Below are 115343 nucleotides of genomic sequence, written 5' to 3'. Positions count from 1 at the left end.
GGCAAAGTCGAACGGATGAAGCTTATCAACGGTAAAGACGGTGCTTGGGGTTGTACCTTCGTTGGATATTGTTCAAAGGTATGTCCAAAGCATGTCGATCCTGCGGCGGCCGTAAACCAGAGCAAGGTCGAGTCAGCTAAAGACTTTCTCATTAATATGATAACGACAAAGGAGGCATAAGATGCAAAACCGCAAACCCTATGTTCGTCCTATGCAGAGAACCTGGTGGTCCGAGAATAACTTCTTCAGTTGGTATATGGTGCGAGAATTAACCATAGTACCGCTGATCCTATTCACACTTAATCTTTGCGCGGGTTTATTTGCGCTGGTCTCAAGCTGTGATGCTTGGAATAACTGGCTCTATTTTTCATCTCACCCTGTCATGTTACTTATCAATGTATTGGCATTGATCGGAGCACTTTATCATGCAAAGACATTTTTTGGCATGATGCCGCAGGTGATGCCAATTAAGCTGGGTGAAAAAGTCGTGCCAACGGGTGTCATCGTTACGGTTCAATGGCTACTGTTAGTGCTAGTGTCACTCGTGGCGATTGCTTGTATTTAGTAGGAGTACATTATGATCAATTATTCACCAAAACGCTCTGATGAACCCATTTGGTGGGGCCTGTTTGGCGCGGGGGCGTTTGGTTTGCCATGATTACACCGGTAACCGTACTTCTGATGGGGATCCTGTTGCCCTTACATGGATTTGGAGTAGTGGATATCGGCTACGACAAAGTTTATGCATTTGTCAGTCACCCAATTGGTGGTGCGTTTACCGTGCTCTCTTTATCACTCCCTATGTGGCATGCCATGCACCGAGTTCATCACGGTTTACATGACTTACAAATCCATTTAGGTACCGTTGGCAAATACGCTTGCTACTTAGCCGCGGCATTGGTAACAGTACTGGCTACCGTTTGGGTGATACAACTAAGTTAACGATATCGTTAAGTTGATAATTTAAGAGGTATGATAGGCAGAATTTTTCTGCCTATTTCTGTTAACTAAACAGCCCCAAAATGAGATTTTCCGCATTTCGGGGTTGTTTCGTTGTTTAAAAATCCTAATCACAGGCAATAGCTAAGATATTATTGATGTAAACACTCACCCACAGGATGGTCTATGCTTTCCACCAATAAGCGATTTGACTTAGTCAAACCGATGAAATTCAAGAAACATTTGATTACCAGTATTTTTATGGCAATGGTGTTGATCTTGACTATTATGGTGGCAGCCACTTTTCATCTCCTCAAATCCACCCATGATGAGAGCCTTAAGCAGCGAGGATTAGAGTTAGCCAGTATTCTTGCATTGGATCCCGTGGTCATTGACGCTGTTGAACGCGCCAATGTTACACCTGAAGTATCTATCCGATCGTATATTGAAAACCTGCGCGCTCAGACTAGTGTCTCTTTTATTGTCGTGGTCAATAAAGAGGGAATACGCTTAAGCCATCCAGAAGAATCAAAACTACACCATCCCTTTGTGGGAGATGATCTCAAACCCGTATTAAGTGAAGGCATTAAAGTCAGTACCTTTGCCGAAGGTTCGCTTGGCCCTGCCATTCGCAGTTTTTCCCCCGTCATGAGTAACGGTAAAGTCATTGGTGCAGTCGCTGTGGGCATTCTGACCAAAGAAGTCAGCCTGCTTTTTCTTCAAAGCCACGCCAATCTGCTTTTTGTCGTTATCTTAGTTTTAACGATTGCTGTATTGCTAATTATCGTAGTGTTATCAAAATTAAAACGTACCATGCAATACCTTGAACCAGAATTAGTGATGAAGCGATTGATGGAACATGATCGTATTTTCAATGCTATCCATGATCCCATTATTTCAGTCAGCAATGATTTTACGATCTCGGCCATCAATGATATCGCGACTCAAGTTTTACCTATGGGTAGCATGAGTAAGCAAGACTATATCGGACAGCCATTGGCACATTTTTCGGCGGCGCTAAGTCAAATAACCAAAGCGAGCCATAGAGAAGCCTCCTCCGAAAGGCTTCGCTTAGGAAAGCTTGATTACCGAGTATGTATATATCCATGGCAAATAAACCAAGAACAACATGGTTATGTGATTATTTTCCTCGCGGATATGGAACTTAACGACCTAAGAAAAGAATTACTTCATTATAAAAACTATTCTGAACAGTTACGGAGTAAAACCCACGAGTATTCAAACAAACTCAATGTATTATCTGGCATGCTACAGTTAAAGCATTATGATGAAGTCATAGAGTTTATTGACCGTGAGAGTAAGGGCCATCAACGTATTATCGGTAATATTGTACGCTCCATTCATAACAGTTTAGTGGCCTCTATCTTGCTGGCAAAATATAACAAAGCAACAGAAACCAACGTAAAATATGTATTAGATGAGGACAATAACCTTCTTAATTACAGTAAGTCAGTCTCTGAAAAGTTAGCCACCATACTGGGGAATCTTATCGACAATGCGATTGTTGCAGCTTGGAATAATCGCAGTAATGTGCCACCAGAAGTGCAGGTTTATGTCAGTGATCGTAGTCAGCATATTATTTTAGAAGTGCAAGATAGTGGTTCGGGCGTAATACCAGAGATAGCCGATACCATTTTTGACTTTGGGGTTACCAGTAAAACCGATCAGGAACAATCTGGAATAGGCTTATATCTGGTTAACGAACTTGTAAAACAGTTTAGTGGTAGCCTCGATTGGGAACGCACCGAGGATAACACCACTTTATTCTCCATTTACATTGAGAAGAGCGAAGTAAAACGCTATGAGGCAGAAAGTCACCACCATGATTATTGAGGATGATCCCAAGGCCAGTTATGCCTTGGAATCCATCATTCACCAACATCCAGATTTTGAAGTCGTTGTCGTCAGTGAAACCTATCAAGATGCTCTGATGCACTATGACCTCTATAAACCCCAGCTGGTTTTTGTGGACATCACCCTACCCGATGGCAGTGGCATAAATGTCATCAAACAACTGCGCAGTCAAGGCGCTAATTGTTATTTTATTATGACTACCGCTGAGCGCGAGGCCACAACCGTTGAGCAAGTCGTTCAACTCGGTGTGAGTGATTACCTTGTAAAACCACTGCGCATGTCGAGGGTTCGCCAAGCTCTTGATGATTACAAGCTGTATCGACAAAAATTGGCATGCCATGAAACCATGGACCAATGTGTGATTGACCATATCCTAGGCAAGCGCACAAATCTCCCTATGCGGCGAACACCAAAAGGAATCGATGCCAATACTCTCGATACGCTAAAAGATATCTTAAGAAAAGAACAACTCACTGAATTTTCTGGGGATGATATTAGTGATCGTATGAATGTTAGTCGCATCACTATCCGCCGCTATCTGGAATATCTTGAATCAGAGGGGGTGATAAAAATGGTATTGAACTATAAAACGGGTGGACGCCCCAGTAGAGTCTATCAATTGATTGATGTGGATTTGCTTGGCTAATAAAAAACGGTAACCAACAGATGTTTGTCTGTTGGTTACCGTTAGTATTGCTTCTAACCGCCTAATTTGCAGGGGTAAATATATTAGGCAGTCATTTCGGCAATTTTGAGTTTCCAGGTTTGTGGCCCGGTTTCGTGCACATTTCCGCCGAGGCTGTCCACGGCGACAGTCACTGGCATATCTTCAACATCAAACTCGTAAATGGCTTCCATTCCAAGATCTTCAAAGGCGAGGATCTTGGCTGACTTAATCGCTTTTGCCACTAAGTATGCGGCGCCACCGACAGCCATCAAATACACGGCTTGATTTTTCTTAATCGACTCAACCGTAGCAGCACCACGCTCCGATTTACCAATCATACCCATTAAGCCCGCTTGCTCTAGCATCATATCGGTGAACTTATCCATGCGGGTCGAGGTCGTTGGGCCTGCAGGGCCTACCACTTCATCACCTACAGCATCCACTGGACCGACGTAGTAGATAAAACGATTCTGGAAATCAACAGGGAAGGATTCTCCCCGTGCAAGCATGTCTTGAATACGTTTATGGGCAGCATCACGACCGGTAAGAATTTTACCTGAGAGTAAGACGGTTTCACCAGAGCGCCACTCAGCGATATCGGCTTTTGTAAGTTTATTTACATCGACTCGACGCACATTTTTACCGACTTCCCAGGTTACCTCTGGCCAATCGGCAAGCTTAGGTGGCGTTAACTTAGCTGGCCCATTGCCATCTAACGTAAAATGCACGTGCCGCGTTGCCGCACAATTCGGAATAATACAGACAGGTTTGGATGCCGCATGTGTCGGCGCGGTTTTGATTTTGATATCCACAACAGTGGTCATCCCACCTAAACCTTGCGCGCCAATACCGAGTTTATTAACACGTTCAAAAATATCTAAGCGCAGCTCTTCTTCGGTAGTCTGTGCTCCCCGCTCCTGTAATTCGTGGATATCAACAGAGCCCATCAACGCTTCTTTTGCCATCAATGCCGCTTTTTCGGCCGTACCACCGATGCCAATACCCAACATGCCAGGAGGACACCAACCCGCGCCCATTAGCGGTACGGTTTTTTCCACCCATGCCGCAATATCATCCGATGGGTTTAGCATTGCCATTTTGGTCTTATTTTCTGAACCGCCGCCCTTGGCCGCGATCATAATATCAACCTTATCACCGGGAACCATTTCGATATGGACGACCGCAGGGCCATTGGTATTCGTATTTTTACGCGCGCCAGCAGGATCTGAGACAACCGACATCCGCAATGGATTAGTTACGCAGTTGTAGGCTCTTTTTGTGCCTTCATCAACCATTTCCTGTACCGTCATATCGGTATCCCACTGCACTTGCATACCAATTTTGACAAAACAAGTCACAATGCCCGTATCTTGGCAAATAGGACGCTTACCTTCTGCAGCCATTCTCGAATTAATCAATATTTGAGCAATAGCATCTTTAGCCGCGACACTTTTCTCGGCGTGGTACGCCTTTTCCATCGCACGAATAAAATCCAGTGGATGATAGTAAGAGATGTATTGAAGCGCATCTTCGATACTGTCAATAAAATCGACTTTCTTTATAGTTGTCATAACGTTCCCTTGTATTTATTTACAGCAAGCTAGAGCGGGGGGAAGAGTTACCCCGCCCGACACATGATTAATATAGCCCGATCACTTTCCACCAAATTCCGCCCACAAGGGTCCAAATGGCAATTTGTAAGAGTCCCATGGCAAAACCCACACTCCACCATTTAGGCAGCGACACATGACCCGCGCCAAAAAGGATAGGTGCAGGGCCTGTTCCGTAGTGAGTACCACACGCATATAAATTAGAAGTAAAACCAAAGATAAGTGCAGCTAAAAGACCAGGGGCCCCCAGCTGTATCGCCACAGCAAGAAACACAGAGTAAAGTGCAGCAACATGAGCGGTTGCAGATGCAAAAGCGTAATGGATATAAAAGTAGATTAATACCAACGAAAACAGTGCAACTGGCCAATCTAACCCGCTCAGGTTAGTCGCGATATTGGTGCCGAACCATGTGATTAAACCTAGTTTGTTTAGGAAGGTTGCCATCATCACCAACGCAGAAAACCAAACCAGCGTATTCCAAGCCCCTTTTTCCTTCAGCACATCATCCCAACTCAACACATTAGCAGTGACAAGTATAATTAAACCAACCATAGCAGCCGTTGTACCACTGACACCAAGTGCAGGACCACCAATCCACAGAGCAATCAAGGCAATAAAGGTCCCCAGTGTAACCCACTCAGTTAGCTTCATTTTGCCCATATCAGCAAGCGCTTTTGCAGCAATCTGAGGGGCTTGTGGAGTAGATGTAATGCTCGGTTTATTTAGCATGTAAGCAAATAATGGCATTAATATCAGTGCGATAATTCCTGGCACTAATGCAGCTAAAGCCCATTGACCCCAAGTGATCTCCACTCCCATATCCGCAGCTAATTTAGCCGCGAGTGGATTCGCAGCCATACCAGTTAAAAACATAGCGCCAGTGATAGTGGTGCCATGAAAAACTGTTGTCATCAAGAAGCTGCCTAGCTTACCTGACGTCCCCTCTTCCGCTTTTGAACCATAAGCATCTGCGACTGAGTTTGCCAGAGGGAACACAATCCCACCTGTCCGAGCGGTATTAGATGGAATCGCTGGCGCTAAGATCAAATCTGTTAACAGCAAGCCATAGGATAGACTCAGTGTTTTTTTGCCAAGTAATCTCATAAATACAAAACCAATGCGCGCTCCCAGCCCGCTCTTGATAAACGCTCTTGAGATAAAAAAAGCTGTCACAATTAACCAAATAACATCATTAGAGAACCCGGTCAGCGAGTCTTTAATTGTTAATGTTCCAGTCAATGCCGTTATTGTTATTCCCCCGATAGCAACGGCACCCATTGGAATAGGCTCTAGGATAAGACCTAACACAGTTGCAGCGAAAATGGCTAACAAGTGCCAGGCAGTTGGATCAACGCCCGCTGGTACGGGAGTCAACCAAATTCCACCACCTACTGCCAATATAATCAGCCATGAGATGATTTTTTTATTCATGGTAAGCACCAATTTAAATTTATTTGAAGTTATTGCTGCACAATGGTGAAACATCATCGTTTTCCACTGCTACAACATAGGTTTGAGTTACGCTGTAACCTTAACCAAAATCGAAAATTAAATAGGCGAGGGGGAGTTTTATGTAACTTTGTTTGTTTTTTGTTTCTTAAAAGTAGTTATGTAACTTTTTATGAGGATTAAGAAGCCACAATGGCAGCCTTAACATAAAGATAATGCTTACACTTTACTGAATGGATTTTGGATCCTGATCGGGATCATTGGTATTGCAAGGGCCGGTGGGGTTATTCATTGAGATGTAAATAAGGTTGTTATCCTTGATGGTAATAGTGTGATCTATTCTTCGCGTCACAATCAAGATAACTTCAGTAGATTGCTAAAAATAGGCCCACACTCAACCACAGTCTGGGCCCTGAACATTATGACAAAATAATCGCTATGGCTACATTAGTCAATTTCGATATCCACACCGAAACGATTAGATAGTTGACGTTGCTCATGCAGAATTTCAATTCGCCGACGAGTATCTTGAGTCAACTTATCCTTAATCCGCAACCCACTGGCAATAGCGACTTTTTTAGCTTTTTTGCTCTTCATTGGCAAATCAGTTACCGTTACTCCAGTAGGACTCTCAATGACATGTGATTCGATAGACATGGCTAACTCCTTTAATTAAAGCCTCAATCGGCTCTTCCAGTAAATTTCTGCTCTAACGAACAAACAGGTCATTTTCAATGAGTCAACTCATCATTAAACCTTTAATGATTTAATTCGCTAAGAATATGACGACTCATAAACTTACGCCAAACATAACTCACCCAAGCAAACAAGATTGAAGCGCATGCTAACGGTGTACAAATGAACAAAACGTAAGGCATATGAAAAACAGCGCGTTAACTCATTGAGACAAAAGAGCCTTAGACTAGGCTCCAATTCATCGATGAAAAGCGGCATGCTACAGATAAAGAAAAAACAGGTGGTAATGCAGAAAGGTTGACAAACTCGAGCGGCAAAGCCGCTGTTGCACAACAATTAAGCCATGCAACAGTACTACATCTAGCCTAGATTTACGACTTATATGGCATAGCACCAAGGTAATCTTTCTTTCCAATTTCAACACCATTATGGCGCAAAATTGCGTAGGCTGTTGTTATATGAAAGTAAATGTTCGGGATAGCATGCTCAATGGCAAACTCATAACCTGTCAGATATTTTCCTTCCCAACGTGGTTGTGAAACATGAATTACCGCCGCATTAGCAAAATCCTCCGCTTTAAACGTCGCTAAGTAATCTAAAACTGAGCTAATACGTGCTTGTAACTCAGCCAGCGTCGTTTCGCTATCATCATGCTTTGGCACTGTATCCAAGTTATCTGTCAAACGTGCTACGCCAATTTTGGCTGTATCACAGGCAATTTGAACTTGGCGAATAAGGTTAAATTGATCTGGAGCTAAACGGGAGTTTAACAGCACCGCCATATCGACTTTCTTGAGGTTTGCGAAGCATTCGCCCTTTTCAAGAATAACGCTTAAGTTTTTTAGCATCTTGCTAAATTGTACAACCGTTAAATCATAAAGCATGGCATGGACCTCGGTGGTGGACGCTACAAAACTGCAGCACTTCATACTATCTTGGGGCAAATTACTCAATTTCAATTGTCTTTAGAATTTAAGTGTTCACTTAATTATAAAAGCATCAAGATAAACACAACAAAGAAAGCGAAACAATGAAAAGAGTTCGAAACTCACCCAAACCGATATAATCACTAGCTCGAGAAGGTAGAAAAATACAATATCAGCATAACCGATAATACTATCAAGGATAAAAGAGGGAACCTTGGGCACCTTATCGGTGCTCATTTTCATTTATTTTACAACGAAAAAAGCCTCATCTTTCGATGAGGCTTATCTCTTAATGTTGGCGGAGCGGACGGGACTCGAACCCGCGACCCCCGGCGTGACAGGCCGGTATTCTAACCAACTGAACTACCGCTCCTTTAGTCTAACGTTTGCACGTTAAGCTAAATTAGGCGCTTGGCGATGACCTACTCTCACATGGGGAGACCCCACACTACCATCGGCGCGATTGCGTTTCACTTCTGAGTTCGGGATGGGATCAGGTGGTTCCACAATGCTATTGTCACCAAGCATATTTGGTTTTAAACAAGACTCGAGAGCGCACTGCGTGCTGCTAGATTCTAGGAACTAAAACCTGCTCTTATCTTATTTAATAATTCGGAAAACTGATTGTTTTTTGAGTCCACACTTCATTAAGTGTTTATATTCTGTCTAAGCTCACTTTGCAGTAAAACCCATCTGGGTTGTATGGTTAAGCCTCTCGAGTCATTAGTACATGTTAGCTCAACGCCTCACAACGCTTACACACCATGCCTATCAACGTCCTAGTCTCGAACGGCTCTTTAGTGGACTTATAGTCCAAGGGATGACTCATCTTGGGGCTCGCTTCCCGCTTAGATGCTTTCAGCGGTTATCGATTCCGAACGTAGCTACCGGGCAATGCCATTGGCATGACAACCCGAACACCAGCGGTTCGTTCACTCCGGTCCTCTCGTACTAGGAGCAACTCCCCTCAATCATCCAACGCCCACGGCAGATAGGGACCGAACTGTCTCACGACGTTCTGAACCCAGCTCGCGTACCACTTTAAATGGCGAACAGCCATACCCTTGGGACCGACTTCAGCCCCAGGATGTGATGAGCCGACATCGAGGTGCCAAACACCGCCGTCGATATGAACTCTTGGGCGGTATCAGCCTGTTATCCCCGGAGTACCTTTTATCCGTTGAGCGATGGCCCTTCCATTCAGAACCACCGGATCACTATGACCTACTTTCGTACCTGCTCGACGTGTATGTCTCGCAGTTAAGCTGGCTTATGCCATTGCACTAACCGTACGATGTCCGACCGTACTTAGCCAACCTTCGTGCTCCTCCGTTACTCTTTGGGAGGAGACCGCCCCAGTCAAACTACCCACCAGGCACTGTCCCTAACCCCGATTAGGGGTCTAGGTTAGAACATCAAAACTACAAGGGTGGTATTTCAAGGACGACTCCATCAGGACTAGCGTCCCAACTTCATAGTCTCCCACCTATCCTACACATGTAGGTTCAATGTTCAGTGCCAAGCTATAGTAAAGGTTCACGGGGTCTTTCCGTCTAGCCGCGGGTATACGGCATCTTCACCGCAATTTCAACTTCACTGAGTCTCGGCTGGAGACAGCGTGGCCATCATTACGCCATTCGTGCAGGTCGGAACTTACCCGACAAGGAATTTCGCTACCTTAGGACCGTTATAGTTACGGCCGCCGTTTACCGGGGCTTCGATCATGAGCTTCTCTTGCGATAACCCAATCAATTAACCTTCCGGCACCGGGCAGGCGTCACACCGTATACTTCCTCTTGCGAGTTTGCACAGTGCTGTGTTTTTGATAAACAGTTGCAGCCACCTGGTATCTGCGACTCCCGTCAGCTTAGAGAGCAAGTCTCATCACCAACAGGAGCGTACCTTCTCCCGAAGTTACGGTACCATTTTGCCTAGTTCCTTCAGCCGAGTTCTCTCAAGCGCCTTGGTATTCTCTACCCGACCACCTGTGTCGGTTTGGGGTACGATTCCCGCTAACCTGAAGCTTAGAAGATTTTCCTGGAAGCATGGCATCAACTACTTCAGTCCCTTAGGACCTCGTCATCAGCTCTCAGTGTATAGCAACCCGGATTTGCCTAAGTCACCCACCTACCACCTTAAACGCGGACTACCAACGCCGCGCTAGCCTAGCCTTCTCCGTCTCTCCATCGCAGTTAGCGGAAGTACAGAAATATTAATCTGTTTCCCATCGATTACGCCTTTCGGCCTCACCTTAGGGGTCGACTCACCCTGCCCCGATTAACGTTGGACAGGAACCCTTGGTCTTTCGGCGAGGGGGTTTTTCACCCCCTTTATCGTTACTCATGTCAGCATTCGCACTTCTGATACCTCCAGCGTGGGTTACCCCTTCACCTTCAACGGCTTACAGAACGCTCCTCTACCGCGCAACCCTAATGGGCTGCACCCGTAGCTTCGGTGGTATGTTTAGCCCCGTTACATCTTCCGCGCAGGCCGACTCGACTAGTGAGCTATTACGCTTTCTTTAAATGATGGCTGCTTCTAAGCCAACATCCTAGCTGTCTAAGCCTTCCCACATCGTTTCCCACTTAACATACACTTTGGGACCTTAGCTGACGGTCTGGGTTGTTTCCCTTTTGACGACGGACGTTAGCACCCGCCGTCTGTCTCCCGAGTAGTACTCATTGGTATTCGGAGTTTGCAAAGGGTTGGTAAGTCGGGATGACCCCCTAGCCTTAACAGTGCTCTACCCCCAATGGTATTCGCTCGAGGCGCTACCTAAATAGCTTTCGAGGAGAACCAGATATCTCCCGGTTTGATTGGCCTTTCACCCCCAGCCACAAGTCATCCGCTAATTTTTCAACATTAGTCGGTTCGGTCCTCCAGTTGATGTTACTCAACCTTCAACCTGCCCATGGCTAGATCACCGGGTTTCGGGTCTACACCTTGCAACTAAACGCGCAGTTAACACTCGGTTTCCCTACGGCTCCGCTATTCGCTTAACCTCGCTACAAAATGTAAGTCGCTGACCCATTATACAAAAGGTACGCAGTCACGGTCTCAAGAACCGCTCCCACTGCTTGTACGTATACGGTTTCAGGTTCTATTTCACTCCCCTCACAGGGGTTCTTTTCGCCTTTCCCTCACGGTACTGGTTCACTATCGGTCAGTCAGGAGTATTTAGCCTTGGAGGATGGTCCCCCCATATTCAAACAGGATGTCACGTGTCCCGCCTTACTCGTTTTCATCTACGGTTAGTTTTCGTGTACGGGGCTATCACCCTGTGCCGCTGGACTTTCCAGACCATTCCACTAACACCCCATAGACTTAAGGGCTAATCCCCGTTCGCTCGCCGCTACTAGGGGAATCTCGGTTGATTTCTTTTCCTAAGGGTACTTAGATGTTTCAGTTCCCCTCGTTCGCCTCATGTAGCTATGTATTCACTACATGATGACCGCTTATGCGGCCGGGTTCCCCCATTCGGACATCGTTAGCTCAAATGCTTGTTACTAGCTCGCCAACGCTTTTCGCAAGTTACTACGTCCTTCATCGCCTCTGACTGCCAAGGCATCCACCGTATACGCTTAGTCGCTTAACCATACAACCCAAATGAGTTTCACTTGAATTGTTGCGACCAGCTGGTTTTACTTGTCTCACTTCTGACCAAAGAAGTGGACGCGCCTTAGACTTGAATATTCAAGACACTTAATAAAGTGTTTGAGAACTCAATGTTCAATGCTTTCGCATTAAACTTTTTGTAATTAATCACATGACAGACTCATGCCATTAATTACTATCAGCTTTCCAAATTGTTAAAGAACTACATCGACCTGCTAGAGGGATGTTTCGCTCTACCCGTCCTAAGACAGGATAAACAAGCAATCTGTGTGAACACTCAAAAGGTACACGGATGTACCGAATGTCGAAAATGCAGGAGCATTTTTCGACCAAGCATCGAGCTAGTCGTATAGGTAAGGAGGTGATCCAGCCCCAGGTTCCCCTAGGGCTACCTTGTTACGACTTCACCCCAGTCATGAACCACAAAGTGGTGAGCGCCCCCCCGAAGGTTAAGCTACCCACTTCTTTTGCAGCCCACTCCCATGGTGTGACGGGCGGTGTGTACAAGGCCCGGGAACGTATTCACCGTGGCATTCTGATCCACGATTACTAGCGATTCCGACTTCATGGAGTCGAGTTGCAGACTCCAATCCGGACTACGACGAGCTTTGTGAGATTAGCTCCACCTCGCGGCTTTGCAACCCTCTGTACTCGCCATTGTAGCACGTGTGTAGCCCTACTCGTAAGGGCCATGATGACTTGACGTCGTCCCCACCTTCCTCCGGTTTATCACCGGCAGTCTCCCTAGAGTTCCCACCATTACGTGCTGGCAAATAAGGATAGGGGTTGCGCTCGTTGCGGGACTTAACCCAACATTTCACAACACGAGCTGACGACAGCCATGCAGCACCTGTCTCACAGTTCCCGAAGGCACCAATCCATCTCTGGAAAGTTCTGTGGATGTCAAGAGTAGGTAAGGTTCTTCGCGTTGCATCGAATTAAACCACATGCTCCACCGCTTGTGCGGGCCCCCGTCAATTCATTTGAGTTTTAACCTTGCGGCCGTACTCCCCAGGCGGTCTACTTAATGCGTTAGCTTGAGAGCCCAGTGTTCAAGACACCAAACTCCGAGTAGACATCGTTTACGGCGTGGACTACCAGGGTATCTAATCCTGTTTGCTCCCCACGCTTTCGTGCATGAGCGTCAGTCTTTGTCCAGGGGGCCGCCTTCGCCACCGGTATTCCTCCAGATCTCTACGCATTTCACCGCTACACCTGGAATTCTACCCCCCTCTACAAGACTCTAGTTCGCCAGTTCGAAATGCTATTCCTAGGTTGAGCCCAGGGCTTTCACATCTCGCTTAACAAACCGCCTGCGCACGCTTTACGCCCAGTAATTCCGATTAACGCTCGGACCCTCCGTATTACCGCGGCTGCTGGCACGGAGTTAGCCGGTCCTTCTTCTGTAGGTAACGTCACAGATATAGCGTATTAAACTACACCCTTTCCTCCCTACTGAAAGTGCTTTACAACCCGAAGGCCTTCTTCACACACGCGGCATGGCTGCATCAGGGTTTCCCCCATTGTGCAATATTCCCCACTGCTGCCTCCCGTAGGAGTCTGGGCCGTGTCTCAGTCCCAGTGTGGCTGATCATCCTCTCAGAACAGCTAGGGATCGTCGCCTTGGTGAGCCATTACCTCACCAACTAGCTAATCCCACCTAGGTTCATCCAATCGCGGAAGGCCCGAAGGTCCCCTCCTTTCCCCCGTAGGGCGTATGCGGTATTAGCAGTCGTTTCCAACTGTTATCCCCCTCGACTGGGCAGATCCCTAGGCATTACTCACCCGTCCGCCGCTCGCCACCTCAGAAGTAAACTCCCTTGTGCTGCCGCTCGACTTGCATGTGTTAGGCCTGCCGCCAGCGTTCAATCTGAGCCATGATCAAACTCTTCAATTAAAGTTTTGTTGCTTCCGTCTTACGACTTCAGCTGCTCAATGAATTCTGATTTTTTGTTTCTCGCACTCCTTATAAAAGAAGCACTGAAACAAACTGTACATATTGCTATGAACACTCATTGTTACATTGATTTAATTCTTTGACTGCCAACCCTAAAGCTAAGCAGTTTCGATTAACTCAACACCTGTGAGTGTCCACACAGATTTCTTGTTTAGATTGTTAAAGAGCATCTCAGCCTCAACAGAGGACCTGAGCACCACACCGGTCGATTAACGCTTCCAGTTGGCTAGGGCTGCGTATTCTACGCATTTCCCTCATCGCGTCAAGGCGTTTTTGCAAACTTCTTGAGGCTTTCGAATCAACTGCACAATTTGCATTCGATTCGCACTGAAACCGCGCTCGCTTTCGCTGTCTGCCGTGTCAGTGGATGCGCATTATAGGCAGCGAAACTTTTTGTGCAAGCGCTTTTTAAAAGAAAAAAGATCGCATGGCGATCTTTTCTACAGCGGTGCTCTATTTACGCTCTATATGCTGTTTAATTCAGCTTTTTAGCGCCTTTATCGATAAAACTTTGGATTAGCGATACGGCTTTTGCGTCATCCCAATCGACAAAGGAGCGCACAAACGCGATCAATTGGCCATTTTGATCGAGAATAAAGGTTGCAGGAATGGTATCCAGTGGGAACACCTGCCCTAAGTTTTGCGTAGGATCGTAATAGGAATTAAAGTTTGCCATTCCTAATGATGTGAGAAAAGGCTGCACTTGTTGCTTACCACCAGCATCGATAGAGATAGGCAATAACGCAAACTGATCCGCTTTAAACTTTGTCGCCAAACGCTCAATTGCGGGCAACTCCCTTACGCAGGGTGGGCACCAGGTCGCCCACATGTTGACCATCACAACTTTGCCTTTGTATTGGCTGAAGTCGATGGATTTACCATCGACATCATTAAAAGGCGCAGGCTCAATCGGAAAAGCTTTAGGTAAAACACTGATCAGATCAATTGTGGATGTTACTGGATTTGTTCCCTGTTGCATCCCAGGATAGGCATGCACAACTCCAACTGTAAATCCTAATAAAATAGATGACAGCATAAAAGCTGTCGCTAATTTATGCTTCATTTGCTATTACGCTTTAGTAAGGCATCTAATGCTTGTTGATCTTCAGCGCTGATCTCCTGAGGTGTGTTGCCACTGATGCGCTGTTTGCGGATAAAAATATAACCAATCGCTAAGCCGATGATTAACAAACCTATGGGCCCTAACCAAAGTATATAGGTTTTGGCTTCCATTTTAGGTTTATACAGCACAAACTCACCATAGCGACTTGTCATAAACTCAATGATTTCGTCATCGCCTTTACCTTCATCGACCATTTTAAAAACTTCAAGCCGCAAATCACTGGCAACTGGAGAATTCGAATCAATTAAGTTTTGGTTTTGACACTGCGGACAACGCAAAGAGTGAGCGAGTGATAAAGCGCGCTTTTGATTATCCGGCGATTTAAATTCATAAGTATCGACAGGTGTAGCAATAGCACTGGTGACCATACTCAATACCAGCACTAACCCGCTTACTAATTTGAGTAATATTTTCACGATACATTATCCTTTGCTGCTTCTGCCTGTAATTGCTGGATCATTGGGAATAGTGTTTCACTCCAGACATTTTGATCAATAGGGCCTGCATAGCGGAAGCGAATAATACCGTTATGATCAACAATAAAACTTTCTGGAGCACCATAAACGCCAAGGTCTAGACCCAAGCGTCCATCTTTATCAAAGATATTCAATGTATATGGGTCACCTTGGCGTCTCAGCTCAGCGATTGCAGGCGCACGCTCATCCCGATAGTTGATACCGTATATGGGTAGAATATTTTTCCGCGATAACATATTTAAAAAAGGGTGTTCATATTTACAAGATGGGCACCAAGTCGCCCATACGTTGAGTAATGCTACTTTCCCTTTTAACTGTTCATTGGTAATCAGCTCATCAGGTGTTTCTAGACGTTCTAGCTGGAAAGCCGGAATAGGCTTTCCTTCTAGTGCTGAATCCAATTTTTGAGGATTCAAAAACAACCCTTTATATAAAAATACTCCCATGGCAAGAAATAGCACCAGAGGGATAAATAGAACCAACTTCTTCATATATTCCTCAACTATTGAGCGGTTGCCAGTTTAGCTTTATCTACTTGTGGCTTAACAATCGCCGCCACTTTTGAGCGATAACGCTTATCTGATGCAGCGAAGAAACCACCAATCATCATAAAAATCGATCCAAACCACAACCAACGGACAAAGGGTTTATAGTTCAAACGTACCGCAAACTCTGTTGCACTGATAGGGTCACCCATAGTCACATACAAATCACGGAACAGACCCCAATCAATACCAGCTTCGGTCATATCCATGGTTCGTACATTGTATTGACGGCGATCAGGCTTTAGCAGTGTTAACAATTTGTCATCTTTATAGATTTCAATTTGCCCCTGCTGAGCTGTGTAATTTGGGCCAACGACATTTTTTGTCTCTAAATACTTAAAGGTATAACCAGCTAACTCCTGGCTAACCCCTGGTCCCATTCGGACACTTTTCTCAACTGAATAGTTAGATACCATAGTGGCACCAATAACAGAGACGGCAATGCCGAAATGGGCCAAGATCATCCCAAATTGACTGCGCCCCATACGAGCAACACTAATATCACCTTCTTTAGGTTTAACAATATTATAAGCGGCTCTTGCCGTGGCAAGTATGATCCATACCGCCGCTGCAATACCAAATGCAACCCACGCGTTAAATGCACCATCAACTATAAATGGTGTCACTATCCCTATCGCGACAGAAATTAGAGCAGGGATCAGCAGTTGGCGTCTAAGCTCGCCGGCCTTCGATTTTTTCCAGCGAATAATTGGACCTACACCCATAAAAGCAAACAACACTAAAACAATAGGCACAAATACAGCATTAAAATATGGAGGCCCTACAGAAATTTTACCCATACCAAGTGCATCAATCAGCAGTGGGTATAAAGTGCCTAATAACACAGTACCTGTAGCAACAGTCAACAAAACGTTACAAATCAGCAGCATAGTTTCTTTAGACTTCAACTCGAAACGTGCTGGGCTACTCATTTCGCTGGCACGGAAAGCAAAGAGTGTTAAAGAACCACCAATGGCTAAACCAAGTAACAACAGAATGAACATACCACGGCTGGGATCCGCCGCAAATGAATGCACTGAGGTTAATACGCCAGAGCGAACAATAAAGGTACCAAGCAAGCTTAAAGAGAAAGCAAAGATGGAAAGCAATACCGTCCAGTTACGGAAGGCGCCGCGTTTCTCGGTCACAATCAAAGAGTGCACAAGCGCAGTACCCACTAACCAAGGCATGAAAGAGGCGTTCTCAACAGGATCCCAGAACCACCAACCACCCCAGCCTAATTCGTAATATGCCCACCAAGAGCCTAAAGAAATACCGCCCGTGAGGAATACCCATGCAGCCAAGGTCCAAGGACGAGACCAACGAGCCCATGCAGAATCAAGACGTCCACTCATCAATGCAGCAATAGCAAAAGCAAAGCTTACAGAAAAACCAACATAGCCCAAATACAGCATAGGTGGATGGAATATTAAGCCCACATCCTGCAGCATTGGGTTTAAGTCACGACCTTCTGCAGGCATGGGAAATAAACGCTCAAATGGGCTTGATGTAAGCAGCATAAACAAACTAAAACCAATCACGATTACTGCCAGAACTGCAAGTACACGTGCGGTGAACACTTCTTCTAAACCTTTACTGAATAAAGCAACAGAAGCGGCCCAAGTTGCTAATGAAAACACCCAAAATAGCAGCGACCCTTCGTGACCGCCCCATACGGCCGCAATCTTAAAGAAGATAGGTAACTGGGAGTTGGAATGATGAGCCACATAAGCGACGGAGAAATCATCAACAGCAAAGCTATAACCAAGTGAAACAACGGATAAACTGATAAAAAAGAACATTCCGTAAGCTAACGGCCAAGCATACCTCACAAGATATTGATCTTTACGGGCAACACCAATAAGGGGAACGCTGACGAGCAGAAAGGCAAAAGCCACTCCGATTATCAACGAAAAGTGTCCAAGTTCTGGGATCATGGGTTTTCCTCAGTCTCTAATAATATGTTGATCTAGAACGACTCTACATCAACGCACAACATGTTATTCACACAAACGTACAAGATTTGGTTCATTTTAGTATTTGCTATTGTTCCTGTCTGCCTATTTCATACAAAACTGGGTGACTTGTCTCATTACTCAAATATTGAGAAAACCGCCGCATAGAACGATAGTTCTGCATGTGACAGATAAAAGGCACTTAAGTTTCATACAAAATTTACAATAAGAATCAATTTGTGAACCAGTGCCCAACTATAAGCTTTCAGTGCAATGAATGCCTTATATTACTGTTCAATGAATAATCTTTACGTATAATCTTGCTTCCAAGCCGGCGGTAACACCGCTTTTATGCAAACTAAAGTGAATATAGAAACAATGACAACATTTTGGATTTTTATTGCGCTTGTTGTGTTAGTCAGCCTAACGTTGATTTGGATCCCGCATTTCAGACAACAAAAGTTGTTACGTACTGAAGAAGCTGGCGTTCGTAAACAAACGAACCTCGAGTTATTCAATGAACGTCTTGCAACACTAGAAAAAGAACTGAGCGAAGAACTGCTCGATCAAACAGAATTTGATGCTCTTAAAAAAGAATTAGAAATCAGCTTACTGCAAGATATCAAACAGGCAGGAGATGATTCACTGGTTAATCAAATTAAACCCAAAACCATACTCTGGCCATCAATAATGTCAGTGGGTTTACTTGCTATTTCAGGTTACCTGTATCAGCACCTAGGTGCTTTCGAAAATATTGGAACAGCCCAACCCGCTAATCCACATGCTGGAATGGATACAGCCCAAATCATGGGACAACGTATTCAGGCAATTGAAGCACAAGTACAAGCAGAACCTGAAAATAGCCAAGCTTGGTTTAGCCTAGGCCATGCATATATTTCTGCAAATCAATTCGATAAGGCAATTGCCGCTTTCGATAAAGTCATGGAATTAGTCGGTAAACATGCGGAGTTATTAGGTCCAAAAGCGACAGCTATGTACTACAAAGCTGGACAGCAGATGACGCCACAAATCCAAGCGATCATTGATGAATCCTTAGCGATGGATCCACAAGATCCTTCAACACTGCTACTCGTTGGAATGAATTCTTTCTTTCTCGCTGACTACAAAAAAGCAATTACCTCATGGCAAACCATTCTTGATAGCGACCGTACTGATGTGGATCGCGCTGCGTTAATGAATGCAATTGAAACAGCAAACCTACGCATGCAAGCAGAAACCACAGGTATGCCTGATGATGACGTGCATAAACAAGCTGCAGTGGGAAAAAAATCAGTCAGCATAGCAATTTCAATCTCTCCAGAACTTGCAGCTAAGGCGAGTCCAGAAGACACTATTTTTGTGTTTGCACGTGCAACTGAAGGTCCTAAAGTCCCCTTAGCAGCAACAAAAGTGAGCGCAAGCGCCTTACCCGTTACTGTAACGTTAGATGACAGCACTGGCATGGGAGGAGATGCAAAATTAAGTCAGGCGACTAGCGTTGAAGTGATCGCCGTACTTTCCAAGCATGGCAATATCAAACCTCAAGCTGGTGATATTCAAGGTAAGATCAACAAAGTTATTGTAGGTGAAACAGCAAACCTCGTACTTGATACCCAAGTACAATAACCTATCGTTTATTTTTGGTATAAAAAAACCGGCTTGCACCGGTTTTTTTATACCTGAGTAATTACTTAGCTGTAGACATAAATTGGATAGCAGCTTTGTAATCATCATCAGTACAATCAGTACACATGCCACCTGGCGGCATAGCATTCAGACCGGTTTTAACACTGTGTAACAGCGTATCAATACCTTTAGCTAAGCGTGGTTCCCATTCAGCAGTATTGTGAGTTTTAGGAGCACCGGCAACACCCATGCTATGGCATACGGTACATGCCTTATTATAAATAGCCTCAGCTTCTTGAGCTGAAACGTTGACTGACATAGTCAAAGCAGCGACTGCAGTCATTGCTAACAGTTTTTTCATGTTCAATGTTCCTAATGCAAATACGTACAAAGCTCGACGCTGCCCTTGGTGGAGGCAGACTCATTATAGCGGGCTAAGATTACTACAAACTTCAATAAATCTCATCTTTTTGTGATTAGAATCTCAGCGTAACCGTTGTAAAGCGACAAGCGTGACAAATTCGTTAATATATTAGCAAGTCGTAAAAAAGTTCGATAAATATTGCGGTTATTGGAACCACATCAAATTGCTGACATCTAGAGTAAAGCAAGTGTAAACCCCGCAATAATGTTTGTGTTAGAATCACTTGTGTTTCCTTCCGGCTTGAGATAGAGGGTTCAGTGACAAATATAACTTCAGTAAACACACTGGTATCAGCGAGCAAGCTGACATGTATCCGCGAAGAACGTATCCTGTTTGATGAGTTAAGTTTTAATATTAATGCTGGTGATATCGTCCAAATTGAAGGCCCTAACGGCGCAGGTAAAACGAGCTTATTGCGTATTTTAGCGGGGCTTTCGCGTCCCTATGCAGGACAAACCTTTTATCTTAGTGAAGATATCAATCGTTGCCGTGACGAGTACAACGAAGACCTACTGTATTTAGGTCACCTTGCAGGCGTTAAATGTGAATTAACAGCCGAAGAGAACCTTAATTTCAATTTAAGAATCAGTGGTTATGATGAATTCGACACAGCCTCTATCTTAGCCAAAGTTAATTTAACTGGATTTGAAGAAGCTCTGGCTGGCCATTTATCTGCAGGTCAGCATCGTAGAACTGCACTGGCAAGACTTTGGCATAGCAACTGTAAAATTTGGATCCTTGACGAACCTTTTACCGCTATTGATAAAAAAGGTGTCGAAGAACTTGAGCAACTGTTTATTGAGCATGCAGATAATGGTGGATGCGTTATTCTTACCACTCACCAAGATATGAGCATTATCACAGATGATAGGCTTCGTAAAATTCGTCTAGATTATCGCTTCATATAAGGTCAAGCATAATGAAAAGAGGCATCAGCTTTACTCAGGCATTTTTTACCTTGTTACAGCGAGATCTAAAAATTGCCGTACGTCACCGCGGTGATATTTTTAACCCATTGTTATTTTTTATTATGGTTGTCACTCTATTCCCCCTTGGTATTGGTCCAGAGCCGCAAATGCTAGCACGCGTTGCTCCCGGTATTATTTGGGTTGCAGCATTATTAGCCTCCATGCTATCGCTTGAACGACTTTTTAAAGCAGATTTTAGCGATGGTAGCTTAGAGCAAATGCTCCTGAGTCCACAGCCATTATCAATTCTTGTATTAGCAAAAGTATTGGCGCATTGGATATTGACTGGCGTTCCATTAATTATCATTGCACCGCTACTCGCGGTATTGCTAAATTTAGATACCAATAGCTATGGTGCACTGATTGCAACCTTAACGCTGGGCACACCTGTTTTATCACTATTAGGTGCGATTGGCGTAGCTCTAACCGTCGGATTACGCAAAGGCGGCGTTTTGCTCAGCCTACTGATTTTACCCCTGTATATCCCAGTTCTCATCTTCGCAACGAGTGCAATCGATGCGGCGGGAATGAATTTACCCTATGATGGTCAGCTCGCTATAATAGGCGCTATGTTGATCGGTTCGTTAACCTTAGCACCCTTTGCAATCGGTGCATCTCTGCGAGTGAGTACTAACTAAAATGTGGAAATGGTTACACCCTTATGCGGATCCTGAACGCGCATATAAATTATCAGGAACATTATTCCCATGGTTTGCAATCTTGGCTTGTCTGTTTATTGCAGTAGGGACTATTTGGGGATTAATCTTCGCCCCGACAGATTATCAACAGGGTGATAGTTATCGCATCATCTTTATCCATGTACCTGCAGCATCAATGTCAATGGCAGCCTACATGGGCATGGCAACTGCAGCATTTATTGGTCTGGTATGGCAAGTCAAGCTCGCTGATTGGGCCGCAGCATCTATTGCACCTATTGGTGCGGTGATTACTTTTATTGCACTGTTCACAGGAGCTGCATGGGGTAAGCCTATGTGGGGAACTTGGTGGGTATGGGATGCTCGTCTAACCTCAGAGCTTGTACTGCTCTTCTTATATTTAGGCGTAATCTCATTATATGCCTCATTCGAAGATAAAGTGCTTGCGGCTCGTGCTGCAGGGATCTTAGCGATCGTGGGTGTCATTAATATCCCTATTATCAAATACTCAGTTGAATGGTGGAGCTCATTACATCAGCCATCAACTATTCGCATTACTGAAAAATCAACGATGCCAGCAGAGATGTTGTATCCACTTTTAATCAATATTTTAGGTTTCGGCCTTATGATAGGCGCGATTACTATCGTCAGATTCAAAGCTGAAATTTTAGCAAGAAACGGAATGCGCCCTTGGGTGCGTGAACTTGCTAAGGCTGAGGAGGTCAAATAATGCAATTCGATTCTATCAGTGATTTTTTTAATATGGGCGGCTATGCATTCTATGTATGGCTTTCCTACGGGGTGACGTTCTTCTGCCTATCGGTACTCATCATAACAAGCGCACGCCAAAAGCGTAAGGTTCTGATTGAAATCGCTAAAAAGATGAATCGTGAAGAGCGCCTCAAAGAAACTAGGAGTACCAAATCGTGAACCCAAGACGCAAAAAAAGACTGACATTAGCGGTAGCATTAATTGGTGGTGTTGCTGCCATTGCATCGCTTCTACTGTATGCGCTCAACTCAAATTTAAATTTATTTTATACACCGTCAGAAATCGTGAATGGAAAGACCGATACAGGGGTCAAACCTGATGTTGGACAACGTATCCGTGTAGGTGGGATGGTAACCGTTGGCTCTATGGTGCGCGATCCAGATAGTCTACATGTACAGTTCGCTGTACATGATTCTTTAGGCGGTGAAATTTTAGTCACCTATGATGACCTATTACCAGATTTATTTCGTGAAGGACAAGGTATTGTTGCTCAAGGAGTATTAACGGCAGAAGGTAAACTTGAAGCAACTGAAGTATTAGCGAAGCATGATGAAAATTATATGCCACCAGAAGTAGCAGAAGCTATGGGGCAAAAACATGAAAAGCTCGACTACAGTCAACAAAAAGCACCTGATACTAAGTAGTAGAATATAAACCACCAATAAAGCCTCTTCGCGAGGCTTTTTTATTACCCTTACTCAGATGCTCACTCCTACTTATCCAAGGTTTGTTGCCTAAGACCGTGCAAAGATGAATATTAGTCATTTTTGACCAAGGTGAAACATCTAGCATTAGCGCAGACTACATCAGTAACCAGCTATCACGTATACTGGGAGATGTTGAAGTCACTGTCTTCAACTTGCACGTCTAAAAGATTGGCAACAACATGTACTATCAGGTATAACGCCATAGTCGTCGCACTTGATCAGGCAGTGAAAGATGATGAAAATCAGTCAGTGAAGCGAATCAACTCATAAAATGGATAGCCAATAATACACCTGTACCTAATTTCGGCTTTTGGGACTTCAGTATCTCGGCTGAAGGGGGGACATTTGAGGCTACGTGCTTGAGGTTATAACCACTGCAAAATCGCAGCAGCTATGGCGGCAAGGATCCTTACAAGCGAAAAACCCGCATATATCTTCCCTGTTATAGATGGCCTTGGTAAGTTTGTGTTCAGTCGGCAAGGGCTCGCAAAATGGGAAATTACACTACCTCAATAAATTGAGAAACAACCCACTTGGGCAGAGGAGTTGTAAATAATTGACATAAAAAAACCGGGCAATTGCCCGGTTTTTTAATTATGTAACCTTAATTACTCAGCAGCTTCAACATCAACAGCTTGAGCAGCTTCTGGGCGACCAACTAGCTCGATGTAAGCCATAGGGGCTTTATCACCAGCACGTAAACCGCACTTAAGGATACGGGTATAGCCACCAGGACGTTCCTGGTAACGTGGACCCAACTCAGTAAATAACTTACCTACGACTTCAGCGTCGCGAGTACGTGCAAACGCTAAACGACGATTTGCAACGCTGTCACTCTTAGCAAGTGTTATCAGAGGCTCAACTACGCGACGCAGTTCTTTCGCTTTAGCTACGGTTGTCTTGATGATCTCATGACGAACCAGTGAGCTTGCCATGTTACGGAACATAGCTTGGCGGTGGCTGCTGTTGCGGTTAAGTTGACGACCACTCTTACGATGGCGCATGACCTAATCCTTATAACCTAAATCTGTACAAACCTGAGACTTATAGGTCGTCTGCTAAACTAGCTGGAGGCCAGTTTTCCAAACGCATACCTAACGACAGTCCGCGAGAAGCCAAAACGTCCTTAATTTCTGTAAGAGATTTCTTACCTAAGTTAGGGGTCTTCAGCAGCTCAACTTCAGTACGCTGTACCAGATCTCCGATGTAATGAATCGCTTCGGCTTTCAAGCAGTTAGCCGAACGTACAGTTAGCTCTAAATCGTCGACAGGACGCAACAGAATCGGATCGAACTCCGGCTTCTCTTCTTTCAATTCTGGCTCAGTCACGTCACGCAGCTCAACAAACGCATCTAGCTGTTCAGCTAAAATAGTTGCGGAACGACGGATAGCTTCCTCAGGATCGATAGTACCATTAGTGGTCATATCGATAACAAGTTTATCCAAGTCAGTACGCTGTTCAACACGAGCTGCTTCTACATTGTAGGCAATACGTGCAACTGGCGAGAAAGAAGCATCAACCAGCAAACGGCCGATTGGGCGATCATCGTCTTCGGTCTGTGCACGAGCAGATGCTGGCACATAACCACGACCACGCTCAACGCGAATACGCATGCTGATATCATTGTTACCCGTCAAATGACAGATAACATGATCAGGATTCACGATAGTGACATCACCATCATGCGTGATATCTGCTGCGATGACAGGGCCTGCGCCGGACTTGCTCAACGTAAGCATAGCCTCGTCTTTACCCTCGATAGTCACTGCTAACCCTTTCAGGTTTAACAAGATCTCAAGGATATCTTCTTGTACGCCTTCCTTACTGCTGTATTCGTGCAGTACACCGTCAATCTCGACTTCGGTAACCGCGCAGCCGGGCATAGACGACAATAGGATGCGACGCAACGCGTTACCTAAAGTGTGGCCGAAACCACGCTCAAGTGGTTCCAATGTAACCTTGGCACGTGTTGAGTTAACCTGCTCGATATCAACGAGACGCGGTTTAAGAAATTCTGTAACAGAACCCTGCATTGTGTCCTCTCTTGTTTGTTAGCTTTACTTAGAGTAAAGCTCGACGATCAGCTGTTCGTTAATTTCCGCAGACAAATCGCTACGTTCTGGAACGCGCTTGAAAGCACCTTCCATTTTCGCGCTGTCGACTTCAACCCATGTAGGCTTCTCGCGTTGAGCTGCCACTTCTAAAGCCGCTTTAATACGAGCTTGAGTGCGTGACTTCTCGCGGATGCTCACAACATCATTCGCAGACACTTTGAATGACGGAATGTTAACAACACGACCGTTAACCATAACTGATTTATGGCTTACTAGCTGACGTGATTCTGCACGAGTAGCACCGAAGCCCATACGATAAACAACGTTATCTAAACGGGTTTCTAAAAGTTGCAACAGGTTTTCACCAGTGTTGCCTTTCAGACGTGCAGCATCTTTGTAATAGTTACGGAATTGTTTTTCTAACACACCGTAAATACGACGAACTTTTTGTTTTTCGCGTAACTGAGTACCATACTCAGACAGACGTGGCTTACGAGCGCCATGTTGTCCAGGTGCAGTTTCCAGTTTACACTTTGAATCGATTGCTCTCACACCGCTTTTTAAGAAAAGGTCTGTACCTTCTCGGCGGCTGAGCTTGAGCTTGGGACCCAAGTATCTTGCCATGATCTTTCTCCAACAATCCTAATGAAACGGCGTTATACACGACGCTTTTTAGGAGGACGACAACCATTATGAGGGATCGGCGTCACATCGGTAATGTTGGTAATTTTATAACCAACAGCGTTCAGCGCACGAATGGCTGACTCACGACCTGGACCTGGACCCTTCACAAACACTTCAAGGTTTTTTAAACCGTAGTCTTGAGCAGCAGCACCTGCACGCTCAGCAGCTACCTGTGCAGCAAATGGAGTAGATTTACGTGAACCACGGAAACCTGAACCACCTGAAGTAGCCCATGACAACGCATTACCTTGACGATCTGTAATGGTGACAATAGTGTTGTTGAAAGAAGCATGGATATGAGCCATGCCATCTGCAACCTGTTTACGTACGCGCTTACGCGGAGAACGTGACGGAACTTTAGCCATTGCTTTACCTTCCCGTTACTTTCTAATTGGTTTACGTGGACCTTTACGCGTACGCGCATTGGTCTTAGTACGTTGCCCACGGAGAGGCAGGCTACGACGATGGCGGAGACCACGATAACAACCAAGATCCATAAGACGCTTGATGTTCATTGAAATCTCACGACGTAAGTCACCTTCTACTAAGTATTTGGCAACTTCTTCGCGTAGTGTATCTATTTGAGCTTCGCTCAATTCCTTGATCTTAGCTGTTTCAGCGATTGCTGTAGCCGCGCAGATTGCTCTTGCACGAGTACGACCGATGCCGAAAATTGCAGTCAATGCAATGACTGTATGCTTTTGATCAGGAATGTTAATGCCAGCGATACGGGCCACTATGCACTCCTTAAGTTAAAGGCCAACTGCGAAAAGCCCGAAAGGATACTCGACAGTTGACAGATTTGCAAACAATATTTTGTTCAGCCCAAGATTGGGCTGAACAAATTTCTTTATTAGCCTTGACGCTGTTTGTGTTTTGGTTCAACACAGATAACGCGTACAACGCCACTACGCTTGACGATCTTGCAATTACGGCAGATCTTCTTCACGGAAGCTCGAACTTTCATTTCATCACTCCGTAAAGCTAATTAGCGACCAAAACGATCTAAATTCGCTTTGTTTACTAGGTTAGCTTTCTTCATCACAGACTCATACTGATGAGACATCATATGGGTCTGAACCTGAGCCATGAAGTCCATGATCACGACTACCATAATTAGTAGTGAAGTACCGCCAAAATAGAACTGTACTTTCCACGCAATTAACATGAACTCCGGAATTAAGCAGATAAAGGTTATGTATAACGCGCCTGCCAATGTCAAACGGGTCATTACTTTATCAATGTAACGCGAAGTCTGTTCTCCAGGACGGATCCCAGGGATGAATGCACCACTCTTCTTCAAGTTATCTGCAGTTTCACGTGGGTTAAACACCAACGCAGTATAGAAGAAACAGAAGAAAATAATTGCTGCTGCATACAATAATGAGTAAAGCGGTTGTCCAGGTGACACAGCCAGTGAAAAATCACTTAACCATGACATAGACTCATTTTGACCGAACCACTGAGCCAGTGTTCCAGGAAACAAAATGATGCTTGACGCAAAAATTGGGGGGATCACACCCGCCATGTTTATCTTTAGTGGTAAATGTGTACTTTGCGCAGCGAACACCTTACGGCCCTGCTGACGCTTAGCGTAGTTAACAACGATACGACGCTGACCACGCTCCACAAATACGACAAAATAAGTCACGGCAAATACAATGACCGCGAGCAACAACAATACTAACACATTCAAGTCACCTTGACGCACCTGCTCAGCCGTTTGGCCGATAGCGGAAGGTAATCCAGCAACAATACCTGCGAAAATAAGAATCGAGATACCGTTACCTATACCACGTTCGGTAATTTGCTCACCTAGCCACATTAGGAACATCGTTCCCGTCACTAAGCTCACAACCGCAACAAAGTAGAATCCAAAACCAATGTTGACCACAAGGCCAGGCACTAAATTCGGTAACCCAGTTGCAATACCGACCGACTGGAATGTACCCAGCACTAAGGTACCCCATCTTGTATATTGACTGATTTTCTTACGTCCTGATTCGCCTTCTTTTTTCAATTCAGCGAGTGCAGGATGTACGACTGTCAATAACTGCATAATGATAGATGCCGAAATGTACGGCATAATACCTAATGCAAAGATAGAAGCACGCTCAAGGGCACCACCCGAAAACATGTTAAACATGCTTAGGATGGTCCCGCTTTGCTGAGCAAACAGCTCTGCTAATACAGCTGCGTCAATACCAGGAATTGGCACAAACGAACCGGCCCTAAAGACGATAATCGCACCAATCACGAACAGGAGGCGAGCTTTCAGTTCTGAAAATCCGCCTTTCGCGCTTTTTAAATCAAGTCCTGGTTTTGCCATCGACGTATTATTCCTCGATCTTACCGCCAGCAGCTTCAATTGCTGCACGTGCACCTTTGGTTACCTTTAGACCTTTGACAGTCACTGGGCGCTCAATGGTACCTGAAAGAACAATTTTCGCAAACTGGATGTTGCGAGTAATAACGTTCGCATCTTTCAGAGCGTTTAAGTCGATAACATCACCGTTAACTTTTGCCAGTTCGAGTACACGAACTTCAGCTGTTACCATAGCGCGACGCGAGGTAAAACCAAATTTAGGTAAACGAATCTTCAGTGGCATTTGACCACCCTCGAATCCAGGACGTACACCGCCACCAGAACGAGATTTTTGGCCTTTATGACCACGACCCGCAGTTTTACCTAAGCCTGAACCCATACCACGGCCTACGCGCTTTGGTGCATGCTTAGAGCCTGCAGCTGGAGATAGAGTATTTAAACGCATCTATTAATCCTCCACCTTAACCATGTAGTAGACCTTGTTGATCATACCGCGAACAGAAGGAGTATCCTCTAATTCAACAGTGTGACCAATGCGACGCAGACCTAAACCTGTTAAGGTTGCACGGTGCTTCGGTAAACGACCGATACCGCTCTTAGTCTGAGTAACTTTTACAGTTTTAGTTGCCATGGTGCATTACCCCCGAATTTCGTCAACATTCAGGCCACGCTTAGCTGCGATTTGCGATGGTGACTTCATGTGCACCAATGCATCGACAGTCGCGCGAACGATGTTGATCGGGTTAGTAGAACCGTATGCTTTTGACAGAACGTTATGAACGCCTGCTACTTCCAATACGGCACGCATTGCGCCACCGGCAATAATACCGGTACCCTGTGATGCTGGTTGCATGTATACACGTGAACCAGTATGACGACCTTTAACTGGGTGATGCAGAGTACCTGCGTTCAACTCCACGGTCACCATGTTACGACGGGCTTTTTCCATAGCTTTTTGAATTGCTGCTGGAACTTCGCGCGCTTTACCATAGCCATAGCCGATCTTACCGTTACCATCACCCACTACTGTTAGTGCTGTGAAGCTAAAGATACGACCGCCCTTAACTACTTTAGAAACACGATTAACTGCAATCAATTTTTCTTGCAGATCGTCTTTTTGCTGAGCTTCTAATTTAGCCATTTTTATAACCCCTTAGAACTGGAGGCCAGCTTCACGAGCAGCATCTGCTAGAGCAGCTACACGACCGTGATACTTGAAACCAGAACGATCGAACGCAACAGAAGTTACGCCTTTTTCGATCGCGCGCTCAGCAACAAATTTACCTACTGCTTTCGCCGCGTCTACGTTACCGGTACTCTTCAGTTGCTCTTTAACCGCTTTTTCCACGGTTGAAGCAGCTGCCACCACCTGAGCTTCAGGATTGATCACCTGAGCATAAATGTGACGCGGTGTACGATGTACAACCAGACGGTTCACGCCCAGCTCTTGGATCTTCTTACGAGCGCGAATAGCGCGACGTAAGCGAGATGTTTTCTTATCCATATCGCGTTACCTACTTCTTCTTAGCCTCTTTACGGCGTACTTCTTCGTCGTCATAGCGAACACCTTTGCCTTTATACGGCTCTGGTGGACGGTATCCGCGAATCTCAGCAGCGACTTGACCAATTAACTGTTTATCAACGCCACGAAGGACGATATCAGTTTGGCTAGGGCACTCTGCAGTAACGCCTGCGGGCAGTTTGTGTACTAACGGATGAGAGAAACCTAGAGTCAGGTCAATATCAGCTCCGACGAGTTTCGCACGGTAACCAACACCAACTAACTTCAGTTTACGCTCAAAACCTTGAGATACACCAACAACCATGTTGTTTACTAATGCACGAGTAGTACCAGCCTGTGCCCAAGCGTTAACAACGCCTTCAACAGGAAGAAACTTAACTACGCCATCTTCAATAACAACATTGACCGCATTGTTGATCACTCGAGTCAGACTACCTTTCGCGCCTTTGACGGTCAGGGTCTGTTCGTTTAAGGTCACCTCTACGCCAGCTGGAATAGATACTGGTGCTTTTGCTACACGAGACATTCCTAGCTCCTTATGCTACGTAGCAGATAACCTCGCCACCCATGCCAGCAAGGCGGGCGGCACGATCAGTCATCAAGCCTTTAGAAGTGGACACAATTGCGACACCCAGTCCGCCCATCACCTTTGGAAGTTCGTTTTTACCTTTGTAAATACGAAGACCAGGACGACTTACGCGCTGGATAGTCTCAACGACTGGTTGGCCTTGGAAATACTTTAACGTAATTTCCAGTTCAGGCTTGGCTTCATCTGCTACGGCGTAATCAGCGATGTAACCTTCTTCTTTAAGCAGTTTCGCAATAGCGACTTTCAACTTAGCAGAAGGCATCTTCACAGATACTTTGTTAGCAGCTTGGCCGTTACGAATACGGGTTAACATATCCGCAATAGGATCTTGCATGCTCATATTAGCTTACTCCGTGACAAGTGCTTACCAGCTAGCCTTACGTAGGCCAGGAACTTCACCACGCATGGTTGCTTCACGTAACTTAATACGGCTTAAGCCGAATTTACGTAGGAAACCATGTGGGCGACCAGTTTGATTACAGCGATTGCGTTTACGCGAGGCGCTGGAATCACGTGGTAAAGCTTGCAGCTTTAATACTGCATCCCAACGATCTTCATCAGAAGAAGCTGGGCTGACAATAATAGCTTTCAGAGCGGCACGCTTTTCAGCATACTTAGCTACGAGCTGTGCACGTTTAACTTCACGTGCTTTCATTGATGTTTTTGCCATTACGCTACCCTTATTTCTTGAATGGGAAGTTAAAAGCGTCTAACAAAGCACGACCTTCTTCATCAGTCTTCGCAGAGGTAGTGATAACAATATCCATACCGCGAATTTTATCGATTTTATCGTAATCGATCTCTGGGAAAATGATCTGCTCACGCACGCCCATTGCGTAGTTACCACGGCCGTCAAACGCTTTAGCGCTTAAGCCACGGAAGTCACGAATACGTGGGATTGCGATATCGACTAAACGCTCTAAGAATTCCCACATACGCTCACCGCGTAGGGTCACTTTACAGCCAATAGGGTAGCCTTCACGGATTTTAAAACCAGCAACTGATTTACGAGCAACAGTTACAACTGGCTTTTGACCAGCGATCGCAGTCATATCACGGAGCGCGTGCTCCATAACTTTTTTATCTGCAACAGCTTCGCCAACACCCATATTCAGGGTGATTTTCTCAATCCGAGGGACTTGCATGACACTGGTATAACCGAACTTTTTAGCAAGTTCAGCGACAACAGTCTCTTGGTATTTATCATGCAGTTTCGCCATCGTTTACTCCAATTACTTAACGAGTTCACTGTTCGATTTGAAGAAACGCACTTTTTTGCCGTCTTCAAAGCGGAAACCAACGCGATCAGCTTTGCCAGTGGCAGAGTTGAAAATCGCTACATTTGATGCTTGTATTGGCGCTTCTTTCTCAACAATACCGCCAGCTACACCCAATTGTGGGTTTGGCTTTTGGTGTTTTTTGACAAGATTGATGCCTTCAAGAATCAATTTACCAGTAGGAAGGACTTGAGAAACTTTTGCACGTTTACCCTTGTCTTTACCTGCTAATACAATCACTTCGTCTTCACGACGTATTTTAGCTGCCATTATGAAGCTCCTTACAGTACTTCTGGTGCCAGCGAGACAATTTTCATGAATTGTTCATTACGCAATTCACGTGTCACTGGTCCAAAGATACGAGTACCAATCGGCTGCAGGTTGTTGTTCAAAAGAACCGCTGCATTCCGATCGAAGCGAATGACAGAACCGTCTGGACGACGTACGCCTTTCTTAGTACGGACTACCACCGCGTTATACACATCACCTTTCTTCGCTTTAGCGCGAGGAATCGCTTCTTTTACAGAAACTTTGATAATGTCGCCGATACCGGCATAACGACGATGAGAGCCACCCAAGACCTTAATACACTGAACTCTGCGTGCGCCGCTGTTACATGCGACGTCAAGAGTCGATTGCATTTGGATCATTTTAAGTGCTCCGCTATCGTTACTACACAATTCCCACTATGGGACTATAAACGCCAATTTTTGCTATGAATTTAGTCAAAAATGGCGCGCAAATATACCACCATAAAAGTGGAATGTATAGTATTAAAAAACAAACGGCCCCACATTCTGGAGCCGTTTACCTAAATACCTAATTAACTTAGGCCTTTGATACTACTTCAACCAGGGTCCAAGATTTAGTCTTAGACAAAGGACGACATTCGCGAATCGCTACTAAATCGCCTTCATTGCACTGATTAGTTTCGTCATGTGCATGGATCTTAGTCGTACGCTTAATGTATTTCCCATAAATTGGGTGTTTCACTTGGCGTTCGATAGCAACAGTAATGGACTTGTCCATTTTGTTGCTAGTTACACGACCCTGCAAAGTACGGATTTTATCAGACATTATGCACCCGCCTTAGAAGTAATAATGGTCTTAACGCGCGCAATATTACGGCGCACTAATTTCAGTTGATGAGTCTGAGTCAACTGACCAGTGGCGTGTTGCATACGCAGGTTGAACTGCTCACGCAGCAGACCAAGTAGTTCAGCGTTCAGTTCTTCAACGCTCTTTTCTCTCAGTTCGCTCGCTTTCATTACATCACCGTCTTAGTTACGAAGGTAGTCTTAATTGGAAGCTTGGCAGCAGCTAAAGCAAACGCTTCACGAGCGATCACTTCAGAAACACCATTCATCTCATAAAGAACCTTACCAGGTTGAATCTGACATACCCAGTATTCAACGTTACCTTTACCTTTACCCATACGCACTTCAAGAGGCTTAGAGGTAATCGGCTTGTCCGGGAAAACTCGAATCCAAATTTGTCCCTGACGCTTAATGTGACGTGTCATGGCACGACGTGCAGATTCGATCTGACGTGCAGTTAAACGGCCACGGCCGACTGCTTTCAGACCAAATGTACCAAAGCTAACTTCGGTACCGTTCGCTAGACCGCGGTTGCGGCCTTTGAACATCTTGCGAAACTTCATACGTTTAGGTTGCAGCATTGCCGGCTCTCCTATTTACCACGAGGCTTGCGCTTAGGTTGCTGCTGCTTCGGCTCTTCAATCTGTGGCAGCATTCCATCTAGAACTTCACCTTTGAAGATCCAAACTTTAACGCCAATCACACCGTATTGAGTGTGACTTTCAGATGTTGAATAGTCGATATCAGCACGCAAAGTATGTAAAGGTACGCGACCTTCACGATACCACTCATCACGCGCAATCTCAGCTCCGCCTAAACGGCCACTAACTTGAACTTTGATACCTTGAGCACCAATACGCATTGCGTTTTGTACTGCGCGCTTCATAGCACGACGGAACATTACGCGACGCTCTAATTGCTGTGCAATTGAATCAGCAACTAACTTGGCATCTAGCTCAGGTTTACGGATCTCAGCGATGTTAATTTGAGCAGGAGTACCAGCCAGCTTTGACACTGCGGCACGCAATACTTCAACGTCTTCACCTTTCTTACCAATCACAACGCCTGGACGGGCAGTGTGAATCGTAACGCGGATGCTTTTCGCTGGACGTTCGATAACAATCTTAGATACTGACGCAGCTTGTAACTTCTCTACAAGAAACTTACGCACTTCCCAGTCGCTGTTCAGATTATTTGCATAATCTGACTTATCTGCGTACCAGGTAGAGATCCAAGGCTTGGTGATACCCAGACGGATACCATTAGGATGTACTTTCTGTCCCATTGCTCTCTCCTAGCGATCTGATACAACCACAGTAATGTGGCTGGTACGCTTCATGATACGATCAGCGCGGCCTTTAGCACGTGGCATGATACGCTTCATAGTTGGACCCTCGTCTACAAAGACGGCTCCTACTTTTAGCTCATCAATATCCGCACCTTCGTTGTGTTCGGCGTTTGCGATAGCTGAGTCAAGTACTTTTTTAACCAGTACGGCGGCTTTTTTCGGGCTGAAAGTCAATATTTCGAGGGCCTTAGCAACAGGCAAACCACGAATTTGATCGGCAACCAGACGGGCCTTCTGCGCAGACGTACGGGCAAAACGATGTTTAGCTAAAACTTCCATCTTATTCCTCCCGTATTAGCGCTTCTTCGCTTTCTTATCTGCAGCATGGCCGCGATAAGTGCGAGTTGGTGAAAATTCACCAAGTTTGTGGCCGATCATTTCGTCAGTTACGAACACAGGAACGTGCTGACGACCATTATGGACAGCGATGGTCAAACCAATCATATTTGGAATGATCATAGAGCGACGTGACCAAGTCTTAATAGGCTTTTTGTCACCGGCTTCCATCGCTTTCTCTACCTTCTTCAGCAAGTGCAGGTCAATGAAGGGACCTTTCTTGAGAGAACGTGGCATGGCGAATCCTCTTACTATTTATTACGACGACGTACGATGTACTTGTCAGTGCGCTTGTTACTACGAGTTTTATAACCCTTAGTTGGCACACCCCATGGAGTCACTGGGTGACGACCACCAGAAGTACGGCCTTCACCACCACCGTGTGGATGGTCTACTGGGTTCATTGCAACACCACGCACTGTAGGACGTATGCCTCTCCAGCGCTTAGCACCTGCTTTACCTAACTGGCGTAGCATGTGTTCAGCATTACCAACTTCACCAAATGTCGCGCGGCAATCAACTGGCACTTTACGCATTTCGCCAGAGCGAAGACGTAGAGTGGCATATGCACCATCACGAGCAACAACTTGTACATAAGCACCTGCAGAACGAGCGATCTGAGCACCTTTACCAGGCTTCATTTCTACTGCGTGTACTACAGAACCTACTGGGATGTTGCGCAGTGGCATTGCGTTACCGGTTTTAATTTCGGCTTCAACACCAGACTGGATCTTATCGCCAGCTTGCATACCTTTAGCAGCAAGGATGTAACGACGCTCACCATCCGCATACAATACTAACGCGATGTTAGCTGTGCGGTTTGGATCGTATTCCAGACGCTCAATCTTTGCAGGGATACCGTCTTTATCGCGTTTGAAGTCGATTAGACGATAATGCTGCTTATGACCACCACCTACGTGACGGACAGTGATACGGCCAGTATTGTTACGACCACCACTTTTAGATTTTTTCGCCAACAGGCCAGCAAAGGGTTTACCCTTATGCAGGTCAGTGTTCACCACTTTAACTACGTGGCGACGACCTGGAGAGGTTGGCTTACACTTAATAACTGCCATGATAATTCTCCTTTGCTTACTCAGCGCCGCCGACGAAATCGATGTCAGCACCAGCAGCAAGAGTTACATAGGCTTTTTTCCAATCGCTACGACGACCAGTACGGCCACCAGTGCGTTTAGTTTTGCCTTTGCTCACTAAAGTGCGAACAGAATCAACTTCAACTTCAAATAGCTTGGCAACAGCAGCTTTAATTTCAGCTTTAGTTGCGTCGATAGCTACGCGGAAAACAACAGTGTTGTGCTTCTCAGCGTTCACAGTGCTCTTTTCAGAGATATGTGGAGCGAGAATAACTTTTAGCAAACGTTCTTCGCGGATCATCATGCTAGCATCTCCTCGATTTGCTTCACTGCGTCAGCAGTCACAAGCACAGTGTTGAACGCGATCAGACTTACAGGGTCTAGACCCGCTACGTCACGAACGTCAACCTTGTACAGGTTACGAGCTGCTAAGAATAAATTCTCATCAACTTCTGCAGTCACAATTAGAACGTCTTCTAAGTTCATTGCTTTTAATTTCGCTTTCAGCTCTTTAGTTTTAGGAGCTTCAACACCGAAAGATTCAACAACAACTAAACGCTCTTGACGTACCAATTCAGACAGAATGCTTTTCAGCGCACCGCGGTACATCTTTTTGTTAACTTTTTGGCTATGATCTTGGGTTTTAGCAGCGAATGTTACGCCACCGCCACGCCAGATTGGGCCTTTAACAGAACCAGCACGAGCACGGCCAGTTCCTTTTTGGCGCCAAGGCTTTTTGCCTGAGCCAGTTACTTCCGCACGAGTCTTCTGAGCACGAGTGCCCTGACGCGCGTTTGCAGCGTATGCTACAACTACCTGATGAACCAGTGCCTCGTTAAAGTCACGGCCGAAGGTAGTTTCGGAAACTTCAAGAGCGCTTTGCGCGTCTTTCAATACCAATTCCATTACTATCTCCTCAGACCTTAAGCTTTAACGGCAGGCTTGATAATCAAGTCGCCATTGGTAGCGCCAGGAACAGCGCCACGGACTAGTAGCAGGTTACGCTCAACATCTACACGAACTACAACTAGATTTTGAGTAGTAACACGCTCGGCACCCATATGGCCTGACATTTTCTTGCCTTTGAATACGCGACCAGGCGTTTGGTTCTGACCAATAGAACCATTCGAGCGGTGCGACAAAGAGTTACCGTGAGTCATATCTTGAGTACGGAAGTTCCAACGCTTAACGCCGCCTTGGAAACCTTTACCTTTTGATTGACCAGTAACATCAACTTTCGCTACATCAGCGAAAATATCAACATTTAGCTCAGCACCAACTTCAATGCCCTCGCCTTCACCGTCTTCCAGACGCACTTCCCACAATCCACGACCGGCTTCAACACCGCTCTTGGCAAAGTGACCTGCTTCTGGTTTAGTAATGCGATTGGCTTTTTTGGTACCAGTAGTAACTTGAAGCGCGCGGTAGCCGTCAGTTTCTAAAGTTTTCACTTGAGTAACACGGTTGCCAGCAACTTCAATTACTGTAACAGGTATTGAAACACCATCTTCAGTAAAGATGCGAGTCATACCAACTTTACGACCAATAAGACCGATAGCCATCTCTCAAACCTCTTCTAAGGATCTCAATTAACCCAAGCTAATCTGTACGTCGACACCAGCCGCAAGATCTAAACGCATTAGAGCGTCTACAGTCTTTTCAGTTGGCTCTACGATGTCAACCAGGCGCTTGTGTGTACGTAATTCATACTGGTCACGAGCATCTTTATTAACGTGCGGAGAGATCAAAATGGTATAACGCTCTTTACGCGTAGGTAGTGGAATTGGACCACGTACTTGAGCGCCTGTACGCTTAGCAGTTTCAACGATTTCCGCTGTAGATTGATCAATTAAGCGATGATCAAATCCCTTTAAGCGGATACGGATTCTTTGGTTCTGCATTGACCAGAGCTCCTAAAATGGACATATAAAAAATCACCCTCTAGCTTCTTCTAAATAGAAAAGCAGAGCGAGATGATTTAACCGTTCGACTCCCAATCGGAGCCGCTATGATAATGATTAACTTAATTGACTAATCATTTAATTCGTAGACCTAGGTCAACGAGGGGGCAATTATACTCATCTAAATCGAGATATCAAGCCCACTGTGTAAATAGTCATCAAAAAACTATTTAACGTCAGAGTGGCGAGCATTTTACACAAATTTATGGAGAAAACTAGCCCTTAAACAAAAAAGGAAGCCGAAGCTTCCTTTTCACACTAATCTCTATCGCTATTAAGCAATGATTTTAGCTACTACACCTGCACCCACTGTACGACCGCCTTCACGGATTGCGAAGCGTAAACCTTCGTCCATCGCGATTGGGCAAATCAGTGTCACTACCATCTTGATGTTATCGCCTGGCATTACCATCTCTACGCCTTCTGGCAGTTCGATAGTACCGGTTACGTCAGTTGTACGGAAGTAGAACTGTGGACGGTAGCCTTTGAAGAATGGCGTGTGACGACCACCTTCTTCTTTTGACAGTACGTAAACTTCTGATTCAAAAGTAGTGTGTGGGTTGATTGAACCTGGCTTCGCTAATACTTGACCACGTTCTACGTCATCACGCTTAGTACCACGTAACAAAATACCACAGTTCTCACCTGCACGACCTTCGTCAAGCAGTTTACGGAACATTTCTACACCAGTACACGTTGTCTTAGTTGTCGCACGTACACCAACGATTTCAACTTCGTCGCCTACGCGTACAATACCACGCTCAACACGACCTGTTACTACTGTACCACGGCCTGAAATTGAGAATACGTCTTCGATTGGCAGTAGGAACGGCTTATCGATGTCACGTTGTGGTTCTGGAATGTAAGAATCCAGCGCCGCTGCTAATTCAAGGATTTTTGCTTCCCACTCTGGCTCGCCTTCTAGCGCTTTCAGAGCTGAACCTTGGATTACCGGTAAGTCATCACCTGGGAAATCGTATTCTGATAACAGTTCACGCACTTCCATCTCAACTAGCTCTAACAGCTCTTCGTCATCTACCATGTCACATTTGTTCATGAATACGATGATGAATGGTACGCCAACCTGACGAGAAAGCAGGATGTGCTCACGAGTCTGTGGCATTGGACCGTCTGTTGAAGCGACTACCAGAATCGCGCCGTCCATCTGTGCAGCACCAGTGATCATGTTTTTAACATAGTCAGCGTGGCCTGGGCAGTCTACGTGGGCGTAGTGGCGTGATGGCGTGTCATATTCGATGTGAGAGGTATTGATGGTAATACCGCGCTCACGCTCTTCTGGAGCGTTATCGATTTGAGAGAAGTCTTTAGCTTCGCCACCGTAGGTCTTAGCCAGTACGTGAGAGATAGCTGCAGTCAGAGTGGTTTTACCATGGTCAACGTGACCAATGGTGCCCACGTTTACGTGAGGCTTAATACGTTCAAATTTAGCTTTTGCCACGATATATTCCTTTCTTTTCAGAATAGTCCAGTCAAAGCTGGACCATAATAACATTTATGTCGTAACTGGAAATTAGCTACGAGATTCAATAATCGCTTTCGCAATGTTTTGCGGTGCATCAGAGTACTTCAAGAACTCCATGGAGTACGAAGCACGCCCCTGAGTTGCAGAGCGCAAATCAGTTGCATAACCAAACATTTCAGAAAGAGGCACCACAGCATGGACTATTTTGATGCCACCAAAGCCATCATCCATACCTTCAATCAAACCACGACGACGATTTAAATCACCAACTACGTCGCCCATGTAGTTCTCAGGAGTAGTTACTTCTACTTTCATGCAAGGTTCGAGCAGCACAGGATTCGCTTCAAGCGCACCCTTTTTGAAGCCCATAGAACCCGCAATTTTGAACGCCATTTCATTCGAGTCCACATCATGATATGAACCGTCGAACAGAGTGACCTTCACGTCCAACACAGGGAAGCCAGCGAGAACGCCATTCTTCATCTGTTCTTGGATACCTTTATCAACCGCAGGTATAAATTCACGAGGAACTACACCTCCCACAATAGCATTGATAAATTCGTAACCAGCACCTTCTTCATTAGGCTCTAGTTTTAACCAAACGTGACCGAATTGTCCACGACCACCTGATTGGCGTACAAATTTACCTTCAGCTTCAACTGATCCTCGGATAGTTTCACGGTAGGCCACTTGTGGCTTACCGACGTTACATTCGACACCAAACTCGCGACGCATACGGTCTACAATGATGTCTAAGTGTAACTCACCCATACCGGAAATAAGTGTTTGTGATGATTCTTCGTCTGTTTCAACCCTGAATGATGGATCTTCAGCTGCAAGTTTTTGCAGCGCAATCCCCATTTTATCTTGGTCTGCTTTAGACTTGGGCTCAACGGCAATGGTAATTACTGGCTCAGGGAACTCCATACGTTCCAAGATCACTCTATGATCGTTATCACAAAGCGTATCACCCGTAGTGACTTCTTTTAACCCTATCGCCGCGGCAATATCACCGGCACGAACCTCTTTCAGCTCTGTTCGATCATTGGCATGCATTTGCACGATACGACCTATACGTTCTCGCTTCTGTTTAACAGAATTGTAAACGCCTGAGCCTGACTCAAGTACGCCGGAGTACACACGGATAAAAGTTAACGTCCCTACGAATGGATCTGTAGCAATTTTAAATGCCAATGCAGCAAAAGGCGCATTGTCATCTGATGGGCGCTCAACTTCTTGCTCATTCTCATCAATGCCCTTAATTGGAGGCACATCAATAGGCGCTGGCAAAAATTCCACGACCGCATCAAGTACCGCTTGAACGCCTTTGTTCTTAAATGCAGAACCACAAGTCGCTAAAACGATTTCATTATTTATAGTACGCTGACGCAGTGCTTTCTTAATCTCTTCTTCTGATAGCGTGCCTTCTTCAAGGTACTTATCCATCAGTTCATCAGAGGATTCTGCCGCTACTTCAACCAGATACTCATGCATTTCAGCCGCTTTAGCCGCCAATTCTGCAGGGATCTCCTCATGAGTAAAAGTCATACCCTGGTCTTCTTCATTCCAGTTAATGGCTTTCATCTTGATTAAGTCGATCACGCCTCTAAAGTTTTCTTCTGAGCCAATATTCAATTGAATAGGCACACAAGTCGCTCCAAGGCGAGTTCTGATTTGCTTCACTACACGTTCAAAGTCCGCACCAGCGCGATCCATTTTATTGACGAATACTAAGCGTGGAACACGGTATTTGTCAGCTTGACGCCACACGGTTTCAGATTGGGGTTCAACACCTGAAGAACCACAAAAAACCACAACAGCGCCGTCAAGAACGCGCAAAGAACGCTCAACTTCAATAGTGAAGTCAACGTGACCTGGGGTATCGATGATATTGATGCGGTGTTCAGTGAATTGAGCATCCATACCACGCCAGAATGTGGTTACCGCAGCAGAGGTGATAGTGATACCACGCTCTTGCTCTTGAACCATCCAGTCTGTGGTCGCGGCGCCGTCATGCACCTCACCGATTTTATGAGACAAACCGGTATAGAACAGAACACGTTCTGTTGTGGTGGTTTTACCTGCGTCCACATGAGCACAAATACCGATATTACGATAACGCTCAATTGGGGTTATACGAGCCACGATTATACCCTCTCCACCAAGACAATTGCCTTGGCAATATCAACAACAATGGTGTGGGCCTAAGCCCACACCATCAAATTACCAGCGGTAATGAGCAAAGGCTTTGTTAGCTTCAGCCATGCGATGCACGTCTTCACGCTTCTTAACAGCAGTACCTTTGTTTTCAGACGCATCTAGCATTTCACCTGCTAGACGTAAAGCCATAGATTTTTCACCACGCTTACGAGCAGCTTCAACTAACCAGCGCATCGCCAGTGCGTTACGACGCACTGGACGAACTTCACATGGTACCTGGTACGTAGAACCACCAACGCGACGAGATTTAACTTCGACTGATGGGCGAACATTGTCCAGGGCTGCTTCAAGGATCACTAAATGGTTTTCGCTTTTCTTTTCAGCGACAACATCTAATGCCTTGTAGATAATTTTTTCTGCAGTCGACTTTTTGCCGTCCTGCATAATGACGTTGATGAACTTAGCCAACAACTCACTGTGAAACTTTGGATCTGGTAGGATTTTACGTTGTCCTACAACGCGACGTCTTGGCATAACAATTCTCCGTATGCTTCAGGGATTTCCAAAACTGGAATTCTCAAAATAAACTAGCTTGGCCTTACTTAACGGATACGTTAAGACTTAGGACGTTTTGCACCGTACTTAGAACGACCTTGGCGACGTGAGCTCACGCCAGCACAGTCTAGTGCGCCACGAACAGTGTGATAGCGAACACCTGGTAAGTCTTTAACACGACCACCACGGATTAAGATCACGCTGTGTTCCTGCAGGTTGTGGCCTTCACCGCCGATGTACGAAGTTACTTCGAAACCGTTAGTTAGACGCACACGAGCTACTTTACGTAGTGCAGAGTTAGGTTTTTTAGGGGTAGTAGTGTACACACGTGTACAAACACCACGCTTTTGTGGGCACGCATTCAACGCAGGCACGTTAGTCTTGTCGACTTTTGGCGCGCGTGGCTTACGTACCAACTGGTTTACAGTTGCCATGTATAGCTCCGAGTCAGTTGAATCAAACTCAACGATAAGGTGTGAAAAATCTATATCCCACAATAGTGGGACGCGGAATTTTAGAAAGGTAATGCCTGACTGTCAAGAAATAGCCAACTTTTGCGGCATTTTACAATAAAAAAGGCGCCATTGGCGCCTTTTTGTTACAAACTGATTACTTAATCTTGGCTACCGGCCATGTTTAAGAGATCAGCGAGGTTCTGTTCAGCTTCACTAGCAGTGACTTTATTCACAACAACTGGCTCGTCTTTCTTAGCGCGAGCATCATTGCGGGTCTTGTGATAAGCATAACCTGTACCGGCTGGGATCAAACGACCAACGATAACGTTTTCTTTCAGACCACGTAGTTGATCACTCTTACCACCTACGGCGGCTTCAGTCAGTACGCGCGTAGTTTCTTGGAACGACGCTGCAGAGATAAACGATTCTGTTGCCAGAGACGCTTTAGTAATACCTAGCAGTTCACGTTCGAAGGTCGCAGGTACTTTACCCTGTGCGATAAGTTCGCGGTTTGCGATCTTAACGCGAGACACTTCAACTTGCTCACCTTCTAAGAACTCTGTGTCACCCGCAGAAGTGATCAAGCACTTACGTAGCATTTGACGGATGATGACTTCGATATGCTTATCGTTGATCTTCACGCCTTGCAGACGGTAAACGTCTTGAACTTCGTTCACAATGTAGTTTGCTACGTTATGGATACCGCGCAGACGCAGAATGTCATGTGCCGCTTCTGGACCATCAGCGATAACTTCACCACGTTCGACTTTTTCACCTTCGAACACGTTTAAGTTACGCCATTTAGGGATCATCTCTTCATATTGATCGCCGCCATCAGCAGGTGTAATGACCAAACGACGCTTACCTTTGGTCTCTTTACCAAACGAGATGGTACCAGAGATTTCCGCCAGAATAGCAGGCTCTTTTGGCTTACGCGCTTCGAACAGGTCAGCAACGCGTGGCAGACCACCGGTGATGTCGCGTGTTTTAGACGATTCCTGTGGAATACGTGCTAAAGCGTCACCTACGGCAATTTGCGCGTTGTCGTCAAGGTTAACAATCGCACTACCAGGTAAGAAGTACTGTGCTGGCACTTCTGTACCAGGGATCATCAGATCGCTACCATTAGCGCCAAGCAGACGGATCATTGGGCGCATTTCTTTACCCGCTGTACCACGCTGACCGACGTCAAGGATCACGATTGATGATAGACCCGTTAGTTCGTCTGTTTGACGTGTCATAGTGACACCGTCAATCATATCGACGAACTTGATACTACCCGCCACTTCAGAAATGATTGGGTGAGTATGTGGATCCCAGTTAGCGATAATATCGCCCGCTTCAACCGCAGCTTCTTCCAATTTCTCAAGCACAGTACCGTATGGCACTTTGTAACGCTCTTTCTCACGACCTAACTCATCGATGATGGCCAGCTCAGAAGAACGAGAAACGATAACCAGTTTGCCGTCGCTGTTAGTAACATGCTTAGCATTATGCAGTTTCAATGAACCCGAGTTTTTCACTTGGACATTGTTTTCTGCAGACGCACGAGATGCCGCACCACCGATGTGGAACGTACGCATCGTTAACTGTGTACCTGGTTCACCGATAGATTGTGCTGCCACAACACCGATGGCCTCACCATGGTTGATGATATGACCACGGGCCAAGTCACGACCATAACAGGCTGCACAGACACCGAAATCGGTATCACAGGTAATCACAGAACGCACAATCACTTCATCGATTGAATGCTCTTCTAACTTGTCACACCATGCTTCGTCGAGTAGCGTGTTACGTGGTGCTAGTACATCTTCGGTGCCTGGATAGAACACATCAACGGCAACCACACGACCCAGTACGCGTTCACGTAACGGCTCAACCACATCACCACCTTCAATCAGCGGTTTCATGGTTAGACCTTCGTGAGTACCACAATCGTCTTCGATAACCACTAAATCTTGTGCAACGTCTACAAGACGACGAGTCAGGTAACCCGAGTTCGCTGTCTTCAATGCGGTATCGGCTAGACCTTTACGCGCACCGTGAGTAGAAATAAAGTACTGGAGTACGTTTAGACCTTCACGGAAGTTAGCGGTAATTGGCGTTTCGATGATTGAGCCGTCAGGTTTTGCCATCAGACCACGCATACCCGCCAACTGACGGATCTGTGCAGCACTACCACGAGCGCCTGAGTCAGCCATCATATAGATGCTGTTAAACGAGGCTTGTTTCTCTTCAACGCCATCACGGTTAATCACTGTCTCAGTTGACAGGTTTTCCATCATCGCCTTAGAAACTTTTTCGTTGGCACTTGCCCAGATATCGATAACTTTGTTGTAACGCTCACCAGCTGTGACTAGACCAGATTGGAACTGCTCTTGAATTTCAAGAACTTCCGCTTCTGCATCAGCAACTAAGGTGTATTTCTCGTCTGGAATAACCATGTCATCGATACCGACAGAGGCACCAGAGATGGTTGCAAAACGGAAACCGGTATACATCAATTGGTCAGCGAAGATAACAGTATCTTTCAGACCCAGTTGACGATAACAGGTGTTCAACAGTTTAGAGATCTGCTTTTTGCCCATGTTCTGGTTAACCAGATCAAATGACAAACCTGCTGGCAGAATAAGTGACAGCAGAGCACGACCCACAGTCGTATCAACGATACGGCGTTGTTCAGTGCGCTCACCATCATCACCAATAATGGTTTCAGTGATACGAACTTTAACGCGGGCATGCAGTTCAGCAGCGCCAGTTGCGTAAGCTTTTTCAACTTCAGCAACAGACATAAATGCCATACCTTCACCACGGCCGTTAATACGCTCACGGCTGGTGTAGTACAGACCCAATACCACGTCTTGAGACGGGGTGATAACAGGCTCGCCGTTCGCGGGTGACAGGATGTTGTTGGTAGACATCATCAGGGCACGGGCTTCAAGCTGCGCTTCCAGTGTTAACGGTACGTGTACCGCCATTTGGTCACCGTCGAAGTCGGCGTTGTATGCCGCACAAACGAGTGGGTGTAACTGGATAGCTTTACCTTCAATCAGTACAGGTTCGAACGCTTGAATACCTAATCTGTGCAGTGTTGGTGCACGGTTAAGCATTACTGGATGTTCGCGGATCACTTCATCCAGAACGTCCCAAACTTCCGCCACTTCACGCTCAACCATCTTCTTAGCCGCTTTGATGGTAGTCGCTAAACCACGACCTTCCAGCTTGCCATAGATAAATGGTTTGAACAGTTCCAGTGCCATCTTCTTAGGAAGACCACATTGGTGCAGACGTAAAGTAGGACCTACGGTAATGACCGAACGACCAGAATAGTCAACGCGTTTACCCAACAAGTTCTGACGGAAACGACCTTGTTTACCTTTGATCATATCGGCCAAAGATTTCAGAGGACGCTTGTTAGAACCAGTAATTGCACGACCACGACGACCGTTATCTAATAGCGCATCAACAGACTCTTGTAACATACGCTTTTCGTTGCGTACGATAATGTCTGGCGCAGCTAAATCTAACAGACGCTTCAAACGGTTGTTACGGTTGATCACGCGGCGATACAGGTCGTTAAGATCTGAAGTCGCGAAGCGGCCGCCATCGAGCGGTACCAGCGGACGTAAGTCAGGCGGTAACACCGGCAGTACTTTTAAGATCATCCATTCAGGCTTGTTGCCTGAAGTGAAGAAGGCTTCCATCAACTTAAGACGTTTAGTCACTTTCTTGCGACGAGTCTCAGAGTTGATTGAAGGTAACTCTTCACGCATTTGTTCGATTTCTTTCGCTAAATCGATAGCGCGCAGCAGTTCTAGAACAGCTTCGGCACCCATTTTCGCTTCGAACTCATCACCGTATTCTTCTAACGCATCCAGATACGTTTCTTCTGTCAGCATTTGGCCACGTTCAAGGCTGGTCATGCCAGGCTCGATCACGACGAATGATTCAAAATACAGTACGCGTTCGATATCACGCAGCGTCATATCCAGCATTAAACCGATACGGGACGGCAGTGATTTTAAGAACCAAATGTGCGCGACTGGGCTAGCCAGTTCGATGTGACCCATACGCTCACGACGTACTTTAGTCTGGGTGACTTCAACGCCACACTTTTCACAAATAACACCACGGTGCTTCAGACGTTTGTACTTACCGCACAAACATTCGTAATCTTTGACTGGGCCAAAGATACGCGCACAGAACAGACCTTCACGCTCAGGCTTGAAGGTACGGTAGTTGATGGTTTCTGGCTTCTTAACTTCACCAAAAGACCAAGAACGGATCAGATCAGGCGATGCCAGACCAATTTTGATGCCGTTAAATTCTTCAGTCTTGCTTTGCTGTTTCAGAAACTTTAATAAGTCTTTCACGTTTCTCTCCTGAAGGAGTTAAACCGGGTACTCCGCGACTGCGGAGTACCATTCTGTTGCCAAACGTTGCCTTTGGGCGACGCTTATTCCTGATCCAACTCGATATTAATACCGAGTGAACGGATCTCCTTCAGTAACACGTTGAAGGACTCTGGCATGCCAGGTTGCATCTGATGGTTACCGTCGACGATGTTCTTATACATCTGAGTACGACCGTTAACGTCATCCGATTTCACGGTGAGCATTTCTTGAAGCGTATAAGCGGCACCGTATGCTTCTAGTGCCCACACTTCCATCTCACCGAAACGCTGACCACCGAACTGAGCTTTACCGCCCAGTGGTTGTTGAGTCACTAAGCTGTACGAACCGGTAGAACGGGCGTGCATCTTGTCATCAACTAAGTGGTTCAGTTTGAGCATGTACATGTAACCGACGGTTACTTGACGCTCAAATTCGTTACCGGTACGACCATCATACAACTTCAGCTGACCAGAGGTTGGCAAGCCTGCAAGCTCAAGCATCTGCTTGATCTCTTTCTCTTTAGCACCGTCGAATGCAGGAGTCGCAATCGGGATACCACCCTTCAAGTTTTGGGCAAGACGCATCACTTCATCATCGGTGAATGAATCGATATCGACGCGCTGCTGCACTTCGTCACCTAACTCATACACTTGCTTGATGTAACCGCGTACTTCAGCCAGCTCGCGCTGTTCTTCAAGCATTGCAGTGATCTTGTTACCAATACCTTTAGCGGCGGCGCCCATATGGACTTCAAGTACCTGACCAATGTTCATCCGTGACGGAACACCTAGTGGGTTCAATACGATGTCTACTGGGTTACCTTGTTCGTCATATGGCATGTCTTCGATTGGGCAAATCTTAGAGATAACACCCTTGTTACCATGACGACCCGCCATCTTGTCACCAGGTTGGATAGTACGCTTAACCGCTAAGTAAACCTTAACGATCTTCAGTACGCCTGGCGCCAAGTCATCACCTTGGGTGATCTTGCGACGTTTAATTTCAAACTTCTTATCGAAGTCTGCTTTCAGCTCTTCATGCTGCTCAGCTAATTGCTCAAGTTCAGTTTGTTTTGCTTCATCGTCAATAACTTGAACCAATACATCCTTACGTGGCATCGCTGCGATTTGTGTTTCTGTGAAACCCGCACCTAACAATAGGTTACGAGCACGGCTCAATACACCTTCTTCAAGGATCTTGAACTCTTCGCTTAAGTCTTTACGTGCTTGAGCGATGTGCATCTCTTCGATTTCAACTGCACGTTTATCTTTTTCAACGCCGTCACGGGTAAATACCTGAACGTCGATGATAGTGCCCTTAACAGAGTTAGGTACACGCAGTGAGCTGTCTTTCACATCAGACGCTTTCTCACCGAAGATAGCACGGAGTAACTTCTCTTCTGGTGTTAGCTGAGTTTCGCCTTTTGGCGTTACTTTACCGACCAGAATATCGCCACCCTTCACTTCTGCACCAATATAAACGATACCTGATTCGTCGAGTTTCGACAGAGCAGATTCACCTACGTTTGGAATATCAGCGGTGATTTCTTCGCTACCCAGTTTGGTATCACGAGCAATACAAGACAGCTCTTGGATGTGGATAGTGGTGAAGCGGTCTTCCTGTGCTACGCGCTCAGAAATTAAGATCGAGTCTTCGAAGTTGTAACCGTTCCAAGGCATGAACGCGATGCGCATGTTCTGGCCAAGAGCTAAGTCACCTAAGTCAGTAGACGGACCGTCTGCTAACACGTCACCACGAACTACTGGCTCACCAACGGCACAACAAGGGCGCTGGTTGATACAAGTATTTTGGTTAGAACGGGTGTATTTAGTCAGGTTATAAATGTCGATACCCGCTTCGCCTGGACGTAGCTCATCTTCATTGACTTTAACAACGATACGGCTCGCATCAACGTAGTCGATATAACCACCACGCTTAGCAACAACTACTACACCAGAATCAACAGCTAGCGTACGTTCAATACCTGTACCGACTAACGGCTTTTCAGAGCGCAGTGTGGGTACGGCTTGACGTTGCATGTTCGCACCCATCAATGCACGGTTAGCGTCGTCGTGTTCTAAGAACGGGATCAGTGATGCAGCAACAGAAATAATCTGTTGTGGCGATACGTCCATGTATTGAATATCAGATGCGCGCATAAAGGTCGATTCACCTTTATGACGACAGGCGATCTGCTCTTCAACCATGCGGCCATTTGCATCAACTTCGATGTTTGCCTGTGCAATGACATAACGACCTTCTTCAATCGCTGACAAGTATTCCACTTCGTCAGTAATCACGCCGTCAATCACCTTGCGGTATGGCGTTTCTAAGAAGCCGTATGAGTTAGTACGAGCAAAACTTGCTAATGAGTTGATTAGACCAATGTTTGGACCTTCAGGGGTCTCAATTGGACATAAACGACCATAATGCGTTGGATGTACGTCACGGACTTCAAAGCCTGCACGTTCACGGGTCAAACCACCAGGGCCAAGAGCAGAAATACGACGCTTATGCGTGACTTCTGACAGCGGGTTGTTTTGGTCCATGAATTGTGACAGCTGTGAAGAACCGAAGAACTCTTTCACTGCAGCAGAAATTGGCTTAGCGTTGATTAAGTCTTGTGGCATCAGCTCATTCAGATCGCCTAAAGACAGACGTTCACGCACGGCGCGCTCAACACGGACTAAACCAACACGGAATTGGTTTTCAGCCATTTCACCGACGCTACGAATACGACGGTTACCTAAGTGATCGATGTCATCGACTTCGTCGAAACCGTTACGGATATGAATGATGTTCTTCATTACCGCGACGATGTCTTCTTTAGACAATACACCGCTACCTTCGTCATCGGGGATGCTCAGACGACGGTTGAACTTCATACGACCGACTTTAGACAGGTCATAGCGTTCTTCACTGAAGAACAAGTTCTGGAATAGTGCTTCAGCCGCATCTTTGGTTGGTGGCTCACCAGGACGCATCATGCGATAGATCTCAACCAGTGCTTCTAAGCGGTTAGTGGTTGAATCGATACGCAGCGTATCTGAAATATAAGCACCATGATCTAGCTCGTTGATATACAACGTGCTGATATCTTTAATGCCAGCAAGTGATAATTTCGCTAAGTCTTCTAAGCTGATTTCACTGTTTGCAGACACTAAAACTTCACCCGTGTCCGGATCGATATAATCTTGAGCAGCATATTTGCCCACGATATATTCAACTGGCACTTCGAGTTCAGTGGTATTAGTCTTTTCTAACTGGCGAATATGGCGCGCAGTAATACGACGGCCCGCTTCAACCAGCACAGAACCTTCAGCATCCTTGATGTCATAGCTGGCAGTTTCGCCACGCAGACGCTCAGGAACTAACGCCATGACTAACGTATCTTTCTTGATCTTGAACTCAACACGTTCGAAGAACAGGTCGAGGATCTCTTGAGTAGAGTATTCTAATGCACGCAGAATGATGGTCGCTGGTAATTTACGGCGACGGTCAATACGTACGAAAAGTGCATCTTTAGGATCGAATTCAAAGTCAAGCCATGAACCACGGTAAGGAATAATACGTGCGTTATACAGCACCTTACCCGATGAGTGGGTTTTACCACGGTCATGATCGAAGAACACGCCAGGGCTACGGTGTAATTGAGATACGATTACACGCTCAGTACCGTTGATAACAAAGGTACCGTTATCCGTCATCAATGGGATATCGCCCATGTAGACTTCTTGCTCTTTAATATCTTTTACAGTGCCTGCCGCTGCTTCACGGTCATACAACACCATGCGTAATTTAACGCGTAGTGGTGCTGAATACGTAACACCGCGGATCTGACACTCTTTCACATCAAAAACAGGCTCGCCAAGCTTATAGCTGACGTATTGCAGTTCTGAATTACCAGAAAAGCTCTTGATGGGAAAAACGCTACGGAAGGCGGCTTCAAGACCGCGCTCACCGGTAGGATCTTGATCGGTGAACTTCTTAAAAGAGTCTAACTGAATAGACAAAAGGTAAGGAATATCCAACACCTGTGGACGCTTACCAAAGTCTTTGCGAATACGCTTCTTTTCAGAATAGGAGTAAACCATGGGTTTCCTCTGCTTACGAGATGTGACCAAGACTGAATCAATAACTTAAGTTATTACATTCAGCACGTTTGCCCATCACCGTTGATGGCAAGAACCTAACCAGTAATCTCTGCTAGGGACTGCAAAATCTGGCGATAAACGGTGAAAAAAAATCGCCGGCGCATATAGCGCAAAAAAGGCCGACGGTTAAAAAACCGCCAGCCTCCACCCAATTGGCTTGGGTGAGTAAGCTAAAATAGCTTACTTGATTTCTACTGAAGCACCAGCTTCAACTAGTTCTTTCTTCAGAGCTTCAGCTTCTTCTTTAGAAACGCCTTCTTTAACTGCTACTGGAGCAGCTTCAGACATTGCTTTAGCTTCTTTCAGGCCTAAACCAGTTGCGCCACGGATGGCTTTAATTACTGCAACTTTGTTGTCGCCGTGTGCAGTCAGAATTACGTTGAATTCTGTTTGCTCTTCAACAGCAGCAGCAGCTTCGCCACCACCAGAAACAACAGCAGCAGCGGCAGAAACGCCGAACTTCTCTTCCATTGCTTCGATCAGTTCAACAACTTCCATTACAGACATAGCTGCAAAGGCTTCTAAGATTTGGTCTTTAGTGATAGACATAACAAATGTTTCCTATTGTTCTGAATTCAATTCTATTAAGCAGCCAGCTTGAAATTAAGCGGCTTCTTGTTTTTGATCGCGCAGGGCGGCCAGTGTACGAACGAACTTGCCAGCAGATGCTTCTTTCATAGTCATCATTAACTGTGCTAGTGCTTCTTCGTATGTTGGCAGTTTCGCCAAACGATCAATTTCCGCTGCGGGGATGAAATTCCCTTCAAAGGCTGCGCCTTTAACTTCGAAGTTAGCTTGCTCTTTAGCAAAGTCTTTTAACAGACGAGCTGCAGCACCTGGGTGCTCTAAAGAAAAAGCAATCAAAGTTGGGCCAGTGAACGTTTCTGCTAGGCACTCAAAAGCTGTACCTTCAACAGCACGACGAGCTAGCGTGTTACGTACTACACGTACATAAACACCAGCTTCACGCGCTTTTTTACGCAGACCGGTCATAGCACCTACAGTTACACCGCGAGAATCAGCGGCAACTGCAGATAGCGCACCTTTGGCAGCTTCGTTGACTTCAGCAACAATCGCTTTTTTGTCTTCGAGTCTTAATGCCATTGGCTTTACTCCTGGATTCTACCTAGGATATTTCCTAGTATTTACCATACTAAATACTTATGTATTTAGTGACTTACGGTGCAGATTATCCAGTAAAAAATTTAGCTGGGGCCTGACACCGTCTACGCAGGAAATTAAGTAAACGGTTTAAAGTAAACACCTGCGGTCTTGGACGGAAGCCTTATCTTCAACACAAAAAAGTGCTAAAAATAGGCTTCAACCCACAAAGTGCGCGCATTATAGACTAATGCGCTCACCTTGTAAAATTAGTTAGCTGTATCGAGAGTCGCTTGGTCGACAGCAACACCTGCACCCATAGTGGTGGAGATGCTTACTTTCTTCACGTATACACCTTTAGCAACTGCAGGCTTAGCCTTTTTCAGTGCAGAGATTAACGCTTCCAAGTTTTCTTTCAACTGAACTGGTGTGAAATCCACTTTACCGATAGTAGTGTGGATAATACCGTTCTTGTCGTTACGATAACGAACTTGACCAGCCTTGGCATTCTTAACAGCTTCAGCAACGTTTGGCGTTACTGTGCCTGTTTTAGGGTTAGGCATTAAACCACGTGGGCCTAAGATTTGACCTAACATACCAACAACGCGCATTGCATCTGGAGATGCGATAACAACGTCAAAGTTCATTTCACCAGCTTTGATTTGCTCAGCCAGATCATCCATACCAACAAGCTCAGCACCAGCAGCTTTAGCGGCTTCAGCATTTGCACCTTGTGTAAATACTGCAACGCGAACGTCACGACCAGTACCGTGTGGTAACACAGTTGCACCACGAACGTTTTGGTCAGATTTACGTGGGTCAATACCCAAGTTAACTGCTACGTCTACACTTTCAACAAACTTTGCAGTTGCTAATTCTTTTAACAAAGCAACAGCATCGTTGATTTCGTATAATTTAGTACCGTCAACTTTCTCGCGAATTACGCGCATGCGTTTAGTTAGTTTTGCCATTATATTAATCCTCTACAACCAAACCCATTGAACGCGCAGTACCTTCGATTGAGCGAGTCATCGCTTCAATGTCAGCACCAGTCATATCGGCAGCTTTAGTTTCAGCAATTTCCTGAATCTTAGCGCGAGCGATAGTTCCAACTTTCTGAGTATTAGGACGTGGAGAACCTGATTTCAGGCCTGCAGCAGTCTTCAGTAAGAAAGACGCTGGCGGAGTCTTAGTTTCAAAAGTGAATGAACGGTCACTGTAAACAGTGATCACGACAGGAATAGGCATGCCTTTTTCCATTTTTTCTGTACGGGCGTTAAACGCTTTACAGAATTCCATGATGTTCACACCTTTTTGACCCAGAGCTGGACCAACTGGTGGTGAAGGGTTCGCAGAACCGGATTTTACTTGTAGCTTAATATAAGCATCAATCTTCTTTGCCATCTGACATTTCCTCAGTTTGGGTTCAAACGCGCATCAGCGACATGCTGACATGCTCCCCCGAAAACAACGGGTGCGGATTATATAGAAATCCGCACCCGTTGCCAAACGGATTTTGTAGTTTATTTAATCAGCCTTTTTCAACCTGACTAAAATCGAGCTCCACTGGTGTAGAACGACCAAAGATCATTACTGACACTTTTACGCGGCTCTTGTCGTAGTCCACTTCTTCAACGGTACCGTTAAAGTCAGCGAATGGACCGTCACAGACACGCACCACTTCGCCCGGTTCGAAAATAACACGGTGAGTTGGTGAAGCCGTGGTTTCTTGCAAGCGACGCAAAATAGCATCGGCTTCTTTATCTGAAATTGGGGCAGGACGATCAGAGGTTCCGCCAATAAAGCCTAAAACACGCGGGATGCTTTTGACTAAATGCCAGCTGTCATCGTTCATTTCCATCTGGACTAACACATAACCAGGGAAAAACTTACGCTCACTCTTACGACGCTGACCTGCACGCATTTCGATAACTTCTTCAGTCGGAACTAATACTTCACCGAAGTACTGCTCCATGCCGTGCATCTTAATGTATTCAATCAGTGACTTACAAACTCGGCCTTCATAGCCTGAGAATGCCTGCACTACATACCATCTTTTTTTAGCTTCTTTAGCTTCAGTCATTCGAGGTGCCTATACGCCAGTGATAAAATTGACAATTCGCATTAACACAGCATCCATCCCCCACAGAACCAGAGCTAAGATACCTGTTGCAGCAAGGACAATAAAAGTGGTGTTAAGCGCTTCTTGACGCGTTGGCCATACAACCTTACGCACTTCAATTTGCGACTCGCGAGCAAAAGCAAAAGCTTTTTTACCCTTTTCTGTCTGTAGAGCAATAAAACCAGCAATAGCGAATGCAACGATAACACCAAGTGCACGTATGACAGCACTCGCTTCGCTAAACATTTGATTGCCAATAACAGCAGCGGCTAGCAATACAATCACTACGCCCCACTTCACGATATCCAGAGAATTGTTCTGGTTTTCAGTATTTGTTGTCATCGGTTATTCCGTTACTCAATACGGCCTGAGCTTGAGCACAATAATTAGGGACATAAGACCCAGTTTCAATACGCTTTTTTATACTCTGCATTTCCGAATACCCTTAGAAACGCAAATAGCATAAGCTCAGGGTCAAAAATCGGCCATAGATTGTATTCTTATTCGACTTTGTAAGCAAGGATACACAGCAAACGCAAACCACAAATCACAGCAAATAATTGACTTAAACAAAAAAGGAAGCCGAAGCTTCCTTTTCACACGAATCTCTATCGCTATTAAGCAATGATTTTAGCTACTACACCTGCACCCACTGTACGACCGCCTTCACGGATTGCGAAGCGCAAACCTTCGTCCATCGCGATTGGGCAAATCAGTGTCACTACCATCTTGATGTTATCGCCTGGCATTACCATCTCTACGCCTTCTGGCAGTTCGATAGTACCGGTTACGTCAGTTGTACGGAAGTAGAACTGTGGACGGTAGCCTTTGAAGAATGGCGTGTGACGACCACCTTCTTCTTTTGACAGTACGTAAACTTCTGATTCAAAAGTAGTGTGTGGGTTGATTGAACCTGGCTTCGCTAATACTTGACCACGTTCTACGTCATCACGCTTAGTACCACGTAACAAAATACCACAGTTCTCACCTGCACGACCTTCGTCAAGCAGTTTACGGAACATTTCTACACCAGTACACGTTGTCTTAGTTGTCGCACGTACACCAACGATTTCAACTTCGTCGCCTACGCGTACAATACCACGCTCAACACGACCTGTTACTACTGTACCACGGCCTGAAATTGAGAATACGTCTTCGATTGGCAGTAGGAACGGCTTATCGATGTCACGTTGTGGTTCTGGAATGTAAGAATCCAGCGCCGCTGCTAATTCAAGGATTTTTGCTTCCCACTCTGGCTCGCCTTCTAGCGCTTTCAGAGCTGAACCTTGGATTACCGGTAAGTCATCACCTGGGAAATCGTATTCTGATAACAGTTCACGCACTTCCATCTCAACTAGCTCTAACAGCTCTTCGTCATCTACCATGTCACATTTGTTCATGAATACGATGATGAATGGTACGCCAACCTGACGAGAAAGCAGGATGTGCTCACGAGTCTGTGGCATTGGACCGTCTGTTGAAGCGACTACCAGAATCGCGCCGTCCATCTGTGCAGCACCAGTGATCATGTTTTTAACATAGTCAGCGTGGCCTGGGCAGTCTACGTGGGCGTAGTGGCGTGATGGCGTGTCATATTCGATGTGAGAGGTATTGATGGTAATACCGCGCTCACGCTCTTCTGGAGCGTTATCGATTTGAGAGAAGTCTTTAGCTTCGCCACCGTAGGTCTTAGCCAGTACGTGAGAGATAGCTGCAGTCAGAGTGGTTTTACCATGGTCAACGTGACCAATGGTGCCCACGTTTACATGGGGCTTAATACGTTCAAATTTAGCTTTAGCCATGGTAATGCCTCAGTCCAAGAATCTTGGTGATGAAAACTTACATATAGAAAAAATCCGATGCATATAAATTACATCGAACCGATTATGTTAGGTATAGGAGCTTAATTTAGAAAGGCTGGTGCTGATAGGCAGATTCGAACTGCCGACCTCACCCTTACCAAGGGTGTGCTCTACCAACTGAGCCATATCAGCATACAAATTTGGAGCGGGCAGCGGGAATCGAACCCGCGTTATCAGCTTGGAAGGCTGGAGTAATACCATTATACGATGCCCGCGCAACCTAACTAGGCTACCTAACTACCTTGAAAAAATGGTGGAGGGAGAAGGATTCGAACCTTCGAAGGCTGAGCCGTCAGATTTACAGTCTGATCCCTTTGGCCACTCGGGAACCCCTCCAGTAAAATGGTGCCGGCACCAAGAGTCGAACTCGGGACCTACTGATTACAAGTCAGTTGCTCTACCAACTGAGCTATGCCGGCAAATCATTTCGGAACGGGATATTAGGTAAATGTGCTCCCGAGTGCAAGTAAAAAACGCCTATTTGATTAAAAAAACTCGTTAAACGATGTTTTTTTACACGCCAGCCACTATCGACGGCTAATTATCAGGCAAATGGGACAGGTAGAGAATCAAACAAGGTTGAAATAACTGATTTTTTATTGTCGATGATAATGCCATGGTGTACTGTGCCTTTCCTAGCCGAGGAAAGCCTATGACTTCTAAAAATCCAATTCAAAAAGCGCTCTATCTTACCTTTGAACGTGCACAATGGTCAGAGCTAAGAGATTCAGTACCGCTAACGTTAAGTGAACGGGATTTAGAAAATCTTAGGGGTATTAATGAAAAGGTATCGCTTTCTGAGGTTACTGATATTTATTTACCCCTCAGTAGGCTACTTAATTTGATTGTAAAATCGAAGCAGCAACGCGGCTTAGTGCTTGATGAGTTTTTGGGACAAAAACCATTTCACAGTCCCTATATTATTAGCATTGCGGGGAGTGTTGCGGTAGGAAAAAGTACGACCGCACGGGTTTTACAAGCACTTTTACAACATTGGCCAGAACACCCTAAAGTCGATCTGGTTACCACGGATGGCTTTCTTTACCCATTAGCCGATCTCAAGCGTAAAGGTTTGTTGCAACGTAAAGGGTTTCCCGAAAGCTACGATATGAAAATGTTGGTGGAATTTATTTCGGCCGTAAAATCGGGACAACCACATACAAAAGCGCCGATATACTCCCATGTGACCTACGACCGTGTACGTAATCAGCACCAAATTGTCTCGCAACCCGATATTTTGATCCTTGAGGGTTTAAACGTGCTCCAAACGGGTTTAGATTCACCTGTCGACACTCGTAGACCTTTTGTCTCTGACTTTGTTGATTTTTCTATCTATGTAGATGCCGAAGAATCATTACTTAAGCAATGGTATCAAGAGCGTTTTCTGCAATTTCGAAAAGGCGCATTCAGTGATGCTAAGTCCTATTTTCATCATTATGCGAATTTAACTGATGATGAGGCAAATGCGATTGCTGCTAATATTTGGGACACGATCAATGGCCCGAATTTGCAACTGAACATTCAACCCACGCGGGAAAGAGCACATTTGATCCTACAAAAGGGGCAAGATCATTTGATGTCCCATGTGCTCATGCGCAAGTAGTACCCCTAAGCTAACGGGGTCTAAGACTAATTTCTCCGCCGATAAATGCTTGAATACCATCGGCGGTATCAAGTAATACCGCCCCTTGCGCATCTACGCCCATGCAAGTGCCATCAATATGATTTTCCCCCATGAGTAAACGGATTGGTTTACCATAAAATAAATCTGCAGCTTGCCATCGTGCTTTAAATGCATTCAGCCCTTCACGTTCAAATAACTGAATATCTCGCTTAAGTTGTTTTTGTAATTCAATCACTAGGTCTGTCTTATCTGGCATAGTCGCTAATGTTGATAGATCACTCCAAGGTTGGTCTATTCCTTTTCCATGATCCTCAGACATCGCCATATTGACGCCAATTCCGATAATAAGCTGGCACTCGCTATCCGCTTGCCCTGCCATTTCAATTAAAATCCCAGCCAGTTTTTTATGATCCAAATAGATATCATTGGGCCACTTAACGCCAATATTCTCAACGCCATAGGATTTAAGTACTTCAACCAACGTACAGGCTACGACTAAACTCAAGCCCATTGCCTGCGCCATCCCCTGTGGAAATGACCAAAATAGTGAAAAATACAAATGATGGCCATAGGGCGACACCCAAGTTCGTCCTCGACGTCCTCGACCTGCCGCTTGATACTCGGCTACACAAACATCTCCACTCTTCAGCTCGTTTATGTGACTGAGCATAAATCCATTAGTGCTTGGAATTTCATCAAAATAAAAACAGCGATGATCAATCGATTGCACTAGACGTGACGCATCAATCAATGAAATCGGATTCGCAAGTTTATAGCCGCGACCTTTGACACTATAAATTGCGACACCATAGGTTTCTAACGCATCTATATGTTTACTCACAGCAGCACGGGATACGCCTAACTCACTCGCAAGCTGTTCGCCCGAGACAAAATGCTCGCTAGATAATAGCGTTAAAATTTCACGCTTTCTTACCCAGTTATCAGACATGCAGATCTCCTTCACCTGTGACTCCGATAATTCTTGGTTCCGCTTCTAGCAATACACCAAACGTATCATTGACGCGCTCAATAACATGTTGCGCTAAACGGCAAATATCCTGCCCCGTCGCACCACCACGATTAACTAAAACTAAGGCTTGTTTATCGTGTACGGCAGCTTTTCCTAAGATAAAACCTTTTAACCCTGCCTGCTCAATTAACCAACCAGCCGCGAGCTTCACACTACCATCGGCTTGAGCATAACCAACAATCGTCGAAAATCGTTGTGCAAGCTCAAGGTAGCAAGCAGCACTCACTATTGGGTTTTTAAAAAAACTACCTGCATTGCCTAATACATTAGGATCAGGCAACTTTTCTCGTCTAACTTGGCATACCTTATTAAAGATATCTGCAGCGGTTACAGATGCAGGATCAAACGATTGTAAAGGACCATAGGCAAGATGCGGTTGCCACTGCTTAACAAGGCGTAATCCCACTGCAGTGATCACCGCACGACCACGCAACGCTCCTTTAAAAATCGACTCACGATAGGAGAACTGACATTCAGTCGCCGTCAGGCGGAAAAAATCACCCGAATCAAGATCAAGATATTCGACCCAATCACAAACGTCACAGAATTCTACACCATAAGCTCCAATATTTTGGATTGGTGCTGCACCGAGGGCACCAGGGATCAGTGCGAGGTTTTCTAAACCTGGCATTCCATTAGCTAAAGTAAACTCCACTAATTCATGCCAGTTTTCACCCGCCTCAACCTCAAGATAAAAATATACAGCATCTTCGCTGACTTTTATCCCCTTAGATAACACTCGCACCACAGTGCCGTGAAAATCATCGGTGAAAACGACATTACTGCCGCCACCTAAAACAAGTAATGGTTGCTGGTCCTGCCATAATGGCAAGCAAATATGTTTAATATCTTCTTTTGAATGAGCTTCAACAAGGGCTGAACAGCACTGCGAAAGACCAAAAGTATTGAATGACTTAAGACTATGAGACAAAGACATGCGATAGATCGGTAGCGAGAAATATCTTATTGTAACGACTAAAAGCCGCAATTGCAGCCAAATAACGGTATTCCCTCTACGGCTCAAACACTGAATAGCAGGGGCTATTTATTTTAGCGAAGATTCAAGTTACTCATATATGATTGACTGTTCACAATAACTCAAAAATAAGCCTCTGTAATCCTAGTGCTTGTGTGTACCATGAGCTTGATACCAAAGCGACTCGATTCACCACCACAGATAAGGATGCCATCGAATGACAATGCCATTGCGTTTGACCGCAAGCCATAAGCGTTTACAGCAAGTGCTTTTGCGCCAACCATTAATGTTATATCGCATCATCAGCATAGTCAGCGTATTGCTCCTAGGAATAACCCCTGCAATAGCCGCACCTGCTTCTGGTGAATTTATATCCAATAAGCGCTGTGAACTCTTTCAATCTAAGAATAAACAAACCAACCCAGAGCAGTTACAAAGCAATATTGGTGAACGCTATACAGTACAGGAAATTTTAGGGAACACGACCAATCCTCAATGGCTAAGAGTCAAAACTAATGCTGCAACTTCACCTTTGCGCTGGATAAGCGGTAGTTGTGGCCAATATCTCACCAGCGTAACGAACAATGACCTTTCCACACCAGTGTCAGCAATGGAACCCTCACAAACCACGACAGCATCAGATATTAAAGCAATCAATCGCGATAGCCTTAAAGAGCACAGTACAAAAGATCAACGCCAAGTTAGTCATTGTCAACTCGAAGGAAACTTTGACTCCCACGTTCTAGCATTGAGTTGGCAAAGCACTTTCTGCGAACTCAATGGCAACCGTAAAGCAGAATGCAGTGACCTCAATAAAACGGATGAATCTCCACTGTGGCAACAGTTTAGCTTGCATGGACTTTGGCCCAATAGGAAACAGTGTGGAACTCGTTATGGCTATTGCAGTACAGTAAAGCTACAACCTAGCGATTTCTGTAGCTACCCTGAAATTGAGCTTAACGCTTCGGTACGCAAAAATTTAGAAGAAGTGATGCCGAGCGCTCGCTACGGCACCTGTTTAGAACGGCATCAATGGTGGAAACATGGAACTTGTCGCAACCAAGATCCTAACGATTACTTTTTGTTAGCCACCCAGCTAACCCAAACAATAAACGCTTCTGCATGGGTTAAAAACTTCATCCATGGGAACATAGGTAAACAGGTAACTCGACAGGAGCTAAATACCAGCTTTGATAAAAGCTTTGGTCAGGGTGCTCATACCAAAATGAGCTTAGAATGTGCTAAAGGACTGTTAAGTGAAATCCGCATTAATCTACCCGAAGTGATTAAAGGTTCTGATTCAATACCCGCTCTCCTCGCGAAAGCCAACAAAGCGGGGAAAGGCTCTTGTCCAGACACAATCATTATAAATAACTCCAATTAAGCAGCTAAATACAGATTGATAAGAGCCGAGATGGAATCGTCAAAAACACAAAAGCCCTCATTTAAACGAGGGCTTTATTAGTAAAATGGACTAGGAATACTGAGGCAGCAAATTCGCCATTGCCAAAAGATGACACGTACCTGTGATGATTCCAAATAAGACGACGATGACGATAATGGGTGTACCTCCCTTCACTTTAAAACCTGTACTTTCAGGAAATAACTGCCGAGACTTATAAGCCATCAGCGCAGGGACAATCACAGCCCAAACCGTTGCCGCCAATGCCGCAAAACCAATAGCAATCAAAAAACCATCAGGAAATAACAGCCCAAAAACCGTCGGAGGAACAAAAGTAACAGCAGCCGTTTTTATCCTTCCATTACGGGAGTCATCAAAACCAAATAAGTCTGCAAGATAATCAAACAAACCCAAAGTTACACCGAGGAACGACGAGGCCACCGCTAAGTTTGCAAACAGGGTTAACATACTGTTTAACCAGCTACTTGCCATCACCTTAGACAAAGCACCAACCAACACACCCATATTGCCGCCTTGGGCGATAATATCGCTAAACTGGCTGCGGGGAATATTGCCCATAGTGGCGACTAACCAACAGGCATAAATGATAAGCGCGATAAAAGTACCGACAAAGATAGCTTTGATAATAGTGTTGGAATCTTTACCATAATACTTCACTAAACTAGGCACATTGCCATGATAACCAAAGCTAGCAAGGCCAAAGGGCAACGCTGCCCACAAATAAGGTGCAAATCTTGTGGTACCATCGGGCTCAAGCAGCTTAGTGACATCAATCTCTATCAGTAAATTACCGATAGCAAGAAAGAAAGTGATGATCATACCGCCCAGCATTATCGTTGTAATACGATCCACAGCTTTGGTGCTGATCAGCACAATACTCGCTAGCACTATGGCAAATACTAACCCTGCCACACTTTGAGGTAATTCAATCCCCATACCCTGCAAGCTGTGATTTACAATCGAGCCACCACCGCTGATATAGGCATAGGTTAAAATGTAGAGCACAAAGGCGATTGACACGCCATTCACTATGCGCCAAAACTGGCCTAAGGTTTGTTTTGTTAACGTATCGAAACTCGCACCAGGTTCAAAGTGTAAGTTGGTTTCAAGCAGTAATAAGCCCGACATCAACATGCAAAACCAAATACCTAGCAGCATGACAATGGAATACCCAAACCACATGCCAGAACCCACCACAGGTAAGGAAAACATGCCCGCCCCTACGGTCGTCCCAGCAATAATCATGGCGCCACCGAGCAAAGACTTACCTGCGGTTTTATGCTTAACCGCATTCATATGATTTGTCATTAACTAATATGCTCCGCAGTGACACTCGCAACTATCGTCTGTCTCACTGAGGCTCTCAATAGGCTATTGGCTTGATCTCGAATACGCTTAACATCAGATTTATCATCTTTATCAGAAAGATAACCTAACTCTTTTAACTTAACACTCAAAGTGCCGTAGAGTTTTTTATCGTAAAACTCTGGTGCTGTAATGCCATGCAATGCCCCTAAACGCTGAGCAAGTAAATGGCTTTCAGACTCGAGTTCTGAACGTTCCATCTTAGGACGATGTGCTAGCAAATTAAAAATGATGGCATAGCGTTGCAATGTCTCACTGACCGATCCTGAGAGCAATACCAGCTGACTGGAATGTTCCGTTACAACTGATAAGTTATCTGACTCAGTTATTAAGCCTTGCTCAATAAAGAGATCCAGCACTTGATTGACATAGGAAGGTATATCCTTAATTCCCATAAACAGCTCAGCCTTTAGCAACGGATAAAAGTCATTCACGATTGCCACAATTTGCTGTCGCTGACTTTGCTCATTATGGGTCAAACAACTCGCAATAAGAGAAGGAATAATAAATAAGTGGATAATATTATTGCGATAATAGGTCATCGAAATGGCCTGATTAGCATCGATAGACACTATCTCACCTAAAGGATCGCAGGATACTGAAAACTTATTTAAATCAATACCCTGTTGAACAAGATGCTTACCATCACCTTCCGCGACAGAAGTAAAAGAGGTATAAGGCACCCGCTTCAGCAGCGTGAGGTACAAATCTAACTGACGTTCTAACAAACAACGCTCAAGCGCATTTTGCTCAGAAGCCAATAAAGCTAAACTGGTAAGCGTGACGGAACTGGCCGCTGCCGCATCATTAATACGTGTCATCACCCGATTTGCTAACACGTTAACCGCTGGAGTTAACCAAGTTGGCTTTTGTTCAGGATCATCGGCAAGCTCTGCGCGCCAGTTAGGTGCCATTTCGTTTAAAAAAGTTTGCAGGGTAATCGGCTCTCCAAAGTTCACATAACCTTGACCAAAATTACCTAACTTTCGAATGGCTCCAAAAACTTGCCAAACGGATTCTTTTTGTTTTTTCTTGCCACTTAACTCTTTGTGATACGTGGCGACTTCCATCACATGGTCATAACCTAAATATACGGGAACCAAAGTAACTGGGCGCTCAATTCCTCGCAGCACGCTGTTCATTGTCATTGCTATCATGCCCGTTTTGGGCGCTAACAAACGCCCCGTACGAGACCGACCGCCCTCAGAGAAATACTCCACCGAATAGCCCTTGGCAAACAGTTGATCTAAATATTCACGAAAGACTGCGGTATAAAGCTTATTACCATTAAAACTACGACGGATAAAGAACGCGCCACCACGGCGGAACAATGGTCCCGCAGGCCAAAAGTTCAGGTTTATCCCTGCTGCAATATGCGGCGGAACCATACCTTGGTAATACAAAATGTAGGATAGCAATAGATAATCCATATGACTTCGATGACAAGGCACATAGACAATTTCGTGACCATCGTGGTGTAACTGACGAATATGTTCGGCACCTTTAATATTGATGCCACTGTAGAGCTTATTCCATAACCAGGTTAAAAAACGCTCGGCAATGCGCACTAAACTATCTGAATAATTTGCCGCTATTTCATCAAGATACTCTATTGCAGTTTCACGAGCTTGAGTTTCAGAAATCTTTTTGCTCACAGCCTCTTCTTGAATCGCCTTACGTAATGACTCCGATTTGAGCAACGAATCAAATAATGCCTGACGATTTGGCAGTAAAGGACCCGTCATCACCTTACGTTGGCGGCGAAAATGTACCCGTGCCACACGCGCTAATTTATGGGCTATCCCCATATCAGTACCGTGTTCATCTGCCATATAACGCAGTGAAACTGCATTCGAAAACTGTACAAAATTATGACGGCCTAGAAACAAAATCATGAAGCACTTACGTAGCCAAGTTGGATTTTCACGCTCCAACACAGCCGCTTTCATCGTATCGTCTTCTTTACCTGGAGTACGTCCCCAATAAAGACTCACTGGCACTAACTGAATATCAAGCTCCGGGCGCTCCTTATGAACAGCCAAGAGACGCATAAAACACTCAAGGAATGGCTCGTTACCCGCACGTTCACCAAACAAAGGTTTACGTCCTTGAAGGCAAACAACCCGTGGCGCAACAACACCGTTAACAACTAAAGGTTCGTAGGGGCTTGGCAAGCCTAATTTTTCGGTGACTTCACTTAGTGCCGCAATGTCACTCAGCGATTCTGTTTTCATGACATAAGCAAGTGGTCTGGAGGTATCCAGATTCAGATCGGCAAAAGGATCCTGAGGCACCACAATAGTGTGGACTAAGTGTTTTTGGATCCAACGTAATGATTTCAACCAAAGAGAGTCTTGTTTAGGCATTATTCTTATGCAATTAAGTACGTTTACTAGCCCAATAGAATACCAGACTCTGGGGAGTATTCGCTAATTCTCTCCTATATATCCCTAAATCGCCCTAACATCACGCGTTTTATAAGCCTATAAAACAATATATGCATCCCATCGGAATAAAATAAATACTATTAAAAATTAAACACTTAAAATTAAACAAGAAAATATAAAACGCCTTATCTTCCATAAAAACTCAACCAATAGATCAGACTGAGATTTGCCGATTTAAAACACTTTACGATCTAAAAATGGTTAATACTTGCACTACAAACAATACTGTATATACTAACAGTAACTGTATAGAAAAACAGGAACAGCCATGAGACCCTTAACGCCACGCCAAGCTGAAATTTTAGAGCTAATTAAACGTAATATTGCCGATACAGGAATGCCACCCACCCGAGCAGAAATTGCCACTCGTTTAGGCTTTAAAAGTGCTAATGCTGCTGAGGAGCACCTCAAAGCTCTCGCCAAAAAAGGCTGTATCGAAATCATGCCTGGTACCTCTCGGGGTATCCGTCTCCCAGCAGAGGAAGAGGTCGTGGTTGAATATGGCCTGCCACTTATAGGCCAAGTAGCCGCTGGTGAGCCAATCTTGGCTCAAGAACATGTTGAACAGTACTATCAAGTTGACCCAAGTATGTTCCACCCTACCGCCGATTTTTTACTGCGAGTAAAAGGTGACAGCATGAAAAACATCGGCATTCTCGAAGGTGATTTGTTAGCGGTACATAAAGTACAACAAGCGAGAAATGGTCAAGTAGTTGTTGCAAGAGTCGACGATGATGTCACGGTTAAACGCTTCGAAAAAAAAGGCAACTTAGTCTATCTATACGCAGAAAATGAAGACTACTCACCAATTAAAGTGGATTTAAGTTGTCAAAGTTTAACAATTGAAGGACTCGCTGTTGGTGTGATCCGTAATGGAGATTGGCTATGAGTAACCTATTAGGCAATGCCCCACGTCATCCGGGGTTGTGGCTCGACAACATTCGAGAGCCAGATGCAAACTGGCAGTATGCACCGATCAGCTGTGTGCCTACACAGACTCAAGGCCGTACTGAGTTAATCCAGCTCAGTACGCAGCTCGCACAACTCAGTCAACAGGGGCGTTGGGTTGTACTCATCAATCCACCAAGTATTGGCTATAAACAGTTACTCACATCAGCAGGTGTGCGCATGGATCGTATATTACTCGTTCATGCAAAAGATGAGGTAGAAACCCTACGGGCGATGGAGAAAGCCTTAACAAGTGGTACGTCCAGTGCAGTCATTACTTGGACGACCTCACTCGATGCCCGTGATAATCGACGCTTACAAATTGTGGCAAAAAGTGCCAGAGCGATGGGTATTGTATTAGAGGAAGTAAATAACCACTTACAGGATAAGGTCCGCCTTGAGCAACATACACACTTTAAGCAAGCCACTTTTTTTAGCCCTGTTCATTAGTTTTACAAAAGATTTTTTAGCCGTGAAAGCCGCCTCACATATGAATGTGAGGCTTTTTTTTAGCAATTTTTCAGACAATTAGAAAAATAAGTGATCTTGATCAATATTTAAACAGCAAGTATGGTTGATTAAGCTGGTGACTCTATATCACTGGCGATGGTAAAAACCGAGCTGTTATCCCAGCCAATTTTCCATCAATAATTAAAATGACAGATTTTTTCAGTAGTATGTGCCAGCGTGGCGAATTAACAGCAGTAACAGTACAAAAGTAAGCCATCAACGCACATTGAAGTCAAAAACGCTTTTTTGGGAACTGAAGAGTTTGCATAGAGTTGAGACTTACTGTGTGACTCTTCTTTGTAGTTGCAATTTGCAATTAGCAGAGGAGAAGTCTTGTGAAGCAATTGTTGTATTGTTTACTCGTGGTGTTATTCGCACCACCGTTGAACGCAGCGGATTCGCGGTTCAATATGACCACTGGTGTAACCGAGATAAGTGGCAAGGTTTATCACTTGCATATGACTATCTTGTATATCTGCTGTGCTATTGGCCTCGTGGTTTTTGGCGTAATGATTTATGCCATGATAAACCACAGAAAATCCAAAGGCGCAGTTGCCGCCCATTTCCATGAAAGTACCAAAGTTGAAATTGCTTGGACCATATTGCCATTTATTATCCTGATCCTAATGGCCATACCTGCAACCAAAACCTTAATCGCAATGGAAGATACGAGCAATGCTGATATCACCATCAAAGTCACTGGTTCTCAGTGGAAATGGCATTACAGCTACTTCGATCAAGATATTGATTTTTACAGCATACTCTCGACACCTAGAACACAAATTGATGGTTCAGAACCTAAAGGCGAGCACTATCTCCTTGAAGTCGATAAGCCGCTTGTTGTTCCAATAAATCGCAAAATTCGCTTCCTAATGACATCAGAAGATGTCATTCATTCATGGTGGGTTCCAGCCTTTGCGGTGAAAAAAGATGCGAATCCTGGTTTTATTAATGAAGCATGGACACGTATCGATAAACCAGGCATTTATCGCGGCCAGTGTGCTGAGCTTTGCGGTAAAGATCACGGCTTTATGCCCATAGTCGTAAAAGCCGTACCAGAAGCAGAATTTGATGCTTGGATTACCGAGCAAAAACAAGCAGCGCAAACTGCTGCCGCTACAGCTCAAGCCGCCCTATCACAAACCCTTAGTCAAGCAGACTTAATGAGCCAAGGCGAGCAAGTCTATATGGCTCGATGCGCAGCATGCCATCAACCTAATGGAGAAGGATTAAAAGGTGTATTTCCAGGTTTGAAAGGTAGTCCTATCGCAACAGGCCCTCTTACTCCCCACCTTGAAATTATCATCCATGGTAAAGCTGGTACGGCAATGCAGGCTTTTGCTAACCAATTAACTGCCCAAGAAATTGCCGCAGTGACAACCTATGAGCGAAATGCGTGGGGAAATAATATGGGGGATGCTGTTCAAGCCAAAGATGTGAACGACTATATGAATGGTGATCGCCAGCCTCAGACATCGACAACACAAACACAGCAAGTCGCCGCGTTGCCTACAGAGCCAACCGTCCAAGGTGCTAGCATCGATCCCGCTAGCCTGCCAACACTGACCCATGACGCGCTAATGACGGAAGGAGAAGCCATCTATATCTCAAGTTGTGCAGCCTGCCATCAAGTAAATGGCTTAGGTATTCCGCCTGCTTTTCCATCGTTAGTTAATAGCAACATTGTAACGGGGCCAATTGCCAACCATATCGAGATTGTGATGCACGGCAAAACGGGAACGGCGATGCAGGCATTTGACAAACAACTCAGCCCACAACAACTCGCCGCGGTCATTACTTATGAGCGAAATGCCTGGGGTAATAATACAGGCGATACAGTTCAAGCCGCCGATATCGTTAAACATGGACAGTAGGGGATTAGGATGAGCACTATGACTCAAGAACACACCGCAGTCCATGATGACCACCATCATGGGGCACCGAAGGGCATTATGCGCTGGTTGCTAACCACCAACCATAAGGATATTGGCACCCTTTATTTATGGTTTAGTTTCATTATGTTTTTAACGGGTGGCGCCATGGCAATGGTGATCCGAGCTGAATTATTTCAACCCGGATTACAGCTAGTTGAGCCAAATTTTTTCAATCAAATGACCACTGTTCATGGGCTGATCATGGTCTTTGGAGCCGTTATGCCCGCGTTCACAGGATTGGCCAATTGGTTAATTCCTATGATGATTGGCGCGCCAGATATGGCGTTACCTAGGATGAATAACTGGAGTTTTTGGATCCTTCCTTTCGCCTTCGCCATTTTACTCGGTTCATTATTTATGGAAGGAGGAGGCCCAAACTTTGGTTGGACTTTCTATGCGCCGCTCTCAACAACTTATAGCCCTGACAGCACTGCTCTCTTCGTGTTCTCTATTCATATCATGGGAATAAGTTCGATCATGGGCGCAATTAATGTGATTGTGACCATAGTGAACTTACGTGCGCCAGGCATGACATGGATGAAACTGCCGCTATTTGTATGGACTTGGCTAATTACTGCATTTTTGCTAATAGCAGTCATGCCTGTACTCGCAGGTGTAGTGACTATGGTGCTCACCGATAAATTTTTTGGAACCAGTTTCTTCGAGGCGGCAGGCGGCGGCGATCCTGTGATGTTTCAACATATCTTTTGGTTCTTCGGCCATCCAGAAGTTTACATCATGATTTTGCCTTCTTTTGGCATCATCTCAGCTATCGTTCCCGCTTTCAGTCGTAAAAAACTCTTTGGTTATGCTTCTATGGTTTATGCCACTGCCAGTATTGCCATTTTGTCTTTCCTTGTGTGGGCACACCATATGTTTACAACGGGCATGCCCGTGTTTGCAGAGCTGTTTTTTATGTACTGCACTATGCTGATAGCCGTGCCGACAGGAGTGAAGGTCTTTAACTGGGTAGCAACCATGTGGCGAGGCTCGCTGACCTTTGAAACACCGATGTTATTTGCCGTGGCTTTTATTATCCTTTTCACTATTGGTGGTTTTTCGGGACTAATGCTTGCCATTACCCCCGCGGACTTCCAGTACCACGACACTTATTTTGTAGTCGCACACTTCCATTATGTACTGGTAACAGGTGCGATTTTTTCCATTATGGCGGCGGCCTACTACTGGCTCCCAAAATGGACTGGTCATATGTATAACGAGCGTTTAGCACAGTGGCATTTTTGGTGCTCAGTGATTTCTGTAAACGTCCTCTTTTTTCCTATGCATTTCCTTGGGCTGGCAGGAATGCCACGGCGGATCCCTGATTATTCAATCCAATTTGCCGATATAAACCAAATCGTCTCGATTGGCGGTTTTGCTTTTGGTCTATCGCAATTGATTTTCTTAGTACTGGTAATCAAGTGTATCCGTGGCGGTGAGAAAGCGCCCGCTAAACCTTGGGAAGGCTCCGAAGGGCTAGAATGGACATTACCAAGCCCTGCGCCTTACCACTCATTTACGACACCTCCTGAGGTGAAATAAAATGACCAGCACAACTAGGTCAAATCGTAAACTTATCAGCTTGTTAGTTCTAGGCTGTGTGGGTATGTTTGGCTTTGGGTTCGCACTCGTCCCCCTGTATGATGTTCTGTGTGAGAAGCTAGGCATCAATGGTAAACCCGCAAGTACAGCCAGTAATTATCAAGCGATAACTGTCGATACAAGCCGCACTGTGACTGTGGAGTTTATTTCCCAGGTGCAAACGGGTATGCCATGGAAGTTTGAACCGCAAATTAAGCGGCTTGTGGTTCATCCTGGCGAGCTTGTCCATACAGCATTTTTGGCTCGTAATGAGTCAAACCATGCCACAGTTGGGCAAGCAATACCCTCAGTTTCCCCAGGCCAAGGGGCGGCCTATTTCAATAAAACGGAATGTTTTTGCTTTAATAAGCAACCCTTGGCCGCGGCGACCAGTGCTGAGTTACCGCTTATTTTCTTTGTGGATCCTCAATTACCCGAGTCAATCCATACTTTAACCCTCTCTTACACCCTCTACGACATTACCGACAAGCAGTTAGCGTCTGCCATAGAGCAAGGAGCTGCCAAATGACCACGAAACATCAAACCTACTATGTTCCATCCCAAAGCATCTGGCCCATTGTCGGTGCCATTGGATTATTTTTTATTGCCGTTGGCGCAGGACTTTTCGTCCAACAGATGAAATCTGGCGCTTCTGGTGGCGGTTATTTACTGCTTTTAGGCATAGCGGTCATTGTATTTATGTTGGTTGGCTGGTTTAGTGCGGTTATCAAAGAGTCGACAACTGGACTCTATTCCGCTCAGATGGATCGCTCTTTTCGCCAAGGTATGAGTTGGTTTATTTTCTCAGAAGTAATGTTCTTTGCGGCTTTTTTTGGTGCGCTGTTTTATGCCCGCGCAATTGCCGTACCTTGGCTTGGCGGTGCATCTAACAATGCCATGACCCACGAAATACTTTGGCCAAGTTTTGAAGCGGTTTGGCCCCTTATCTCTACGCCAGATGGTACCAAGACAGAGGCTATGCCGTGGACGGGTCTCCCCCTGATCAATACCCTTATTTTACTGACCTCATCAGTGACCTTACATTTTGCCCACATTAGTTTAGAAAAAGCCAAACGCTCAGCCGTCGTGCTATGGCTAGGAATTACGATTTTATTGGGTATAGGTTTCGTTGGGTTGCAAGTAGAAGAATACCGTCACGCCTATCAAGAGATGGGTTTAACCCTCACCTCGGGGATTTATGGCAACACTTTCTTTCTGTTAACTGGATTTCATGGCATGCATGTCACGCTAGGAACGGTATTCCTCGTGGTTTTATTTATCAGAGTATTAAAAGGACATTTTACGGCAGATAAGCATTTTGCATTTCAAGCAGGGAGTTGGTACTGGCACTTCGTTGATGTGGTCTGGCTGTGTTTATTTATCTTCGTTTATGTACTGTAACTGGCACTCAGTAGGGTCTAGGGTTCGGGCTAATAAGTCCAGACCCTAACGCCACCAGCAGTAAGAGGATTACCAAAACAGAGAAAATCACACGACGACCGAGATAACGACTCATAGGGGCTGAGTTGTCATCTTTCACCATCATGAATAAGGCTCTACCTAAATTAAAAATGATAAACAGCAACAGCAGAACCAAAACTAACTTAAAGATAAACAGGGCATTCATGAGATATCCTTACTGTCTGCTGAATAAATTAACCGTTTTTTTGTTGATCTTGACTGTGACTGTATTCGTGATTCTGGTCAAGCTAGGGCTATGGCAACTCCATCGCGGAGAAGAAAAAGCCTTGTTATTAGCTCAAATGGAATCCAGACAAGCCTTAGCGCCGCTGACCTTTAAACAACTTTTACAAAAAATCCATCTAGAAGATGTCACAGGTTATCGCCTCAGTATCACTGCCTCACCTGCCAATGCGCAAATCTGGCTACTCGACAATCAAGTCTATCAGGGGCAAGTGGGATATCTAGCATTTCAAGCTCTGGAAGTTGAGCCGGAAAAACCTTGGCTACTGGTTGAATTAGGCTTTATCGCCGCAACCTCAAGCCGTGATGAACTCCCCCAAATCGAACCTCTTAGCGGAAAACTGAGTCTTGTTGGCAAGCTATATCAAAAACAAACCAATCCTTTAAGCCATGCCTTAATGGCAGAAGCCGGAACACACATTCGTATCCAAAATCTTAATATTCCTGAAATAACTCAGCTAGTAGGCCATCCTTTAGTAACGGCAGTACTGCAACCTGATCAACTCCCCAACCTTGAGTTAGCTCACCCTTGGCAACCATTTCCACTCTCGGCGCAAAAACATTGGGGTTATGCATTGCAGTGGTTTTCAATGGCTGCGGTATTTGCGGGTCTGATGCTGTGGCAAGGGGTTAAGTATGTAAAACATCATCACAGTGCCAACTCTATGGGGTAAATAGTAAAAATCACAGCCGACTTAGATTCAGATAAATAGCAAAACAATATATTAGGGATAATTTACATGAGAGGAGCAAGCATGAACTCCCAGTCCAAATCGACACACAAAGCGTTGGGATTATTGCTCGTGGCGTTTATCGCACCGGTAGTGATTGCCAAACTAGTATTGAGCCTTAATTTATACCACGGCGGTGCAACCAACTTTGGTGAACTGATCAATCCCGCAACCAGCTATACCAGTCTTGGGGTTACCAATCCTAAACCCAAAGAATGGCAACTACTCTATTTATTACCCTCCCAATGCGATGATAATTGCCGTGAACGCTTGTATATTTTACGCCAAAGTCATACCGCACTCGGGCCAGATCAAGCAAGGGTAGAGCCACTTATCCTTGTCAGTCCTGAGAGCGATATTAATGCCTTAAAGGCATTTCACTTTAACACTAGTCCAATCAATAACCGCTTAAACGAGTGGTTAAATGCACAACAGTTGATCATAGTCGATCCCCTCGGCAACTTAGTATTACGCTACCCTCAAGCACACAGCAAAGAAGCACATCTCGCCCAAGGTAAAGCACTGATTGCGGATCTGCGTAAGTTATTAAAACTGTCGAGGGTAGACTAATGCAACTGACTTGGATCCTACGCTTAACCTTAGTCTTTACCTTAATGGTCATTTTAATGGGGGCTTACACGCGGCTATCGGATGCTGGCTTAGGCTGCCCTGACTGGCCGGGTTGCTACGGCCACATTAAAGTGCCCACCCAAGACCATGAAATCGCCCGTGCTCAAACTATTTTTCCTGATCATGATATTCAAACTGAAAAAGCATGGTTGGAAATGATCCATAGATATATTGCAGCGGGTCTTGGGCTGCTCATACTGTTCATTTTTATCAAATGTCTAAAAACACCAACAGCACCGAAGAAATTGCCCACATTTATATTATTACTGCTTATTTTTCAAGCCGCTCTAGGCATGTGGACAGTGACAATGAAGCTTATGCCAATAGTAGTAATGTCACACCTGATTGGTGGCTTTAGCCTGATTTCACTCCTGCTCATCCTTTATTTACGTATCAGGCAAAAACAGGTCGAGATTGGTAGTTTGCAGACACAAAACCTTGCCATTTTAGCACTTGTGAGTTTAATCATCCTTATCGGTCAAATCATGCTAGGCGCTTGGACCTCCTCAAACTACGCGGCACTCGCCTGTACCACCCTGCCCATTTGCGAAGGTAATTGGATGGATAATCTCGCCATTGCCGATGCATTCTCCCCTTTCCAAGGCCAGCACCCAAGTTTTGAGTTTGGGGTACTAGATTACCCAGCACGAATGACCATCCACATAGCACACAGATTCGGCGCCATTATAACAACAGGGGTTCTGTTACTACTGGCATATAAATTATTTGTTAGTACTAGAGCATTAAAAAAGCTAAGTCTCTTATTGGTTGCCCTAGTGATATTGCAAGTCGCACTAGGCATTTCTAATATCGTCATGCACTTACCACTCGGCATTGCGGTTTCTCACAATGGCGGCGCAGCACTACTGCTACTGACCTTAGTGACAATTAACTACTTTTTATGGCGTAAAGCATAAGCGAGGGATCCAAGATGGCAAAACCACTCACAATCACCAGCAGCCATTCCCATTTTAGCTTGGCATGGCGCGCCTATTTTGAAATGACCAAACCCAAAGTCGTCGCCTTAATGTTGCTCACGGTATTAGTCGGCATGTGTTTAGCGGTACCCACTGCCGTCCCCGTACAGCCATTAATCGCAGGTATGTTCGGTATTGCCTTAATGGCAGGCTCGGCTGCCGCTTTAAATCATCTGATTGATCGACGTATAGATGGCATGATGGCTCGCACCTATAATCGCCCATTGCCCAAGGGACGAGTTTCGACCAAGCGAGCCTTAATTTTTGCCGCCAGCATTGGAGGTTTAGGTTTTGTGGTTTTATATGTTTTGGTTAATCCGCTCACTGCATGGCTCACCTTCGCGAGTCTCATCGGCTATGCGCTGGTTTACACCGCTTATTTAAAGCGGGCAACCTCGCAAAATATTGTTATTGGCGGTCTTGCTGGGGCGATGCCGCCATTGCTGGGATGGACGGCTGTTACCAACCAATTCCATGGGCATGCATTGCTGTTAGTGATCATTATTTTTACTTGGACTCCGCCTCATTTCTGGGCATTAGCCATTCACAGACGAGCCGAATATGCCAAAGTAGATATCCCAATGCTTCCCGTTACCCACGGGGTCGAATTTACTAAAACCTGTATCTTGCTCTATACCGTATTACTAGCAATCGCTTGTCTCTTGCCAGTGTTGGTTGGTATGTGTGGGCCAATGTATTTTGTGTGTTCTAGCTTGCTGAGCAGTGTATTTATTTATAAGGCTTGGCAACTGAAATATCGGGATCGTGACGGCTTAGCAATGCAAGTATTTCGCTTCTCTATTTACCATTTAATGTTGCTATTTATGGCATTACTACTCGACCATTACCTGTGGAGCTAATGCTATGCAGAAAAACATGCTAATCATCGCCATTTTATTGATTGGCCTTGGTGGTTTATTCGCGGTTAAATTTAATCCCCCCAAGCCTATAGAACTTGATAACGGGTTTATATTTCCACAAGCCTTTGAGATAGCGCCATTTGAACTAATCGATCAGCACAATAAGGCATTTACCAATGCGGATCTGCAAGGAAAATGGAATCTATTTTTTATCGGATTTACCTTTTGTCCCGATATTTGTCCGACAACCTTAAATAAACTGGCCGCAGCATACCCTGAACTTAATAAAATTGCGCCAATTCAAGTGGTATTTTTATCCGTCGACCCTAACCGAGATACACCGGAAAAATTACTGACCTATGTCAACTTTTTTAATACAGAATTTAAAGCCGTGACGGGTGAACATACGCAGATATTTCCACTCACCCGTAGTCTAGGCCTAGCCTATGCCATGGTGGGTGAAGGTGATAATTATCAAGTTGACCACAGCGCTGGCTATGTACTGGTATCGCCTCAAGGAACACGGGTCGCCGTATTCAAACCTACGGCGGCATTAGGGCAGCCGCCGCAAATATTGAATAACGAACTCATTAATGATTTTGGTAAAATAGTCTCGCAATACAAGTCAAATCTATGATTATTCTTTAATCCAAGAACCGTCATCTCTAGGCCTTACCCAAGGCTGAGAAAACCAATAATAACCATTGCGAGTTTTACTGGGTGCAGTGCAGTTATAACGGGAGCGTCCCGCAGGCAATGCCGAATCAGCCTGTACGCTAAATTCAGTTTCGCTAAGCCAAGTCGGTGATTTTGCTCCTTGACCTTGGATATAACACATAACTTGATTGGCAGAAATATCACTCATATCAAGCGTGAGCCTCAACTCTGGTCGCCATTGCCCATTTTTTAACTCTGGGTCACTCACGTTTTGGGAAAGCACTGGCATATTAAGGCTATAAAGTTTGGCCTTTAGACTCTTTAAATCCGCATATTGTCCTGCCACGGGAAAACGCGGTAAAGCGGTCAGAGGTGAATAAGGTCCCGCTGCGCCAGATTGCTGACCAAAAGCGACAAAGCCATTTTGCGTTAACATATCTTGCAGTGCTTGATTATATTCGCCATAGGGATAGGCGAGCATTTTAAAATTGTGACCCGTCGCATCCGCAAGCGCCTTCTCAGTCTCGAGAATATTCGTTGTTACCCGCGCTAACCACTGTGCCTGTGACTCATTGTCTAATCTGCGGATCAAGTGCTCATGCGCCCAACTATGGTTGGCAATATCAGCCCCTTCCTTTGATAACCTGACGAGTTCATCCCAAGTCATCATCTCGGTAAACTTTTGTTTAATCGGCTCAATTGCCACAAACAAGGTGTAGGGGAATCCAAATTCCTTTAGGATAGGATGCGCCGTAGTGGCAATGCTGCGATAGCCATCATCAAAGGTAATCGCCACGGTTTTAGCGGGTAAATCTTGTTTTTGCTTTATCGCTTCAACCACTTGAGTAAGTGGGATTACCTTAAAACCGTCATCAGCCAAAAACTGCATTTGCTCACGAAATTGCGCGGGTGTCACGCTGGTTGCCGCAGGCGTAGTTTCCGACACATGATGATACTGTAAAATGACCACGGCATTGGCCGAAAAAGTCATCAACCCGAAGAGTGCCAATAACGCACGTTTAACCATAATGTGAATACCTCCAATATCAATGACTACTGCAAAATCAACCGCACTCGCACTACTGTTTAATGGCAACAAAAATCGCCAACTGTTCGCGCTTGCCCTACCGATGATCCTCTCAAATATCACCATTCCACTCTTAGGATTAGTGGATACGGCTGTGATAGGTCATCTAAGTGACGCCTATTATTTAGGTGGGGTATCACTTGGGTCAACGATTATCACCTTAATCATTTGGTTATTAGGTTTTTTACGAATGGCGACCACAGGGTTAGTCGCACAGGCTTATGGTGCAAATGATATTCACGCTCAACATAAACTCTTAGTTCAAGGTGCTATTTTAGCCATATTGCTGGGAATGGGTGTTATTGCTTTGCAAGCTCCAATACTGAATTTGGCGCTGGGCTTGTCCGAAGCAAGCCGTGAGGTCGAGCATTATTGTCGCGAGTATTTTCAGGTACGGATTTGGTCCACACCCTTCGCCCTGCTCAATTTAGTGATGTTAGGTTGGCTCTTAGGGCGACAACAACCTAAAGCCGCCATGTGGCAACTCATACTCGCAAACTTAGCCAATATTATTCTCGACTTAGTGTTTGTGCTTGGCTTAGGCTGGGGTGTAAAAGGTGCCGCCCTCGCCTCAATATTTGCCGATATCACCGCCTTCTCAGTTGCATTCACTATGGTGCGACAACAACTCAAGCGCGCTCCCGATTTTCACTTATTCCAGCTATTACCCCATGTCACCCTGATGGGTTATGGCAAGTTACTGAGGCTCAATACCGATATTTTTATCCGCAGCCTTTGCCTGCAGACAGCTTTTGCGTTTATGACATTCCATGGTGCTGGCCTAGGTGATAATACCGTTGCAGCCAATGCAGTGTTATTGAATTTACTGCTATTAATCTCCTATGCCCTCGATGGCATAGCCTATTATGCCGAAGCAGAAGTGGGCAAAGCCTATGGTCAAAAGCGCGCGCAGCAATTGCATGAAGCCGTGGTGCTGGCCTGGTGTTGGTCTGCCATCACTGCACTTGGGTTTACACTGATATTTAGCCTTTGGGGAAGCCATATAATTGAACTATTGACCAGTATTGATGAGGTCAGAACCACAGCACAGACTTATCTGATTTGGCTGGTATTGCTACCGCTTTGGTCTTTTAGCTCTTACCTATTCGATGGTGTTTATATCGGTGCAGCGCAGGGTAAAGTGATGCGTAATAGCATGATACTCGCCACCTTTGGGGCGTTTTTCCCAACATGGTATTTATTGCAGGCGTTATTATTACCCGAGCAAGCGAATCATGCACTGTGGGCGGCCATGACCGTTTTTATGCTCACTCGCAGCCTCACTCTCGGGGCACATTATCGCTTCAGTAAGACGTTCCAACTGCACTCTTAGTGCATGTAATAATCTGAATTATTGAGTGATTTAGCACAGACTTAACCTGCCAAGCTTCACATCAAGATGCAATTAGACCCGACAGGTTGATTTAACTCACTTCTGCCCCAAAGCAATTCAGCGCTTCATTTTTAGACATCGCTTTACATTCAATTATGCATGAGATTTTGTAATCCATTCTGTTAAATTAAGAATGGCATCTCCAACATGCCCCTAGCGTTTATACATCAATCAATGAAGTATAGCTATTTTCATTTTTAGACTAAAAACTAAACAATGAAGGGAGCGTAACAAATTGGGGCACATTGGTTAACCTCCCAAACCAAATTGACATTATCCATCTATTCAACATGTTGAGGATGAATCTCCCTCGCAATGAGGTTTGTGCTAAGACGAAATACCATATTTTGTTCGAGAAATGTTAGCGAAAAATCCTATAGATGGGCAACTATGATTAAAAAAAATAAAACTACTAATAATTATTTTGGTAGTGATTAATTTCACTTAATTTTTGGTTACTGGTTAGTTCATGGCGCTAATTGAATAATGTGTAGGTTTTTGTCTTTAAAATTAACTGGTGTGAATTCACCAAGCTTCCTACAACAACTTGTTTCAATAATGTTTGCAATGTTATTTTATGCTGGCAAATGTTATTGCGCCGATATTGGTAACATTAACTTTAGTTGAGATCGATTTAATCTCAAATTTAAAGAATAACATTAAATATATTAGTAATTCATGTTGAATAAAAATAAGGACAACGTGATATGGATATCGGTTACAAGAAACTGTCTTCCGCATTATTTTTGACATTTTTATCGCCCCTTACAAGTACAGCGTATGCTGCCGACATAAATCCTGTGATTGCTGAAGCGTTGGAGGAGCCTGGCTTTGGTCTTACTCAACAGCCTCAGAGTATTTCAAAATTTGCTGCTGTATCAGCGGCAAATACCGGAGGTTCGGACACATCCCCCACAAATACCGCTGAACTTGCCTTAGCAAGGATGAATATAAAAACAGAGGTGACCCCTGAAACAACTGAGCTTTTCGGTGAAAAGGTTGATTTAAATTCAGGGGCTATCAGTATGACAAATACTGATTTAGTTATTCCTGGTAATTTTCCTATCGAAATGGGTATTACTCGAGTTTATAAAGGGGCTCAATATTCACAGGGGCAATTATTGCACTTTGCGGATTGGCAGTTAGATATACCGTCAATTTCTACCACCATAGTAGATGGTGATTCTACAGTTAATACGTGGACAAATGGCAAACCTTGCTCTGGCTCCCTTAATCCAGGTTCAAGTTACCTTGGAGATGGTGTGGGCTATGTTGTTGCTAAACAATATTGGAGTGGCGACTTTATTAATGTCCCAAGCGTAGGTTCAGAGCGGTTGCTTGAACCCAATACCGTCACTCCAGGTGTCACGCGGGTTGCTAAAAACTGGCGCATTACTTGTCAGGCTAATGGTAACTCAGAGGCGTTTATTGCCACATCTCCACAGGGGATTACCTATACGTTTAGCATGTTACGCTCTTTTCCCGCCGAGAGATTACCAGTTCCTTATTATGACCGAGAAACAAACTCCACGTGGACAAATTATGCGAGAGTATTTAAAGCATATATGCAGGTTACTGAAGTAAAGGATAGGTTTAATAATAAAGTCACCTACAACTACAGCGCGCCGGACCAATTGGATTCGATTACTTCTTCAGATGGCAGGTCTATTCATTTTACTTATGAACCTGGTGTTGAGCGAAAGCGTATTAAGTCTATTACAAGTGATGGAAAAACCTGGTCGTACTATTATCGAATCGCAACTGAGAAAAAGGTTATTGGAGGCATTTATGTTAATCCAGACCAACTTTCTCGTGTTGTTTTACCTGATGGGCGTGAATGGGTATATGATATTGACTTTGCACCGACTAATGCCTTAGAGCAGCGCCATATTAAATACAGTTATGGTGACTCTCAACAAGATGACATTCAGTGTATATTTTCCCTCGTAAATCCAAATTATATACCTCGCTCTTATGTTAGTCGAGTGACTCATCCTAATGGATTGAAAGCTGAGTTTGAGGTTCGGTCAACACTGTTTGGACGCTCACAAGTACCTAAGCAATTTCAGCGGCCACCTAATATTAGGGTTAACGTTCACGACAGATGTTTTTCAAATTTTTCGCTGATTAGAAAGACGTTATCAGGGAAAGGTGTTTCTCCTCAGCATTGGTATTACAGTTACTCACAAAACCCTGGACAGTATGCCGATGGAAGTGGTGATTTAGGTCCCGCACCACAGGGGTTGAGTATGCTCCCTGCACTACCAAGTGATATGTCTGCAATGGACTTACGCTCAACCACTGTGGTTGCCCCTGATGGCAGTAAAGCTATCCATGTATTTGACCGTCGTTATAACTATTCGCAGGATAAGGAGGTTGCGACCTACTTGTACAATACCGACGGTACAACATTATTACAGCGTAATGAAATAACCTATAGCCAAGGATATAGTATTGGTAAAGCACAGCTATTTAGCGCCAATTACAATGGTACTATGCATGGTGGTGCATTTCCATTTGAAAACGAATCGCAGTACAACAGCTTTGTCAATAATATAAAAAGTACTATCTATCAATATACACAAGACTCAAGAGTCGATACTTATACTAAAGAGTTTTTAAACTTTAATAACTACGGCTCACCAGAATTGACTGTAGAGTCCAATGGTTTTAATGCTAATAGGAAATACCTAAAAAATACGTATTACCATGATTTGAATAATTGGTTAATTAATCTTGAGGATAGCAATGCCATTTCATTTGATGGAGTTAACTATGTTACAGCCAAGAAGAATACCTATTATCCTTATAATTCTGCGGAAAAGTCTTCGCTTTACCAAGAGTATCAAAATGGCAGATTGCTCAGCACTCATCGTTACTATGGTGATGGCAACATAAAGCAAACTACGTTCAATGCAAACAATCGTTGGATGGCACTTGCCAATTATATGCGTGGCAAGCCGCAATTAATCAAAATACCTCAACGCGACACTGCTAATTGTGCAAACCCAGATACCTGCTTTTTGTCGGCATCAATGGTGGTCGATGGCAGTGGTAATATCACCAAAGTAACAGACTTTAATGGTGTTGAAACTCACTATCGTTATGACAGTAATAACCGCGTTATCAATGTAAAGAATGCGGATACTCGATGGGCTGAGACAACCATTAGCTACGACTTAGACAGTAGTGATAATGCGGCGTTGTTCCAAAATATTACACGTGGTAACTACAAAAAGACGGTCACGCTCGATGGCTTAATGAGGCCTATTTTAGTGAAAGAGTGGGACTTAAATAACGAGTCTGCAACCGCCAAATATATTAGCCAAGCATTTAATGTCTACGGTAAGCCTACCTTTACTTCATTTCCATCGACCTCACCTGATGAGACGCTAGGAACCGCTATCGCTTACGATGGGCTCATTCGCACCACATCCACAACTCGCACAAGTGATAATAGCCAGACAACGACGCAATATCTATCAGGCAATCAAACTGCAGTAACAGATGGTCGTGGTAATACAACACTGACAAATTATTTGGCTTATGGCTCGCCATCGAGTGAGAAAGCGACGCAGATAGCTGCGCCTGATACTGATGTCATTAGCATCAACTACAATGAATTAGACCAGATTATTGCTATTACTCAGGGCTCGATTACGGAAAGCCGTTTGTACAATGGCTATCGCGACCTGTGTAAGGTGGTGCGTCCAGATACGGGGATGGCAGCATTTGGCTATAATAATGTTGGTGAAATGATATGGCGAGCTGAGGGGACATCTGGTAGCACGACGTCTTGTGATGAAGCCTCCGTACCTTCGGCACATAGAGTGGCGCTTACTTATGACAACGTCGGTGCACTCAAGACAGAAGACTTCCCAGATTCAACACCTGACAGACAGTATACCTATGACAATAACGGCAATTTGAAGTCGCTAACAACGGGAACGGCTTCGTGGCAATATCAATATAACAGTCTCAACTTGCCTCAGAGTGAAACTCTCAGCATTGATGGTCGCAGTTTTGCGTTGACATCGGGCTACGATAGCTTAGGTAGTGTTGCCTCTCTCCAATATCCCTCTGGTGCCGTGGTGGACTTTGCGCCTAATGCATTAGGTCAAGCCACAAAAGCGGGCACCTATGCTTCAGGAGTCAGTTATTATCCAAATGGACAACTTAAACAATTCACCTATGGTAATGGCATTGTACGTAACGTCGCATTGGACACCACTGGGCGAATTGATGCGCTAACGGATATCAAAGCTGGCTCGCTGAAGAACAGCCTCGACCCTAGTTATGACAGTAACGACAATTTAACCCGCTTGATTGATGGTGTTGACTCAAGCAACAACATATCTAACCTGAGTTACGATGGCGTCGATAGGCTGAGGTCTGCCGATGGCAAATGGGGAGCAGGACGTTACATCTATGACGGTCTGGGTAACATCCTTAGTCGCAGTTTGAACAATTCCACTATCAACTACCATTACAGCACGCTTAATCGTTTAAATAACTTAAGTGGTGCCTATGCCTACAGCTATCAATATGATACCGCTGGCAATATTACTCATAATGGACGTTATTCACTGAGTTTTAATCGTGCTCAGCAAATGGTGGCCGCTAAAGACATGGCTTATGTCTATGATGGCTTTAATCGCAAAATCAAACAGAACAAGCCATCAGGTACTGCTTATACCGTATATAACAAAGCCGGACAGCTACTGTACCGTGAAGAAGCAAATGGTAAAAAGACAGACAGCGTTTACCTTGGTAAGCAGATAGTGGCTGAAGTGGATATTTGCCCACCATCAGGATGCGCAGTCACTCAACCAGCAACGAAGACTTGCCCTGTGGGATACAGCTTAAACACGGCAGGAACGCTTTGTGAGAAAGCAGAAACACAGGCGGCCAGCATTAGCAGTTATAGCTACAGTTGCCCAACGGGTTACACCCTGTCGGGGTCGACTTGCCAGAAGACGGAATCCAAAACAGCTAACAGTACAACTCAATTGAGTTGCCCTAGAGGCGGTTCGCTCAATTCAGCGACCTCGATGTGTTCTCGCTTTTTTAGTCAAACATCAAGTAAGCCACCTACGGGCACTGGTATCTCTTGCACTGGAGAACCTATGGGCGGAGGTATGCGTTTATGGGAGTGCACTGAAACCTATGCAGCAACACCCAAATCTGTGTATTCCTGTGATGCTGGCTGGACGCTAAGTGGTACTAACTGTACTCGCACGTTATCACAAAATGCGACCACTACCCCTGTGTATGCCTGCCCCTCTGGCTGGGCGCTTAGCGGCTCCCAATGTCGCAGACTGGCGACCACAGCGATTGTTTACACTTGCCCATCGGGCTGGACACTGAGTGGTAGCCAATGTACTCAATAACTGCTCATGGACAAACATCAGTGTTAAGGAAGGCTAATTTTATGAAATGGATAAATGTGATATGTGCATTAATACTCTTTGCACTCCCCGTTCAAGCTGCAACCGTGCGATACCAGCACACAGATATGCTGGGGTCGGTCGTATCAGAATCGGATGAGTCGGGTAATATTATCAGTCGCAGCCAGTACGAACCTTTTGGTAAGCGCATGGGTGGCGATAAAGAAGGCATTGGGTATACAGGTCATCTGCAGGATAAAGACTTAGGTCTGACCTATATGCAGGCACGATACTATGATCCGCTGATAGGTCGGTTTTATTCGAATGATCCGGTTGATGCACTAGGGCATATTGGTCGCGGAAACCCAGTACATGGCTTCAACAGATACGCCTACGCTAATAACAATCCGTATATGTACACTGATCCTGATGGTGAGTTTTTACAGTCAATATATGGAGCTATTGCTGGAGCCGTAGGTGGTTATGTATCTTCAGGAGAAGGCTTTGTGAATACTGCGGTAGGTATAGTTTCTGGGGCAATAGCCGGAGCTGTTACAGGTGCGGTCCTTCCTCAAGCATCTCATGCCGCTGGTATGGCAGCAGCAGGTATGGTCGCAAGTGCATCTGGTCAGGCTTTAGGTTCGGCAACAACAGCGGCAATTGAAACTGGTGAGATGCCTTCACTATCTGATGTGAAAATTGATCCTGTTACTACCGTAGCGGGTGGCTTAGGTGCTGGCGGTGGTGGTTTAGTAGCCAAAGGTATTGCTAACTCAACTATGAAGCCAATTATTGGAACTACCCCAATTAGTCAAGCTGGCGCTCCAACTACTGCTGGCATTGTTACAGGAGCCGTTGTTGAAGGTGCTATAACTGGATCTGCGGAAAAAGTAGCTCCGAAAATTAAGGAGTTTATTGAGTGATCCTATATATGATCTTAATGCTGTTTTATGTAGCAATTTGTATTGGTGGGTTTAAGTTTTATTTCTATCTCCAAGAGAAAAATAAAGCTCATTCATACGGACGGTTAGCGAAAGGCAGCGTTTCCTACCTATACTTTGCAATCTTCATTTTTGCTGAGATCCCGTTTGCCATATTTTTCCCGTTTTGGTTAAACACGAAGTTGAAGGTTTTTGAATCCGGTCAAATGACCTCAGTGACCTTGCTATTAATTGGTTGCGCGATTTTAGGGGGAGCATTGTGGTTCGGAAAAAAATATAGGCCAAATGATTTTTAATCTCTTTTGAATCCAAAGCCTCGCAATCGCGGGGCTTGTTTTTTCTAGATAAATATGGACACCCAGCATTAATGGCTTGATTTGGTATCCTCTACTTGTGGTGGCCGAGTCCGATGCAGCGGGCAACATCAGCAGCCGCAACCAGTATGAGCCCTTTGGTAAACGCTTAGGCGGCGATAAGGAAGGGATTGGTTATACTGGTCGTAAATAGCGGGGACAGGCATATTTTTTGTGTTTTTTAGCGTCTTTGACTAGGCTTTAAATTATACTGATTTTGTCTGTGTGGAGTTTGCTATGACTTCGGCCAGAAGACAGTTAATTGATGCTAATGCAACGCCCTTCTATCATGTGATAAATCGCTGTGTCAGAAGGGCTTTTTTGTGTGGTGAGGATAAACTCTCGGGGCGCAGTTACGAGCATCGACGTGGCTGGATTATTGATAATATCAAAGTCTTGTCTGCGATATTTTGTATCGATATTTGCGCTTACGCGGTGATGAGCAATCACTATCATTTAGTGCTTAAAATAGATGTCGACAAGGCCAAATCGTTAACGCAAAAAGACATTATCAGCCGCTGGTGCCAAATCACTAAAGGCCATGCTGTCGCGACTAAGTATATGAATGGTGATGCATTAATCGAAGGTGAACGCATGTTGCTCGATGGCTTAATTACCCAGTGGCATGAGCGATTAAGCAGTATCTCCTGGTTTATGCGTTGTTTAAATGAAGAAATTGCCCGCAAGGCCAATCGTGAAGATGAGTGCAAAGGTGCTTTTGGGAAGGCCGATTTAAATCGCAAGCGCTGTTAGATGAACAAGCCCTGCTCGCGTGCATGATGTATGTCGATTTAAATCCCATTCGAGCGGGCATTGCAGATTCTGTGCAATCCTCTGATTTTACATCGATTCAGGAGCGAATTAACTCGCTAGATTCACCCAATCGCCCATTAGCCATCTCAACACCACAGACTCAGCAACCAATCAAGCTCATATTCTCAGCAAATCGTTGGTCCAGTTCGATGGTGCACTACACCAGAATGCGCAAGCGGGCATTCCGTTTCATTTTGCCGATTATCTCGAACTGATTGATTGGACGGGCTGTAGTGGCAAATGGTGTAAAGGAAAAGCCTCAAGCCAAGCGTTACATCCTTAAGTTCATCGCGACTTAGCGTTTGGGATTATTTTTGTTTATCCGAAATAGAGATAATTTCGCGCAAAACATAACACGCTTTTGTCCAAAAGTGAGCTATATGGTTTCAAGTGGTAGTTGTACGATTAAGTCACACTATATAAATAATCAAAACTGTCAGTTCGTGCATGAGTTAGTACAAATTAAGAGATATAAAAAACGCGACTCCGGGTCGCGTTTTTTATTTGCTCAACTCAAAAGATTAAGCGTAAGAATGCTCACCGTGTTGGTGATCAGTTACGTCACGCACACCGGTTAATTCACCGGGGAACATGTCTAACAGTTGTTTTTCGATACCATCCTTTAAGGTGATATCCACTTGAGAACAACCGTTACAACCGCCGCCAAACTGCAATACCGCAACACCTTCGCTGGTGATTTCAACCAACATAATGTTACCGCCATGGCTGGCCAACTGCGGGTTAATTTCAGATTGAATAACATATTCAATACGTTCAACTAAAGGCGCATCGCCTGATACTTTACGCATTTTGGCGTTAGGCGCTTTAAGTGTGAGTTGCGAACCTAATTGATCGGTCACAAAATCGATTGTTGCTTCTTCAAGGAAAGGTGCGCTCTTTTCATCAACCATAGCGTTAAAGCCGTTGAACTCAAGTTCAATATCATCACTTTCAACCGCATCTGGTGGACAATAGGACACACCACACTCTGCTTGCGCGGTACCAGGACTTATCACAAATACACGAATATGAGTGCCTTCAGGTTGATCTGCTAACAACTTAACAAAATGGGCTTGGGCCGCATCGGAAATCGTAATCATGGAAACCAGCTCCGTCAGGGGATACCTGAGTGTTTTAGTAAGAATTAGCCGTATGATACTCCGACTCACTCCCGCTTTGTAGTCCCTTGAATACCAAGTTTGTGGATTTTTGCAAAAGTGATCACGATTTATATGCCCTAATAACACACTAAAATGCAGATTAATTAATGAATCAGTTGCGCCTATATTAGCTTAAGCGACCCACGTGGGTCGCTTAAGCTAGAGGATCAAACTATTACTATTTAGTCGCTTCTTGTCCTGCGATACGGCCAAAAACAATAATGTCTGTATAAGCATTGCCACCGAGTCGATTGGTTCCATGGGTTAACCCCGTCACCTCACCTGCAGCAAACAAGCCCGGAATCACCTTCCCTTGTTCATCAAGTACACGAGTACGTGTATCAACCACAAGGCCCCCCATAGTATGGTGCACAGAAGGTGTCGCTTTTAAAATCCAATAAGGTCCTTTACTTAAATCGACTAATCCTGAACGATGATTAAAGGCTTCATCCTTTCCTGTTGCGGCATAACGATTAACGTCTTTAATGGTTGATAACAACGTGTCTTCAGGAATATTAAAGACTTTAGCGGCTTCTTCTAGGGTATCGACCTTATACATTAGCCCGTCTTTTGTGAACTCCTTAAGTTCACCTTGATGCATTTCAACTGTATGAGCAACGTTTTCAATGTCTTGATTCCAGAGCACATAAGTATAACGGCCTGGTTGGTCTAAAATAGCATGTGAAATAACATCACGACGCTCCAATTCCTCAACAAAACGCTCACCCTTCTGGTTAATTAACACGGCACCAAAAAAGCGAGAGTCCGCAATCAAGGCTATCGCACCAGAGGTTGGGCTACAAATCGGATATGACTGGATATATCCCATATTTTTTGCTGCAGCGTGAATTTTCTCTGCCATCACAATACCATCACCGGTTCCTCCAAGATGGCCAGTACTACCATAACGCTCGTCGAGTTCTGGATTGTATTTCTTGCGCATCTCCATATTCGAGGAGAAGCCGCCCGTTGCAACCACAACACCGCGCTTAGCATGGTAGGTGATGGTTTTGCCATTATGTGTCGCTTCTACACCAACAATTCGACCCGTTTGATCTTGGATTAACTTTTCAGCCTTAGTATTGGTATGGATCGGTAAACCTACTTCATCAGCTTTAATCGAAAACTTACTAATGACTTCAGCCCCAGTATGACCTTTAGGGATTAATGCCCGTTTAACACTATGCCCACCAAACTGAAATAACTGATCTGGATAAAATTCTACTTTAACGTAATCTCTTAACCACTCCGCGGCATCAACTGCATTATCAACCATGGTTTTAACCATCTCAGGATCGCCTTTAAAATCACCGCCTTTAAGCGTATCGCTGATAAATAGTTCTTTGCTATCGGTGATCCCCATAGTCTTTTGTACCCAACTACCGGCCACATTCATCTCTGCACCAGAAATCAATGAGTTACCACCGATAATAGGCATTTTTTCAATAATAACGGCGGAGCGGCCTGCGGCTATCGCTTCTAAACCCGCGCTAAAACCTGCCCCACCGGAACCAATAATCACCACATCATAGGTATATTCTGCAGGCGTTAATGCTTCACTTTTCTTAGCAGAAGCCGTTGCAACAAGAATGACTCCTGCCGCTTCAATACTTTTACCCACAGCTTCTTTAAGTGCTTTAGACGTTACTGTCGCGCCCGTAATACCATCGACTTCAACAGAATTATTATCAATAATTGCCTGTTTAACATCTTTAAATACGGCACCAGCAAGCACTTTGTTTTCTTTTTGTTTAATAATATCAATAGCTACAATATGCCCATCTTTGAATGTGGTTTCGACCTGCACTTCGCCATGTTTGCCTTGAGCAGTTCCTTGGCTTTTTACTATTTGATGGGTAGCTTGACAGCCAGCAATAATCGCTGTTGCCGTGACAGCAATACCAATAATGGATTTTTTATAATGCATTACAATTCCCTTATTATTCTTGATAAAAAATAGAACAACATCCAATTAGATGAAATTCTATATATTAAAAATTCAAACAATCTGATAACCCATTAAAACTGATAACCAATAGATATACCGTATTCAAACCCATCATTATATTGAGACCCCCAACTATCATAATGAGTGAGATATAACTTTGAAAATATTGAATCTGTGATGTTTGTTTGTAATGTTGTGATTATCTGATGGCCATAGCTGTTATATGAAAATAATGCTTGATGCGCTTTATCCCTATCAATTTGCGCTTCATAATTCAAACTTAAACTATGTTTTAACCCTAACAATTCAAGGGGGTACTTTGCATTTAAAACAACAGCATAGCCTGATAAATCGTTAAACTTCTCTGATGTGGGTGAAAAATTACCAATGGTATAATTGAAACCAACACCATAGTTTAATGATAGATTTTGAACTTTTGCGTTATGAGTCAAACCTAGGTAAAGGTTATCTTCAACTAGCGTTTCACTCGCAGAGATAAAGTTCTGAGTCCAGAAGTTAAACTGCGATTCCCCCAGCTTATTTTCCAGTATCAATAATGACTTAATCGTCGTCTTACCATCAACATGCTTCTGATTTTCCGCGATTTCTGCTGGGTTTTCTAACTTAAGATTAGCAAAGTAAGTCCCCCAGTCAGCAATTCCCAAATGATTTAACTTTACAAAGGGTTGATTAAAAACACCTGGGTTATCATCTTTTGTGTCACTGGTATAAAACTTATAACCTAAATCCACGCTTGTTTTATTTATATCAGCATACACAGAACCACTAAACAGGATTGCACTGACTAAAATAGATACCACATTTTTATTACACATAGAGCCCCTCTCAACCATGTTTATGAGGGAATATATTTAAATACCCCCACATCTCGTAAACTTTATTTAATAAAGTTACTACGAACCGCATGATTACTATGTGATCTAAGCCCAAAGGCGCTTTTGCATTTTAAAAGTGTGTGGTTTAATGCAGTAAATTTACAGTCACTATTATTGATTTATTTAGAGATTACCAACCTCGCAGTAAATAAATTATTTTCTGATGAGCAAGTAAAAATCCAGCCCAGTTGATTAGCAAGACGCTTCACCAGTAATAGCCCTAAACCAAACCCATGACGGCCATTACTATTGTAGGAATTGGTTATTTCTATACAACGAGCAATTTGAGTAATGCTAATATCTGCTCCACCATGCTCAATACTATTCCTTAATAAATTGCTTAATATGATTTTTAACGGATGAAGTTGAACGGAAAAATAAGTATCGTCAGAAAATAATTTAATTTTTTGCTCATGACCATGTACCCGTTGCTGCTCCTCGATAATACTGGCAAGTAAAGGCGATAACGCGACGTTTTCCTTTTCTAAACTGGAACACTCTTTATTGGTCAACCATAGCAAGGTTTCAATGAGTGACTTCATTTGATTGGTCGCTTGGGAAGCATACAGAGTTGCACCAGTAAGCTCACCTTGTTGTAATGCGAGGATTTCGAATGAGGATTGGCATATGGCAACTGGTGTACGTAACTCATGGCTAGCAAAGCGTAAAAAATTGAGTTCGCGTTGCTGAGCCTCTTGAAGCTGTAAAATCGAGTTATCTAGAGCATCAACAATGGCTTTTAGTTCTGCATATTCTTGTTGCGGCAAACTCAGTTTGCCTCCTGCCTCCCAATCATGCTGCTTAATCGCTTGGCTAATTTGATGCACAGGCGTAATCACTTTACTTTGCATATAAAACGCTAAGCTTGCACTGGCACAAAAGGTTATCAATACCAGCAGCAAAATGGCGGTCATGTTTTTAGGGGCAAATTGCAAATCATGGGTAACACTAAACTGCAGCCAAACGTATAGCGGCTGGCCAGCTTGTGTGTAGTACACACTTAACGCGTTTACAATGGGACCTTCTGCATGCTCATAGAGAATTTTGCTCGCATCAGTTAAAACTTCATTGTTACTTAACTCACGAATTTGCAGCGGAATATCTCGCCAATGAGGATAGACGGTTAAGTTATCGGTTTTTAGAAGTGGTTGATGAAGTAATGATTGCTGAGTTGGCTCCGCCATCTTCAGTAACGCTTCGGCCGCTTGCCCTGCATTGTGCATTGTGACTTCATGCATAGAAATCATACCTGCACACATCATGCAAAGCGGGATAAAACTATTCACACCTAAGGTTATTAATAGAAAAATAACGCCCCACACTTGATAGCTACGCTTGAGGCTAAGTTTAGGCGCTTGCATTGATTTCATCCCTAAGACTTAAACCGACACCACGAATCGTATGTAATATTTGCCGCTCAAAGGGGCGATCGATCACTCGGCGCAAAAGATGAATATGACTGCGCAAACTGTCACTATCAGGTGCGCTGTCGGGCCAAAGCATTCGTTCAATCTCTTCTCTACTCACTGTTTCTGGGCTGCGCCTTGCTAACAACGCCAAGATCTGCCAACCGGTTTTAGACAAAACCAGCAGTTGCCCTTGCCGATACACCATGTGATTTGCAAAATCGATTTCGAGGTCGCCAATAATCAACCTTTGGGGCGCGGGACGACGCTGAGCGACCACTTTTAATCGTGCGACCAGTTCCTCCATCGCAAAGGGTTTTATTAAATAATCATCAGCGCCAACGGCAAAACCAGCCAAGCGCTCATTCAAACTGCTACGGGCGGTTAGCATGATGATAGGTGAAGTAAAACATTGCGCTTTCCAGCGTTCACACGCTTCAATGCCATCACCGTCCGGTAAATTAAGGTCAAGAATGATAGCATCGAACTGCTGCTGACTAATGAGCATATCCGCTTGTGCTAGGTTGAACGCGTAATCGCACTCTATGCCACTCAATTCAAGATATTGAATGATGTTGTTAGAGAGAAGCCGATTGTCTTCAACCAGTAATACCAACATATTTAGATCAACTCATATTGATGGGCGAGATGAATTAAGTTTGCTCGATTCGTCGCCCCAAACTTCCTACGCATGGATTCCATATGGTATTCAACGCCTCTGATACTTATCGGGAGCTGGGTTGAAATTTCGTCATTCTGCAGGCCGTTTGCGACCATAAGTAAGATATCTCTCGCATTATCTTTAAGTAGAGAACTTTGAAGAAATGGATTAAACAATGGCTTATTACATTCAAATAGCTTGTTTTGAGCCTCTTTTAAGGTTGCACTCAAACCCGTTAATAGGATGTCTGAATCACTCAGATGACTCAGCAATATAAAACGACCCGCCCAATGTCGATTGCTATGGCATGTAACGGGCCAACTTAATACGGTTTGAATATGATGCTTACTAAAAAGTAGGCTAGCTTTATCACCTTTATCACACGACAAGCGATACATATAAGATTTTGAAGTATCTAACGAAAAACCAAAATTAAAATCATTAGCGGCAACCTGACTTAGATAAAAACGCTGCAGTTCAGCAACTACAGGTGATGAAGCTACGCTGGCATTAGGTTTACGCAGCGAAGCTTGTGAGAACAGATTGGTTTCTTTTGGAAAGTGATAGTTTTCATACGCGCAATGAGGGACTCCTTGAAACCAGAATCCACTAAAACCGTGCAGCTTCAAAGCTGCCGTTATTGCCTGAATAACCTCTTTTAACGTAGATGCCGTATTGGCATTTGATAGCGCCTGTTTAGCGTCCATAAATACCCCCAAACAAAATGATATTAGAAGGTATCTCAATACAAACAATAAACAAAACTCACAGATACATATACTTACATTTGATCGCAAAATTAAAACTTATTTTTTATACCCCGTGTTTTTGACATAGTTTTGACGTTCGTAACGCTAAACTACCGCGATCTGTTTTAACTATAAGTCCGTTGTATCCAACAAACCTGGCGCTTCGGCTCGTGCAAGACACCATATTTGTACATGCACGTATCGCGCTTCAAATAAACGGGCAATTTCAGCGACTGTGGTCCCCGTTGTGACGACATCATCTACCAGTGCAATACGCTGATAAGCAAAGTCGTCATCTAACATAAATGCATCCTGTAGATTACGCCGCCGCTGCGCACCGTTCAATCCTGCCTGCGGACGGGTATCCTGTCGCCGCGTTAATCCTTGGTCAACTAAGGGCAACTGTAAGCGTTGAGACAACTCATGGGCAATCAACCAAGCCTGATTAAACCCTCTTTGCTGTAAGCGTTTGGGGTGCAATGGCACTGGTACTATCGCTTGGGGAAGCGTTAATAAGCCCAACTGCTCAAGGTGGTTAATTCGCGCAACCAAGGCACGACAGAGTATAGGCAATGCCGCAAGTTGACCTTGGTACTTAATTGCACCAACCCAAGTCCCTAAACCTTGGTGATAACTGCAGGGGGCAACGATCTTATGGGGTGAATATTTTTGGCATGCACCGCAATAATCCATTTCAAGCAGCATTGACCTGCCACAACCAAGACAAATGGGACTATGGTATAAACCCGTTTGTAGGCAAGCCATACAAATCCCCGTTTCTGGCGCTTGCATGGATTGGTGGCACAGAAGACAACGGTTAGGTAAACTGCCCGCCAACCAAGTTATGCAGAGTTGATATCCTAGACGCATTATCCGCAAAGCAGATTGCGGCCAAATCCCTTTGACAATGTGCGGCATATATCCACCTAATCCATTTAGAGGCACTCAAGTGAGCCAAGTGATCCCCACAAACCCAGTAAATTTGCATATTGAAACCAGAGGCAAAGGGCCAGATCTGGTCATGCTTCATGGTTGGGGAGTGAATAGCACTGTGTTTACCCCATTATATGAGTCACTCTCTCAGTATAGGGTGCACTATGTCGACTTGCCGGGCTTTGGCCATAGCCAAATGGTTGAAGGTAGCCTATCAACCTGGGTCGATACCTTAGTCGCTGCATTGCCTGAACACGCTATTTGGGCTGGCTGGTCACTCGGTGGGCTCGTTGCGACTCAGGCAGCGTTAAGTTATCCACAAAAAATCAAAGGCTTGATTACTATTGCCTCATCCCCTTGCTTTATGGCAAGGGAAGACGAAGCATGGCCGGGCATTCCGCCACAAGTCCTTAATCAATTTAGAGAACAACTCGGCCAAAATTTACCTAAAACTATAGAGAGATTTCTGGCGATTCAAGCCATGGGTAGCGAAACCGCCAAGGAAGACATCAAACAACTACGCGATCTTGTGCTTTCCCGCCCTTTGCCAGATACCAAAGCCCTAAGCCAAGGCCTGAGTATGCTGACCAAAGTAGACTTAAGGCCACAACTTTCAGCACTTCAACAACCTTGGCTTAGGGTGTGGGGGCGACTCGATGGTTTAGTGCCAAAACGTGTACAACCCCAAATGCCAACAGGTGACCAAATTGAAGATGCGATGCTAGCCAAAGCTTCGCATGCTCCCTTCTTTTCGCATCGCGACGATTTTTTAAAAGTATTTTTGCCTTGGTTAGCAATACACACCCGCTGATGCTTTATCTTTAAGCAATTAGTGGCTAGTATTTAACCATTAGTGCTTCAAGGAATTTTCCATGTTAGTTGTCAGTAATTACCCACAAGTGCCGCTAGCGACCAGCAATGTCGCGACGGACTTAGCTCGGGTCGACAACCAACTCAAGCCTGTGGTCATTCCTCCCCAACAGGCAACGAAAGCGCACGAAGAACGCGCCTTTAATCCACAGAATGAACGTACAGCGGATCAAGCTCAGCAACAGGCACGACTGATTGAGCATAATCAGCAACAAGTTCAAGATAAACAGCAACAACAGCAATCATCTCAGCAGCAAAACCAGCAACAACAAGAGAAAAAAGCCCCTGTTGTCATGGCTGAACGAGTGCAATCAAAATTAGTAAAGATAGCGACTCGAGGTCAAGCAGCATTGCAGCGTAAGGACATACGCTTAAAAGTCGCTCAAGGGGATACTACTCATATAAATACTCGCCCTAAAAACAATAATACGAGCACGACTCAGCCGTCGATTCAGGGCGAATCTATGCAGTTTTATCAACAAGTTGGACAACGTATTAGTCAATTTTATGAGCAACAGACTCGACCAGAGCCTGAATCTGCCATGTCAACTTGGATTTAATGTCTACCATTTCGTCCAACAAAAATGCCGCGAAGTTGCGGCATTTTTCATTAAGAATAAACCTTATTTTGGTAACCGATACAGCTCTTGCTGATAAGCTAAACTCCCCCACAGTGCCCAGCTTAAGGCTTTTTTCTCAAGCATTTTAGCTGCGGGAATATAGGGCGTTAATTGCTCCGTTTTCTGATTATATTGAAAACCTTGCGCAGCTTTTTCTGGTTGCAAAATGACGACATCTTTTCCTTCCATCAGTGCAAAGTTTTTATCGTATTGCATCAAAGCTCGCCCAGCCCAATCATCACTGACTTTGGTTAAATCACGACCAAGCATGGGGTATGAATCTGAAATACCCATCAAAGACAACAGTGTTGGCGGCAAATCAATTTGACTCACGATTCGATGATCACGTTTTGGTGTAACACCATCCCCTATAATCAACCCAGGAATACGAAAACGCGAAACAGGTACGAGATCAGCACCTACGACTCGACTATCATGATCGGCAACCACGATAAAAATCGTATCCTTCCAATATGCAGCATTCTTGGCAAGCTTGAAAAACTCACCAATGGCATAGTCTGCATATTTGGCGGCGTTATTTCGAGTCTGCTTTGGTTGTTCATAGAGTTCGATACGATCATCAGGGAATTCGAATGGGTCATGGTTCGTTGAACTGAACACTAAACTAAAGAATGGCTTACCTTCATTATGTAGCCGTTCAAACTCACCGTTTGCCTTACGCATAAGATCTTCATCTGAAACACCCCAAGACCCCACAAAAGCAGGCGACTTATAATCCTTTTGCTCTATGATATCGCTAAAGCCATTACCTAAAAAAAAGCTGCGCATATTATCGAAATGGCTCTCACCACCATAGATAAACTGCGTTGTATAACCATGGTTTTTAAGAAGTTCAGCGATAGAGAAAAAACCTGTTTGACTCTTCCCTAGCTTAACCACAGCCCGTGCAGGTGTCGGCGTAAACCCCGTTGTTACCGCCTCGATTCCACGGACTGAACGTGTACCTGTGGCATATAAATGATCAAAATACCAACCTTCTTGAGATAAAGCATCGATATTTGGTGTCAGTGGTAAACCACCCAAACTGCCTACAAATCGTGCACCTAAACTTTCTTGCAATAGGATAACTAGGTTCTTTGGTTTACCAGTATAACTGGCTTGGTTAAAGCTAAGTGAAGGCACATCTGTTGATGTAAACGCACTTGCTGGACGACCACTCTCTTGTCTTATCGTCGCGATAATCTCAGCATCATTTAAATCACCATAAACTTCCGCTGCATCTTCTTCGTTTCCCATTTGCTTGATGGCAAAAACTAAGGAATAGGATGAGTTAGTGACAAGTGAATTCACCAGTGGGTCATCGGCAAAAGCCACCATAGCAGGATTAAGTGGTCGATGGCCTAATGTTGAGCGAGCACCAAGAAAAGCTAAAACCACCACAACGCCAGCTAACACAGGACGCCAATACCAACGAGGAAAGCGTAAATAGCTTGTTAGCTTGCCACTTAACACCCATCCTCCCCAAAGCGTTGCCATGCTAACGATCACAGAGAAAATCAGTTCAACTTTTCGACCTGCCCACAGCATAGAAAGCACTTCTTTGGGATAAATCAAATACTCCACATACAAGCGATTAGGACGAATACCATATTCTTCGATGAAAGTTGGCGTTGATATTTCTAAAAATACAATGACCCATAGCCCAAAAGTTAGCCATATCCGTAAAATGGGTTGCCATAAACGGCCAACAAAATGATCTCCAGAAAACAAAGCCGTACCAAGTGCAGCTATACCCCACAACCAGCACAAAGTAGCAATATCAACACGTAGCCCTTGTAATAGAAGGTGTGACCAGCCTTCGACAGCCACCACGCGTTCAGCTTGCCATAGGCCTAAACAAATACGGCTAACGGTAGTAACGAACAACACCAATAGGCAGAAAATAAGGATGGCGTGAAAAGGTCCGTAGGCGTGACCACGTCCGCGAGCAGATAAAACTGACAACATCTATTACCCCAAAACAATCAATGTCCACTCTGCTTTGGAGTGTCTATTTGAGAAAAATCAATAAAGAAGTGCTTGTATGACACCCGACTTTTCTTAAGGTTGCATTAAGCGTCGACTTTATATTCTTTAATGACACAATTTTGCAACAGTTTTGTAAATAATAGATGGAAAGTGTCGACTCGGACACAGGATTGTCCGAGTCTGAGTCTGAGTCAGCGAGGTTTACTTTTTCAGTTTAGCGAAAGCATCGGCAAAAGCGTTACCCATAGCCGCATTCGCGGGCGCTTTCGGCGCGGGCTTTTGAGCTGGGCGAGCGGTTTTACCTGACGAAGTCAATTTGTGATTGGCTTTGGTTTGCGATGAATGCTTAACCTGAGCATTGTTTTGATCAATCGCCTCGTCCAAACGCATACTCAAACCAATACGACGGCGCTCAACGTCCACTTCCATCACTTTAACCTTCACCACATCACCCGCTTTCACCACTGTGTGGGGATCGCTGATAAATTTGTCGGTCAATGAAGAAATATGGACTAAACCGTCTTGATGCACACCGATATCGACAAAGGCACCAAAGTTAGTCACGTTCGTCACTACACCTTCGAGGATCATTTCGGGTTTGAGATGCTTAAGTTCTTCAATCCCCTCTTTAAACTTAGCGGTTTTAAACTCACCGCGGGGATCGCGTCCCGGTTTATCCAGCTCGGCTAAAATATCGGTCACGGTAGGGAGACCAAATTCCGGCGTGATAAACTCCTGTGCATTAATCGTTCGTAACAGTTCTGAGTTACCAATAAGACTCGCTAATTCAACCTGTTTAGCTTTGGCTATGGTTTCCACCAGCGAATAAGCTTCTGGATGCACGGCAGACATATCGAGCGGATTATCTCCTTCACGAATACGTAAAAAACCCGCGGCTTGCTCATAAGCCTTTGGCCCTAAACGAGGCACTTTAAGTAGCTCTTTACGGTTTTTAAACTGACCATTGGCATCACGGTAATCGACCACATTTTTCGCTAAGGTCTTATTTAAACCAGCGACTTGCGACAATAACGGCACTGAGGCCATATTCAAATCAACACCCACACCGTTTACACAGTCTTCGACTACGGCTTCAAGCGAGCTAGATAATTGGCTTTGACTAACATCATGCTGATATTGACCGACTCCGATAGACTTAGGCTCAATTTTCACTAACTCAGCCAGAGGATCTTGCAGACGGCGGGCGATAGAAACTGCGCCGCGAATAGAGACATCGAGTTCAGGAAATTCTAGCGCCGCTAATTCTGAAGCAGAATAAACCGAGGCACCCGCTTCACTAACCATCACCTTAGTTAAATGTGGATGAGTGTCCGTAAGGCTGGCAATTAATTCAGCGGCAAGTTTGTCGGTTTCGCGGGAGGCGGTACCGTTACCAATTGCGATCAGTTCAACCTTATGCATATTCACAAGGTTGGCTAAAGTACGAATCGATTTTTCCCATAAATTTTGCGGTGCATGGGGGAAAATTGTCGCATGGCTAAGGAGCTTACCCGTGTTATCCACCACAGCCACTTTAACACCAGTACGTAAACCAGGATCGAGTCCCATGGTGGCTTTTGCACCAGCGGGGGCCGCCATCAGTAAATCGCCCAAGTTACGGGCAAAGACCTTAATGGCTTCGGCTTCAGCACGTTCACGCATTTGCGAAATAAACTCGGTCTCCATTTGCAGGGCTATCTTGATGCGCCATGTTGCCGTCACTACGGTTTTTAACCATTGGTCAACACTGCTATCGCCCAGTTTCAAGCCTAAATGATCTGCAATAATCACTTCACAGTAACTGCCTTGACCTGCTTGTGCATTAGGGTCGGCATTCATTGATAAGGATAAAAAGCCTTCATTGCGACCACGTAACATAGCTAAAGCGCGGTGTGACGGCACTTTAGATAACAACTCATTGTGCTCGAAATAGTCACGGAACTTAGCGCCCTCTTTTTCTTTACCCGCGATCACACGGCTTTCTAATACGCTGTTTTGGCTTAAATGCTCACGCACTTTGCGCAATAGTTCCGCATCTTCGGCATAGCGTTCCATCAAAATATAACGGGCACCTTCGAGCACGGCTTTAGTATCGGCAAAACCAGCATTTTCATTGATATAATCCGCAGCCAGCGCTTCGGTATCGGCATTGCGATCCGCAAGCAGTGCATCGGCTAATGGTTCAAGACCCGCTTCAATGGCGATTTGCCCTTTAGTACGGCGCTTAGGTTTGAAGGGTAAATAGAGATCTTCGAGGCGAGTCTTACTGTCGGCACTATCAATAGCAAATTGCAGCTCTGCGGTTAATTTACCTTGAGCCTGAATACTGGACAAAATCACTTGGCGTCTATCGTTCAACTCTCGCAGATAGGCTAAACGACTATGTAGGGTACGTAATTGGGTATCATCTAAGCCACCGGTAGCTTCTTTACGGTAGCGCGCCACAAAAGGAACGGTAGCCCCATCGTCGAGCAATGCTATGGTCGCGGTAACTTGCTGCTCACGAACATTCAGTTCTTGGGCAATGATTTGAGCGATGTTATGTGCAATGGTTTGGGAAGTCGTTTGCATAAATAAAATATCGTGTTTAACGGATGAGTCGTAATTGCGCCCACGATACCACAGGCGCATGATCAATTTCATGCTAAAGCCAGCATCAAATCACAGAGTTTGATCTTCTGCGCAATGATAATCGGACACCTAAGCCATCCTACATATAACCATCGAGGGTTAATCCGTTACGCTGGCCGAAGGATTTTCAAATGGTGTATAACGTATCTCATTGATATACCAATCTTTTTGGCCAGATGGTGTTTGCACAACGACTTCATCATCTACTTGCTTGCCAATTAAAGCGCGCGCCATAGGCGAGTCGATAGTGATATAGCCCAGTTTAGTATCGAGCTCATCTTTACCGACGATCCGATAACGCACCCGCTCGCCCGCGTCGTTTTCAAGCTCAAACCAAGCGCCAAAGTAAATTTTACCTTCCTGCTGCGGCGAATAGTCGACAATCTTTAACTCTTCTAATCGCTTAACTAAGTATCTGACACGGCTATCAATTTGTCTTAACAAACGCTTGTTATAAGTGTAATCCGCGTTCTCACTTCTATCGCCCTGTGCCGCGGCCTCTTGGACTTTAAGAGTGATCTGCGGCCGATATTCTTTCCACAAATATTTCAATTCTTTATCTAAGGCTAACCAACCTTGGCGGGTGATCAAATGCGCTTTCATGTTCTGACTCGATAATTAAATAAAACTGCCGCAATTGATAAGGGCAAATATGGACAGATGATACTCAGACTAACAGCTAAAGTTAACCACCTACAGAAAAGCATTCCGACACTTCCGAGGCGACAATGCCAATTTAGTTACAATTTCATACCGATAGTGAATAAATGCCATGATTATCATGCATTTTCATTTGCTTAGTATTAACATTGAACGGAAAATTTCAGCATTAATCGCATATCAGCCAATATGATGCGCTAGTCGCTTAGGCTGAATGCGGCTATATTAGGCAGATTCATTTTCAATTTCAGCCAGTTACTCTTTACTGCATCAAGGCAGCAAGAATAAAGCATTAATCCGAGTAATTAAAGGATACCCCATGGGACAAGAAACCTCGAAAATCCTCGTCGTCGATGATGATATGCGCCTAAGAGCGTTACTCGAGCGTTACCTGATGGAGCAAGGCTATCAGGTACGCAGTGCGGCCAATGCCGAGCAGATGGATCGCCTATTAGAGCGGGAAAATTTCCATCTTTTAGTGCTCGATTTAATGTTACCCGGCGAAGATGGTTTATCGATTTGTCGACGCTTACGTCAACAAGGTAGCCTCATTCCAATTGTGATGCTCACCGCTAAAGGTGACGAAGTGGATCGTATTATTGGCCTTGAGTTAGGTGCCGATGATTACCTGCCAAAGCCTTTTAATCCACGGGAATTACTCGCCCGAATTAAAGCCGTGATGCGCCGCCAAACCTTAGAAGTGCCTGGCGCACCAGCACAACAAGAAGCCGAGATCAGTTTTGGTGAATTCTCACTGGATCTCGCCACCCGCGAGATGTACCACGGTGATGAAGCGATTGCGCTCACCAGCGGTGAGTTTGCCGTGCTTAAGGTGTTAGTCACCCATCCCCGCGAACCTTTGTCTCGGGATAAGCTGATGAACCTTGCACGCGGCCGCGATTATTCCGCATTAGAGCGTTCTATTGACGTTCAAGTGTCGCGTCTTCGCCGTTTAATTGAGAAAGATCCTGCCAATCCTCGTTATATTCAAACAGTTTGGGGCCTAGGTTATGTGTTTGTGCCCGATGGTGCGGCGCGTCGATGAAGTGCGTTGCGTGCTTAATTTTGTCCCCTTATTGGCACGACTATGAAACGTAAGTTGTGGCAGCGATTTCTACCACGTAGCGCGTTTAGTCAAACCGTGATGCTGATTGGTTGCTTATTACTGATCAATCAGCTGGTGTCTTACGTTACCGTTGCTGTTTATGTACTCAAACCCAGTTACCAGCAAATTAATCAACTGATTGCCCGTCAAGTCAAACTGCTGTTTGTGGATGGCATTGATATCGGCCGCGAACATTTAACGATAGTCGATGCCCTCAATGCTAAAGTCCATGATGATGGAATGAAGATTTACAACCAACAACAGGCCCGTGAAGCTGGTATTGAGCAAGCAACTTATTATGGCTTCTGGTCGTCACAGATGTCGGAATATCTTGGTGGCGAAGCGGAGGTTAGAGTAACCCATGGCAGCGTACTGCAGATTTGGATTCGACCGCCACAGGCACCTTCGGTATGGATTAAAGTGCCATTGATTGGTCAAAATGTATCGGATCTTTCACCACTGACTCTGTATCTAATCGTGATTGGTGCGCTTAGCGTGGCCGGTGGTTGGTGGTTTGCCCGCCAACAAAATCGCCCTCTTCGGCGGCTACAAAAAGCGGCCATTTCGGTCTCCCGCGGTGAATTCCCCGATCCCTTGCCGCTCAAAGGCTCAAGTGAAATTGTCGAAGTGACCAATGCCTTCAATCAGATGGCACACAGCATGAAGCAATTGGAGCAAGACAGGGCGCTGTTGATGGCGGGCATTTCCCATGATTTGCGTACTCCACTCACGCGAATTCGTCTCGCTTCGGAAATGATGGTTGAAGAAGACCAATATCTTAAAGACGGTATCGTCAACGATATTGAAGATATGGATGCCATTATCAGCCAATTTATTGCTTATATACGTCAAGATCAGGAAGCCAACCGCGAGTTAGCCCAAATCAATAAACTTATCCAAGATATTGTCCAAGCCGAAGCAAATCGTGCTGGTGAAATTGAAATGGTACTGACCGATTGCCCCGAGGCACTATTCCAAGCTATCGCCATTAAACGAGTACTGAGCAACTTAGTCGAAACGCCTTCCGCTATGGATCTGGCTGGATACGCATTAGCTCACAATACGATGGAAAGCGAATCGGTTTTAGTGTTGAAGATAATGGCCCAGGGATTGATGAATCACAAATACAGAAGCTATTTCAACCCTTTACTCAAGGAGATATCGCTCGCGGCAGTGTGGGATCAGGCCTCGGGCTTGCCATTATTAAACGAATTATTGACCGTCACCAAGGACAAATAATACTCTCAAACCGCAAGGAAGGAGGATTAAAGGCACAGGTTTGGTTACCACTGGAATAACCTACGTCACATATCAGCAGATCAAATGACAATGTAGGTATTCAACTCATCTTCTGTAATATTTGTGTCACGTTAAATTCATAAACTCAGGGCAGTTAACTGGCTCTGACCATTATGAAGATTGCAACATGAAAATTTCAACGCTATCACTTTCTGCCTCAGCCCTATTGCTATTACTCGCGGGATTATTAGCGGCAGTAGTGCTATGGAGCAGCACTCAGAGACAGCAAATTGAGCAACAAACTCATTCACTACAAAACATTCAACAGGATTTCCTTGTCGGTGTCCGCCGCGATCTCGATGGCTATTTAGTCACTGGTAATGCCGGTCAACTTGAGCAAGCCAAAACCAAACTCATCACCATTAAGGATCAGCTCGCGCAGTTAAATCTCGCCACTGTGGGGGCGACAGATAATGAGTTGCAGATAGGCTTAAGCAGCTTCATCCAAGATTTAGAGACTAAGTACCTCGCCGCAGGCAAACTCGCGGGAGATCCTCGGAAATTGCTTGCCCATGCGGAATCAGAAATGATGGGGTACAACCGCCGCCTGAGCCAGTATGCAGATAAAGGAGCAACAATTAATGCCCTTGTCGCCGAGCAATATCTGCAACTTAGCCGTGATTTACCTTCAATTGTGTATGAACTCTCCCAACTTACCGAAGGTTATTTGATCGGGAAAAATCAGAAACTAAAGGGAATTTTGGATAGCACAATAAAAGAGTTGGATACTTGGCGGGAGGCCCTAAATGCTCTGCCATTGATTGGCATATATGAAATTCAAGAAGCCGATGAATTTGCCCTTGGTGGTAGCGAGCCAGAACAAATTGAAATCGGTGAGAATGACCGCAGTGAGCTATTAAGCCTGAGCAATAGGTACAGTAAAGAAGTCGCCAACACCCACCAACAGCTGCAAACCAATCAAGAAATGCAGGAACAGCTTATCCAAGCCATTAGCAAAGTGGAACAACAGCTTATCGCTCTAGGTGATGCCCAAGCCGCAAAAAATCAGCAACTCAAATCTGAGCTACAACTGATCCTCTATACCATGGTGTCCATCATGGCACTATTCGCCATAGGCTATTTAATCCTGCAACAAAATCGCGTTGTGAAACCGCTTAAACGCCTTAATCAAGCCTTTATGAAATTAAGCGAAGCGAACAGTCGTGAGAGATTAGATATCAATAGACGTTGTGAAACAGGGCAAATCGCGGGACACTTTAATCAATTATTACAACGCTTTGAATTGGAAGATGAAACACAACGCCAGCAGATAACTAAAGTTTCACAGTCCTTGCGTCAACTGGTTGCACGGATCAACCAACTCTCTGTGCATACCGAAAATACACAGACGATAGTGACAGAAACTCAAACACAAACTGAACATATCCGCAGCCTCGCCAATGAAGTCAGCCATACCTCAGCCCTCGTGGAAAATAGCGCCGCAGAAACAATGCGCCAAATGCAATCGAGCCAAACTGAAGCTGAAGCGGTACTCAGTGCAACCGAGCAGACTCAAACTGCGGTCGGGCTATGCCATGCCTCCCTCGAAAGTTTAAATACCTCTGTCACTGATGTATCAAAAATCATTGATGTGATTAGTAATATTGCTGAACAAACTAATTTACTCGCCCTTAATGCTGCCATTGAAGCGGCAAGGGCTGGTGAACAAGGCCGCGGTTTTGCCGTCGTCGCCGACGAAGTACGTAATTTAAGCCAACGCACTCAAACATCCTTGAACGAAATCGTGAAGATTCTGCAGCAACTGACCCAATCGAATCATGCGCTCAGTGAGAGTGTCGATGGCATAGCGCAGGCCACCAGCAGCCAAAAACTGCGGGCTCAGAGCCTGTGGCAAGTGGCGCAAACAGTACAAAACCAAGCCAGTGAAATGGCTAATACCGCCAAACAAGGCTCGCTCAACGCCAAAGAGCAAGTCGATTATCTCGATGAATTTGTACGTACTATGGATAATTTAAGGCAACAGGCGCAGACCAGTTCACAACAGAGTGACGTCATCGCCCAAGAAGTACAGCAGAGTGTAGAAGATATTGAGACTAGCCTAGGAATAGCCAATCAAACTAAAGCACCACCCCATTTGCGAGCCGCTTAAATATAAAAAGGGAGCCTAGATTAGACTCCCTTTTGACTCTTTAACCAGTTAAGTATAGAAACTAAGTATAGATACTTAGCTTACAGCGCTGCTAAAACCACTTCGGCTTTACTCACTTCAAATGACTTCGGTGCTTCAACATTTAGCAATGTTACCACGCCATTATCGATGATCATGGCATAACGCTGCGAACGTATACCGCCGAAACCCGCTGTATCCATCTCTAGCCCTAAAGCTTTAGTAAAGCTGGCATCGCCATCGGCTAACATCATTAATTCAGAGGCATTTTGAGCCTCGCCCCACGCTTTCATCACAAAGGCATCGTTTACAGCAACACAGGCAATCAAATCCACGCCCTTAGCTTTAAATTGATCGGCTAATACCACATAGCCAGGTAAATGCGCTTCAGAACACGTTGGAGTAAACGCACCAGGCACGGCAAACAGTACGACTTTTTTCCCCGCGAACAGTTCGGCAACTTTGTGATTTACCGTGCCATCTTTAGTCTGTTGGCTTAACGTACCTGCGGGTAATGCTTGACCTTGAGCAATCATTTGTCTCTTCCTTTAGTTAAAATAGCTTACCCATACTAGCCCTATTTACCTAAGATAAATACCGAGATAAAGAAGGAGTGATTATGTTCGACCTCGACTCATCCGTAGCGCACCACATAAGCCTATGAATAACAGGATATATCCAGAAACAGCGCCACCACTTTCTTCGACAACGATAATGTCTGGCCCCCTGTCTCGATCGCTACTTTCCAGCGGTAGTGCATACAGACCATCTATCTCGTCGGCACTAATGGTTGCAACGATATCGCTGTAACCTACCTCATAAACATCAATTAACACATCGTAGTGATCCGTTGCATAGCCCGTATAAAGCGTCGTCAACACTTCATAATCATCCCGAGTTGAATCGCCATAAATAGTAAATACATCTGTGGTGTAGTACCGCACCCAAGGGCCACCATTACGGCTAAGATAGAGCTCCGCAAATAGATCGGCTCTTTCATTAAGATAACTACCGTAAACATCCACATCAAAAGTCACACTAAATGTTTGATAAAAACCATCATAGTCAAAATCTTCGAACAAACGACTACTGGCATCAAAAATCGAAAAGCTATGGTACACAGGCGAGCGATAGGGATTCTCAGTCTCGGCACTTGAACGGGGGATAGATTGACTCTCATACTGGGCTATCACTTGGTCACGCGTCATAGGTTTTGCGCCAACAAGCTGTACTTTTTTTGTCGTTCCAGCCTTTGACGATAAACTGGGTGCAAGCGATTTAACCACCGCGGCGGCAGCATCTCCTACATTGTTCGCGGGAGCAGCTTGTTGCAGTAACGCTAAGGCTTGCTGCTCCTGAAATGCCGCTTGCTCAGCATCATCGGCTTTTTTAGCAATACCAATACTTGCAGCAGAAAAGGGCGCTATAGGCATTAACGACTCACCATCACGGGATTGCGCATGGACGTTAACAGATCCCAAAAACAGTAAAGTCATTGCTGTTAGCTTAAATAAACTTGTTCTGGATCCTGTTGCCACTATTTGCCTGTTAAGTATGTTCATCTTGAAGACCCCATGGATAATCCGTTCAAATTGGAGACATTAAAGTGCAATGAAAGTGAACATAAGCTGAACATTCGATAGCAAGATGTCGACCACAGCCACAGTAATCACAAAATGCCTAAATGTAGCTAAAAGGTGGCTTACTAATATGTTCAGCCCCAATTCATCTGCCATGGATAACACTGTCTAAACTGAACCCACCTAAATGCCTAGGCATAGGATAAGACTGACTAACTGATATTGAGTTCAGCCCGTTAGCAAAGGAAATTGCCAACGATAATTCCACAGGAATTACGCTAACCAATTGACGGATCTCTATAGTGATGGGGTATGCTTAGTCGACTCGATAGGCTATCTCTGTAGCTCATTAATTTAAGATCGCTGAACATTCGCGGGTAACGAATATGAAACTTGGTATGACATTGGCACTGATCGTCTGCTTATGTGCCTCCTTTGGCAGTATGGCGGCAAATGATAAACGCACCGATCGCAATCAGTCTCGCAACCAAGGCGTGCAGAATGAACAGCGCCGTTTAGCCGTTAATAGTCCAGACCAAGCCGTTGCTATGGCTCAGCGCCAATATCAAGGCAAAATATTGAGCGTACAATCAAGTGGTTCGGGTTATCGCGTCAAAATTCTCGATCCTAATGGTCAAGTGTTTTCAGTATCAGTAGATGCCGCAACGGGCAGAGTATCGAGGAACTAACCATGCGCTTGCTATTAGTCGAGGATGATCTAGAGCTACAAACTAACTTAAAACAGCATCTGCTTGATGCCCATTACAGCATTGATGTTGCAAGCGATGGCGAAGAAGGATTATTTCAAGCACTCGAATGTAACTATGATGCTGCAATTATCGATGTAGGTTTACCTAAACTCGATGGCATCAGTTTAATTCGCAGCGTCCGTCAAAAAGAGCGCGATTTTCCCATCCTTATTTTAACGGCAAGGGACAGTTGGCAAGATAAAGTGGAAGGACTCGATGCTGGGGCAGATGACTACCTCACTAAACCTTTCCATCCCCAAGAGCTGGTTGCGCGACTAAAAGCCTTAATCCGTCGTTCGGCAGGTAAGGCCAGCCCATTGGTTTATAACGGCCCTTTTAGCCTCAACACCAGCAGTTTAGAAATCCGTAAAGGGGATGAATTGATCAACCTTAGCGGCTCTGAGTACAAGCTATTCGAATTTTTAATGCTACATCAGGGTGAAGTGAAATCTAAAACTGTGCTCACTGAACATATTTACGATCAGGATTTTGATCTCGACTCTAATGTCATCGAAGTTTTTATCCGTCGCTTACGTAAAAAACTCGACCCAGATAACCAATACAATCTGATAGAAACCCTTCGGGGACAAGGTTATCGACTCAAAATATTAGCACCAGAATCCAGTGCAGATGAGTAACTCTTCTTTAGCATGGCAAGTGATAAACTCCCTTAAGGCTCGGTTAGTTGCCAGTTCACTACTGTTTATTTTAGTGCTATTACCTTTGATTGGTGTCGGCTTAAATGATGCCTTTACCGAGCAAGTGAAAAGTGCCGCAAAAAATGAACTCAGTGCCTATGTTTACTCAATACTCGCAGTAACAGAAGTGGAAAATACGCAGATCTCCATTCCTGAATTAGTGTTAGAAAATCGCTTTAATCTCATTCAATCAGGGCTCTACGCCATAGCAACCACACAAGATCTCAATGGCAAACAAAGTATTGTATGGCATTCACAATCTTTTATGGGCATCACTCCTCCGGCATATTTTACGATTCCCGACATGGGCAAAAGTACATTTGAGCAAATCAAGCTCGCCGATCTGCCCCATTGGATTTACAGTTTTAGCGTTAGCTTTGCCAGCCAAAATCAGAACGTACCTGTAACCATCCACATCATTAAAGACGAACAAGAATTCCAGCAGCAAATTGACCAATTTAATCAGCAGCTTTGGACTTGGTTGTTGATCCTGATGTTAGTCATGCTGGTATTCCAGTTAAGTTGGTTACTCTGGACGCTACGCCCGCTAGCACGTTTTACCCAAGAGCTGCACGAGGTTGAACAAGGTAAATCAATGCAGTTAAGTAGCCAATACCCCACGGAGTTACAAGCAGTTGCACGCCAACTCAATATTCTGCTCAATACCGAACAAACCCAGCGAAAACGCTATCGTAATGCCTTAGCCGATCTTGCCCATAGCCTAAAAACACCGCTCGCAGTGATCAAAAGCCAAGCTGATTTAAGCGAAGCCTCGAGTGAACAAGTGTCGGTGATAAGCAGAATCATTGGGCACCAACTGAAACGTGCTCAAACGGCAGCAGCAGCCTCCTGGCATTTAGGGATCCGCGTCGATGAGGTGGCGGCTAAGCTATTGCGTACTTTGGCTAAAATTTATCAAGAGCCGCAAATCCATCTCCATTCTGAAATTGCCGAACAAGCAGTATTCAAGGGGGATGACGCTGACCTCACTGAAATGTTGGGCAATTTACTCGACAACGCCTGTAAAGCGGCAAAATCCACTGTTAAATTAACTGTAACGGGTGATGCCTATCAACTGCAGATCTGCATAGAAGATGATGGCCCCGGAATCAGTGAATCATTGAAAAATCAAATATTTGAACGTGGAATTCGAGCAGATTCCTATCGCCAAGGTAATGGTATAGGGCTTGCGATCGTTCGAGATTTAGTCGACAGCTATAATGGCAGAATTTCAGTGTCGCATTCAGAAACCTTAGGTGGGGCCAAATTTAGCGTGAGTTTTGTGCACTCTATTTAATCTATTAGTTTCAAAATGATACATTAAATCCCCTCCTTTAAATTCTCCCTATAAAGCCTTAAAACATTTTCAGCTTATGTTCATATTCAAACGCCTATGATGCCAATAACATCCTCACATAGGATTATTGGAGCGAACCATGAACAGATTACATCGATGGAATTGGCTAGTGTTATCGGCAGTATTATTTGCTCTGCCCTTCACGCCCACAACTCAAGCCGCTGGCGTATCCGTAAGCCAAGGTTCAAGCGCGTCGGTAAGCCAAGCCGAGCTCGAACAAATGTTAGCGCCTATCGCACTGTACCCCGATAGCTTGTTGACGCACATTCTTATCGCCTCGACTTATCCACTCGAAGTCGTACAGGCACAACGCTGGCTAGCACAACGCCCTAAATTATCACTCGACCAGATAATGTCGCAGGCTGAAGACAAGGATTGGGATCCTAGCGTAAAAGCACTATTGGCTTTCCCCGTTGTATTACAAAAAATGAGTGACGATCTCGACTGGACGCAAAGATTAGGTGAAGCATTCCTTGAAGATGAAGGCCAAGTAATGAATGGTATTCAATCTCTTAGACAACAGGCAGATAAAGCCAATAGTCTTGCTAATATGGATAATATGGCCATCACCAGAGCCAATAATCACATCATCATAGAACCCGTAAGGCGGGAAATTGTATACGTCCCCTATTATGATCCTCGCGTGGTGTATGGCACTTGGCGATGGGGTGTGGCTTATCCACCCGTTTACTGGGAGTTTAGTGGTTATGCTGGCTATCCTTACCGTCCAAGCCATAGCCATTTTTACTGGGCACCTGGTATTCATATTTCCTTTAACTACTTTTTCAGTTCCTTCCACTGGCATCGCCATAGAGTGGTAGTGATAGATCACAGGCATTCACATCACTACCGCCCACGGGAAAGATACAGTGTTAGCCACGGTGCACAACCATGGAAACATAAGCCAGAACATAGACGTGGAGTGGTTTATCATAATCCTGTTGTTAAGCAACGCTACTATGCCGATAGCAAGTATCGTGGCCGCGATTCACACTCCAGCGGCAGTGCTCAGCACGCTACCAGCCAATATTCAAAGTCTAACCAAGATTTACGACATAATCGCCAAGACAATAAGGACTGGAATAATAAAGAGACTCACAATTACAACAATCGCGAGCGTGATAACCGCGCTCCAACTTATCAGAATACTAAGGCAGAGTTAAAAGAGCGGCGCTCAGCCAATGCGGAACAAATGCCCGCGACTAAGGGACGTAGTGATCCTGTGCATACTCAAAGGGAGCGCAGTGATGCCCAAGCAAAACAAATGCAGGCCAACAAGAATATACAACAAAAACAATACCAAACTAGGGAGTCACAACCCCGTAATCTTGATCAGCAAAGATCGCAGCCACAACGACAGGAAAACTCACGGGCTATAACACCAAGAGTGGAATCCCCACGCCAAGAGATTAAACGGTCTGAACCACAACGCATGGAACAACCGAGACAATCGGTGCCAAGACAACGTGAGGAAGTTAAAGTGAGGCAGAGTGAACCACGCCAAAACCAGAATATGCAGGCGACTCGCGCTGTAGATCAAAATAAAGGCAGATCGACCCAAAGCCAAGAACGCCGTAATAGAGAGTAATATGAATGGCCAAATTAGTCGGCCATAGCCCTAAGCCTAAAAGCACGATAAAACGTGCTTTTAGGTTAAAACTTTAAGGTTAGCGACTGGCCTTCACCTAAGCCTTGCCATTCGACTGTCAGATCCATAATTTCGTTAAGAATATGATCAAAATCCACTTCGCTAATTTGGGGGAGCGCCAGCTTACGGCTGCTGCTAGCCTGCTCTAACAGATAAATAAACTCGTCGTAGGTCGGCGTATCACCCGGCCACAGCAAGGACTGCAAGGTTTCAACGATAGACTCAACTTGCCATATCTCAGCGTTATTGGTAACAGCACGGGAGGCTTGATTATGCTCAAGTGTAAAACTGATATTTGCACCGGCTTTCACCTGTGAAAAAAAGGCCCCTTGGATCTGTAGCCGTTTTTCAACCACATAGTGAATCATATCGTGGGGTGCAATCCCCTGCTCAGGCATTTTAGTTTCTGTCGCACTGCCATCCATACGCACACAACGTAACTGACCATAACGCTGAGTTCCTTTAGTGAAGATAACTTGCATATAACCATCCTTAGCACATTAACGAGCACAAACTTATATGCTCAAGTATAGCCTATGGTTAGGTAGCGCCAACCAAGGCTATAAGTTACGCTGAATAAAACGGAAACATTCTTCGGCTGGCAAGGGTTTACTGAAATAATATCCCTGCACTAAATCACACCCCATACTCGATAACAAAACGAGTTGTGCTTCATTTTCGACACCCTCAGCAACAACCGTTAGCCCTAATTCATGTGACATAGAAATAGTCGCAGCACTAATGGCTGCATCGTTAGGGTCGGTCTCAATATCCTTTACAAAGGAACGGTCAAGTTTGAGCCTGTCTAGGGGTAAAAGTTTTAAATAAGATAAAGAAGAATAACCTGTACCAAAGTCATCGATAGCCAGCTCAATACCATGTTGGCGCAGTTCCGCCAATAAACGTGCATTTTGCTCAGGGTATTGCATAGCAACACTTTCGGTGATTTCTAACTCTAACGCCCCCTTACCAAGTTGATGCTTAAGCAAAACATTGGTGATATCGGCAACAATCGTGTCTTTCCGCAATTGGTGTGCCGATAAATTTACCGCCATTCTAAGTCTTGTCGCTCCCGCGGCACGCCAAGCGGCTAGTTGTGCCATCGCCGTTTCAAGTACCCATTGGCCGATAGGAATAATCATGTCAATTTCTTCTGCTATCGAAATAAAGCGATCTGGTGAGATAAGACCAAACTCGGGATGCTGCCAACGCACTAGGGCTTCAACACTCACCACTTGTCCTGTACGAATATCGATTTGTGGCTGGTAATGTAATTGCAGTTCTTCATTTGCCAGTACTTGCCTTAATCCCGTTTCAATATGTTGACGTTCGGTAATCAAGGTATTCATTGCCGCTGTAAAGAATTGATAGTTATTGCGTCCAGCCGCTTTTGCGCGGTACATCGCCATATCCGCATTTTTCATTAACGCTTCGACAGTATTGCCATCAGTCGGAAATAGGCTAATGCCAATACTGGGAGAAGAGTGCAAAGAATTATTGTCAATGATATAGGTTTGGCTAAGGCCACTACGCAGTGCTTCAGCTAAACTCGCCACTTCATCGTGGTTGGTATCGGACAATACCACTACAAATTCATCCCCACCTAAGCGCGCAACAATGTCATTATTATCAACAATATTTTTTAATCTCCGCGCCACTTCAAGCAATAATTGGTCACCCACATGATGTCCTAGGGTGTCATTAATATTTTTAAAATGATCCATATCGATAAACATGACCGCTATTTGGCTTTGTGAGGCCAATGCTTCGCCGAAGACAATTTCAAGACTCGACTGTAAACTCAGGCGGTTAGGCAACAATGTTAGGGAATCATGGTGAGCGAGAAAGTGGATCCGTTCCTCACTCATTTTCCGTTCACTAATATCGGTAAAACTCCCAATGTAATGACTAACTGCGCCTGATTCATCACGCACGACGGACATCATCAACCATTTGGGGAAATCGTAACCGTCTTTATGTCTATCCCATACCTCGCCCTGCCAGAATCCCGTTTGTTCGAGGGCTGCACGGACTTGAGGATCGATACTTTTATCCGTACGTTTAGCCTCTAAAAAGCGGCAGTTTTTACCAATAATGTCCTCTCGTGAATAACCCGTGATCTGGGAAAACGCGGTGTTCACATCCACAATAATGTCATTGGCATCTATAATCGTGATGCCCTCACCGCTCTGCTGGAATACCTGCGCGAGCAGATTCACTCTAGCAACAGTACGTTCCTGCTCGGTAATATCCTCCACAATAAAAAGCACAAGTTGTTCACCATTGGCACCTGTAACCAAAGCACCATTGAGGCGAACTGCCACTGATTGCCCGTTCTTGTGTAGATAATGTTTCTGATAAGGGCCATAACGGCGAGTTTGCTTTAAGCGTTCTAATTGCTCAGCTTCACTTAATTGATAGCGCTTGGGGGTTAACTCCCAAGGATCGAGTTGATTAAGTTCATCGAGTGAGTAACCCGTAATATCGGTAAAGGCTTGGTTAATGGCGACAAATCGACCATTGTCCACTTGTTTCAGCACATGCCCCACAGGGGCTTTATCAAACAAGTTTCGATATCGCTGCTCACTTTCAACTAAGGTGGCTTGGAAAGCCTGACTACGTGCTATCTCTTTAGACAGCGCCATGGTTTTTTCTTGCACTTTTTCTGCAATCCGATGGTGCTCACCGGAATACACTAAGGTCAAACCTCCGATAACTGCACAGGTTGTAAAGGCAAGGAGCAACATCAGCAACGACAAACTAAAGGTATCGCCCATTAGCATCGTATAGGACTGGTAAAGCACTATGTGCCAATGGCGATCGGCAAACATTAGATTAGCTTGAAAAAAATGCCCATTCTTATCGCTAAATATATAGTCCGAAAATATTGGGAAATCTTTGTTTGTATTTGAGTAGAGCAAAGACCCGCCCGCACTCATATCAATAAGCTTCCACTGCAATCCCTGTACTTGCTCAACTTCATTGATGATCTGTTGTAAGTCGATAACGGCTGTACAAAAACCCGCTATTTCTCCTAAGCGATCAAACACTGGTGCAAATAACAAAGTACCGCTAGGACCTGTGAAATCCGGCGCTAATTGGACTTTAGCCGTCATTACAGGGGCTTGGGTGGTTCTGACTTTTGCAATCGCAGCAGCCCGAATAGGCTCGCTATTTAGATCCATTCCCAACACGGCTTCATGGTTGGCGAGTGGCTGTATATACATAACAGGCACTAACCAACCATCGGTATTAACTTGCCAATTTTGTGGACGCTTCACATTATAAGCACCAGAGATCGCCGCACTTGCCGCAATCTCAAAGCTTTCCTGTTCTGTTGCGGCAACAAGAGGTGCCCATACCCACGCATGGACACCATCCGTGGGTAACAACGTACGCTTACCAAACTGTATAAACTCGTCGACAGAAACTTGCTCGCTATTATCAAACAAACTGGCTAATGCAATAATTCGCTGCAAATTGGCATCTTGAAAACCTTCAATACGGCTGATGATCGCATTCGATTGGATCTCAAATTTATCCTGTAATTGCTGCCTTTGATTCATATCGGAATAGCTATAAATCCCTACGCAACATAAAAATCCCACAAACATCGGTATCCCCGTTTGGATACGACGGGATCGCCAAATATCCCGTTTGTCGAACACTAACATAGTCAATGGGATAAAAATGATCGCACCGAGTAAGTCTCCCATCCACCAATTAACAAGGCTTTCGAGAAAGTCAGACTGTGGGATAGTGCCACTGATAACTAAAGCAAGGTTGCCACAAACCGTTGCGACTATGCAGGTTAACGCGAGACCCAGACAGGATTTGATAACAGTATGAGGACTATCTAAGGTGACAAGATGATCGATTCGACTCATCATTTTGGCGGCTAATATTGCTTGAATGCTGGAACCCATAGCGATAACAACGGGTAGCCAACTCCAGTGAACAAATCCTCCCATATTGGCATTAATGAGAAAAGATCCAATAAAAACCCCAATCCAAGGAGTGTACTCTTTCCATAAAATACAAGCGGCAATGGCTATCCCTGCCGCAGGCCAAATTGCCGCCGAATATCCAGGCGGTAAGGCAATCATTAAACCTATTTTCCCTACAACGACATAGGCTAAGGTTATGAGAAAATTAACCCTAAGAGAGTGAGTAAACGATTTGATATTCAATCCCTTTATGCTGATATGCATACTGTTCTATTGTGCATCATGCCCTATTAACCAAATCAACCTCAAGCTAGCACTGCTCCGATGATTTCAGACTCGCTATAATTTTTTGGCGCATGGCATAACAGTGTAGCACTGTCATGCTGATGGATAAGTCACTTCACCACAACCAACGAATGCCTAATGTCACACTTTCGCGCATTTTTGAGACCTTAACAGGTTTATATTTGGTTAATTATTAACATAAAATGTTTCAAGTTGGTTTTAATTAAGGTTTTTTTAATATAAATGTCGCCTTAGATAGGTGATCTACTTTCATTCACTCGTCGCTTCTTGGTATCCTCCCGTCGCATAAAAAAGTTGCATGCTGAATATTTTTTGTTCTGCCAACTGACTCTTTTTCCCGTTCAACCGGACTCATTAATTGAAATTAGCTCTTAGCCAATTTATTGCTGAAAGATTGAATCTGATGATCAGGTTCACCAACTTTAGCATGACAAACCTTATCCTGTTTTTTGGGGTATTGTTTGTTCTGCCTATCGTTGATCTTTTATCAATATTGATTGGTGGTTATGTCGATATAGGCGAACTGCTAGTATTCAGTGATAGCTTTTTAGCCGAGTTTATCGGCGCCAGTTTGCTCGGCCTGTTATTACTCCATCCCCTCGTTATTCTGCAGTTATGGCATTTAATCGACTGCTGCTTCAAATTTTTCAATCATCTTGATTTAACTAACACTTCACGCCTTTTAGCACCCCCAAGGCTAAAATCCCTCGAACATACTGCCCACGGTTGTCGTGCTCCGCCATTTTAACCCTCTGTTTTTAAACTCAAATTAAGCATTAAGCGCTGAAAGCGGATCTTCGATTTGCCTCGGGATGGCGGCATATTTTTGTGTCATGCCTCTTGGGTCTCAGGATTTACGCTCAGATAACGCCGCTTAGTGCGACTGCCGATTAACGCTTGGCAGCGTTGTAAACCTTAGGGTTAGAGGAATCTTCCTTTGTTAATTCGAAAATTAAGTAAAGCAGCAATCGCGGCAGTAGCACTCATGCTCGCGGGTTGTGATGGCGGTGTGTTGGACCCTAAGGGCCAAATCGGTATCGATGAAAAACACCTGATTATCGTCGCCAC

109 protein-coding genes, 5 tRNA genes, 3 rRNA genes and 3 pseudogenes (2 of these 120 running past the window's edge) are annotated in these 115343 nt (G+C 44.8%); 42 read left to right on the top strand and 78 right to left on the bottom strand.

Translation table 11 applies throughout. The features are described 5' to 3' along the window. The 5 genes and pseudogenes from JEZ96_RS01090 to JEZ96_RS01070 form a co-directional block, all read left to right on the top strand. Positions 1–180: the end of a succinate dehydrogenase/fumarate reductase iron-sulfur subunit gene (locus tag JEZ96_RS01090; RefSeq protein WP_011787602.1), read on the top strand. It extends 561 nt beyond the left edge of the window; the window shows 180 of its 741 coding nt (coding positions 562–741); its start codon lies off the left edge, out of view; it ends in the stop codon at positions 178–180. A 1-nt stretch (position 181) separates the two neighbouring features. After that, a complete protein-coding gene (gene frdC / locus JEZ96_RS01085) occupies positions 182–565 on the top strand; it encodes a fumarate reductase subunit FrdC (RefSeq protein WP_025008003.1) in 384 nt (127 codons plus the stop codon). A gap of 12 nt (positions 566–577) precedes the next feature. Then, a pseudogene (frdD, locus tag JEZ96_RS01080) lies at positions 578–942 on the top strand (fumarate reductase subunit FrdD). Positions 943–1125: 183 nt separating this feature from the next. Continuing rightward, positions 1126–2793 carry an ATP-binding protein gene (locus JEZ96_RS01075; RefSeq protein ID WP_128090199.1) on the top strand — a complete coding sequence of 556 codons (1668 nt, stop codon included), beginning with the start codon at positions 1126–1128 and terminating at the stop codon, positions 2791–2793. Then, positions 2762–3460: a response regulator gene (locus JEZ96_RS01070; RefSeq protein WP_014609600.1), complete on the top strand. Its 699-nt coding sequence runs from the start codon at positions 2762–2764 to the stop codon at positions 3458–3460. Before JEZ96_RS01075 ends, JEZ96_RS01070 begins: the two co-directional genes overlap by 32 nt. Positions 3461–3543: 83 nt before the next feature. Here JEZ96_RS01070 and JEZ96_RS01065 read toward each other — a convergent pair whose 3' ends face one another. The 12 genes from JEZ96_RS01065 to JEZ96_RS01010 all read right to left on the bottom strand — a co-directional run bounded on the left by JEZ96_RS01065 (position 3544) and on the right by JEZ96_RS01010 (position 17816). Next, complete coding sequence (locus JEZ96_RS01065; RefSeq protein ID WP_025008002.1) at positions 3544–5052, bottom strand: fumarate hydratase; 1509 nt, start codon at positions 5050–5052, stop codon at positions 3544–3546. 67 nt (positions 5053–5119) lie between these two features. Continuing rightward, positions 5120–6523, bottom strand: a complete 1404-nt coding sequence (locus JEZ96_RS01060; RefSeq protein WP_011787596.1) for an anion permease — start codon at positions 6521–6523, stop codon at positions 5120–5122. A gap of 465 nt (positions 6524–6988) precedes the next feature. Beyond that, a complete protein-coding gene (locus tag JEZ96_RS01055) occupies positions 6989–7198 on the bottom strand; it encodes a hypothetical protein (RefSeq protein ID WP_011787595.1) in 210 nt (69 codons plus the stop codon). Between the two features lie 410 nt (positions 7199–7608). Beyond that, entirely contained in the window at positions 7609–8121 is a 513-nt protein-coding gene (locus tag JEZ96_RS01050; protein WP_014609597.1) for a DUF1993 domain-containing protein, read from the bottom strand. A 338-nt stretch (positions 8122–8459) separates the two neighbouring features. Beyond that, positions 8460–8536 (bottom strand) — tRNA-Asp (locus JEZ96_RS01045). A 36-nt stretch (positions 8537–8572) separates the two neighbouring features. Continuing rightward, positions 8573–8688 (bottom strand): 5S ribosomal RNA (rrf, locus tag JEZ96_RS01040). A gap of 177 nt (positions 8689–8865) precedes the next feature. Further along, a 23S ribosomal RNA gene (locus tag JEZ96_RS01035) occupies positions 8866–11758 on the bottom strand. A gap of 374 nt (positions 11759–12132) precedes the next feature. Further along, positions 12133–13675: ribosomal RNA gene (locus JEZ96_RS01030) — 16S ribosomal RNA — on the bottom strand. Together the 16S, 23S and 5S rRNA genes with 1 tRNA gene alongside form the textbook arrangement of a ribosomal RNA operon. Before the next feature lie 535 nt (positions 13676–14210). Continuing rightward, on the bottom strand, positions 14211–14798 hold the full coding sequence (locus JEZ96_RS01025; RefSeq protein WP_025008841.1) for a TlpA disulfide reductase family protein: 588 nt from the start codon (positions 14796–14798) through the stop codon (positions 14211–14213). Next, positions 14795–15274 carry a heme lyase NrfEFG subunit NrfF gene (gene nrfF, locus JEZ96_RS01020; RefSeq protein WP_011787592.1) on the bottom strand — a complete coding sequence of 160 codons (480 nt, stop codon included), beginning with the start codon at positions 15272–15274 and terminating at the stop codon, positions 14795–14797. The genes JEZ96_RS01025 and nrfF overlap by 4 nt, the downstream gene beginning before the upstream one ends. Then, positions 15271–15825 (bottom strand): DsbE family thiol:disulfide interchange protein, encoded by a 555-nt coding sequence (locus tag JEZ96_RS01015; protein ID WP_011787591.1) that lies wholly within the window; start codon positions 15823–15825, stop codon positions 15271–15273. Before JEZ96_RS01015 ends, nrfF begins: the two co-directional genes overlap by 4 nt. 11 nt (positions 15826–15836) lie before the next feature. After that, the gene (locus JEZ96_RS01010; RefSeq protein WP_011787590.1) at positions 15837–17816 is read right to left on the bottom strand and encodes a heme lyase CcmF/NrfE family subunit; all 1980 of its coding nucleotides are present in this window, start codon (positions 17814–17816) and stop codon (positions 15837–15839) included. 396 nt (positions 17817–18212) lie between these two features. Here JEZ96_RS01010 and ccmI point away from each other — a divergent pair, with 396 nt between their 5' ends. Then, entirely contained in the window at positions 18213–19460 is a 1248-nt protein-coding gene (gene ccmI, locus JEZ96_RS01005) for a c-type cytochrome biogenesis protein CcmI (RefSeq protein WP_025008842.1), read from the top strand. A 61-nt stretch (positions 19461–19521) separates the two neighbouring features. On the opposite strand, the gene JEZ96_RS01000 is transcribed toward ccmI, so the two are convergent. Beyond that, positions 19522–19821, bottom strand: a complete 300-nt coding sequence (locus tag JEZ96_RS01000) for a c-type cytochrome (protein ID WP_011787588.1) — start codon at positions 19819–19821, stop codon at positions 19522–19524. Between the two features lie 320 nt (positions 19822–20141). Here JEZ96_RS01000 and ccmA point away from each other — a divergent pair, with 320 nt between their 5' ends. Genes ccmA through ccmE form a run of 5 tightly spaced genes read left to right on the top strand, consistent with a single transcriptional unit; the run spans position 20142 to position 22923 of the window. Then, positions 20142–20792, top strand: coding sequence for a cytochrome c biogenesis heme-transporting ATPase CcmA (gene ccmA, locus JEZ96_RS00995; RefSeq protein ID WP_011787587.1), 651 nt, complete (start codon positions 20142–20144; stop codon positions 20790–20792). A gap of 11 nt (positions 20793–20803) precedes the next feature. Then, positions 20804–21490 carry a heme exporter protein CcmB gene (gene ccmB / locus JEZ96_RS00990; protein WP_011787586.1) on the top strand — a complete coding sequence of 229 codons (687 nt, stop codon included), beginning with the start codon at positions 20804–20806 and terminating at the stop codon, positions 21488–21490. 1 nt (position 21491) lies between these two features. Beyond that, positions 21492–22238 (top strand): heme ABC transporter permease, encoded by a 747-nt coding sequence (locus tag JEZ96_RS00985; protein ID WP_011787585.1) that lies wholly within the window; start codon positions 21492–21494, stop codon positions 22236–22238. Beyond that, positions 22238–22438, top strand: a complete 201-nt coding sequence (gene ccmD / locus JEZ96_RS00980) for a heme exporter protein CcmD (RefSeq protein WP_011787584.1) — start codon at positions 22238–22240, stop codon at positions 22436–22438. The genes JEZ96_RS00985 and ccmD overlap by 1 nt, the downstream gene beginning before the upstream one ends. Then, positions 22435–22923 carry a cytochrome c maturation protein CcmE gene (gene ccmE / locus JEZ96_RS00975; protein ID WP_011787583.1) on the top strand — a complete coding sequence of 163 codons (489 nt, stop codon included), beginning with the start codon at positions 22435–22437 and terminating at the stop codon, positions 22921–22923. Before ccmD ends, ccmE begins: the two co-directional genes overlap by 4 nt. Positions 22924–23594: 671 nt before the next feature. Here ccmE and rplQ read toward each other — a convergent pair. The 45 genes from rplQ to JEZ96_RS00750 form a co-directional block, all read right to left on the bottom strand. Next, entirely contained in the window at positions 23595–23990 is a 396-nt protein-coding gene (gene rplQ, locus JEZ96_RS00970; RefSeq protein ID WP_007644470.1) for a 50S ribosomal protein L17, read from the bottom strand. Positions 23991–24030: 40 nt separating this feature from the next. Beyond that, positions 24031–25020: a DNA-directed RNA polymerase subunit alpha gene (locus tag JEZ96_RS00965; RefSeq protein WP_007644468.1), complete on the bottom strand. Its 990-nt coding sequence runs from the start codon at positions 25018–25020 to the stop codon at positions 24031–24033. A gap of 24 nt (positions 25021–25044) precedes the next feature. Further along, the gene (gene rpsD, locus JEZ96_RS00960; protein ID WP_011787582.1) at positions 25045–25665 is read right to left on the bottom strand and encodes a 30S ribosomal protein S4; all 621 of its coding nucleotides are present in this window, start codon (positions 25663–25665) and stop codon (positions 25045–25047) included. A 32-nt stretch (positions 25666–25697) separates the two neighbouring features. After that, positions 25698–26090 (bottom strand): 30S ribosomal protein S11, encoded by a 393-nt coding sequence (rpsK, locus tag JEZ96_RS00955; RefSeq protein WP_006083577.1) that lies wholly within the window; start codon positions 26088–26090, stop codon positions 25698–25700. 15 nt (positions 26091–26105) lie between these two features. Further along, positions 26106–26462 (bottom strand): 30S ribosomal protein S13, encoded by a 357-nt coding sequence (gene rpsM, locus JEZ96_RS00950; protein WP_011787581.1) that lies wholly within the window; start codon positions 26460–26462, stop codon positions 26106–26108. A 116-nt stretch (positions 26463–26578) separates the two neighbouring features. Then, positions 26579–26692 (bottom strand): 50S ribosomal protein L36, encoded by a 114-nt coding sequence (gene rpmJ / locus JEZ96_RS00945; protein ID WP_006083579.1) that lies wholly within the window; start codon positions 26690–26692, stop codon positions 26579–26581. Positions 26693–26713: 21 nt separating this feature from the next. Next, positions 26714–28054 (bottom strand): preprotein translocase subunit SecY, encoded by a 1341-nt coding sequence (gene secY, locus JEZ96_RS00940; protein WP_198779841.1) that lies wholly within the window; start codon positions 28052–28054, stop codon positions 26714–26716. A gap of 7 nt (positions 28055–28061) precedes the next feature. Further along, positions 28062–28496, bottom strand: coding sequence for a 50S ribosomal protein L15 (gene rplO / locus JEZ96_RS00935; protein ID WP_006083581.1), 435 nt, complete (start codon positions 28494–28496; stop codon positions 28062–28064). A gap of 3 nt (positions 28497–28499) precedes the next feature. Continuing rightward, entirely contained in the window at positions 28500–28682 is a 183-nt protein-coding gene (gene rpmD, locus JEZ96_RS00930; RefSeq protein WP_006083582.1) for a 50S ribosomal protein L30, read from the bottom strand. A gap of 6 nt (positions 28683–28688) precedes the next feature. Then, the gene (rpsE, locus tag JEZ96_RS00925; protein WP_011787579.1) at positions 28689–29192 is read right to left on the bottom strand and encodes a 30S ribosomal protein S5; all 504 of its coding nucleotides are present in this window, start codon (positions 29190–29192) and stop codon (positions 28689–28691) included. Positions 29193–29204: 12 nt separating this feature from the next. Further along, positions 29205–29555, bottom strand: a complete 351-nt coding sequence (gene rplR / locus JEZ96_RS00920; protein WP_007644436.1) for a 50S ribosomal protein L18 — start codon at positions 29553–29555, stop codon at positions 29205–29207. Positions 29556–29565: 10 nt separating this feature from the next. Continuing rightward, complete coding sequence (gene rplF / locus JEZ96_RS00915) at positions 29566–30099, bottom strand: 50S ribosomal protein L6 (protein WP_011787578.1); 534 nt, start codon at positions 30097–30099, stop codon at positions 29566–29568. 10 nt (positions 30100–30109) lie between these two features. After that, on the bottom strand, positions 30110–30502 hold the full coding sequence (rpsH, locus tag JEZ96_RS00910) for a 30S ribosomal protein S8 (protein WP_007644434.1): 393 nt from the start codon (positions 30500–30502) through the stop codon (positions 30110–30112). A gap of 24 nt (positions 30503–30526) precedes the next feature. Beyond that, positions 30527–30832: a 30S ribosomal protein S14 gene (gene rpsN / locus JEZ96_RS00905; protein ID WP_011787577.1), complete on the bottom strand. Its 306-nt coding sequence runs from the start codon at positions 30830–30832 to the stop codon at positions 30527–30529. A gap of 10 nt (positions 30833–30842) precedes the next feature. Further along, entirely contained in the window at positions 30843–31382 is a 540-nt protein-coding gene (gene rplE, locus JEZ96_RS00900; protein WP_011787576.1) for a 50S ribosomal protein L5, read from the bottom strand. A 12-nt stretch (positions 31383–31394) separates the two neighbouring features. Next, positions 31395–31709 (bottom strand): 50S ribosomal protein L24, encoded by a 315-nt coding sequence (gene rplX, locus JEZ96_RS00895; RefSeq protein ID WP_011787575.1) that lies wholly within the window; start codon positions 31707–31709, stop codon positions 31395–31397. An 11-nt stretch (positions 31710–31720) separates the two neighbouring features. Beyond that, a complete protein-coding gene (rplN, locus tag JEZ96_RS00890; RefSeq protein WP_006083590.1) occupies positions 31721–32089 on the bottom strand; it encodes a 50S ribosomal protein L14 in 369 nt (122 codons plus the stop codon). A 178-nt stretch (positions 32090–32267) separates the two neighbouring features. Then, positions 32268–32516 carry a 30S ribosomal protein S17 gene (gene rpsQ / locus JEZ96_RS00885; RefSeq protein ID WP_006083591.1) on the bottom strand — a complete coding sequence of 83 codons (249 nt, stop codon included), beginning with the start codon at positions 32514–32516 and terminating at the stop codon, positions 32268–32270. Next, entirely contained in the window at positions 32516–32707 is a 192-nt protein-coding gene (rpmC, locus tag JEZ96_RS00880) for a 50S ribosomal protein L29 (protein ID WP_007644429.1), read from the bottom strand. Before rpmC ends, rpsQ begins: the two co-directional genes overlap by 1 nt. Next, a complete protein-coding gene (gene rplP, locus JEZ96_RS00875; RefSeq protein WP_006083593.1) occupies positions 32707–33117 on the bottom strand; it encodes a 50S ribosomal protein L16 in 411 nt (136 codons plus the stop codon). The genes rpmC and rplP overlap by 1 nt, the downstream gene beginning before the upstream one ends. A gap of 11 nt (positions 33118–33128) precedes the next feature. After that, positions 33129–33821, bottom strand: coding sequence for a 30S ribosomal protein S3 (gene rpsC / locus JEZ96_RS00870; RefSeq protein ID WP_011787574.1), 693 nt, complete (start codon positions 33819–33821; stop codon positions 33129–33131). 9 nt (positions 33822–33830) lie between these two features. Beyond that, positions 33831–34163: a 50S ribosomal protein L22 gene (gene rplV, locus JEZ96_RS00865; RefSeq protein ID WP_006083595.1), complete on the bottom strand. Its 333-nt coding sequence runs from the start codon at positions 34161–34163 to the stop codon at positions 33831–33833. A 15-nt stretch (positions 34164–34178) separates the two neighbouring features. Further along, on the bottom strand, positions 34179–34457 hold the full coding sequence (gene rpsS / locus JEZ96_RS00860) for a 30S ribosomal protein S19 (RefSeq protein WP_006083596.1): 279 nt from the start codon (positions 34455–34457) through the stop codon (positions 34179–34181). Positions 34458–34471: 14 nt separating this feature from the next. Continuing rightward, positions 34472–35296, bottom strand: coding sequence for a 50S ribosomal protein L2 (gene rplB / locus JEZ96_RS00855; protein WP_011787573.1), 825 nt, complete (start codon positions 35294–35296; stop codon positions 34472–34474). Between the two features lie 16 nt (positions 35297–35312). Continuing rightward, on the bottom strand, positions 35313–35615 hold the full coding sequence (gene rplW, locus JEZ96_RS00850; RefSeq protein WP_025008843.1) for a 50S ribosomal protein L23: 303 nt from the start codon (positions 35613–35615) through the stop codon (positions 35313–35315). Beyond that, positions 35615–36220: a 50S ribosomal protein L4 gene (gene rplD, locus JEZ96_RS00845; RefSeq protein ID WP_006083599.1), complete on the bottom strand. Its 606-nt coding sequence runs from the start codon at positions 36218–36220 to the stop codon at positions 35615–35617. The genes rplW and rplD overlap by 1 nt, the downstream gene beginning before the upstream one ends. 17 nt (positions 36221–36237) lie before the next feature. Beyond that, positions 36238–36876 carry a 50S ribosomal protein L3 gene (rplC, locus tag JEZ96_RS00840; RefSeq protein WP_011787572.1) on the bottom strand — a complete coding sequence of 213 codons (639 nt, stop codon included), beginning with the start codon at positions 36874–36876 and terminating at the stop codon, positions 36238–36240. 27 nt (positions 36877–36903) lie between these two features. Further along, entirely contained in the window at positions 36904–37215 is a 312-nt protein-coding gene (gene rpsJ, locus JEZ96_RS00835; protein WP_006083601.1) for a 30S ribosomal protein S10, read from the bottom strand. Positions 37216–37549: 334 nt separating this feature from the next. Next, complete coding sequence (tuf, locus tag JEZ96_RS00830) at positions 37550–38734, bottom strand: elongation factor Tu (protein WP_011787562.1); 1185 nt, start codon at positions 38732–38734, stop codon at positions 37550–37552. A 72-nt stretch (positions 38735–38806) separates the two neighbouring features. Beyond that, positions 38807–40903 (bottom strand): elongation factor G, encoded by a 2097-nt coding sequence (gene fusA, locus JEZ96_RS00825; protein ID WP_011787571.1) that lies wholly within the window; start codon positions 40901–40903, stop codon positions 38807–38809. Positions 40904–40981: 78 nt separating this feature from the next. Next, positions 40982–41452, bottom strand: coding sequence for a 30S ribosomal protein S7 (gene rpsG, locus JEZ96_RS00820; protein WP_011787570.1), 471 nt, complete (start codon positions 41450–41452; stop codon positions 40982–40984). Positions 41453–41532: 80 nt separating this feature from the next. Beyond that, positions 41533–41907, bottom strand: coding sequence for a 30S ribosomal protein S12 (gene rpsL / locus JEZ96_RS00815; RefSeq protein WP_011787569.1), 375 nt, complete (start codon positions 41905–41907; stop codon positions 41533–41535). Positions 41908–42086: 179 nt separating this feature from the next. Beyond that, positions 42087–46304: a DNA-directed RNA polymerase subunit beta' gene (rpoC, locus tag JEZ96_RS00810; RefSeq protein ID WP_011787568.1), complete on the bottom strand. Its 4218-nt coding sequence runs from the start codon at positions 46302–46304 to the stop codon at positions 42087–42089. An 83-nt stretch (positions 46305–46387) separates the two neighbouring features. Then, positions 46388–50419 (bottom strand): DNA-directed RNA polymerase subunit beta, encoded by a 4032-nt coding sequence (gene rpoB / locus JEZ96_RS00805; RefSeq protein WP_011787567.1) that lies wholly within the window; start codon positions 50417–50419, stop codon positions 46388–46390. 240 nt (positions 50420–50659) lie between these two features. Continuing rightward, positions 50660–51028 (bottom strand): 50S ribosomal protein L7/L12, encoded by a 369-nt coding sequence (gene rplL, locus JEZ96_RS00800; protein WP_007644333.1) that lies wholly within the window; start codon positions 51026–51028, stop codon positions 50660–50662. A 54-nt stretch (positions 51029–51082) separates the two neighbouring features. Next, entirely contained in the window at positions 51083–51583 is a 501-nt protein-coding gene (gene rplJ / locus JEZ96_RS00795; protein WP_006083609.1) for a 50S ribosomal protein L10, read from the bottom strand. 266 nt (positions 51584–51849) lie between these two features. Next, positions 51850–52551 carry a 50S ribosomal protein L1 gene (rplA, locus tag JEZ96_RS00790; protein WP_011787566.1) on the bottom strand — a complete coding sequence of 234 codons (702 nt, stop codon included), beginning with the start codon at positions 52549–52551 and terminating at the stop codon, positions 51850–51852. 4 nt (positions 52552–52555) lie between these two features. Further along, positions 52556–52984: a 50S ribosomal protein L11 gene (gene rplK, locus JEZ96_RS00785; protein ID WP_011787565.1), complete on the bottom strand. Its 429-nt coding sequence runs from the start codon at positions 52982–52984 to the stop codon at positions 52556–52558. 127 nt (positions 52985–53111) lie between these two features. Next, positions 53112–53663: a transcription termination/antitermination protein NusG gene (gene nusG / locus JEZ96_RS00780; RefSeq protein ID WP_011787564.1), complete on the bottom strand. Its 552-nt coding sequence runs from the start codon at positions 53661–53663 to the stop codon at positions 53112–53114. 9 nt (positions 53664–53672) lie between these two features. After that, positions 53673–54044 (bottom strand): preprotein translocase subunit SecE, encoded by a 372-nt coding sequence (secE, locus tag JEZ96_RS00775; protein WP_011787563.1) that lies wholly within the window; start codon positions 54042–54044, stop codon positions 53673–53675. Positions 54045–54319: 275 nt separating this feature from the next. After that, the gene (gene tuf, locus JEZ96_RS00770) at positions 54320–55504 is read right to left on the bottom strand and encodes an elongation factor Tu (protein ID WP_011787562.1); all 1185 of its coding nucleotides are present in this window, start codon (positions 55502–55504) and stop codon (positions 54320–54322) included. Between the two features lie 116 nt (positions 55505–55620). Next, positions 55621–55696: transfer RNA gene (locus tag JEZ96_RS00765), tRNA-Thr, on the bottom strand. A 9-nt stretch (positions 55697–55705) separates the two neighbouring features. After that, a tRNA-Gly gene (locus JEZ96_RS00760) sits at positions 55706–55779 on the bottom strand. A gap of 36 nt (positions 55780–55815) precedes the next feature. Continuing rightward, a tRNA-Tyr gene (locus tag JEZ96_RS00755) sits at positions 55816–55900 on the bottom strand. Between the two features lie 7 nt (positions 55901–55907). Then, positions 55908–55983: transfer RNA gene (locus JEZ96_RS00750), tRNA-Thr, on the bottom strand. A gap of 233 nt (positions 55984–56216) precedes the next feature. On the opposite strand from JEZ96_RS00750, the gene coaA reads away from it, so the two are divergent. Then, the gene (gene coaA / locus JEZ96_RS00745; protein ID WP_011787561.1) at positions 56217–57167 is read left to right on the top strand and encodes a type I pantothenate kinase; all 951 of its coding nucleotides are present in this window, start codon (positions 56217–56219) and stop codon (positions 57165–57167) included. Between the two features lie 10 nt (positions 57168–57177). Here the strand turns inward: coaA and birA are convergent, their stop codons facing one another. Further along, positions 57178–58137: a bifunctional biotin--[acetyl-CoA-carboxylase] ligase/biotin operon repressor BirA gene (birA, locus tag JEZ96_RS00740; RefSeq protein ID WP_025008347.1), complete on the bottom strand. Its 960-nt coding sequence runs from the start codon at positions 58135–58137 to the stop codon at positions 57178–57180. Further along, positions 58130–59155, bottom strand: coding sequence for a UDP-N-acetylmuramate dehydrogenase (gene murB, locus JEZ96_RS00735; RefSeq protein WP_198779840.1), 1026 nt, complete (start codon positions 59153–59155; stop codon positions 58130–58132). The genes birA and murB overlap by 8 nt, the downstream gene beginning before the upstream one ends. Before the next feature lie 256 nt (positions 59156–59411). On the opposite strand from murB, the gene JEZ96_RS00730 reads away from it, so the two are divergent. Next, a complete protein-coding gene (locus JEZ96_RS00730) occupies positions 59412–60578 on the top strand; it encodes a ribonuclease T2 (RefSeq protein WP_025008346.1) in 1167 nt (388 codons plus the stop codon). A gap of 90 nt (positions 60579–60668) precedes the next feature. Here the strand turns inward: JEZ96_RS00730 and mtr are convergent, their stop codons facing one another. Both mtr and plsB read right to left on the bottom strand, forming a co-directional pair. Next, positions 60669–61925, bottom strand: a complete 1257-nt coding sequence (mtr, locus tag JEZ96_RS00725) for a tryptophan permease (RefSeq protein ID WP_011920207.1) — start codon at positions 61923–61925, stop codon at positions 60669–60671. Continuing rightward, on the bottom strand, positions 61925–64348 hold the full coding sequence (plsB, locus tag JEZ96_RS00720) for a glycerol-3-phosphate 1-O-acyltransferase PlsB (RefSeq protein WP_198779839.1): 2424 nt from the start codon (positions 64346–64348) through the stop codon (positions 61925–61927). The genes mtr and plsB overlap by 1 nt, the downstream gene beginning before the upstream one ends. Positions 64349–64697: 349 nt before the next feature. Here plsB and lexA point away from each other — a divergent pair, with 349 nt between their 5' ends. The 6 genes from lexA to JEZ96_RS00690 all read left to right on the top strand — a co-directional run bounded on the left by lexA (position 64698) and on the right by JEZ96_RS00690 (position 70803). After that, complete coding sequence (lexA, locus tag JEZ96_RS00715; RefSeq protein WP_011787555.1) at positions 64698–65318, top strand: transcriptional repressor LexA; 621 nt, start codon at positions 64698–64700, stop codon at positions 65316–65318. Continuing rightward, positions 65315–65827, top strand: coding sequence for a cell division inhibitor SulA (locus tag JEZ96_RS00710; protein ID WP_198779838.1), 513 nt, complete (start codon positions 65315–65317; stop codon positions 65825–65827). Before lexA ends, JEZ96_RS00710 begins: the two co-directional genes overlap by 4 nt. Before the next feature lie 395 nt (positions 65828–66222). Then, the gene (gene coxB / locus JEZ96_RS00705) at positions 66223–67761 is read left to right on the top strand and encodes a cytochrome c oxidase subunit II (protein WP_061782931.1); all 1539 of its coding nucleotides are present in this window, start codon (positions 66223–66225) and stop codon (positions 67759–67761) included. Between the two features lie 9 nt (positions 67762–67770). Beyond that, positions 67771–69363 carry a cytochrome c oxidase subunit I gene (gene ctaD / locus JEZ96_RS00700; RefSeq protein WP_011787552.1) on the top strand — a complete coding sequence of 531 codons (1593 nt, stop codon included), beginning with the start codon at positions 67771–67773 and terminating at the stop codon, positions 69361–69363. Between the two features lies 1 nt (position 69364). Next, complete coding sequence (locus tag JEZ96_RS00695) at positions 69365–69931, top strand: cytochrome c oxidase assembly protein (RefSeq protein ID WP_011787551.1); 567 nt, start codon at positions 69365–69367, stop codon at positions 69929–69931. Then, positions 69928–70803 carry a cytochrome c oxidase subunit 3 gene (locus JEZ96_RS00690; RefSeq protein WP_011787550.1) on the top strand — a complete coding sequence of 292 codons (876 nt, stop codon included), beginning with the start codon at positions 69928–69930 and terminating at the stop codon, positions 70801–70803. The genes JEZ96_RS00695 and JEZ96_RS00690 overlap by 4 nt, the downstream gene beginning before the upstream one ends. Positions 70804–70810: 7 nt before the next feature. Here JEZ96_RS00690 and JEZ96_RS00685 read toward each other — a convergent pair whose 3' ends face one another. Further along, positions 70811–71029, bottom strand: a complete 219-nt coding sequence (locus JEZ96_RS00685; RefSeq protein WP_014609585.1) for a DUF2909 family protein — start codon at positions 71027–71029, stop codon at positions 70811–70813. Between JEZ96_RS00685 and JEZ96_RS00680 the strand changes: the two genes are divergently transcribed. From JEZ96_RS00680 to JEZ96_RS00660, 5 genes are all read left to right on the top strand, one after another. Then, positions 71028–71780 (top strand): SURF1 family protein, encoded by a 753-nt coding sequence (locus tag JEZ96_RS00680; RefSeq protein ID WP_014609584.1) that lies wholly within the window; start codon positions 71028–71030, stop codon positions 71778–71780. The two genes, JEZ96_RS00685 and JEZ96_RS00680, sit on opposite strands and share 2 nt — an antisense overlap. An 81-nt stretch (positions 71781–71861) precedes the next feature. Continuing rightward, the gene (locus JEZ96_RS00675; RefSeq protein ID WP_011920213.1) at positions 71862–72407 is read left to right on the top strand and encodes a hypothetical protein; all 546 of its coding nucleotides are present in this window, start codon (positions 71862–71864) and stop codon (positions 72405–72407) included. Then, positions 72407–73384, top strand: a complete 978-nt coding sequence (locus JEZ96_RS00670) for a COX15/CtaA family protein (protein ID WP_025008343.1) — start codon at positions 72407–72409, stop codon at positions 73382–73384. Before JEZ96_RS00675 ends, JEZ96_RS00670 begins: the two co-directional genes overlap by 1 nt. 14 nt (positions 73385–73398) lie before the next feature. Then, positions 73399–74304: a heme o synthase gene (gene cyoE, locus JEZ96_RS00665; protein ID WP_128090202.1), complete on the top strand. Its 906-nt coding sequence runs from the start codon at positions 73399–73401 to the stop codon at positions 74302–74304. 4 nt (positions 74305–74308) lie between these two features. Continuing rightward, complete coding sequence (locus JEZ96_RS00660; protein ID WP_025008341.1) at positions 74309–74941, top strand: SCO family protein; 633 nt, start codon at positions 74309–74311, stop codon at positions 74939–74941. Here JEZ96_RS00660 and JEZ96_RS00655 read toward each other — a convergent pair whose 3' ends face one another. Continuing rightward, on the bottom strand, positions 74942–75988 hold the full coding sequence (locus JEZ96_RS00655; RefSeq protein WP_011920217.1) for a polysaccharide deacetylase family protein: 1047 nt from the start codon (positions 75986–75988) through the stop codon (positions 74942–74944). 22 nt (positions 75989–76010) lie between these two features. On the opposite strand from JEZ96_RS00655, the gene JEZ96_RS00650 reads away from it, so the two are divergent. The 6 genes and pseudogenes from JEZ96_RS00650 (at position 76011) to JEZ96_RS19615 (ending at position 85218) form a co-directional block, all read left to right on the top strand. Further along, positions 76011–77381, top strand: coding sequence for an MATE family efflux transporter (locus JEZ96_RS00650; RefSeq protein WP_025008340.1), 1371 nt, complete (start codon positions 76011–76013; stop codon positions 77379–77381). A gap of 767 nt (positions 77382–78148) precedes the next feature. Continuing rightward, positions 78149–82831: an RHS repeat domain-containing protein gene (locus tag JEZ96_RS00645; protein WP_128090203.1), complete on the top strand. Its 4683-nt coding sequence runs from the start codon at positions 78149–78151 to the stop codon at positions 82829–82831. Positions 82832–82872: 41 nt separating this feature from the next. Continuing rightward, entirely contained in the window at positions 82873–83751 is an 879-nt protein-coding gene (locus tag JEZ96_RS19475) for an RHS repeat-associated core domain-containing protein (RefSeq protein WP_233058904.1), read from the top strand. Next, the gene (locus JEZ96_RS00635) at positions 83748–84065 is read left to right on the top strand and encodes a hypothetical protein (protein WP_025008338.1); all 318 of its coding nucleotides are present in this window, start codon (positions 83748–83750) and stop codon (positions 84063–84065) included. The genes JEZ96_RS19475 and JEZ96_RS00635 overlap by 4 nt, the downstream gene beginning before the upstream one ends. A gap of 76 nt (positions 84066–84141) precedes the next feature. Further along, the gene (locus JEZ96_RS19575) at positions 84142–84276 is read left to right on the top strand and encodes a hypothetical protein (RefSeq protein WP_255211598.1); all 135 of its coding nucleotides are present in this window, start codon (positions 84142–84144) and stop codon (positions 84274–84276) included. An 83-nt stretch (positions 84277–84359) separates the two neighbouring features. Further along, positions 84360–85218 (top strand): annotated as a pseudogene (locus tag JEZ96_RS19615) (transposase). A 238-nt stretch (positions 85219–85456) separates the two neighbouring features. On the opposite strand, the gene nfuA reads toward JEZ96_RS19615, so the two are convergent. From nfuA to JEZ96_RS00590, 7 genes are all read right to left on the bottom strand, one after another. Next, positions 85457–86035, bottom strand: a complete 579-nt coding sequence (gene nfuA / locus JEZ96_RS00620; RefSeq protein WP_011787539.1) for a Fe-S biogenesis protein NfuA — start codon at positions 86033–86035, stop codon at positions 85457–85459. A 238-nt stretch (positions 86036–86273) separates the two neighbouring features. Continuing rightward, a complete protein-coding gene (gene urdA / locus JEZ96_RS00615; RefSeq protein WP_025008337.1) occupies positions 86274–88022 on the bottom strand; it encodes a urocanate reductase in 1749 nt (582 codons plus the stop codon). Between the two features lie 92 nt (positions 88023–88114). Beyond that, positions 88115–88879 carry an outer membrane protein OmpK gene (locus JEZ96_RS00610; RefSeq protein ID WP_011787537.1) on the bottom strand — a complete coding sequence of 255 codons (765 nt, stop codon included), beginning with the start codon at positions 88877–88879 and terminating at the stop codon, positions 88115–88117. Positions 88880–89058: 179 nt separating this feature from the next. Continuing rightward, the gene (locus JEZ96_RS00605) at positions 89059–90300 is read right to left on the bottom strand and encodes a sensor histidine kinase (RefSeq protein WP_025008336.1); all 1242 of its coding nucleotides are present in this window, start codon (positions 90298–90300) and stop codon (positions 89059–89061) included. Further along, on the bottom strand, positions 90287–90964 hold the full coding sequence (locus tag JEZ96_RS00600; RefSeq protein WP_011787535.1) for a response regulator transcription factor: 678 nt from the start codon (positions 90962–90964) through the stop codon (positions 90287–90289). The genes JEZ96_RS00605 and JEZ96_RS00600 overlap by 14 nt, the downstream gene beginning before the upstream one ends. A gap of 2 nt (positions 90965–90966) precedes the next feature. After that, the gene (locus tag JEZ96_RS00595; RefSeq protein WP_014609574.1) at positions 90967–91713 is read right to left on the bottom strand and encodes a response regulator transcription factor; all 747 of its coding nucleotides are present in this window, start codon (positions 91711–91713) and stop codon (positions 90967–90969) included. A 171-nt stretch (positions 91714–91884) separates the two neighbouring features. Then, the gene (locus JEZ96_RS00590; protein WP_025008335.1) at positions 91885–92673 is read right to left on the bottom strand and encodes an amidophosphoribosyltransferase; all 789 of its coding nucleotides are present in this window, start codon (positions 92671–92673) and stop codon (positions 91885–91887) included. Positions 92674–92704: 31 nt separating this feature from the next. Between JEZ96_RS00590 and bioH the strand changes: the two genes are divergently transcribed. Next, positions 92705–93499, top strand: coding sequence for a pimeloyl-ACP methyl ester esterase BioH (bioH, locus tag JEZ96_RS00585; protein WP_025008334.1), 795 nt, complete (start codon positions 92705–92707; stop codon positions 93497–93499). Positions 93500–93560: 61 nt separating this feature from the next. Then, positions 93561–94118 carry a hypothetical protein gene (locus tag JEZ96_RS00580; protein ID WP_011920224.1) on the top strand — a complete coding sequence of 186 codons (558 nt, stop codon included), beginning with the start codon at positions 93561–93563 and terminating at the stop codon, positions 94116–94118. 63 nt (positions 94119–94181) lie between these two features. Here the strand turns inward: JEZ96_RS00580 and JEZ96_RS00575 are convergent, their stop codons facing one another. The 3 genes from JEZ96_RS00575 to greB form a co-directional block, all read right to left on the bottom strand. Continuing rightward, on the bottom strand, positions 94182–96146 hold the full coding sequence (locus tag JEZ96_RS00575; RefSeq protein WP_061782927.1) for an LTA synthase family protein: 1965 nt from the start codon (positions 96144–96146) through the stop codon (positions 94182–94184). Between the two features lie 222 nt (positions 96147–96368). Beyond that, positions 96369–98738, bottom strand: a complete 2370-nt coding sequence (locus tag JEZ96_RS00570; RefSeq protein WP_041408289.1) for a Tex family protein — start codon at positions 98736–98738, stop codon at positions 96369–96371. Positions 98739–98897: 159 nt separating this feature from the next. Beyond that, on the bottom strand, positions 98898–99401 hold the full coding sequence (gene greB, locus JEZ96_RS00565) for a transcription elongation factor GreB (RefSeq protein WP_025008332.1): 504 nt from the start codon (positions 99399–99401) through the stop codon (positions 98898–98900). Between the two features lie 376 nt (positions 99402–99777). On the opposite strand from greB, the gene ompR reads away from it, so the two are divergent. The 4 genes and pseudogenes from ompR (at position 99778) to JEZ96_RS00550 (ending at position 103972) form a co-directional block, all read left to right on the top strand. After that, the gene (gene ompR / locus JEZ96_RS00560) at positions 99778–100503 is read left to right on the top strand and encodes an osmolarity response regulator transcription factor OmpR (RefSeq protein ID WP_011787527.1); all 726 of its coding nucleotides are present in this window, start codon (positions 99778–99780) and stop codon (positions 100501–100503) included. A 42-nt stretch (positions 100504–100545) separates the two neighbouring features. Continuing rightward, positions 100546–101652, top strand: a pseudogene (envZ, locus tag JEZ96_RS00555) (two-component system sensor histidine kinase EnvZ); the annotation flags it as partial. After that, positions 101607–101861 (top strand): ATP-binding protein, encoded by a 255-nt coding sequence (locus JEZ96_RS19460; protein ID WP_310794095.1) that lies wholly within the window; start codon positions 101607–101609, stop codon positions 101859–101861. The pseudogene envZ and the gene JEZ96_RS19460, both read left to right, overlap by 46 nt. 128 nt (positions 101862–101989) lie before the next feature. Continuing rightward, positions 101990–103972 (top strand): methyl-accepting chemotaxis protein, encoded by a 1983-nt coding sequence (locus JEZ96_RS00550; RefSeq protein ID WP_011920252.1) that lies wholly within the window; start codon positions 101990–101992, stop codon positions 103970–103972. Positions 103973–104052: 80 nt separating this feature from the next. Here JEZ96_RS00550 and JEZ96_RS00545 read toward each other — a convergent pair whose 3' ends face one another. Together JEZ96_RS00545 and JEZ96_RS00540 are read right to left on the bottom strand one after the other, a co-directional pair. Continuing rightward, positions 104053–104526, bottom strand: coding sequence for a peroxiredoxin (locus JEZ96_RS00545; RefSeq protein ID WP_025008329.1), 474 nt, complete (start codon positions 104524–104526; stop codon positions 104053–104055). An 81-nt stretch (positions 104527–104607) separates the two neighbouring features. Next, entirely contained in the window at positions 104608–105552 is a 945-nt protein-coding gene (locus tag JEZ96_RS00540; protein ID WP_198779837.1) for a choice-of-anchor H family protein, read from the bottom strand. Positions 105553–105956: 404 nt separating this feature from the next. Here JEZ96_RS00540 and JEZ96_RS00535 point away from each other — a divergent pair, with 404 nt between their 5' ends. From JEZ96_RS00535 to JEZ96_RS00520, 4 genes are all read left to right on the top strand, one after another. Further along, positions 105957–106259: a PepSY domain-containing protein gene (locus tag JEZ96_RS00535; RefSeq protein WP_011787522.1), complete on the top strand. Its 303-nt coding sequence runs from the start codon at positions 105957–105959 to the stop codon at positions 106257–106259. A gap of 2 nt (positions 106260–106261) precedes the next feature. Then, the gene (locus JEZ96_RS00530) at positions 106262–106957 is read left to right on the top strand and encodes a response regulator transcription factor (RefSeq protein ID WP_014609565.1); all 696 of its coding nucleotides are present in this window, start codon (positions 106262–106264) and stop codon (positions 106955–106957) included. Next, on the top strand, positions 106950–108314 hold the full coding sequence (locus JEZ96_RS00525) for an ATP-binding protein (RefSeq protein WP_014609564.1): 1365 nt from the start codon (positions 106950–106952) through the stop codon (positions 108312–108314). The genes JEZ96_RS00530 and JEZ96_RS00525 overlap by 8 nt, the downstream gene beginning before the upstream one ends. 139 nt (positions 108315–108453) lie before the next feature. After that, entirely contained in the window at positions 108454–109962 is a 1509-nt protein-coding gene (locus tag JEZ96_RS00520) for a DUF3300 domain-containing protein (protein WP_061782924.1), read from the top strand. A 65-nt stretch (positions 109963–110027) separates the two neighbouring features. Here JEZ96_RS00520 and JEZ96_RS00515 read toward each other — a convergent pair whose 3' ends face one another. Together JEZ96_RS00515 and JEZ96_RS00510 are read right to left on the bottom strand one after the other, a co-directional pair. Beyond that, positions 110028–110504, bottom strand: coding sequence for a hypothetical protein (locus tag JEZ96_RS00515; protein WP_025008328.1), 477 nt, complete (start codon positions 110502–110504; stop codon positions 110028–110030). Positions 110505–110582: 78 nt separating this feature from the next. Beyond that, entirely contained in the window at positions 110583–114233 is a 3651-nt protein-coding gene (locus tag JEZ96_RS00510) for an EAL domain-containing protein (protein ID WP_128090204.1), read from the bottom strand. 400 nt (positions 114234–114633) lie between these two features. Here JEZ96_RS00510 and JEZ96_RS00505 point away from each other — a divergent pair, with 400 nt between their 5' ends. Both JEZ96_RS00505 and cyoA read left to right on the top strand, forming a co-directional pair. Continuing rightward, on the top strand, positions 114634–115023 hold the full coding sequence (locus JEZ96_RS00505) for a hypothetical protein (protein ID WP_025008326.1): 390 nt from the start codon (positions 114634–114636) through the stop codon (positions 115021–115023). A gap of 189 nt (positions 115024–115212) precedes the next feature. Next, positions 115213–115343, top strand: partial view of a ubiquinol oxidase subunit II gene (cyoA, locus tag JEZ96_RS00500; protein WP_025008325.1) — the beginning only. 913 nt of this gene lie beyond the right edge of the window; 131 of the gene's 1044 nt are visible here — the first part of the coding sequence; it begins with the start codon at positions 115213–115215; its stop codon lies beyond the right edge, outside the window.

The sequence above is a fragment of the Shewanella putrefaciens genome (assembly GCF_016406325.1).
In the GTDB taxonomy this organism is placed as follows: Bacteria; Pseudomonadota; Gammaproteobacteria; order Enterobacterales; family Shewanellaceae; genus Shewanella; species Shewanella putrefaciens.
This window is presented reverse-complemented; position numbering and strand designations above follow the sequence as displayed.

Coding starts and splice junctions, on each gene's coding strand:
- frdC (WP_025008003.1), top strand. CDS start 182: ATGCAAAACCGCAAACCCTATGTTCGTCCTATGCAGAGAACCTGGTGG.
- JEZ96_RS01075 (WP_128090199.1), top strand. CDS start 1,126: ATGCTTTCCACCAATAAGCGATTTGACTTAGTCAAACCGATGAAATTC.
- JEZ96_RS01070 (WP_014609600.1), top strand. CDS start 2,762: ATGAGGCAGAAAGTCACCACCATGATTATTGAGGATGATCCCAAGGCC.
- JEZ96_RS01065 (WP_025008002.1), bottom strand. CDS start 5,052: ATGACAACTATAAAGAAAGTCGATTTTATTGACAGTATCGAAGATGCG.
- JEZ96_RS01060 (WP_011787596.1), bottom strand. CDS start 6,523: ATGAATAAAAAAATCATCTCATGGCTGATTATATTGGCAGTAGGTGGT.
- JEZ96_RS01055 (WP_011787595.1), bottom strand. CDS start 7,198: ATGTCTATCGAATCACATGTCATTGAGAGTCCTACTGGAGTAACGGTA.
- JEZ96_RS01050 (WP_014609597.1), bottom strand. CDS start 8,121: ATGCTTTATGATTTAACGGTTGTACAATTTAGCAAGATGCTAAAAAAC.
- JEZ96_RS01025 (WP_025008841.1), bottom strand. CDS start 14,798: ATGAAGCATAAATTAGCGACAGCTTTTATGCTGTCATCTATTTTATTA.
- JEZ96_RS01015 (WP_011787591.1), bottom strand. CDS start 15,825: ATGAAGAAGTTGGTTCTATTTATCCCTCTGGTGCTATTTCTTGCCATG.
- JEZ96_RS01010 (WP_011787590.1), bottom strand. CDS start 17,816: ATGATCCCAGAACTTGGACACTTTTCGTTGATAATCGGAGTGGCTTTT.
- ccmI (WP_025008842.1), top strand. CDS start 18,213: ATGACAACATTTTGGATTTTTATTGCGCTTGTTGTGTTAGTCAGCCTA.
- JEZ96_RS01000 (WP_011787588.1), bottom strand. CDS start 19,821: ATGAAAAAACTGTTAGCAATGACTGCAGTCGCTGCTTTGACTATGTCA.
- ccmB (WP_011787586.1), top strand. CDS start 20,804: ATGAAAAGAGGCATCAGCTTTACTCAGGCATTTTTTACCTTGTTACAG.
- JEZ96_RS00985 (WP_011787585.1), top strand. CDS start 21,492: ATGTGGAAATGGTTACACCCTTATGCGGATCCTGAACGCGCATATAAA.
- ccmD (WP_011787584.1), top strand. CDS start 22,238: ATGCAATTCGATTCTATCAGTGATTTTTTTAATATGGGCGGCTATGCA.
- rplQ (WP_007644470.1), bottom strand. CDS start 23,990: ATGCGCCATCGTAAGAGTGGTCGTCAACTTAACCGCAACAGCAGCCAC.
- JEZ96_RS00965 (WP_007644468.1), bottom strand. CDS start 25,020: ATGCAGGGTTCTGTTACAGAATTTCTTAAACCGCGTCTCGTTGATATC.
- rpsD (WP_011787582.1), bottom strand. CDS start 25,665: ATGGCAAGATACTTGGGTCCCAAGCTCAAGCTCAGCCGCCGAGAAGGT.
- rpsK (WP_006083577.1), bottom strand. CDS start 26,090: ATGGCTAAAGTTCCGTCACGTTCTCCGCGTAAGCGCGTACGTAAACAG.
- rpmJ (WP_006083579.1), bottom strand. CDS start 26,692: ATGAAAGTTCGAGCTTCCGTGAAGAAGATCTGCCGTAATTGCAAGATC.
- secY (WP_198779841.1), bottom strand. CDS start 28,054: ATGGCAAAACCAGGACTTGATTTAAAAAGCGCGAAAGGCGGATTTTCA.
- rplO (WP_006083581.1), bottom strand. CDS start 28,496: ATGCGTTTAAATACTCTATCTCCAGCTGCAGGCTCTAAGCATGCACCA.
- rpmD (WP_006083582.1), bottom strand. CDS start 28,682: ATGGCAACTAAAACTGTAAAAGTTACTCAGACTAAGAGCGGTATCGGT.
- rpsE (WP_011787579.1), bottom strand. CDS start 29,192: ATGGCTAAATTAGAAGCTCAGCAAAAAGACGATCTGCAAGAAAAATTG.
- rplR (WP_007644436.1), bottom strand. CDS start 29,555: ATGGATAAGAAAACATCTCGCTTACGTCGCGCTATTCGCGCTCGTAAG.
- rplF (WP_011787578.1), bottom strand. CDS start 30,099: ATGTCTCGTGTAGCAAAAGCACCAGTATCTATTCCAGCTGGCGTAGAG.
- rpsH (WP_007644434.1), bottom strand. CDS start 30,502: ATGAGCATGCAAGATCCTATTGCGGATATGTTAACCCGTATTCGTAAC.
- rpsN (WP_011787577.1), bottom strand. CDS start 30,832: ATGGCAAAAACATCAATGAAAGCACGTGAAGTTAAACGTGCACAGCTC.
- rplE (WP_011787576.1), bottom strand. CDS start 31,382: ATGGCGAAACTGCATGATAAATACCAAGAGACTGTTGTCGCTGAACTT.
- rplX (WP_011787575.1), bottom strand. CDS start 31,709: ATGGCAGCTAAAATACGTCGTGAAGACGAAGTGATTGTATTAGCAGGT.
- rplN (WP_006083590.1), bottom strand. CDS start 32,089: ATGATCCAAATGCAATCGACTCTTGACGTCGCATGTAACAGCGGCGCA.
- rpsQ (WP_006083591.1), bottom strand. CDS start 32,516: ATGTCTGATAAAATCCGTACTTTGCAGGGTCGTGTAACTAGCAACAAA.
- rpmC (WP_007644429.1), bottom strand. CDS start 32,707: ATGAAAGCGAGCGAACTGAGAGAAAAGAGCGTTGAAGAACTGAACGCT.
- rplP (WP_006083593.1), bottom strand. CDS start 33,117: ATGCTGCAACCTAAACGTATGAAGTTTCGCAAGATGTTCAAAGGCCGC.
- rpsC (WP_011787574.1), bottom strand. CDS start 33,821: ATGGGACAGAAAGTACATCCTAATGGTATCCGTCTGGGTATCACCAAG.
- rplV (WP_006083595.1), bottom strand. CDS start 34,163: ATGGAAGTTTTAGCTAAACATCGTTTTGCCCGTACGTCTGCGCAGAAG.
- rpsS (WP_006083596.1), bottom strand. CDS start 34,457: ATGCCACGTTCTCTCAAGAAAGGTCCCTTCATTGACCTGCACTTGCTG.
- rplB (WP_011787573.1), bottom strand. CDS start 35,296: ATGGCAGTTATTAAGTGTAAGCCAACCTCTCCAGGTCGTCGCCACGTA.
- rplW (WP_025008843.1), bottom strand. CDS start 35,615: ATGATCCGCGAAGAACGTTTGCTAAAAGTTATTCTCGCTCCACATATC.
- rplD (WP_006083599.1), bottom strand. CDS start 36,220: ATGGAATTGGTATTGAAAGACGCGCAAAGCGCTCTTGAAGTTTCCGAA.
- rplC (WP_011787572.1), bottom strand. CDS start 36,876: ATGGCTATCGGTCTTATTGGTCGTAAAGTTGGTATGACTCGCATCTTT.
- rpsJ (WP_006083601.1), bottom strand. CDS start 37,215: ATGCAGAACCAAAGAATCCGTATCCGCTTAAAGGGATTTGATCATCGC.
- rpsG (WP_011787570.1), bottom strand. CDS start 41,452: ATGCCAAGACGTCGCGTTGTAGGACAACGTAAAATCCTACCAGATCCA.
- rpsL (WP_011787569.1), bottom strand. CDS start 41,907: ATGGCAACTGTAAACCAGTTGGTACGTAAGCCACGCGCGCCAAAAGTC.
- rpoB (WP_011787567.1), bottom strand. CDS start 50,419: ATGGTTTACTCCTATTCTGAAAAGAAGCGTATTCGCAAAGACTTTGGT.
- rplL (WP_007644333.1), bottom strand. CDS start 51,028: ATGTCTATCACTAAAGACCAAATCTTAGAAGCCTTTGCAGCTATGTCT.
- rplJ (WP_006083609.1), bottom strand. CDS start 51,583: ATGGCATTAAGACTCGAAGACAAAAAAGCGATTGTTGCTGAAGTCAAC.
- rplA (WP_011787566.1), bottom strand. CDS start 52,551: ATGGCAAAACTAACTAAACGCATGCGCGTAATTCGCGAGAAAGTTGAC.
- rplK (WP_011787565.1), bottom strand. CDS start 52,984: ATGGCAAAGAAGATTGATGCTTATATTAAGCTACAAGTAAAATCCGGT.
- nusG (WP_011787564.1), bottom strand. CDS start 53,663: ATGACTGAAGCTAAAGAAGCTAAAAAAAGATGGTATGTAGTGCAGGCA.
- secE (WP_011787563.1), bottom strand. CDS start 54,044: ATGACAACAAATACTGAAAACCAGAACAATTCTCTGGATATCGTGAAG.
- tuf (WP_011787562.1), bottom strand. CDS start 55,504: ATGGCTAAAGCTAAATTTGAACGTATTAAGCCCCATGTAAACGTGGGC.
- coaA (WP_011787561.1), top strand. CDS start 56,217: ATGACTTCTAAAAATCCAATTCAAAAAGCGCTCTATCTTACCTTTGAA.
- birA (WP_025008347.1), bottom strand. CDS start 58,137: ATGTCTGATAACTGGGTAAGAAAGCGTGAAATTTTAACGCTATTATCT.
- murB (WP_198779840.1), bottom strand. CDS start 59,155: ATGTCTTTGTCTCATAGTCTTAAGTCATTCAATACTTTTGGTCTTTCG.
- JEZ96_RS00730 (WP_025008346.1), top strand. CDS start 59,412: ATGACAATGCCATTGCGTTTGACCGCAAGCCATAAGCGTTTACAGCAA.
- mtr (WP_011920207.1), bottom strand. CDS start 61,925: ATGACAAATCATATGAATGCGGTTAAGCATAAAACCGCAGGTAAGTCT.
- plsB (WP_198779839.1), bottom strand. CDS start 64,348: ATGCCTAAACAAGACTCTCTTTGGTTGAAATCATTACGTTGGATCCAA.
- lexA (WP_011787555.1), top strand. CDS start 64,698: ATGAGACCCTTAACGCCACGCCAAGCTGAAATTTTAGAGCTAATTAAA.
- JEZ96_RS00710 (WP_198779838.1), top strand. CDS start 65,315: ATGAGTAACCTATTAGGCAATGCCCCACGTCATCCGGGGTTGTGGCTC.
- ctaD (WP_011787552.1), top strand. CDS start 67,771: ATGAGCACTATGACTCAAGAACACACCGCAGTCCATGATGACCACCAT.
- JEZ96_RS00695 (WP_011787551.1), top strand. CDS start 69,365: ATGACCAGCACAACTAGGTCAAATCGTAAACTTATCAGCTTGTTAGTT.
- JEZ96_RS00690 (WP_011787550.1), top strand. CDS start 69,928: ATGACCACGAAACATCAAACCTACTATGTTCCATCCCAAAGCATCTGG.
- JEZ96_RS00680 (WP_014609584.1), top strand. CDS start 71,028: ATGAGATATCCTTACTGTCTGCTGAATAAATTAACCGTTTTTTTGTTG.
- JEZ96_RS00685 (WP_014609585.1), bottom strand. CDS start 71,029: ATGAATGCCCTGTTTATCTTTAAGTTAGTTTTGGTTCTGCTGTTGCTG.
- JEZ96_RS00675 (WP_011920213.1), top strand. CDS start 71,862: ATGAACTCCCAGTCCAAATCGACACACAAAGCGTTGGGATTATTGCTC.
- JEZ96_RS00670 (WP_025008343.1), top strand. CDS start 72,407: ATGCAACTGACTTGGATCCTACGCTTAACCTTAGTCTTTACCTTAATG.
- cyoE (WP_128090202.1), top strand. CDS start 73,399: ATGGCAAAACCACTCACAATCACCAGCAGCCATTCCCATTTTAGCTTG.
- JEZ96_RS00660 (WP_025008341.1), top strand. CDS start 74,309: ATGCAGAAAAACATGCTAATCATCGCCATTTTATTGATTGGCCTTGGT.
- JEZ96_RS00655 (WP_011920217.1), bottom strand. CDS start 75,988: ATGGTTAAACGTGCGTTATTGGCACTCTTCGGGTTGATGACTTTTTCG.
- JEZ96_RS00650 (WP_025008340.1), top strand. CDS start 76,011: ATGACTACTGCAAAATCAACCGCACTCGCACTACTGTTTAATGGCAAC.
- JEZ96_RS00645 (WP_128090203.1), top strand. CDS start 78,149: ATGGATATCGGTTACAAGAAACTGTCTTCCGCATTATTTTTGACATTT.
- JEZ96_RS19475 (WP_233058904.1), top strand. CDS start 82,873: ATGAAATGGATAAATGTGATATGTGCATTAATACTCTTTGCACTCCCC.
- nfuA (WP_011787539.1), bottom strand. CDS start 86,035: ATGATTACGATTTCCGATGCGGCCCAAGCCCATTTTGTTAAGTTGTTA.
- urdA (WP_025008337.1), bottom strand. CDS start 88,022: ATGCATTATAAAAAATCCATTATTGGTATTGCTGTCACGGCAACAGCG.
- JEZ96_RS00610 (WP_011787537.1), bottom strand. CDS start 88,879: ATGTGTAATAAAAATGTGGTATCTATTTTAGTCAGTGCAATCCTGTTT.
- JEZ96_RS00605 (WP_025008336.1), bottom strand. CDS start 90,300: ATGCAAGCGCCTAAACTTAGCCTCAAGCGTAGCTATCAAGTGTGGGGC.
- JEZ96_RS00600 (WP_011787535.1), bottom strand. CDS start 90,964: ATGTTGGTATTACTGGTTGAAGACAATCGGCTTCTCTCTAACAACATC.
- JEZ96_RS00595 (WP_014609574.1), bottom strand. CDS start 91,713: ATGGACGCTAAACAGGCGCTATCAAATGCCAATACGGCATCTACGTTA.
- JEZ96_RS00590 (WP_025008335.1), bottom strand. CDS start 92,673: ATGCCGCACATTGTCAAAGGGATTTGGCCGCAATCTGCTTTGCGGATA.
- JEZ96_RS00580 (WP_011920224.1), top strand. CDS start 93,561: ATGTTAGTTGTCAGTAATTACCCACAAGTGCCGCTAGCGACCAGCAAT.
- JEZ96_RS00575 (WP_061782927.1), bottom strand. CDS start 96,146: ATGTTGTCAGTTTTATCTGCTCGCGGACGTGGTCACGCCTACGGACCT.
- JEZ96_RS00570 (WP_041408289.1), bottom strand. CDS start 98,738: ATGCAAACGACTTCCCAAACCATTGCACATAACATCGCTCAAATCATT.
- greB (WP_025008332.1), bottom strand. CDS start 99,401: ATGAAAGCGCATTTGATCACCCGCCAAGGTTGGTTAGCCTTAGATAAA.
- ompR (WP_011787527.1), top strand. CDS start 99,778: ATGGGACAAGAAACCTCGAAAATCCTCGTCGTCGATGATGATATGCGC.
- JEZ96_RS00550 (WP_011920252.1), top strand. CDS start 101,990: ATGAAAATTTCAACGCTATCACTTTCTGCCTCAGCCCTATTGCTATTA.
- JEZ96_RS00545 (WP_025008329.1), bottom strand. CDS start 104,526: ATGATTGCTCAAGGTCAAGCATTACCCGCAGGTACGTTAAGCCAACAG.
- JEZ96_RS00540 (WP_198779837.1), bottom strand. CDS start 105,552: ATGAACATACTTAACAGGCAAATAGTGGCAACAGGATCCAGAACAAGT.
- JEZ96_RS00535 (WP_011787522.1), top strand. CDS start 105,957: ATGAAACTTGGTATGACATTGGCACTGATCGTCTGCTTATGTGCCTCC.
- JEZ96_RS00530 (WP_014609565.1), top strand. CDS start 106,262: ATGCGCTTGCTATTAGTCGAGGATGATCTAGAGCTACAAACTAACTTA.
- JEZ96_RS00525 (WP_014609564.1), top strand. CDS start 106,950: ATGAGTAACTCTTCTTTAGCATGGCAAGTGATAAACTCCCTTAAGGCT.
- JEZ96_RS00520 (WP_061782924.1), top strand. CDS start 108,454: ATGAACAGATTACATCGATGGAATTGGCTAGTGTTATCGGCAGTATTA.
- JEZ96_RS00515 (WP_025008328.1), bottom strand. CDS start 110,504: ATGCAAGTTATCTTCACTAAAGGAACTCAGCGTTATGGTCAGTTACGT.
- JEZ96_RS00510 (WP_128090204.1), bottom strand. CDS start 114,233: ATGCATATCAGCATAAAGGGATTGAATATCAAATCGTTTACTCACTCT.